Annotated in this window: 73 protein-coding genes (1 of these 73 cut by a window edge); 40 read left to right on the plus strand and 33 right to left on the minus strand. The window is 56.9% G+C overall.

Going from position 1 to position 115,343, the window contains the following annotated elements; all coding sequences use genetic code 11:
- The 3 genes from CA51_RS12955 to CA51_RS12965 all read right to left on the minus strand — a co-directional run.
- A protein-coding gene (locus CA51_RS12955; protein WP_145121209.1) for a dockerin type I domain-containing protein crosses the window boundary here: on the minus strand, nt 1-16,849 show its 5' portion. The gene continues 2,579 nt to the left of window position 1, outside the view; the window shows 16,849 of its 19,428 coding nt (coding positions 1-16,849); the start codon lies at nt 16,847-16,849; its stop codon lies beyond the left edge, outside the window.
- Between the two features lie 385 nt (nt 16,850-17,234).
- Nucleotides 17,235-18,353, minus strand: a complete 1,119-nt coding sequence (locus tag CA51_RS12960) for an Lpg1974 family pore-forming outer membrane protein (RefSeq protein ID WP_145121211.1) — start codon at nt 18,351-18,353, stop codon at nt 17,235-17,237.
- Between the two features lie 942 nt (nt 18,354-19,295).
- Nucleotides 19,296-20,021: a YebC/PmpR family DNA-binding transcriptional regulator gene (locus CA51_RS12965; protein ID WP_145121213.1), complete on the minus strand. Its 726-nt coding sequence runs from the start codon at nt 20,019-20,021 to the stop codon at nt 19,296-19,298.
- Nucleotides 20,022-20,567: 546 nt separating this feature from the next.
- On the opposite strand from CA51_RS12965, the gene CA51_RS12970 reads away from it, so the two are divergent.
- The 6 genes from CA51_RS12970 to CA51_RS12995 all read left to right on the plus strand — a co-directional run bounded on the left by CA51_RS12970 (nt 20,568) and on the right by CA51_RS12995 (nt 31,164).
- Nucleotides 20,568-21,293: a GntR family transcriptional regulator gene (locus CA51_RS12970; RefSeq protein ID WP_197451149.1), complete on the plus strand. Its 726-nt coding sequence runs from the start codon at nt 20,568-20,570 to the stop codon at nt 21,291-21,293.
- On the plus strand, nt 21,286-24,126 hold the full coding sequence (locus tag CA51_RS12975; RefSeq protein ID WP_197451150.1) for a PSD1 and planctomycete cytochrome C domain-containing protein: 2,841 nt from the start codon (nt 21,286-21,288) through the stop codon (nt 24,124-24,126). The genes CA51_RS12970 and CA51_RS12975 overlap by 8 nt, the downstream gene beginning before the upstream one ends.
- A 33-nt stretch (nt 24,127-24,159) precedes the next feature.
- A complete protein-coding gene (locus tag CA51_RS12980; protein ID WP_145121218.1) occupies nt 24,160-25,566 on the plus strand; it encodes a DUF1501 domain-containing protein in 1,407 nt (468 codons plus the stop codon).
- A 68-nt stretch (nt 25,567-25,634) separates the two neighbouring features.
- Nucleotides 25,635-28,820 carry a PSD1 and planctomycete cytochrome C domain-containing protein gene (locus tag CA51_RS12985; protein WP_145121221.1) on the plus strand — a complete coding sequence of 1,062 codons (3,186 nt, stop codon included), beginning with the start codon at nt 25,635-25,637 and terminating at the stop codon, nt 28,818-28,820.
- 22 nt (nt 28,821-28,842) lie between these two features.
- Nucleotides 28,843-30,249 carry a DUF1501 domain-containing protein gene (locus CA51_RS12990; protein ID WP_145121222.1) on the plus strand — a complete coding sequence of 469 codons (1,407 nt, stop codon included), beginning with the start codon at nt 28,843-28,845 and terminating at the stop codon, nt 30,247-30,249.
- 165 nt (nt 30,250-30,414) lie between these two features.
- A complete protein-coding gene (locus CA51_RS12995; RefSeq protein WP_145121225.1) occupies nt 30,415-31,164 on the plus strand; it encodes an AAA family ATPase in 750 nt (249 codons plus the stop codon).
- On the opposite strand, the gene CA51_RS13000 is transcribed toward CA51_RS12995, so the two are convergent.
- The gene (locus CA51_RS13000) at nt 31,161-32,201 is read right to left on the minus strand and encodes a GGDEF domain-containing protein (protein ID WP_145121227.1); all 1,041 of its coding nucleotides are present in this window, start codon (nt 32,199-32,201) and stop codon (nt 31,161-31,163) included. The two genes, CA51_RS12995 and CA51_RS13000, sit on opposite strands and share 4 nt — an antisense overlap.
- 701 nt (nt 32,202-32,902) lie before the next feature.
- Between CA51_RS13000 and CA51_RS13005 the strand changes: the two genes are divergently transcribed.
- From CA51_RS13005 to CA51_RS13110, 22 genes are all read left to right on the plus strand, one after another.
- On the plus strand, nt 32,903-43,540 hold the full coding sequence (locus CA51_RS13005) for a dockerin type I domain-containing protein (protein ID WP_145121229.1): 10,638 nt from the start codon (nt 32,903-32,905) through the stop codon (nt 43,538-43,540).
- Between the two features lie 1,197 nt (nt 43,541-44,737).
- Nucleotides 44,738-45,235 carry a sulfatase-like hydrolase/transferase gene (locus tag CA51_RS13010; protein WP_231745665.1) on the plus strand — a complete coding sequence of 166 codons (498 nt, stop codon included), beginning with the start codon at nt 44,738-44,740 and terminating at the stop codon, nt 45,233-45,235.
- Nucleotides 45,236-45,433: 198 nt separating this feature from the next.
- Nucleotides 45,434-46,975 (plus strand): arylsulfatase, encoded by a 1,542-nt coding sequence (locus CA51_RS13015; RefSeq protein WP_145121231.1) that lies wholly within the window; start codon nt 45,434-45,436, stop codon nt 46,973-46,975.
- 1,536 nt (nt 46,976-48,511) lie between these two features.
- The gene (locus CA51_RS13020; RefSeq protein ID WP_145121233.1) at nt 48,512-48,970 is read left to right on the plus strand and encodes a hypothetical protein; all 459 of its coding nucleotides are present in this window, start codon (nt 48,512-48,514) and stop codon (nt 48,968-48,970) included.
- Between the two features lie 1,050 nt (nt 48,971-50,020).
- Nucleotides 50,021-50,581, plus strand: a complete 561-nt coding sequence (locus tag CA51_RS26505; RefSeq protein ID WP_420821482.1) for a DUF3885 domain-containing protein — start codon at nt 50,021-50,023, stop codon at nt 50,579-50,581.
- Between the two features lie 145 nt (nt 50,582-50,726).
- A complete protein-coding gene (locus CA51_RS13025; protein ID WP_145121235.1) occupies nt 50,727-51,224 on the plus strand; it encodes a PIN domain-containing protein in 498 nt (165 codons plus the stop codon).
- Nucleotides 51,225-51,456: 232 nt separating this feature from the next.
- Nucleotides 51,457-51,837, plus strand: a complete 381-nt coding sequence (locus CA51_RS13030; protein WP_145121237.1) for a hypothetical protein — start codon at nt 51,457-51,459, stop codon at nt 51,835-51,837.
- 128 nt (nt 51,838-51,965) lie between these two features.
- Nucleotides 51,966-52,241: a hypothetical protein gene (locus CA51_RS13035; RefSeq protein WP_145121240.1), complete on the plus strand. Its 276-nt coding sequence runs from the start codon at nt 51,966-51,968 to the stop codon at nt 52,239-52,241.
- A 638-nt stretch (nt 52,242-52,879) separates the two neighbouring features.
- A complete protein-coding gene (locus tag CA51_RS13040) occupies nt 52,880-53,482 on the plus strand; it encodes a hypothetical protein (protein WP_145121242.1) in 603 nt (200 codons plus the stop codon).
- Nucleotides 53,483-54,105: 623 nt separating this feature from the next.
- A complete protein-coding gene (locus tag CA51_RS13045; protein WP_145121244.1) occupies nt 54,106-54,450 on the plus strand; it encodes a hypothetical protein in 345 nt (114 codons plus the stop codon).
- A 231-nt stretch (nt 54,451-54,681) separates the two neighbouring features.
- The gene (locus CA51_RS13050; RefSeq protein ID WP_145121246.1) at nt 54,682-54,891 is read left to right on the plus strand and encodes an addiction module protein; all 210 of its coding nucleotides are present in this window, start codon (nt 54,682-54,684) and stop codon (nt 54,889-54,891) included.
- Entirely contained in the window at nt 54,881-55,192 is a 312-nt protein-coding gene (locus CA51_RS13055; RefSeq protein WP_145121247.1) for a hypothetical protein, read from the plus strand. Before CA51_RS13050 ends, CA51_RS13055 begins: the two co-directional genes overlap by 11 nt.
- Before the next feature lie 174 nt (nt 55,193-55,366).
- A complete protein-coding gene (locus tag CA51_RS13060) occupies nt 55,367-55,585 on the plus strand; it encodes a hypothetical protein (RefSeq protein ID WP_145121249.1) in 219 nt (72 codons plus the stop codon).
- 18 nt (nt 55,586-55,603) lie between these two features.
- On the plus strand, nt 55,604-55,882 hold the full coding sequence (locus tag CA51_RS26510) for a type II toxin-antitoxin system RelE/ParE family toxin (RefSeq protein ID WP_145121252.1): 279 nt from the start codon (nt 55,604-55,606) through the stop codon (nt 55,880-55,882).
- Between the two features lie 429 nt (nt 55,883-56,311).
- Nucleotides 56,312-57,583: a hypothetical protein gene (locus CA51_RS13070; RefSeq protein ID WP_145121254.1), complete on the plus strand. Its 1,272-nt coding sequence runs from the start codon at nt 56,312-56,314 to the stop codon at nt 57,581-57,583.
- Between the two features lie 168 nt (nt 57,584-57,751).
- Nucleotides 57,752-57,973 carry an addiction module protein gene (locus CA51_RS13075; RefSeq protein ID WP_145121256.1) on the plus strand — a complete coding sequence of 74 codons (222 nt, stop codon included), beginning with the start codon at nt 57,752-57,754 and terminating at the stop codon, nt 57,971-57,973.
- On the plus strand, nt 57,973-58,269 hold the full coding sequence (locus CA51_RS26515; RefSeq protein WP_145121258.1) for a type II toxin-antitoxin system RelE/ParE family toxin: 297 nt from the start codon (nt 57,973-57,975) through the stop codon (nt 58,267-58,269). Before CA51_RS13075 ends, CA51_RS26515 begins: the two co-directional genes overlap by 1 nt.
- A gap of 584 nt (nt 58,270-58,853) precedes the next feature.
- Nucleotides 58,854-59,255 (plus strand): hypothetical protein, encoded by a 402-nt coding sequence (locus CA51_RS13085; RefSeq protein ID WP_145121260.1) that lies wholly within the window; start codon nt 58,854-58,856, stop codon nt 59,253-59,255.
- A 201-nt stretch (nt 59,256-59,456) separates the two neighbouring features.
- A complete protein-coding gene (locus CA51_RS13090) occupies nt 59,457-60,566 on the plus strand; it encodes a metallophosphoesterase (RefSeq protein WP_197451151.1) in 1,110 nt (369 codons plus the stop codon).
- A gap of 1,321 nt (nt 60,567-61,887) precedes the next feature.
- Nucleotides 61,888-62,403 (plus strand): ACT domain-containing protein, encoded by a 516-nt coding sequence (locus CA51_RS13100; protein WP_231745666.1) that lies wholly within the window; start codon nt 61,888-61,890, stop codon nt 62,401-62,403.
- A gap of 511 nt (nt 62,404-62,914) precedes the next feature.
- Complete coding sequence (locus CA51_RS13105; RefSeq protein ID WP_145121264.1) at nt 62,915-63,877, plus strand: hypothetical protein; 963 nt, start codon at nt 62,915-62,917, stop codon at nt 63,875-63,877.
- A 25-nt stretch (nt 63,878-63,902) separates the two neighbouring features.
- Complete coding sequence (locus CA51_RS13110; protein ID WP_145121266.1) at nt 63,903-64,544, plus strand: hypothetical protein; 642 nt, start codon at nt 63,903-63,905, stop codon at nt 64,542-64,544.
- A gap of 918 nt (nt 64,545-65,462) precedes the next feature.
- Here the strand turns inward: CA51_RS13110 and CA51_RS13120 are convergent.
- A complete protein-coding gene (locus CA51_RS13120) occupies nt 65,463-66,305 on the minus strand; it encodes a GIY-YIG nuclease family protein (RefSeq protein ID WP_197451153.1) in 843 nt (280 codons plus the stop codon).
- A gap of 278 nt (nt 66,306-66,583) precedes the next feature.
- Complete coding sequence (locus CA51_RS13125; RefSeq protein WP_197451154.1) at nt 66,584-67,666, minus strand: TIGR00266 family protein; 1,083 nt, start codon at nt 67,664-67,666, stop codon at nt 66,584-66,586.
- A 173-nt stretch (nt 67,667-67,839) separates the two neighbouring features.
- Here CA51_RS13125 and CA51_RS13130 point away from each other — a divergent pair, with 173 nt between their 5' ends.
- Nucleotides 67,840-68,814 carry a D-2-hydroxyacid dehydrogenase gene (locus tag CA51_RS13130; RefSeq protein WP_231745667.1) on the plus strand — a complete coding sequence of 325 codons (975 nt, stop codon included), beginning with the start codon at nt 67,840-67,842 and terminating at the stop codon, nt 68,812-68,814.
- Between the two features lie 407 nt (nt 68,815-69,221).
- Nucleotides 69,222-70,151, plus strand: a complete 930-nt coding sequence (locus tag CA51_RS13135) for a CBS domain-containing protein (RefSeq protein WP_145121272.1) — start codon at nt 69,222-69,224, stop codon at nt 70,149-70,151.
- A gap of 21 nt (nt 70,152-70,172) precedes the next feature.
- On the opposite strand, the gene ald is transcribed toward CA51_RS13135, so the two are convergent.
- Nucleotides 70,173-71,279 carry an alanine dehydrogenase gene (ald, locus tag CA51_RS13140; protein ID WP_145121274.1) on the minus strand — a complete coding sequence of 369 codons (1,107 nt, stop codon included), beginning with the start codon at nt 71,277-71,279 and terminating at the stop codon, nt 70,173-70,175.
- 348 nt (nt 71,280-71,627) lie between these two features.
- Between ald and CA51_RS13145 the strand changes: the two genes are divergently transcribed.
- Nucleotides 71,628-72,416, plus strand: coding sequence for a PhzF family phenazine biosynthesis protein (locus CA51_RS13145; protein ID WP_145121276.1), 789 nt, complete (start codon nt 71,628-71,630; stop codon nt 72,414-72,416).
- Nucleotides 72,417-72,570: 154 nt separating this feature from the next.
- The gene (locus tag CA51_RS13150; protein WP_145121278.1) at nt 72,571-73,995 is read left to right on the plus strand and encodes an IS4 family transposase; all 1,425 of its coding nucleotides are present in this window, start codon (nt 72,571-72,573) and stop codon (nt 73,993-73,995) included.
- 610 nt (nt 73,996-74,605) lie between these two features.
- Here the strand turns inward: CA51_RS13150 and pepF are convergent.
- The 5 genes from pepF to CA51_RS13175 all read right to left on the minus strand — a co-directional run bounded on the left by pepF (nt 74,606) and on the right by CA51_RS13175 (nt 82,965).
- Nucleotides 74,606-76,393 carry an oligoendopeptidase F gene (gene pepF, locus CA51_RS13155; RefSeq protein ID WP_231745668.1) on the minus strand — a complete coding sequence of 596 codons (1,788 nt, stop codon included), beginning with the start codon at nt 76,391-76,393 and terminating at the stop codon, nt 74,606-74,608.
- Nucleotides 76,394-76,621: 228 nt separating this feature from the next.
- The gene (locus tag CA51_RS13160; protein ID WP_145121282.1) at nt 76,622-79,123 is read right to left on the minus strand and encodes a DNA gyrase subunit B; all 2,502 of its coding nucleotides are present in this window, start codon (nt 79,121-79,123) and stop codon (nt 76,622-76,624) included.
- Nucleotides 79,124-79,737: 614 nt separating this feature from the next.
- The gene (gene fba, locus CA51_RS13165; RefSeq protein WP_145121284.1) at nt 79,738-80,748 is read right to left on the minus strand and encodes a class II fructose-bisphosphate aldolase; all 1,011 of its coding nucleotides are present in this window, start codon (nt 80,746-80,748) and stop codon (nt 79,738-79,740) included.
- Nucleotides 80,749-80,863: 115 nt separating this feature from the next.
- Nucleotides 80,864-81,832, minus strand: coding sequence for a UDP-glucuronic acid decarboxylase family protein (locus CA51_RS13170; RefSeq protein ID WP_145121286.1), 969 nt, complete (start codon nt 81,830-81,832; stop codon nt 80,864-80,866).
- Nucleotides 81,833-82,005: 173 nt separating this feature from the next.
- Nucleotides 82,006-82,965 carry a hypothetical protein gene (locus tag CA51_RS13175; protein WP_145121288.1) on the minus strand — a complete coding sequence of 320 codons (960 nt, stop codon included), beginning with the start codon at nt 82,963-82,965 and terminating at the stop codon, nt 82,006-82,008.
- 192 nt (nt 82,966-83,157) lie between these two features.
- Here CA51_RS13175 and CA51_RS13180 point away from each other — a divergent pair, with 192 nt between their 5' ends.
- Nucleotides 83,158-84,294, plus strand: a complete 1,137-nt coding sequence (locus CA51_RS13180) for a hypothetical protein (RefSeq protein WP_145121290.1) — start codon at nt 83,158-83,160, stop codon at nt 84,292-84,294.
- 75 nt (nt 84,295-84,369) lie between these two features.
- Here CA51_RS13180 and CA51_RS13185 read toward each other — a convergent pair whose 3' ends face one another.
- From CA51_RS13185 to CA51_RS13210, 6 genes are all read right to left on the minus strand, one after another.
- Complete coding sequence (locus CA51_RS13185) at nt 84,370-84,975, minus strand: lysophospholipid acyltransferase family protein (protein ID WP_145121292.1); 606 nt, start codon at nt 84,973-84,975, stop codon at nt 84,370-84,372.
- Nucleotides 84,976-85,093: 118 nt separating this feature from the next.
- Nucleotides 85,094-86,317, minus strand: a complete 1,224-nt coding sequence (locus CA51_RS13190; protein WP_338052300.1) for a glycosyltransferase family 4 protein — start codon at nt 86,315-86,317, stop codon at nt 85,094-85,096.
- 60 nt (nt 86,318-86,377) lie between these two features.
- Nucleotides 86,378-87,253: a polysaccharide deacetylase family protein gene (locus tag CA51_RS13195; protein ID WP_145121294.1), complete on the minus strand. Its 876-nt coding sequence runs from the start codon at nt 87,251-87,253 to the stop codon at nt 86,378-86,380.
- Between the two features lie 181 nt (nt 87,254-87,434).
- Nucleotides 87,435-88,733 carry an outer membrane protein assembly factor BamB family protein gene (locus tag CA51_RS13200; protein WP_231745669.1) on the minus strand — a complete coding sequence of 433 codons (1,299 nt, stop codon included), beginning with the start codon at nt 88,731-88,733 and terminating at the stop codon, nt 87,435-87,437.
- Nucleotides 88,734-88,983: 250 nt separating this feature from the next.
- Nucleotides 88,984-89,790, minus strand: coding sequence for a DUF4198 domain-containing protein (locus CA51_RS13205; RefSeq protein WP_145121298.1), 807 nt, complete (start codon nt 89,788-89,790; stop codon nt 88,984-88,986).
- Between the two features lie 59 nt (nt 89,791-89,849).
- Complete coding sequence (locus tag CA51_RS13210; RefSeq protein WP_197451837.1) at nt 89,850-90,875, minus strand: DUF1559 family PulG-like putative transporter; 1,026 nt, start codon at nt 90,873-90,875, stop codon at nt 89,850-89,852.
- Between the two features lie 570 nt (nt 90,876-91,445).
- On the opposite strand from CA51_RS13210, the gene CA51_RS25865 reads away from it, so the two are divergent.
- Entirely contained in the window at nt 91,446-91,814 is a 369-nt protein-coding gene (locus tag CA51_RS25865; protein ID WP_197451155.1) for a hypothetical protein, read from the plus strand.
- Nucleotides 91,815-92,056: 242 nt separating this feature from the next.
- On the opposite strand, the gene CA51_RS13225 is transcribed toward CA51_RS25865, so the two are convergent.
- From CA51_RS13225 to CA51_RS13260, 8 genes are all read right to left on the minus strand, one after another.
- Nucleotides 92,057-92,926, minus strand: a complete 870-nt coding sequence (locus CA51_RS13225; protein WP_145121304.1) for a HEAT repeat domain-containing protein — start codon at nt 92,924-92,926, stop codon at nt 92,057-92,059.
- A 59-nt stretch (nt 92,927-92,985) separates the two neighbouring features.
- Nucleotides 92,986-94,032 carry a pyridoxal-phosphate dependent enzyme gene (locus tag CA51_RS13230; RefSeq protein ID WP_145121306.1) on the minus strand — a complete coding sequence of 349 codons (1,047 nt, stop codon included), beginning with the start codon at nt 94,030-94,032 and terminating at the stop codon, nt 92,986-92,988.
- 512 nt (nt 94,033-94,544) lie between these two features.
- On the minus strand, nt 94,545-95,363 hold the full coding sequence (locus CA51_RS13235) for an SDR family NAD(P)-dependent oxidoreductase (protein ID WP_145121308.1): 819 nt from the start codon (nt 95,361-95,363) through the stop codon (nt 94,545-94,547).
- Nucleotides 95,356-96,267: a succinylglutamate desuccinylase/aspartoacylase family protein gene (locus CA51_RS13240; protein ID WP_197451156.1), complete on the minus strand. Its 912-nt coding sequence runs from the start codon at nt 96,265-96,267 to the stop codon at nt 95,356-95,358. The genes CA51_RS13235 and CA51_RS13240 overlap by 8 nt, the downstream gene beginning before the upstream one ends.
- A gap of 13 nt (nt 96,268-96,280) precedes the next feature.
- Nucleotides 96,281-97,195 (minus strand): dihydrodipicolinate synthase family protein, encoded by a 915-nt coding sequence (locus tag CA51_RS13245; RefSeq protein ID WP_145121312.1) that lies wholly within the window; start codon nt 97,193-97,195, stop codon nt 96,281-96,283.
- A gap of 70 nt (nt 97,196-97,265) precedes the next feature.
- On the minus strand, nt 97,266-98,549 hold the full coding sequence (locus tag CA51_RS13250; RefSeq protein WP_145121314.1) for a sialidase family protein: 1,284 nt from the start codon (nt 98,547-98,549) through the stop codon (nt 97,266-97,268).
- An 81-nt stretch (nt 98,550-98,630) separates the two neighbouring features.
- Nucleotides 98,631-99,284 carry a GntR family transcriptional regulator gene (locus CA51_RS13255; protein WP_145121316.1) on the minus strand — a complete coding sequence of 218 codons (654 nt, stop codon included), beginning with the start codon at nt 99,282-99,284 and terminating at the stop codon, nt 98,631-98,633.
- Nucleotides 99,281-100,396: a sialidase family protein gene (locus CA51_RS13260; protein WP_145121318.1), complete on the minus strand. Its 1,116-nt coding sequence runs from the start codon at nt 100,394-100,396 to the stop codon at nt 99,281-99,283. The genes CA51_RS13255 and CA51_RS13260 overlap by 4 nt, the downstream gene beginning before the upstream one ends.
- A gap of 578 nt (nt 100,397-100,974) precedes the next feature.
- On the opposite strand from CA51_RS13260, the gene CA51_RS13265 reads away from it, so the two are divergent.
- On the plus strand, nt 100,975-102,069 hold the full coding sequence (locus tag CA51_RS13265) for a lactonase family protein (RefSeq protein WP_231745670.1): 1,095 nt from the start codon (nt 100,975-100,977) through the stop codon (nt 102,067-102,069).
- A 22-nt stretch (nt 102,070-102,091) separates the two neighbouring features.
- On the opposite strand, the gene CA51_RS13270 is transcribed toward CA51_RS13265, so the two are convergent.
- The 6 genes from CA51_RS13270 to CA51_RS13295 form a co-directional block, all read right to left on the minus strand.
- Complete coding sequence (locus CA51_RS13270; protein ID WP_145121322.1) at nt 102,092-103,084, minus strand: MDR family oxidoreductase; 993 nt, start codon at nt 103,082-103,084, stop codon at nt 102,092-102,094.
- Between the two features lie 52 nt (nt 103,085-103,136).
- The gene (locus tag CA51_RS13275; RefSeq protein WP_145121324.1) at nt 103,137-103,427 is read right to left on the minus strand and encodes a putative quinol monooxygenase; all 291 of its coding nucleotides are present in this window, start codon (nt 103,425-103,427) and stop codon (nt 103,137-103,139) included.
- 91 nt (nt 103,428-103,518) lie between these two features.
- Nucleotides 103,519-104,526 carry a zinc-binding alcohol dehydrogenase family protein gene (locus tag CA51_RS13280; protein WP_145121326.1) on the minus strand — a complete coding sequence of 336 codons (1,008 nt, stop codon included), beginning with the start codon at nt 104,524-104,526 and terminating at the stop codon, nt 103,519-103,521.
- A 156-nt stretch (nt 104,527-104,682) separates the two neighbouring features.
- Nucleotides 104,683-105,759, minus strand: a complete 1,077-nt coding sequence (locus CA51_RS13285; protein ID WP_145121328.1) for an NADH:flavin oxidoreductase/NADH oxidase — start codon at nt 105,757-105,759, stop codon at nt 104,683-104,685.
- A gap of 54 nt (nt 105,760-105,813) precedes the next feature.
- Nucleotides 105,814-106,512 carry an oxygen-insensitive NAD(P)H nitroreductase gene (gene nfsB, locus CA51_RS13290; RefSeq protein WP_145121330.1) on the minus strand — a complete coding sequence of 233 codons (699 nt, stop codon included), beginning with the start codon at nt 106,510-106,512 and terminating at the stop codon, nt 105,814-105,816.
- Nucleotides 106,513-106,788: 276 nt separating this feature from the next.
- Nucleotides 106,789-108,126: a sigma-54-dependent transcriptional regulator gene (locus CA51_RS13295; protein ID WP_145121332.1), complete on the minus strand. Its 1,338-nt coding sequence runs from the start codon at nt 108,124-108,126 to the stop codon at nt 106,789-106,791.
- 112 nt (nt 108,127-108,238) lie between these two features.
- Here CA51_RS13295 and CA51_RS13300 point away from each other — a divergent pair, with 112 nt between their 5' ends.
- From CA51_RS13300 to CA51_RS13320, 5 genes are all read left to right on the plus strand, one after another.
- Entirely contained in the window at nt 108,239-109,846 is a 1,608-nt protein-coding gene (locus tag CA51_RS13300; protein WP_145121334.1) for a GAF domain-containing protein, read from the plus strand.
- 9 nt (nt 109,847-109,855) lie between these two features.
- The gene (locus tag CA51_RS13305) at nt 109,856-110,221 is read left to right on the plus strand and encodes a response regulator (protein WP_145121336.1); all 366 of its coding nucleotides are present in this window, start codon (nt 109,856-109,858) and stop codon (nt 110,219-110,221) included.
- A gap of 380 nt (nt 110,222-110,601) precedes the next feature.
- Nucleotides 110,602-111,006: a hypothetical protein gene (locus tag CA51_RS13310; RefSeq protein ID WP_145121338.1), complete on the plus strand. Its 405-nt coding sequence runs from the start codon at nt 110,602-110,604 to the stop codon at nt 111,004-111,006.
- A 322-nt stretch (nt 111,007-111,328) separates the two neighbouring features.
- Entirely contained in the window at nt 111,329-112,813 is a 1,485-nt protein-coding gene (locus CA51_RS13315; protein WP_145121340.1) for a sulfatase, read from the plus strand.
- 147 nt (nt 112,814-112,960) lie between these two features.
- Nucleotides 112,961-114,391, plus strand: coding sequence for a sulfatase family protein (locus CA51_RS13320; RefSeq protein WP_197451157.1), 1,431 nt, complete (start codon nt 112,961-112,963; stop codon nt 114,389-114,391).
- Nucleotides 114,392-114,429: 38 nt separating this feature from the next.
- Here CA51_RS13320 and CA51_RS13325 read toward each other — a convergent pair whose 3' ends face one another.
- On the minus strand, nt 114,430-115,281 hold the full coding sequence (locus tag CA51_RS13325; protein WP_197451158.1) for a DUF488 domain-containing protein: 852 nt from the start codon (nt 115,279-115,281) through the stop codon (nt 114,430-114,432).
- Nucleotides 115,282-115,343: the final 62 nt, after the last annotated feature.

A 115,343-nucleotide genomic window follows, 5' to 3' on the forward strand; every position in this document is an offset into this window, starting at 1 on the left:
CGCTGGCTGCGGCATCGATCTCCGATAGCCCCGTCTTCAGTGGCGAGAAAACGCTACCGTTGTCGCCAACCAACAGATCATCGCCATCGCCACCATCGATCGTGTCGTTCCCCGGAAGCACCGACTCGTGCCCCACAACATCGGGAACGATTGCCAACATGGGGCTGATCGAGGTGCCGTCGGCCAATGTTAATGGCCCCGCACCGACTTGATTCAGCACGGCGTCGGTTACGTCGGGGAGAGTATTAGCCGAGCTGAAATCGATATCGAAGGCCGAATTCATATCCATGACTTCGGGATACAAAGTCGCTGGAGTCATGAAGGCCCAGCCGCACGAATCGGCTGTCGTCAGCGTATGCTGCGGAGCCGTCAGTCCCGATAAACGGATGCCATTAAAGACATGAGGCAGATCGGTTTGCATCGGCGACAGGTTCGATAGGCCGTCACCAAAGACCGAATCGTTGCCCGCGTCACCGCTGAGGTTGTCGTTGCCGCGTTGGCCGATCAAGACATCATCGCCGTCGTCGCCAAAAATCGTGTCGTGGCCGGCTGGTTCGAACTCCAACAGCAGCAGCGATGTCCGCCAAGCCTCGTTGTCTGGCTGCAGCGCTCGCGATCCGTCGGCTTCGTAATTGCCAGCCAATACGACCATATCCGCCTGCAAAATCTTCGCCGCCAAGTCGGGAGCGAGAGACCGCAGTGGTGTCGTGTCCAGATCGATCGTTCCGACCAACGTCGCGGTCTCTTCCAGATAGACTTCACGATGCGGAGTGCCATCGGGATTCAGTCGTGCGGTGCCATCGCCGTTGAGGGTGCGATGGATGTATCCAACGTCACCCAACACGATATCGGGCCCCGATCCGCCGCGGAGGATGTCATCCCCCAGATCGCCCATGATTTCGTCGTCATCGGCTCCGCCATCAATCTCGTCATTGCCGCGTTGGCCGTGAAGAATGTCACGTCCGGCGTCCCCAAAGATAATATCGTTGCCAGAAATCAGATCGATATCGTCGAAGCGTTGCACTTGGCGAATCGCGTCGGCATGCGGCGCGGGATAACGCTCCCACATTGTTGGCGACACGGTAATCTCGTTTCGCAGGATCAATCCGTTGTCGCCAAGCACCACGTCGGAATCGTTGCCGCCATGGATCGTGTCATTGCCATCCTTGCCGCCAAGGACATTGTGACCGCCGGTGATGTCGTCGTCACCATCATCACCAAACAGGATGTCGTCGCCTTGCTGGCCCAGAATAAAGTCATCGCCGGCGTCGCCATGAATGGTGTCGTTGCCACCGCCATCCAAATCGCCGGTGAAGATCGACAGCACAGGTTGGTTAGCCGCCTGCGGAACGATGTCGATCGCGGTGCAATACGATGCCGGATCGTGATTGATGACAAGCGTGTTGTCCAAACGGCCATGATCCCCGAGCAAGATGTCGTGATCATCGCCACCAAAGATCGTGTCTCCACCGGTGCCGCCCAGCACGATGTCTTCGCCGCCGCCGCTGAAGATATGGTCGTCATCGCCCATGGTCGGGTCGATCGATTCAAACAGCGTTAGCGAACTGGTAGCACCCGCGACCGCAAAAGTCGCCCTACCGTGATCGCCCAAAATCAGGTCGTTACCGGTGTCAGTCCCAAGAAGAGCCAACGTCGTTCGATCGATGTTGATGTAGTCGCTGCCAGCACCACCGAAGACGATGTCGTCGCCATCGCCCGAGTCGATGTTGTCGCCGGCCCCTTCGGACGAATCGCTGGTTGTGATGTCGACAAGGATGCCCGCCGCATCAAAATTGGCGATTCCGTTATCGCCGATGATGATGTCTCGCAAGCTGCCGCCACGGATGTCGTCCGCACCGTTACCGCCAATCAGAATGTTCGACGCATTGCCGGCTCTGATGGTGTCATCGCCACCGATTGCGGGCGTTGCGGTCGAAACACTTGAAACGATGCCGGTGACCGCGTCGAAGATTGCTACTCCTTCGTCGCCGACGACAATGTCTGCTTCGTTGTCGCTACCGGCCAACAATTCGTCGCCACCTGCGCCACCGAAGATGATCTTTTCACCAGCCCCGGCGGTGATGAAGTCTTGGTCACCGTGGTTGGCAGAATTGGTTTCAATCCGGACAAGGATCGATTCTCCGCTGGCGATATCGAATTCGGCCACGCCGTTATCGCCGACGATCAAATCGTTCCCCGATTCGGGAGCGAGCGGATTGGCATCGCGTCTGAAGTTGACGTAGTCGGTCCCCGTGCCGGCAAAAATGATGTCGTTGTTGTCGCCGCCGGAGATCCGATCGCTGCCGCCGATTGCCGGCGATTTCGTGCGAACCCGAGCGATCAGGCTCTGGAATCCTGCCGCACCAACAGCGGGGACCGAAGTGCGGTCGATCGCACCGGTATCGCCCAAGATGACGTCGTCGCCGTCTTGGCCGTCGATATCGTCGTTGCCGGCACCGCCTAGGATCTGATCGCCACCGAGACCGCCGATGATCGTATCGTTGCCTCCTTCGCCGTCGTTAACCGTCAGAATCAAGTTCGCTTCGCGGCGAACGCCATCGGTTTGATCTTCGGGAAAGGTCGAAATGCGGTAAGCGCTGGTCGCGTCGAGCGTCTCGGTGAAGTTCGGCGAAATGGTTAGCGACTTGTCCGTATTGGCTGTGATCAACCGCGGCGATTGCAGGAATCCGGTTCCGTTGTTGATGTCGACAAAAAGACCGACCAGTCCCATGTCGAAGCCATCGGCCTCGGGGAAGTCGGCTTGCGAGTCACGCAAATTTTGCGAGATGTTAAAGTCACCGTCGACCAGGCCAGTGATCGGTGTCGGCGCGGTCCCCAACCTGGTGACGATGGAATGATTCCCGTAGGCGTCCTCTTCGCTGAAGAAGTCGACGCGGCCTTGATCGCCAAACAGAATGTCGTCGCCACTGCCGCCGGTAATCGTATCGTCGCCAAGTCCACCGAACACAACAACGCCTAACGTCGAACCGCTGGCGTCGGCGATATCGTCTCCGTCTTCCGCGTTGATCGCCAACGAGCCATCGCCGAGCTTCTTTATCGTGTAAGTGTCCGACGAATCGGGCAATGTGTCCCAAACTCCATCGATCGTCAGCGTGTCGCCGTTGTTGCCAAGAATCGTCCGGACCTGCTCCGTACCGGTTCCCGGATTGATAAGCAACTTGTAGCCGACCAAGCTGTTCGTCGTCCCAAACGATCCGCTGGTGTCTCGCAGCGTCGCGAAGGATGTTTGTGTTGGGTTCGTGGAAGACGAAACCGTTCCCGATGTGACAGTTTGATCGACTGCATCGACATCGACCGAGATCGTATCTCCCCGAACACCGTTCCAAACGATATCGTTTCCTGTATTCAGAAAAGTCCAGGTTTGGAAAGACGAGTCTTCAGCGTTGGTCACATCCTCGCGGCGAGTATGGGTACCCAGGACTTGGAAATTATTGTTGCCGCTGCCCAGATCGATTTGCAGAACTTCCAGATTGCCATAGGTGATACCCCCGGCGCGCAAGCGGTTTCCGATTGTGACATCCGGCCCCATGTTCAGGCCCCACAATCGATTGGCGGTTAAGAAACCATCGCTGTCCGCAGGGCTGTCTTCGTCGTGGATGAACATAAAGTCGACAAGTTCGGTTTCGTCGACGAAGAAATTAAGACTCTCGGACGTGATCGCGTAACTGAGGATTCGATCGTCATCGCTGACATCAAATGCTTCGTTAATCGTCACTGTCACCGCATTATTCACGCGGGTCGCAGCCGTGATCAACCGGAACTGGCCAACCGCCGGATCGTTAGGATCACCCGTTGTGACGCCGGTAATCTCGATCGTTTTGCCCACCAATTCACCGATGTCGCTGAGATCGGATTCTAACCCTAACTGTGTTTTTTGAGCGGCGTCGAGCGTGAACTGAACAGTGGTTCCAGAGACGGAATCGACATTGCCCGTGCTCTCTTTGACGTTCGTCTCATTGGGCAAAGTCACCGGAGGACTAATACCGACAAGCGAGCCAGCGCCGCCGGCTCCATCGACGACCACAGGTCCAAGGATCTGGCTGAGCGTATTGGGGCCATCGGCAAAGACCTTCGTGTCACCGCCATCGACGACCGCATCGTCCACGGCACGCACGCCGATTCGTACCGGCGTATCCCAATTGGATTGGGTAAACGTGACGTAGATGTTGCCGTTGCCGTCGCTGACCATTCGCGGGCCACCAATCAAATCAATGTCGAACAGTTCGACTTGAATATCATCGGTGCGAATGCCGCCAGTTCGCGTGGTCTTGGTGATCTCTGGCGTTACAAGAATCTGCACGCTGCCACCGCCCACGCCATTGTCTGGCATGGCGGTTAAGACCAATTCGTAAACGTCTTCAAAAGGAGAATCGCCGGTGTAGTAGGAGGCTGGGATTTCGTTCGGCTTGGTGGGGACGTCGACTTTTGTGACTTCGATGACGTCGGTTGAACCGCCCGTTTCGCGAACCAAGACAGTCGGCGCATCGACGTCGTTGATCTTTGTCACAATCGGATTCGTGAACGCTCCGGCAAAACCTGGATCCGTATAGGTGTACGAAATCGACAATCCGCTTCCCACCACCGACGTGAATTCGCCGTTGGCACGGAATACGATCTTGTTGCTTACGACTTCGTAAACAGGAGCTCCCGACGAGCCAGCCTTGGGAGCATTGATCGGGTCGTACACCGATAGGGTTTGGCTGTTGTACGTTACATTCGAAATGGCAATCGGCTGTTGGCTGAGCCCAACAAATTCGACCGGTGAATGGCTGGGAATAGAGAACTCGTCGGTCTTTGACAGCGTTCTGTCGGCGTCACTAGCGCTGCTGATACCGCCGCCCGCAAGATCGCTGATGACGAATTCGATCTGGCTGGTGTGGAATCCTTCGCGCAGTCCATCTGCCTTGGCGACAACGCGTACATCTTGGAACTCGCTCCAATCGGCTCCAAACGTAAGTTCATTGTTAAGAATTGGTGTGCCGTCGAGGTTTTGAAGCTCAAGCTGCGTCCCTTCATAGACGAGCTTGACATTGACGATGCCAACGGGTTCTCGGGTCAGCCGCACTCGCACGACATCTTGTTCGCCCAAGTGGTCGCCATCGCCACCTTCGATCACAGCGGTGACGGTGTCTGAATCGGCGACGTCACCGTTCTGATAGCCACGCGTTTCATCTACGATCAAACCGGCTTTGTCGTTGTCTTTGATCTCGACCGAAACACTGGCAGTGGGAAGCCCGTCGTAGCGAGTAATTCGGTAAAGGGTTTCGCCGGCGACGGGATTCGTTCGCCAAGGACCATTGAGAATCAACGTATTGTCGTCAACGGTGCCAAGGATCAATCGTTCTTGTCCCGCTCCAGGGCCGCCGATGATTTGCAGCACCGCACCACGCAGCCCTTCCGCTCCGTTGCTGGTCAGTCGGAAGTTCGTGTCGATGTCACTAAACGTCGTTCGATTATCGAGCGTCGGTGGGAAGTTCTTATCGGCGGGCAATGCTGTCGGAGATTCATCGATCGCTGTGACACGCCCGAAGATCGCATCGTCGATGCGGATTTGGTAGCTGCTGTCCGCATCGGGCACATCGCTCAGCGACCAACCTCGATCGAGCGTCAGCGTGAGATTTGCATCACCAACGGTCCCCGCAACCCCCGTGACAAACCGACTTTGCCCGATCCCAAGGCCATCGATGATGGTGATCTGGCGTCCAAGCAAATCGTCGGGATGGCTCAATGCCGGATTTCCGGCGATCGGGTTTGTGATGGTGAAGGTTGGATTCGAGGCGTCGATCGCTGGATTGCCACTCAGCAGCGTCCCATCCAAATCGATCGAGAAGCTACTTGTGGTCGTGGGCACGCCGGTGCCAGCGAGCCAAGCGCGGTCGACTGTCAGCTTCATTTGGCCGTCGACAAGCGTGGCGTCGATGATTCGCCGAGTCTGAATCCGACCGTCGTCGAGGGTCACCGTAACATCTTCGCCCAGGAATTCGAAGAACCGCCGGTCGGTATCGATGGTGATCGTCGGGCTCCCCACAAGACTGACCGGGTTGCCCTCCAGGGTGGCCACAGCGGACGTCACCAAGTGATTGATGACTGCAGAACGAACGCCTTCGAATGCAGCATCGTCGTAGGCGAAGCTGCCGTCGTACGGAACTGCCTGCTTGATTTCGGGGCGAGTGAACAATTGGCCTGTATCGGTTTGGACCTCGGAGTCGGCGAGGATCTCAACACGCTGTGGGATGTACCAATTGTCGGCTGTAAATCGCAACGTTACCGCCGATCCGTCCGCCTTTTCGTCGGACCCAGCGGGGCCGCGCAACCGGAACGCCAACGCGCCCAGTTCACGCTGGTCGGGCGTTAGCAAGGGAGCCAATGCTTTTACAAAGACATCAAAACCAGGCAGTGGCGCTCGGGACAAAACGACATCGTAGAAGTCCAGAAAGCTGGAAGTCGAATCTTCGGTGATGATCGTCGACCCGCCACTCTCTCGAATCACAACAAACGGTTCGTCGTTGTCCGCCACGTTTGCCGAAACGCCGTAAATGTTCAGATCTTCGTAGCGCACGTCGTCCGAATAGGTGACGTCGTTGGTGGTGATCCCGCTGTGTCCCTTCAGATCGTTGCTAACAACGGGGGGCGTATCGCCGGACATATTAAATGTGTCTTCACCAAGTCCGCCAAACAGTTCGGTCAGGAAGGTTTCGCCGGTACTTTCAACGAAGAAGCGATCGTTGCCTTCGGCGCCGTCGACGCGAAGCGATTCGATATTTGTAAAGTTGATCGTTAATCCGCCACCGAAGACTCCCCCATCGGTCACAACAAAATCGTCGCCAAATTCCGTGCCGATGACGATCAACGTATCAAAGCCATCGCCGCCGTTGATGTTTACCGGAGCGTTCACGGCATACTGAACCAAGTCGGCTCCCGCCCCGCCGCTGATGTCGGAGCGTTCACGCTGTGGTTCTTGTGATCCAACCAAAGCGAACGCGCGGACTTCAAAGTTGTCATCACCTTCATCGCCGTTCAGAGACAAGACCGCACGATTGTGGAAGACGACAAATCGGTCGCTGCCCAGACCGCCGTTGACAGTCATTGGCTTGCTGATCCCGTTGGACAGGAATCCGCGGGTTGTTTCGATGGTGGCAAAGACGTCGCCGACCGAAACGTTTGCATCCTGTTCACTGCGTTCGGATCGAAACAACTGACCGATTTGGAAAGTATCACTTCCCGCTTCGCCGTTGATCGTGATTTCCGCCGCCGTGTCGTCGACCGCAAAATGGTCATGCCCCAGGCTGCCGTTGATCACGATTCTTTCAACGCCCAAGTAGTTGATCCGTTCGACCGATGGGTCGTAATCCAAATCGGTGATGTCGTGATCGGGATCGTTTAACATCGCGACAAAGGCGTTCGATCCATCGGCACTCGCACGCAGCAGAAAGTGGTCGTCGTACAGCGTACCAAACGCGACGAACACATCGGTATCGGACGCCGGGCCACTTTCCAGGACTTGGATCAGCGAATTCGCTTTGCCCCCTTGGAAGTTGACATGGAAGGTATCGTCGCCGGCTTCCCCGTTGAGGATATCATTCCCTTCGCGGGACTGGAGCAGATCGTCACCGTCGCCCCCAAACATCCGATCACTGGCACCACCACCGTCCAACAGGTCGTTGCCAACTCCGCCAACCAGTCGATCGTTGTGCTGTTGCCCGAAAATTTGATCGGGGCCCGAACCGCCGTCGATCGTGTCGTTGCCAAGGCCGCCGTAGATCCTATCGCCATGCATCTCCACGTCGATTGCCGCCGTGGATCCGTCACCGTAGATGATGTCTGCGTCGCGACCGCCTTCGATGGTGTCGCTGCCGTCGCCACCGTAAATAATGTCTCGGCCAAGACCGCCCAGGATAATGTCATCTCCCCAACCGCCCTTGATCGTGTCATTTCCTGTGCCGCCGTCGATCGCGTCGTTGTCATCTCCGCCATCGATGTCGTCGTCGTCGCGCCAGCCACGGATAATGTCGCGGCCGATTCCGCCAGAGATCGTGTCGTTTCCATCGCCGCCGAAGATGGTGTCGTCGCCATCGCCGCCGCGAATGATATCGTCGACGGGGCCTCCCTTCAGATAGTCGTCCCCCTCGTTGCCATACAGGATCGTTCTGCCACCACCGGCGATCAGGATGTCATTCCCCAAACCACCGCTAAGCGAGGTCGGCAGCAAGACTTCCTGGCTGACAATCACGATGTCATCACCAGCCCCCGCGACGCCCGAGATCGATGCAACGTTGCGGAAGATTTTGTGATAGTTTTGACCGGAGACGACAATATCTTGACGGTCTGTGTCGTGGTTGTATTCGCCATACGCACCGACATACAGCACGTTATCTGTGGGCAAGAAGCCGAGCGTTAACAGAGAAGCACCATCGAGGCTGCCAAGATTCGGCTCGATGAACGTTGGAATGTCGACAGGGAGGGTACGTCCTACGGTGATGATATTGATTCGTAGATCGACGATCGTCACAAACACTTTCAGTTTCGTGAAGAGATCCCAACGCACCTCGAAGCGGAATCCCTCGTCGTAGGCGTCGGCCGCCACGTGTCCCGCATCGGTTCCAAATCCCGTCAGCGTATCGAACTCGCTCGCCCGTACGCGATACAGGCTGTCCGAGTTATCGGGGTCGTGGAGATTCCAGTCCCAGCCGACCAGAAAAGTCAGCTCGGTCCCGAGTTTGAAGTTGAGTCCAAACTTCGAGTATCCAATGTAGACTCCACCGCCGATCCCTCCCAGAACACGTGCCTGTGGCTCATCATTCAGTAGTGAATTGGCATTGCTCGTGCTCGCAGCCCCCAGCCCGGTGCTGTAGCTGAAGTTGCCAAAGTTGGTTCGCTCGTCACCGCTTCGATCATCGTTGACAAGCAAACTCGGGGTCGGTGCAATTCCCTCGCTGTCATCGAAGTAGAACCCCTCCACCAAATCGTGCGGATTGCCAGTCTTGCCGAACAACCCGAGACCTGTTGCATCCCAACCGATTGCAAAATCGGCCCGCGCTTCGAAGTTGATCGAGATGAAAGGCGTCGGCGCGATTTCTGTCAGCGGAATCGCATCGCACGTAAACCCGAGTCCTGGAACCTCGCAGAAGAACTTTTCTTTGCTCAGGGGAAAGTCTTGATACAAGGCGACAAACAGCTCGGGCGTGCCGTAGTTCATCAACATGCTGTCGTGCTCGGCCAACTGCACCTCGACCAGATTGTAACCGTCCAGGAGAAAGTCTAAGTTCCCAAACACATCGGGAATCAGGACTCGTTCTTCGGGAAGGATATCGCCGGTTGCCTTCACCTCGGCCCCATAGAACGTTGTATCTCCTAACAAGACGCCAAAAGCATTCCGTTCATCTTTGAGCATTGGAAAATCGATCGGATCGATCTTTGTCGTAAGCGCCAAACCGGCACCCGAGAGAACGCCATCGATCGCGTTGCGGCCCGGCAGCATTTGCGTCACGATAAACGAATTCGCCGCAGCGCCAGCCAAACTCGCTTGCTGCGGATCGCGAGCCAATGCCATGATTTGGCCGAAGATCGAACCTTTTGTACCATCGGGGTTGGCCGCCGTAATCGACACCCCGTTTCGCGAATCGATCGTCTCGTCAACCACGCCACCGGTCTTGGTGATGGTGAGGTAGGCGGCGGTTACGGCCGTGACGGTTGCGGTTCCATCATTCTCGTCGGTCCCTTTCACTTCAATCGTTTGCCCGACCTCGAAACCGTCGGTTATCCAGGTTGCGAAATTCCCAGAAAATGTCCCGAACTCCACCGTCGGGGCTGTCGTGAGACCGGCTGCATCGCCCCATTCAACCGTCAGGTGTGTCGCCGTGGCCTCGATAATTCGGAATGCCTGTCCGTCGTAAGCACTGGGGGTACCGCCAGGAAGTAACTGAGCATCAAACGTCAGATACATTTGCTCCTGGAACCCGTCAGCCAACCAACTCCCGCTCGCGCGAACAATCTGTCCCTCGCTCCAATTGCTTGGCAAAAAGAGCACTTCCAGCTCCGTCTTCGCACCGTTGCTGGCACGGCCGATGCGGCTGGTACCTGCTTCAAACGTCAAGGTCGAGGCGCCAGTTAAGGCAAGTGGTTTATCGTCGAAGTTGCCGAAAAGTCTTGTGGGCGTATCATCCCAGCCTCGCCGCGCGTAATATTCTTCGAGCGACTCGTTCGCCGGTGCGACGACGTTCGCCGCATCGGTAACGGGCGCTATCGGCCTGGTCTGCGCACTGTCGCGCGCCTTCTCGAAGTCGACTGTGAAACCGCCGACGTCGATCCAAGCACTGCCGATCAATTGGTCGATCGGCAGGACAGCGACATCGTCCCACGGATTGGAATTAAAAATGTCGGAGAAGAACTCGATCAGCGCATCGCGTTCGAAAGGCGTTCCGCCATGAACGAGCTGTTTGATTGCGACCGACGCCCCTAGATAATCACCAACCTCTGCCTCGCCGCCAAACGTTCCCGCTGCGGAAATGTAGTTGGAACGACCAAACAACAGCGATAGGATCGGGAACGCTTCGCTTTCGAGGAAGTTGGTGATCGGTTCAAAGGCTTCGAAAGCAACGTCCAGCCGTTGCAAGCCCGGCCCAACAAAATCCCGCATGAAGCTGACGAATTCGAACTGCACATCGTCAAAATGGATCTCGCCTTCGGTGCGGCTGTTTTCGGTCAAGAGGGAATTGTCAATGTAGAAATTCCAATTCGAGATCGTTAGCTCCGATCGATAGGGAGCGAAGGCAGATCCCGGTGCCAGCGCCGTCTCGATGTTCAACTTGATGTCGCGGAGGTCAAGCGGATCGTTGGGATCGGTCGATATCGTCATCAGGTTCGACAACGGTGCGGCCGCGAATCCACCTGGAGGTGCCTTTTGCCTGGTGTTGATCCCTCGCAAATCGTTGACCGACAATCGCTCCTTTCCGCCGATGACATTCGGATCCAGAAGATCAAACTGGAAAGTCCCCGTCAGTTCCGATTCGCCCGGCGTTGCATCCCAGACACGATAGGGCAGAATACCCATCGTGGCATCGAAGCCGTGAAAATAGCCGATCGGATCGGCTTCGCTGCTCTGATTGCCCGAGCTTGTCGGTGCGCCGGAACTTGCGTAATTCAACGTGCCGATACTGGCGAAGACGTTGGCGACATTGCTCTCCGGCACTACCGTCTGTTCGACCTGGATTGTCTTGCCATCGGCTGCCAGCGCCGCGATCGTGTAGATGGTATTGTTGTTCGCCGTGCCACTGAACTGCACGTGGTCGCCAATTCGAAAACCGTCGTCGAACCAAGTTCCCGTATCTCGTGAGATCGTGCGTGGCGAGGTGAACGTCAGGTTCGATCCTCCCGTCATCGAAACCTTGGAAACGGTGACACGGAAGTTCTCCAGCGAACCTTGCGACCGAATCTCTGCCGCATCCAGTTGATTCGCAAACAGCGTCAGTGTGGTTCCTGCGGTGTCGATCGACTTGATGACATATTCGCCTTCGTTAAACACCTGCGAATCATCATCCGAATCGGCGACCTTGATGATCTGTCCGACTTTGAAGCCATCGAGAGTCCAACTGCCGCGATCACGAAAGAGTGTCGGCTCCGGATTCAAAACCGTCGCGCTGGTAAACGTCAACTGCGGATCCCCAGCCATCGAAACGATAGACGATGGCAACGAGACGTCGAGACTGACATCGAGATCCTTGGCGAGATCGACGTCGATGTAGACGCCGTCCGCGGTGCTAATGCCTACTTTCAGCGGCAGATGGAAACCGATCATCACCTGGGTCAACGCGTCGATATCGAGCCCAAGTCCAGGGAGCAGTAGGTCCAAGGCAACCGGGAAATCGAGCAATTCGGGCGGCATCATCAAGTCGAGGTCATACTCAACGCCAACGACCAGTTCACGACCGCCGCTGGGAGTTGTCTTCTCGAACGTGGTCTGAACATCCTCGATATTGATCGCGCTATCCGCATCGTCGCCGTCTTGCAGCCACCCCAAGCCGCCGGGCCCCAGTGCATCAAAGAGTGATTGGCGAATCGAATCGGGCGTCAGCACATCGGACAGCAGGCTTAAGTTGTCCGTGACTGTATCGCGAATCTGCAAAAGGAAGTCGGATGCTTCGGCCAGTTGCGTGCCGACCATTGGGATTTCCAAGCCAAACAGCGAAGTGTCCAACGATTCGTCAAGCTTGGTGAACAGTTCAAAGAACCCTAACTTGAACCCGTTCATCGAATCGGACAGCGAGAAGTTTTGGGAGAGCGAATCAAAGGTCGGCCAATTCCCAGCACCTCCCACAAGATTCGTCGTCACGCTGCTAGTCGATGAGGCCGAAGGAGCATTCAAATCTCCAATCCGGACATTGATGGCAGGCAAAATTGCGGTTGGTGCGGAAGCTGGAATGACCGAGTTGGGAAACTCCAGGGTGAATTGGGCGTCGGCCTCTCCAGCAATGGAGACCGACGTCCTCGAAGGCAGCGCAGCCGCCTTGGCGTGCGCCGTCGTCCCCAGAATCGCGTCGCTTTGCAGTCCCACGCTATACGCGGCACCCGCTGTTGCGACTCCAAAACCATCTGTATCGAGGACAAAACTGCCGCTGGCGACATCGACCTGCATGCTGCCGAACAACACAGGGAAGCTCAGGTTCTCGTTCTTCGCGGAGATGTTGAACGATGCGCCGGTTCCCGAGTTAGGCGCTGAGTCGCCGTACAGGAAGGGGGCGGGAACCGAAGCGTTGCTAAGGTCGATGCCGACATCCAACTTGATCCTGCCATCGGCCGTCACGTCCAACGGGGTGGCGGATGTGACATCAACGATCGATCCAACGGTTGAAAGCCCCAACGTGGAAAGATCGGTTCCCAGGTCGGAGATATTCAAATTCAACGGATACGGAGCGTTCAGAATCGCATCGAGATCCAATCGCAGCGCCAACTTAAGATCCTGTGCCGTCGCGTCAAAACTCATCGCGGCTGTCAACGGGATCACGTCGTCGAGCAATGTATCCAACTGACTGGCAAGCTCTTGCAGCGTCTGCGGGTCCGCCTCGGCAAGTTTATCGATTTGCAGTTGGAAATTCGTGCCAAAGTCGAACAATTCTCCGATGCTTATCGGCAGACCTGGCAGATTCTCTGCGAGCTCGGATTGCGATTGCAGTTCCAGGAGATAGTCGCGGGCATTTCGGAGTGCCGACATCAGGTCGTCGATCGACAGTTCCTGAACAGCTTCCAGAAGCGTCTTCGTATCGTTCGCCGTGGCATTCTGGAACGTTGGATCTGCGGAAACGACGCTGATTTGATTCGAACCGGCCTGAGTGTCGGTCGTAAGATCGATCGTCGACTGGATTTCCGCAGCACCGGCGCCAACAGAGTTTGTGATCACAACGCTAGGATCTGGAACAACATCGAGATCCAGCTGCGCCTGTCCGGCCACGACCGCGCCGCGACCAGCGATCAAAGAATTCGGATCCGATAGCAGTTGCTTGATCGAACTGAGCGACGCTGGCAATGGCAGCGGAGTCCCGTTTGGACCAGGCTCAGGATCTCGCGGATCGATGGTGATGGCGGCGGTGAAAGGAGTCAGCGTCGTGACGGTGCCTCCTTGGAAGGCTACGCCAAGTGCTCCCCACTGTGCCGTCCCCGTCGCAGCGGCGGCATTCACGCTCAAGCTGGTAGAAACATGCGGCACCGATCCCGCATTCTCAGCAAGGTAGAAGTGCTTGACGGGTGTGTCGCCATGAAGCGGGTCGCCGCTGATGGTTTTGGCAGGCGCCGTCATTACAATCACACGTTCATCGGCGACCGGATCGTCATTGAGATCCGCATCCAACATCTCGGCTGGTCTCGCAAATAGATCGCCCGCCGCCACGCCGCTGACTTGGAAGCTGCTGCGCGTGCCGGCTGCCGCACGATCGATCAGATAAATCGCGCCGGAGTCGGCGAGGATCACTTCGAATTTCGCGGGATCGCCCGACGCGGTAGCCTTCAGCGAAGTCGGAATTGCGGCACGGATCCGGGCGACGATCTCCTGTCCTGTCGATGCACCATCGAGATTCACGTTGAAGCTGCCCGTGCCCCCACCCAACGTGATCGTGAGATCTGGTGATGCATTCCCGGTCAGCGAAACAGGCATACCGCCAGCGACGTTGATGCCGGTCGTGGTACGAAACGGCACTTGAGCTCCCGTACCTGAAAGCCCTAAATCGGTCACCGCCGACGAACCGTTTAGCGCAGCGAGGCTGAAGGTTGTCGGGATTCGAAAGTGCGTGCCAACCGATACGGCATCATCCCAAGGACCGTTCAGCGTCAAAACGGTGTTGCTGTTGCCAATGATCTGTCGACTGTCGACAACATTGCCACCTGGCCCATCGAGCAGTTCAACCGTTCGGCCAACCAAAGCTCCGGCAATAAAGCCCGATCCGGTCAGCGTATTGTTATCGGCTGGATCGGGATCACTTGCCGAATCAACAATGATCTCGGCGGCGACGGTGCCGAGAATCGACGAGCCTGAAGTCGTTCGATCTTTCAAGACAAGACCATCGGTCTCGACCTGAACATCCAAATCCCAATCGCCCGCCACGCCAACGGTTCTGGGAGTGCTGACGCCAGCGGTTTCGGCGGCGTCGAAGATCTTCGCAACCAATGATGCTACGGTCGCGGTGTTCGGATCGAAATCGAGATCCACGGTGAACGAGGTACCGCTGCTCAACTGCACTTGCATGTCCGCCGCGGCGACCGCATAGGCGCTTGTCGCATCGGGGACCACGCCCCAAGGACTGTCGACGGTGATGGTGTCTAACGAGTTAGCGACGATGGTTCGCGATTGTCCGGCACCGGTCCCGGAAGTGATTTCGATGACGCGGCCCACCAATGCGTTGGTGCCACCAAATTCCGCATCGACATCGAACAGAGTGACAGTCGACTCATCGACCGCCGTCTCTGCAGAATCAATAACTGGACCAGACGACGTCCCGGAAATCGTTCCGACCGTGTTAACGCCTTCGCCACCATTAAGGCTGGTCACCAGCGCCGCTGCGTCAAGCGGAGTACCAACGGTCGTCAGGTCCATCTCAAACGGAAAGCTCATCGCAACCGCAGGGCTGGCGATGTTCAGCTTGTCGGGACTTTGAATCCCCGTGAAGGACCCAAAGTTCGAAACCATCAGATCGTATTGGGAATCGGGCAGCGTCTCGCTGATACCCAACAAAAAGTTGAGAGACTGATTACTGTAAGCTACACCGCTGATAACCGGCGCCGTGAGTGTAGCCAACTGTTGGATCGTCGAGAAATTTGCTCCCACCTCGGGAATCAACGGTAATTTGTCAACGATTTGTTGATCGTACAGATCCGCCAAGTCGAAGACGTCCGAGAACAATGCACCGGTGTAGGGGACCGGCACCGCCAATGCTGACGGCCCAAAAACCTGCAGCAGCGAGTGAAAGTCATCGACAAGCAGCGTTCGCAACGTTCCGGCGTCGGTGTTGTAGAACGGGTCGATATCGACGAAGTTCGTTTTCGTGATGCTTGGCTCGATTGTCGAATCGTAAGCGCGCGCATTCACGTACTGCAGCGATCCACTTCCAACCCCGGTGATCCCCGCCAAGGGTGTCACATCCAAAGCGATCGTCAGATCGTCCGACGCGATGCCGGTCGTTTGGCTTAGCGTCGTCACGTCAACCGACGGTAGATTATCCGTATCGACGGTAATCTGCATATCCAGATCCAGCGGGCCCGCAGCGTTAACGCCTAGAAAACCAGCTCGCGCATCGAAGTCCAAGTCTTCCTCGACCGTCGCGGTGACAGTCATGTCGCTCGTATTAAAGTCCCCGACAAAGTTGCCGGCTGCATCGACGCCAATTTGGAACTGCCATTGAACCCGCGTCGTCAAATCCCCAAACAATTTGGTGTCATCGGGCAGCGTTAGCAGCGATTGCAATTCGCCGGCGAAAATATTCAGCTCGACGGGACTAACTCGGCTAACATCCAGAGTGACATCCAAATTCATTCCGCCGCCGGCCAGCAGCGTTCCTGTCACCGCAACATCACCCGTCAGTGGGCCGGTGTTGTCGGTGACATCCAGCGATTTCACCAGCGAATGGAGCTTTGTGTCGCTGGGCTGGCTATTGATCTTATCGACGACATAGACATCCAGAATGTCAGCCAGGTCGAGGAAACCGCCGATCGTCTGGCCTGACGCACTATCGAGAAACGGCACGTCCTGTCCGAGCGGCCCCGTCTCGCTCAATTCATTGACCGCGTCGACCAAGTCATTCAGCCCGGCGTTGAGCCTGGTCTTGCCGATCGGAGGCGTAAACGCGTCTCCACTGCCGCTGTCAACGATCGACACGCTGCTGGATGCGGAATCCAGCTGATATTCGTCATTCCCCGAGGCACCCTTCAGCATTGCCGAACCGTTCCATCCGGAAAGCTCAAAACGGTTGGTCCCGTTGCTGCCGGTGAGTTCTGCGTTCTCGACGCTATTGAACGTGAAAGTAGTTGATCCCGCGATCAACTGGTTTGCGGAAAGTTGGAAGTCGTCGTTCCCCGAGACCTCGGCAACGAGAGTATCGTTGCCAGCACCGGCGCTGAACGTCAACGCACCCCCTGCAGGCAACGCGTCGAGTGACGAATCGAGATGCAGAGTGTCATCTCCGTTGCCTAGATTGACGGAAATCTCCGACGCACTGGAAACCGTCATCGATTGAACCCCGGCGGACGCGCTCAGATCGTTAGTCCAGGCGGCCCCGTCGGTGCTGTATTCAAGCTTCCCCGCATCGATCCGCAGGTAAACCTCGTCTGCCGCGGTTGTGCCAACCAAGTTCACTTGGTTCGGGCTTATCAAATCGGGTGTGACGGCCAGCAACAAACGGTTCTCGAGACACTCAAAGTTTGCCCGTCTCCGATAAAGCTTGTCGACAAATTTTCCCTTGCGACGGGAACGTTTTGGTGATCGACAGGGCTTACTCTTCATATTGCTACAGCCTGGTGGTTCCGCAGTTACGATGGCGTTTCGAACAATTCGCAAGTGGCCGCTCGCAGTGCTCGATACTCAGGCTGATCTTATACCGGCTGTGGCCTCTGTGGTCAATTTCGATAGGGAAAACGGCCCATTTTGAGTAAACAGCTTGCGGCTTCCTGCGATCCGTCAAGCTTTACGTGCTAGGGTGCCCTAGGCACTCGCTGCATGATGCGACCGGCGGCGTCTAGAACTGAAACGCCATCCTGGCAAACAGACCGTCGAGCAACAGGTTCGTCGATTTGGGGGAATAAGCGCCTTCGTGAGCGCTGTCGACGAACATCGATCGGTCGGACAAGTCAAACCAATTTGTTAGTTCATATCCGCACGCGAGTTCGATGTAATCGGAGCGCCAAGAGAGCCCCACGGCAGCTTCGATCGCAGGTAACGCTTGCTCATAACGATCGGTGACATCGACAATCGTGTCGGCACCTTCTCGATTGGTCTCCAGCAGACGATTCTCAAACTTTCCGTAGGCAAGCGTTCCGGCACCGCGAGCAAACAGGCTCAGCCCATGCGACATCTGCCATTGCCCCAACGCCCCCAAACGAACGCCGAAGCCATCCATCTGCCCATTGTTGAACACCTGTCCATCGGAGAAGTCGTCGCCGTCGTAATCAATCCGCAGATTTTGGTCGATCGACGCCCAACGCAAGCCTCCCAAGAATTGAATTGCCGCCACGCGATTGATCAGAAACCAGCGTCGCAGCTCGAGATCGAAGACGTCGTAATCGAGGTTAGCCGATGCGCTCGCCCTGCGTGCCTCTTCGTTCTCGTTGGGATGACTGCGAGTCGCCCACATATTTCCCGCAGTTGGTGATTCAGCAGAACTCGTGGCATCGATGTCCAAGTAGGTGTATCGAAATCCGATTTCCCATCCGGTTGCGGTCGTGTAATGCAGTCCCGCACGAATCCCCGAATCGCTTCCATACTCGACATTGTGGACATCGCCAGCACCTACTGCACGCGTGCTATCGTCGGTTGTTATCGCGTAATCTAGCCCGCGACGGCGAACGGTCCAGTTCAAATAATCAACGCTCGCATTCCAACCGGGCCGCGTCAATGAACTGCTTGGGACACGAGGGCGTTTCGGTTGGTAGCGAACCGAACTTTCAGATTCCTTCGCCGCCAAACGCTGGCTCAGGCTTTCGACCATCTGGTCCAGCTGCTCCATCCGTTGCAGATGCTGCTGCCAAAGTCCGCCGTCTTCGGCACCAAGAATGCCTGTCTCGATCGGCTGCCCTGAATCGGCGTTGCAGAAGCTAACAGAAACCAACCCTAGACAAATGCTTGCCCAAACCTTCATCTCGAACCTCCGTGCCCCGTCAACTATCTAGCGCGTTGCTCTCGTAGCTGCCATCCGCAGGGAACTGAGGCAATCAAGACATCTGTGTTTGATTCACGCGCGAAAAATGAACCGCTCAATCAATCGTTTCCGATCGATAGAGCGTCGTTACCGCGCTAGCTCCCTTTCGAATCGGGCTTTGACTGGCAAGAACCGATCGACATTCTGCTATCGCGATATTCCTCGTATCGCGTGATTGGAACGTTGGCGTGTACCTAAATTGGGTGAATCGCACCGTAACCGTAGTCTCACCGACCAATTGAGTAACCAATCCGTTGCAACCAGACGCATTAGATTCGGTCCAACCCGTATAGATGAGCGTGCTGTTCTACACGCTATCGAGTATCGATGGGCACACCTAGCACACACCAATACCGAGCGAGTTTGTAGGCGGATCTGTGAAGAGAGCACTTGATCCGGTGGTTGGATGATTATCACCGGAACAGGTCGACCGATTACTTTCTGAAGCAAAAGGTCTACAAAGAAGAGTGGAAGTAGACGAGTGAAAGAGTAACGGAATCTCTACTTTTTCAGGCGACCTAACGTCAGCGGCGATACTCCCGACCGTGCTTAAAGCCCGGCGGCTCGCATTAAGAGACGTAGAAGCGAGAGGAAATAGGCTGCGTTAAAAGCTTCAAACCACGTTGGTGAATATGTCACTAAAAGTTCGCGCCAGGCGTACGCAACTTAGGCTAATCCGAAACCGGTGATATAGAAATCCCGTGGGTAACATCGCAGACATTGAACGAGCAATGTACCGTCTGCTGCGCGAACCTGTATTTACAATCTGAGCTATCAGGCGGCACGCTCTAGCTTCCGCTTGCCTTGGACAATGTTCCGCTATGGCGTGCCGGCCATTTGGCTCAAGCACCAATTCATAACAGCTCTGATCAAACACGTGATCTACTCTTTCGGCAAGATCGCGTTGTGGTAGACGTCTTGTACGTCGTCGCAATCGTTCAACATGTTGATGAACTTTTCGAACATCGGCAGGTCGGCGGGGCTGATGTCGGTGTTGGTTTGAGCGACGAAAGTGATCTCGTCGACATCGAACTCCAACTCCGGCTTCGCTTCGAGCATCGCCTGCTTGGCGTTATTGAACTCGGTCGCGGGAGCAAACACCGTGATCTGCCCTTCTTCGCATTCGACGTCGACGACATCGACGTCCGCACCCAACAGGATCTCCAACACCTGGTCGGCGCTATCCCCTGGAAACCGCAGCACGGCCAAATGGTCGAAAGAGTGGGCGACCGAGCCGGGAGCACCCAGCTTGGAGCTGGTTTTGGTAAAGCAATTACGAACGTCGGTGATCGTGCGGTTGTTGTTATCGGTCAAGCAATCGACGATGACCGCGCATCCGCCGGGACCATAACCTTCGTAGCGTGCCAGCGAAAAGTCCTCGCCGCCGCCACCGGACGCTTTTTCGAGCGCCTTCTCGATCACATGGGCCGGCACCTGCTCGCGTTTCGCTTTGTCGATCAGACTGCGCAATGAGGGATTTGCCGTTGGATCGGCGCCGCTGTTTTTCGCAAGAACGTACAACTGCTTGCCGTATTTTGAATACAGCTTGGACTTTTGTCCCGCTGTTTTGGCCATCGACACTTTGCGAACTTCAAAGCTTCTTCCCATGTGCTTGGATCTCTCTTCACCGATTGCTTGATTGAATAGCGATAAGTTGACAGGCTGCGCGAACGGTCACGCTTTGTCACACGCTTGGATTCCCAGAGGGCTCGGTGGCGATTGAGCTCCGGCGATGACAAGCGATCCGTCCGCGGAGACGCGGTATCTGTCAACGACCGACAACGCGAAACCTGCCACATCGGTTTGAATGCCGCTGCGGGGGATGCCCCCGTCCAGCGGCCGCATCCAGTGCGGGCTGAGCTAATTTTCGAAGTTCGGTCGACGATAGAAACCGCGATCGATCTCTGATTCTAACGCAATCCACCGCCGCTGTAATGAGCGCTTCCGGCGTAGAAAGTGCATGTGGAGCAGGCGGAGCCCGAATCTTTGGAACCGAGCGTCCGATAACGCACCGCCGACCAACCCGCCTGCCCTATCGATCGGACTCACCAAATATGGTTGGCTCCGACTCTCACGCGACGTCATCGCCCCCGGTTATCGATTTTCCCATCACAGATGTTTGACGGTCGACCGTCGACCGCATACAGTACGGTGATGGAAACTACTTACCCCAAACGGACGGTGTCTGCGGCTTCGCTGCGGAAGGTTCAAAAGCAATCGGTCAGCGATGATGTGGAAACTCAGTTGCGGGGCGCGATCCTTTCGGGAGCGATCGCGGCGGGAGAGACGCTTGCCGAAGCCCAACTGGCCACTCAGTTGGGCGTCAGTCGCGCGTCGGTTCGTCAAGCGAAGTTCCAACTGGCGCAGGAAGGGCTGCTGGAGTTCGACAGTCGCGGGACGGCGCGGGTGCGTACGCTGACCGAGCAGGATGTTCGCGAGATCGTTGAATTCCGCGAGGTCCTGGATGTCGCGGCGGTTCGATTGGCGACCACGCGGATCACGCCGCAGCAGATTGCGAAACTGAAATCGCTGATCGATCAGATTCAACGCGAACCCGATCTGTTGCAGCTCACGATGCTCGACATCGCCTTTCACGATCAAATCCTGCAAGCAGCCGCGAACTCGCGGTTGTTGGCGGCGTGGCAACTGCTGCGTCCACAATTGCAACTGTGGTTGGCCGGAATGCATCGCTTGCACAACCGCGTCGTTGCCGACACGCAAGACGAAACCGCTCGCTCGCATCAACAGCTATTGGACGCGATCCAATTGGGCGATTGCGATCTCTGCGAGCAACTTGCCCGCAGGCATGCCAACGGGTTGCGGTCGCGCTTGATCGATGTCCAGGCAACGCCCCCAAGCAACGGAGCCTCCGATGAATAGAACATTCCGTGTTCGTATCTCTTGTTGGATCGCTCGGATCGGACGCTCGGCAACGCTTGCGTTTCACATCGGGTTCGGGATCGTCGCCTGTTGCCTGGTCGGCGAGATTGGCGCGGCGGAAGTTCGTTTCAATGAAGATGTCCGACCGATTCTGGCCGAACATTGTTTGCATTGTCACGGCCCCGACGAAGCTGAACGGCAAGGGGATCTGCGATTGGATCTCGAATCGGCGGCCAAGGAAGTTGCGATCGTACCGGGGGCTCCCGACCAGAGTCTTTTGATCGAACGGTTGATCACCGAGGATGCCGATCTGCGGATGCCGCCAGCGGAGACGGGCAAGCCGCTGAGTTCTGCGCAAGTCGAAACGCTACGGCAATGGATCTCCGGGGGGGCCAAGTACCAAGGGCACTGGGCGTTCGAACCGATTCGGAAACCCGAGGTTCCCAGCGTGCAAGGGGATGCGTTGACGGAGATCGACCGCTTTGTGGTCTCCCAATTGGAAGCGCGCGGTCTGCAGCTTGCGCCGGTGGTTTCGCGACCTCAGTTGATTCGCCGAGCCAGTCTCGACCTGATTGGTTTGCCGCCGACGTGGGAAGAGGTGCAGGCATTTGTCAACGATCCCGCCGCCGATGCGTTCGCGCGGGTGATCGATCGGTTATTGGAATCGCCAAGATATGGCGAACGCTGGGGGCGGCATTGGTTGGACATCGCCCGATACGCCGACACCCATGGCGGAGCGGCGATCGGTTTTAAGAGGTTTCCATTTTCCTATACCTACCGCGATTATGTGATCAACGCATTTAACGCCGATCTCCCTTATGATCGCTTTGTCACCGAACAATTGGCCGCCGACCAATTGGGGTTGGGCGAAAACGATCCCGCGTTGGCGGCACTCGGATTCCTGACCGTGGGGATGCAGTTCCGCAACCCGCACGATGTGATCGACGACCAGATCGATGTTGTCACCCGTGGGCTGATGGGGCTGACCGTCGCTTGCGCCCGCTGTCACGATCACAAATACGACCCGATTCCCACCGCCGACTACTATTCGCTGTATGCGACCTTCGCCAGTAGCACCAGGCCCGGCTTGCTGCCAACCGTAGGGATGCCCGATGACACGCCGGCATACCAAGCCTACCAAATCGAACTGCAAAAACGTCAAATCGCGGCGACCAATATGCGTCGCGATCAGACTCAGGTCATGCGCAGCCGGCTGCGGATGCAGGTTGCGATGTATCTTCGCGAGCTAGCCAAAGGAACTCCCGAGCAAGATCTTTCGGCGGCCTTCCTCTCCTACCGCACCGACGATCTGCGTCCCTTGGTCCTGAACCGCTGGCGCGATTATCTGGCGGAGTTGCCGGCGAACGATCCTGTCTTTGGACCGTGGAAACAATTGTCCAGCGTAGCGGCGGACGATTTTGCGGCCCGCTGCCAGGAACTGCTGCAGGTTTGGAAAACAGAGAACGGTGATCCGGCGACCTTCGCGAATCAACACGCGTTGGCATCCGCCACGCCGAAATGGAATCCTCGAGTTTTGGCGGCGATCGAAGCGCAACCACCGACGTCGCCTGTGGAGTTGGCGGATGTCTACGGCAAGATGTTTGCTGAGCTGAATCGTCAGTGGCTGCAAGCTTTGTTGGACGTCTCGTTGGGAGCGGTCGAAGGCGTGGCGGTAATCACCGACGAAGACGGCCGCTACGAACCGATCAACAGCGCGGTGAATGCTCAATTGCGGCGGCATCTTTACGAACCGGGAACGCCGACGGCGATGGATGATGAACTCGCGTCGACTTTGCTGAACCGAACCGTTCGCGACAATCTCAACGGCAAGGAAGGGGCGATCCACGGTCTGCAGCTCTCCGACGCAGGATCGCCACCGCGTGCGATGGTGCTGACCGAAACGGTCCCCGACCAACCGTTTCGGATCTTTGTGCGTGGGAATCCGATCAGCCGTGGCGAGGTGGTGGAGCCGCACTTTTTGACCGCGTTAACATCGGCCACTGCAACGCCGTCGATCTTTCCCGACGGCAAGCGAAGGCGGACATTGGCTGAATCGATTGTCGATCCCAACAATCCGTTGTCGCGCCGCGTATTTGTGAACTGGGTTTGGCAACAACATTTTGGACGTGGTTTAGTCCGCACGCCCGATGACTTTGGAACTCGCAGCCAGCCGCCGACTCATCCCGAACTGCTCGACTACCTGGCGTCGACCTTCCTGGCATCCGGCGGGTCGCTGAAGCAATTGCATCGGCAGATCATGCTCTCCCAGGTCTATCAACAGGGATCGGTTGAAAATCTCGAAGCACGCAACGCGGACGCAGACAACAAATTGTTGTGGCGGATGCCTCGACGACGACTCGACTTGGAAGCGATGCGGGATTCGATGCTGGCTGTCTCCGGGGAATTGGACGTTGCGAAAATCGGTGGGCGTCCGTTTGAACTGCTCTCCCATCCCGCGGTTCCGCGACGCAGCGTGTACGGATTCGTGAACCGCGATATCGTTTCGAGCCTTGCCAGCACGTTCGACGTTGCCGACGCCAACACTTGCACTGCTCAGCGACCGGAAACGACAGTCCCGCAGCAAACCCTGTTCGCTCTCAATTCCCCCTTCATTCAGGATCGCGCAGCCGCCTTTGCGAAACTATCGGTGGATATCGAAGACCGCGCGACACGTGTGGCGGCGATGTACCAACGTGCTTTCGGACGTCCGCCGAGCCACGAAGAACGCCAAGCAGCAACCGAGTTCCTTGGCGATGCGGCATCCGACGCGGGGACATGGGACCAGTTGGCGCATGTGCTTCTGGCCAGCAATGAATTCGTTTTTGTCGACTAGCGAAATGGCAACCTTTGCCGATACGAGGATCTGATGACCGATCGAAACACGCAATCGCAACCGGCTTTACAACGCCGGCAGTTCCTGTCCCGAGCTGGAATGGGCATGGGGACGCTGGCGATGGCCGGACTGATGCGCGACGAGGGGCTCGCTGGCGACGCGTCGACTCATTTCCCGGGGACCGCTCGGCATGTGATCCATGTCTTTCTCAACGGCGGGATGTCGCAAGTCGACACGTTTGATCCGAAGCCGGAACTGCAACGCCGCGGCGGTCAGATGCTGCCGTTCGACAATCTGCAAACCGAACGGCGGACCGGCGTCGCGTTGCCTTCGCCGTTTAAGTTTCAACAGCATGGGGAGAGCGGAATCCCGGTCAGCGATCTGTTCCCGCATTTGTCGAAGTGTGTCGATGAGATGGCGGTGATCCGGTCGATGCATGCCGAATTGCCAAACCATGAGATGTCGTTGATGCTGATGAACAGTGGCGATCAACGATTGGTGCGGCCAAGTTTTGGTTCTTGGTTGACGTGGGGAATGGGGAGCGCCAACGAAAACCTGCCTGGCTTTGTCGCCTTGTGTCCTGGCGGGCTTCCCGTCGGCGGGGCGGGGAACTGGCGGTCCGCTTTTCTGCCGGGCGTCTATCAAGGGACGCACGTCGACACCGCGAAGACCGATCTGACGCAGTTGATCGACGACGTCCGCAATGACCGTTTGGATGATGACCAACAGCGGCGGCAGTTTGCTTTGCTGCGGAAACTGAATGCGCAACATTTGGCTCAACGCCCCGACGAAACCGCGATCGAAGCGAGGATTCAATCGTTTGAGATGGCTTATCGCATGCAGTCCGAAGCGACCGATGCGTTCGACATCAGCCAAGAGCCCGAACATATTTTGAAGCTATACGGCGAGGGCCCCCAGAACCGGCAACTGTTGATGGCTCGCCGACTGGTCGAACGGGGCGTTCGGTTTGTGCAAACCTGGCACGGCGGCGGGCAACCCTGGGACAGTCATTCGAACATCGAAGGGGAGCACCGCAAGGTGGCCAACCAATGCGATCAGGGACTGGCCGCGTTGATCATCGACCTGAAGCAAAGGGGGCTGTTGGATCAAACCTTGATTTTGTGCTCAGGTGAATTTGGTCGGACGCCTTCGGTCGAAATGGGGACCAATGGATCGGGGGCTTCCCAGGGGCGCGACCACAATCATTGGGGCTATTCATTGTGGATGGCCGGGGGCGGGATCAAAGGGGGTACGATCTACGGAGTTACCGACGAATTCGGTTTCAAAGCAGTCGAAAACCCCGTATCGGTTCACGACCTGCACGCCACGATGTTGCATCTTTTGGGATTCGACCATAAACGGTTGACCTACCGATTCGCCGGTCGCGACTTCCGCTTGACCGATGTGCACGGGGAATTTGTCCGAGAGATCATCGCCTGATGTCAGTCCCTACCTACGGCTGCGGACCGACACAAGATGCGGATCCGCGTGAAATGGAGAGTTAGCAATTGCGTGGACTCAGCAAACTTCGACTTTCGATCCGATCGGTCTCGGTTGCGTTCCTTGCCGGTACGTTTGTGTTGTCGGGGTGGCACGTGGCTGCGCTGTACGCTGATGAGATCGCTGCGGCACCATCCGACGGGTTCGAGAATTCGATTCGCCCTTTGTTCATCACACACTGCATCGAGTGCCATGGCCCTCGGAAGGCGGAATCGGGGTTGCGGTTCGACACGCGTGACACGCTGCTGCAAGGTGGTGACAGTGGACCGGCAATCTCGCTGGAGATGCCTCACGAGAGCCTGATGCTACAAGCTTTGCGGCATCAAGACGGATTGGAAATGCCGCCGGAAGAACCGTTGCCCGAAGCAGAGATCGCGGCTGTCGAGGCGTGGATTCGCGCCGGCGCCCCCTGGCCCGAAGGCGTCGTGTTGGGAGGGACCGGACCGTCGCTGCGTGGAGGAGAGATCACCGATCAGGAGCGGGCGTTTTGGTCGTTGCAACCGCTCCGCGATCCGAAACCTCCCACGGTCGTCGATCCGCCGGGGTTATCCGAAATCGATCGGTTTGTGATGCGGAAGTTGAAGGAGATGGATATAAAGCCGAGTCCCCCGGCATCGCGACGCGATTGGATCCGTCGCGCCACGCTGGATCTGACCGGATTGCCGCCGACGCCCGAACAAGTGCAGTCGTTTTTAGACGATCGATCGGAGACGGCCGAAGTGGATCGGATTGAACAGTTGCTGGCTTCGTCCGCTTATGGCGAACGCTGGGGCCGCCATTGGTTGGACGTTGTGCGGTACGCCGACACCGCTGGCGAGACGGCCGACTACCCAACGCCACTCAGCTACAAGTATCGCAATTGGGTGATCGACGCGCTCAACGCAGACCTTCCCTACGACCAATTTGTGATGCAGCAGATTGCTGGCGATGTGATGGCCCACGCGATGCTCGCCGGTTCCGACGCCGATTCGCTTGACGCCGATCAACTGCGTCGGTACCGCGAGCTGTTAACCGCTACTGGGTTTATCGCGATCTCACGCCGCTTCGGCTTCGATGTTGAAAACTATCATCATCTGACGATTCAAGACACCATCGATGTCCTGGGGCAAGCGACGTTGGGACTGACGCTCGGTTGTGCCCGTTGCCACGACCACAAGTTTGATCCCGTCAACATCGAAGACTACTACGCCTGGTATGGCATCTTCGCCAGCACAAAGTATTCGTTTCCAGGATCCGAAGAAAAGCGTCGCCCGTACGATCTTGTGCCCGATGTGCCCCCGGCGGTGTTGGCTCAGCGACAACGAGAGATCGATCTGCAAATGGCGTCGATCGAATCGCAACAGCAACCGATCGCCGAACAACTGACGCAACTTAACGCTCAGATTCAGCAAGCTTCCGGCACGTCGCAGTTTTTCGGTTTTGAAGAGTTTGAACTGGGCAAGCCACCGTCGCAGCCCTATCTGGCACTGGGAACCGTGACGATCACCGCCGCATCGCAAAGTCCCTTCGCCAACGTTTTCCGTTACGGCGATCGCGGGATCGCGTTTCCCAGCGACACGCAAAACAACGCCTTTGGTATGACGTTGGCCGAAGCTTTGAATGCCGAATCCACGCCGCGGATCGAATACAGCGTCGATTTCCGCAACACCTCAATTGCCAACCAAGGACAAGGAGCGTATCGCTTCTACGTCGGTCACGGCCCGGGCACGTCCGCTGCGATGGAATTAGCAGCCAACGCGACGACGTTTTTCGTTAAGGATGGCGCCCAGTACCAACCGGTCGCGGGTCTGAAGATGGGGCAATGGTACAACGTGCACGTTGTCCTGGATCTGCGCAGCCAACGTTTCGAAGGGACACTGACGTCGGGATCGGAGACGTCAACGTTTTCCGTTCAATCATTTACCCGCAATTGGGATGGAATCGTCGACTACACATTTGTCGATCGCTACGGCCCCGGCAGCGGTGAGACTCCCGCACACGAGATCGATGATCTGATCGTCTCGGCGACACCACTTGCGTCCAACAGTCCGCTGGCGGAAGAGAAAGCCTTGCCAGCGGATGCGGCATTCAATCTGCCACGCATGTTCCAACAGCGACGGGAACTGCAAGCAATTGCCGAAGCGTTGCAGCAACAACGCGATCGACTGGCCGTCGGTCGGGTCGCTGCGGAAGATCAAATCTATGGCGCGATGGAGCAATCGACGGCGGTTAACTGCCGCGTTCAATTGCGGGGCGAACCGACACGATTGGGGGTCGAGGTGCCGCGTCGGAATTTGGAGATTTTTGGAGGCGAAGCGGTTCCTTCGGATGCGGGGAGCGGGCGTCTGCAACTGGCGCGGTGGATCGTCAGCGACGAAAATCCGTTGTTCGCGCGGGTGATGGTCAATCGCATCTGGCAACAGCATTTCGGACGCGGTCTGGTCGGAACCGAAAACGATTTTGGAATGCGTGGCGAACTGCCATCGCATCCGGAACTGCTCGATTGGTTGGCGAGTCGCTTTCGCGAGTCGGGGTATTCGATCAAAGCGATGCACCGATTGATCATGACGAGTGATGCCTATCGTCGATCCAGCGGGTTTGATTCCGATGCCGCGAAGGTCGATCCAGAATCGCGGCTGTTGTGGCGATTCAACCGCCGACAATTGACCGCCGAGGAGATTCGCGATGCGATGTTGCAGGCCAGCGGAAGTTTGGATCCAAGCCGAGGGATGGCGCATCCGTTTCCTGCGGTCGAAAGCTGGGGCTTCTCGCAACACAATCCGTTCTACGCTGTCTACGAATCTAATCGGCGAAGCGTCTATCTGATGCAACAGCGGCTGAAACGCCATCCGTTCCTTGGCCTGTTCGATGGTGCCGACACCAACGTTAGTACGGCGCGACGCGGGATGACGACGGTCCCGACTCAGGCGTTGTATTTGATGAACAGCAAATTTGTTCACGAGCAATCCGCGGCGTTTGCAGATCGTGTTCTCGGGGAGTTCGATAATGATGCGGCGCGGATCGACCGCGCGCATTGGATTGCACTCTGCCGCCCCGCGACAGCGTCCGAACAGGACGAAGCGGTTCGCTTTTTAAACGCCTATCGCGTGGCGGTCTCCACTTCATCGATGCCATCGGACGCGGCCGATCGCACCGCTTGGCAGGCCTATTTGCGGACTCTGATTTCGCGGAATGAATTTCTTTATGTGGACTAAAGGATCGATTGGAGAATCCCCCATGAAGCCAGTGTTTGGACGCCGTGAACTGTTGCGCAGAAGTGCCGGCGGGCTGGGCTCGATCGCGCTGGCGGCGATGCTCGCCGAAGAAGGATCGGCGGCCACTCACGCCGCTGTCAATGATCCGTTGGCGGCCAAGGTGCCTCACTTCCCAGCCAAAGCAAAACGCGTGATCCTGCTGTATATGACGGGAGGCGTTTCGCATGTCGATTCCTTCGACCCGAAACCGGAATTGTATGCGGGGCATGGAAAGAAGATCACCGTCGACAATTGGCAGGGCAAGATCGGCGAATTTCCGCGATTCTTGAAACGGCCCGACTGGCAGTTTCGTCCCGGTGGTGAGAGCGGGACGGAGGTCAGCGATCTGTTTCCAAAGACTCGCGAGATCGTGGATGAATTGTGCGTGATTCGGTCGATGTCGACCGATCACACCAACCACTACGAAAGCACGTTGGGAATGCACTGCGGTTCGTGGACCTTCGCGCGACCCAGCTTGGGCGCGTGGATCAGCTACGGTTTAGGGACGGTCAACCGCAACCTGCCGTCATTTGTTGTCGTCGCCCCGCAAGCGCCCTATGCCGGTGCTCAGACATGGGGCAGCGATTTTTTGCCCGGAAGCCACCAGGGGACTCAATTCATCCCTGGGGATACTCCCATTCCGAACATTCAACCGCGAGTCGGATCGGAAAGCCTGCAGCAGATGGAGTTGGCGTTGCTGGCACAGGCGAACCGCCGACATGCGGAAGCGCGTCCCGACGAGGCTGCTCTTGACGCTCGCATCCGTTCGTTTGAAACCGCGTTTGGGATGCAGCAAGAAGCTCCCGAAGCGTTGGATCTTTCGAGCGAATCCTCAGCGACGCTGCAAGCCTATGGATTGCAGCCGGGACAAAAAAGTGGTTTCGGTTGGCAATGTTTGGTCGCGCGTCGTTTGGCTGAACGGGGCGTGCGATTTATCGAATTGATCGATGTCGGGTCGTCTAACAATTGGGACGCGCACGGCGATATGCAAACGCATCTGCCGCTGGCGAAAAATGTTGACGGACCGATCGCGGCGTTGATCACGGATCTGAAACAGCGGGGGATGTTGGACGACACGTTGGTGGTTTGGACGACCGAGTTTGGACGCACGCCGTACCACGAAACGGCCGACCATGCGGGCCGAGAACACCATCACCAAGTCTTCTCTTCGTGGCTCGCTGGCGGTGGCGTTAAGGGAGGCATCGTTCACGGGGCGAGCGATGATTTGGGGATCGCCGTCGACAGCGACCGGGTCCACGTCCACGATTTCCACGCTACGATTTTGCACTTGCTGGGGCTCGACCACGAACAGTTGACGTTTCGTCACGCCGGCCGCGATTACCGCCTGACCGATGTGCATGGGAACGTGGTGCGCGAGATTCTGAGTTGAAACGGGGCGCACGGTGGAAGGGTCTGCCGCAGGAATGAGCGTCGTCGTGCGGGTTGCCTCAATTCGGCAGTTCGCAGTTTGTTTTGCGGCTTCGGCGGTTGGTACGAGCATTCGGATACCGCAACGGTGCTGGCCAGCGGCGACGGCTTCGGCGACAATGCCCGCATGAACAAGATCAAACGCGGCGTGACGCCGGGACCCTTTATCGAATCGGTCATTCTCGACCGATCGCGGATCTACGATCCAGAGCATTATGCGTTTAAGCTGCCCGCGCTGCGCGGGTTTTCATCGCTCGATCTGCATCCGCAAGTGACCTTCTTAGTCGGTGAAAACGGTTCGGGCAAATCGACGATGCTCGAAGCGATGGCGATCGCCAACGGATTGAACGCCGAAGGGGGCAGCCGCAATATGTTGTTCGCGACGCGTGAGAGTCATTCCGAATTGCATAAAGCTCTTCGATTGCGACGATATCACGCGCTGATCCCCGACGCTTGGTTCTTGCGAGCCGAGAGTCTGTTTAACGTGGCGACGGAGATCGAGAACCTGGGCGTCGGCGACAATTACGGAGCGCGGTCGCTACATGAACAATCGCATGGAGAAGCGTTCATGAGTTTGATCGAGAGCCGGTTTGGTCAGGGTTTGTATTTCCTGGATGAACCCGAGGCAGCGCTTTCACCGCAGCGGCAGTTGGAGTTTTTGGTGCTGCTGCATCAATTGGTGGGGCTCGATTCCCAGTTTGTGATCGCGACTCACTCGCCGATCATCATGAGTTATCCGCAGGCGAAGATCTACGCGTTTAACGAAACCGGAATTGAACCGGTCGCGTATGAAGAGACCGAACACTATCGGGTGACGAAGTCGTTTCTAGACGCGCCGCAGCGAATGTTGCGTCATCTTTTAGATAGCGACGACTAGACCGGCATACATTCTTCTTCGATCGCAACCTGATCGCGGCCGGCCCCTTTGGCGCGGTACAGCATCGCATCGGCTCGCGTGTACCAACTCTGCTCGTTATCGTCGACTCGCAACCTGGCCAAGCCCATCGAGATCCGGATCGATCCCATCGGCGTCCGCGACGGCATGATCTTCAACTTTTGCGTGGCGAAAAACTTCCGCAGCTCGTCGGCAAACTCGGCGGCTTCCAGCGATGAATTGGTTTGCAGAATCACAGCAAACTCGTCGCCTCCCAACCGCGATAACGAAACGTTGGGATGACGCCGCGAAGTCTCACTTGCGATGAAGCGGATCACTTGATCGCCGGCGTCGTGGCCGAAGGAGTCGTTGATGTTCTTGAAGTGGTCGACATCCATCAGAATCAGATAAACGGCACCACTGCAATACTCCAAGCTCTGAAGCGTTTGACGGACGTGTGCATCGAAATAGCGGCGGTTGCCAATTCCGGTCAGATGGTCGGTCATCATCCCGCGTCGCGACTGTGCCAGTTCCGTCTGTAGTTTTGCGATTTGGTTTTTGGCAGCTGCAAGTTTGTCCGACGCTTCGGTCAACTGGCCTTTCATCAACGCCGCTCCCGCATTAATGACCGCGATGCAATCGGCGGAGTTCTTGTCGGTGGGAGAGTTGGTGTTTAAGAGTTTGCTGGCCGTGTCGATCGTCCCTTCGAACTCGTCTCCGGCGGCTTGTTGCTGTGAAAGTAGATTCTGAAAGCGGCTCAGCTCGGCGACTAAGGCTTCACCGATGTTAGCGTTTGTATCGTCGACGACATCGGGGCTTTGTGAGTGCAGCGACTCAAGCATTCCGACGCTGACCGATCTCGCGTCGTTAACCGCCGGTTGCAACTGCCGGACCAGCTCTTGATCCTGCCCTTCGACGTATCGGTACCACACGCGGTAGACGTTGGGCGTCGGCGGGGTCTTAAACTGACCGATCAGGCGCAGAGCGTCTTTGGCGATAGCGAAGGCGTCGAGATTTTCATTAGGGCCAGGTTCAGGCATGGGACGTGGTCGCAATTAGTGGTTCATTCTTATAGACGCCGCCAGCTGGTATGAAGAATTGCACACGCGTCGCTTCGCTCGGCAATTCTTCCAGCAAAAACACTCGGCAGGCACCGCCAAAAAGCGGATTAATCCGAATGTGTGGATGACGTCGATGACACCTCGGTTCGACCTGTTACGGCACGAGGGATCCGGGAAAGTATAGGACGCGTCGGCGCCGCGCGCGAAAAAGCTTTCTCTGCGCGGTTGATCAAATAGTTAGCCGCTTCCGAGGTCGGGCGGATCATTTTGCATCACGCCGTTGCACCGCAACGCTGCTAAGGTTTGCCGCGATCACGGCAGCCAACAGTGAAGAGCTGTGCCACATCTTTTCTACCAAGCCTCCGCAGGCACCGGGCTGTAATAACCCGGGAAAACCAAGGGGCAAGCTGAGCTACGCTCGCCGACCACCAGAGCGGACGGTGTTTTTCCCTACAAACTAGTTGCCACGCGTACAGGTGCCAAGTTTAATGGTAGGAGCGATCGTTGGGAGAAACACAATTGTAGCGATTCCTCTTCATCACTCTCCCAAGTCGCCGCCCAAGCCTCCAAATCGGCCAGTCCAAGTTCTTGCACCTAGTTTTATCATCGAGGTACGTGAAGTGAGCATTCGCAATCTATTGAGCTCTGCGGGACGGAAAGAACAACTTCGCAGGAAGCAGATGTTTTCACGGCGTGGAATGATCAAAAGGTTGCTGAGGCACGAAGCGTTAGAATTGCGACAGTTGTTGGCGGCCGACCTGATCCTCGATTTCGATGGCGGGACGGTGGCGTCGGGGCAGGGATACGATTTGCCCTCTGCGAATTACGACGGGTTTGGATTTGGCGCGTTTGCCGGGTTCGACACCAGCGGCGGAGCGGGAGGCAACGTTCACGAACAGGTCCTGCAAACGCTGGCTGGCGTACGCGAAGACTTTGCACCTTTTGATGTGAACGTGTTTTGGGATAACCAAGGCGTCCTTTCGGCTCTGTTCGATGCGGAGGATACCGTGGTGATGACCGTCGCCCAGGACCGCGATGAGATCCCGGGAGAGACGGGGCAACCCTTCGGTGTGGCGTCAAACGTCGACCTCGATCAATTGATTCGAGATACCGCGTACGCATTCTTCCCCCCGCATCGCGATGGTGCGTTTAACGACGATGCGCAATTCCAGTTGCGTGAGCTGATCGATACGATCAGCCACGAAGCGGGGCACACTTTTGGTGTATCGCATTCGACCGAAAGCGATGCTACGCAGCAACAGATCGTGACGACCGCAACGCAGAACCAGCAGCTCGATAGTCGGTTCAGCAGCGAAGTCTTGGTGCATGGCAGTCCCGAAGTTGGAGTGGAGTACAGTGAGACGCAGCGATTGATCGCCAACGTTGGCGCCGCAGCGGTTGTTCCCAACGATCTGCATAGTTCGCAGACGCTTCCGATGGAGACGACGCTCACTGCCAATGTTTCCGCGAACTCCCCGACCTATATCAACGGCGGCTCGATCGACTTCGCCGGCGATCGCGACGCGTTTCGGTTTACCGCGGCTGATAGTGGCGAATACGTAGTACGGCAGTTGCCAACCGCTGGCTCCACCTTGTCCTCTTACGTGACGATCTGGGATGGCGATGGCGACTTTCTCGCCGGTGGTCCGACGATGACCAGCTTCACGGCTACCGCGGGAGCAACCTATTATGCAGTCGCCGGCAGCGTGTTTGATCGCTTGGCGGGAGCGAACACTCCCACGGCGAGCGACACCGGCGCGTACGCTTTGGTTTTAGGATCCAGCGTGACTGTCGACGGCGCGGGCAATCTGATCTACGACGATGCCGATGGCAGCCGCAACGATGATCTTACGATCGTCGTCGAAGGCAGCAACTATCGGATCAGCGACCCGGCAAACCCTTTGCTCGCGGGACCGGGCACGACGCAGGACGGTGCGGACATCTTGGTCCCGATCGCCGACGTGACAGGCGAAATCCGCTTCAACACCCGCGGCGGTAACGACTCGCTCAGCGTCAATTTCAACGGCGGCAACATCGTCCGTCCGATCGTTTTCAACGGCGGCACGCAGACCTCAGCGACTGGCGATGTGTTGTCGATCATCAACAACATGGCCCCTGCGACGAACCAAACGCTTACCTACACAACCGCCGATGCCAACGGAAACAATGGCAATATCGATCTCGATGGGACGGTGATCACTTACACCGGTTTGGAACCAATCGACGCGGGAGACGCAGCCAACACAATCCTGAATCTGCCAGCTGCCAGCATCAACAACGCGACGCTGCAAAACAGTGCCAACGCGGGTGAGATCGAGATCATCGACAACGGGGCGACCTTCGAAGATACGGTGATTCCAAACCCGACGGTTTCGCTGACAGTTAACCTCGGCGATCTGGGCGATCAACTGCAAGTCCAAACGCTCGATGCGGGATTTGCTGCTGCATTAACGATCAATGGCGGGTTAGCCAATAACGATGCGGTGCAGATCACAAACGTCACACTCGACACCGCCAACGCCGGACGCGGCTTGTGGGTTACCGAGACCGAAACGCTGGGAATCACCGGCGGCACCGTCTCGAACAACACCGCGGGCATAGGCGGTGGAATTCTGATCGACAACGCGACAAGCGGGACCCCGACGACGGCAACGATCAGTGGAACCGTGATCGTCGACAATACGGCGACTGGCGGCGCAGGTCCGTTGGACGGCGGCGGCGGGATCTATAACCGTGGTGGCGGATTGCTGAACGTCGTTGCGGGCACGATTGTTACCGGAAACGTGGCGATCACCGGCGCCGGCAGCGGCGGTGGAATCTTTAACGATGGAGCCCTGAACGTTACCGGATCGACCATCTCTGGCAATTCCGCCAATCGCGCCGGGGGCGGAATCGAAGCTGCCGCCGGATCGACGACGGTCCTCACCAACGTCACGCTCGACAACAACAATGCGGGCGTTGCTCCGGCGACCGCAGCTCCTGGAAATGGTGGCGGCTTGCACATCACCGGCAACGGGAACGCCACGATCACAGGCGGCAGCGTCAGTGGAAACTCCGCTGCGGCAGAGGGAGGCGGTTTGTGGAACGGGGCGGGAACCATGACCGTCAATGGCGGCACCGTGATTTCCGGCAATGTCGCCAGCGGCAGCGGATTCGATCAGGGAGGCGGCGGCATCTTCAACGACGGCGGAACGCTGAACGTCAATGGTGGAGTGACGATCGACAACAACACGGCGAACAATGCACCCGGCGGCGGTGGAGGAATCCTGAGCGTTGGCGGAACGGCAAACGTGACCGGCAGTACGATCACCAACAATGACAACTACGGTATTCGGATCGTCAACGGTTCGGGGAACATCACCACAAACACCTTTGGCGGGAACACAACCGCGGATCTGGTCGTCGATGGAACCAATGGAGCCGATGTTTTCGACATCGATGACGCCAGCGTAGCCTTTGGTGCCAATCTGGTTGTCTACGATGGTTCGGTTCCCGATCTGGACGTCCGTGGACTCGACGGCGCCGACACGTTTAACGTCTCTCCAAGCGTCGACACCCATATTTTTGTCGATGGCGGGAATCCGGTGGCACCCGCGTTGCCAGGGGATACGTTGAACCTGAACCTTCCCAACGAAGCGAATGTGTTCAGCGACAAAGCGACGCCGCCCAACATTTCGATCACATCGACTATCGCCGGGAACCCAACCCAACCGGTCACCTTTGCTTCGATCGAAACGATGCTCGCCACGCCGAGCCCAGCCAGTCAGACTGTCAATTTCTTCGGCGATAACAACAACGGAACTCCCCAGACCGATAACCTTGTCATCGTGGGACGCGACGTCGATTCTACGGCAGCCCCGATTCCAGGTGCTCAACCCGAGTTCCAGCCCGATTCCGATGGCGACAACGAATTCCAGTGGACGTTTAACGACAGCGAAGTCTATGGATTCCGCAACGTTGTCTTCCTGAACTACGACAGCGGCGACGAAGTCGACACGCTTGAGATCTCGCCTTACGCCGACGACCGTCCGCAGGGTTGGGATATCGATGTCTTCTACAATGAAGGTCTGCCGGCCGGGACCGATGGCGATCAGGTCGACCTACTGATCTACAACACCTCGCTGTTTGGTGGCGCGGTCAGCGAAAACATCGTCGTGAAACCAAGCGGCCCGGATAACGGCGAGTTGATCGTCACCAACGCCAGCTTTGGGACACCGATCGTCGACATCGACTATGTGGCGAACACCGACATCATCATCAATGATGACGACGGATTCGCGAACGACACCGATACGTTGACGCTGCTGGGAACCGACGGTACGACGCCAGACACCAGTGGCGACGAAACCGTCGTCGTCAACTTCACGCTCGACGGGACAGTCGGCAACAATATCGTCAACGTTTCCGATACGGCAAGCGGCATGCTGTTGTACGGGATCCGCGACATCAACAATATCGACGTCGTCAACTTTGATTTTGGGGACGGCAACGATGAGATCACGATTCTGGGCCGCGAGGGAGGCGGAGTTGGTGCCGATATCAGCATCGATACCGTTAACGTGTTTGGCGGTGCAGGAAACGACACGTTGATCCTCGACAATACCGATGGGCTTAGCAACATGCCCGGCGGGATCAGCTATCACGGCGGTTCGGGGCAAGATCAGTTGATGTTGACCGGCCCCAACGCTGTCGATTTGTCGACTTACCAAGTTGGCCCCACTGTCGACGCGGGAACGGTGACGCATGTTCGCGACGGCGAAACACAAGTGATTCACTTCACCGGTCTCGAACCGGTGATCGACCTAGTCCCCGCCGCGACCTTGACGATCATCGCCGACAACGCAGCGAACGCGATCACCTACAGCCAGAGCGAATTGAATCCGGCGTGGGGCAAGGTCGCCGTTGATGGTTTTGAACCGATCCACTTTGCCAACAAGACAACGTTGATCATCCAGGCGGCTGGTGGAAGCGACGAGATCAGTCTCAACAATCCAGCCACGCCGACCGGTTTGACCGGGATCACCGTGATCGGCGGCGACCCGACCACTGGGAGCGACGTAGCGATTGTCAGTGGCACCGTCGGAAATGACACGATCGATTTTGCTCCGACCTCCGACGACGACGCTATCATCACGGGAGCCGGTTTGGTTCCGATCACGCTGATGATGGTTGAACGGACAGCAATCGACGGGCAGGGAGGCGTTGACACGCTGACGTACACAACCCCAGCTGGGATCGACATTCTCGAATTCACTCCCGGACCTGGCAGCGACGGTTCATCCGGTGCGATCGAAGCGGTTCGCAACGTCGGTGGGCAACTGATGCCTTTGACGTACACCGATGTTTATGCCGGCGGCCCACCCGCACTTACTTTCGCCGATGCGTCCGGCAATCCGACCGATGTGCTTTCGATTCGTGGCACCGATGTCAGCAACAGGTTCGCATTGACATCGACCGGCGACGTCACGGCGACCGATGCGCTCGGCTTTTTGGTCGCACCACGGATGGCAACTGCTGGCGTTCGATCGCTGACGCTACAGGGACTCGACGGCGATGACACGTTCGTGATCCCGGGCGATCATCCGTTTGCAACTCTGGTTGTCGAAGGAGGGAATCCCGACGGAGGCAGCGATACCGTTGAGTTCACCGCATCGGCGACGCTCGCAAATTTGGTCACCGTCGATCTCGGATCCAATACGATCGGCGAAGCGACCTTCGCGGCTGTCAGTTTAGTTGGCATCGAGGTAGTGAATACCGACGCCGCGGGGCACAATTTGGACGTCGATACGGGACTCGGAAACGATCACACGGTGGTCACGCTCACGGGTGCCAATGCGGGAACTCTGGTCAACAACGCCGCGGCACCGGCGGTGAACTTCAGCAACACCGCGACGCTTGCGATCGACCAGCAAACCGGCGACGACGTTCTGCAGGTTCGTTACACCAGCGGTGCTGACACGATCGATGTCGATCTACCCGCCGGGCTGATCTCCGATGGCGTGTTGGAGACAGTCAACTTTGTTAATGCCAACACCGAAGCGGTCGAGGTTTGGGGCGGTGCTGCAGACGACACGTTTAACGTAACTTCCGATCCGAACATTCCGGTCTTCATCGATGGCGGCGATCCGATTGGTAGTTCCGCTGGCGACACGCTGAACCTGTTGGCAGGCGGCGGAGCTGTCGTCTCCGAACTAGGCCCAGAAACCGACGAGGGAAGCCTGTTTGTCGCTGGCAACCAGCGAGTCAGCTTTGACCACATCGAAGCATTGGGCGTGATCGGGGCGATCAAAGCCTATCTCACCGGGACAACCGACGACGATGAAATCACCGTGATCGCGCGGGATGGTTTGACGGGGCCGGTGCAATTTGTCAACGCAACGCCCGGCGTGCAAGACTTTACCACAAGCGTTAACGATGGCCTGCAGATCCTCTGGCAAGACACGCCGCAATTGGTGATCGATGCCAAAGCCGGCGACGACGATATCGTGATCCGGGCCCCCGCGAACAACAACGCCAACTGGAACATGATCGTCGATGTTTTGGGAGGCACACCGGCGGCGGGGCCTTTCCCCAAGGGAGATCGCTTGGAATTCGAAACTCCGTCGACCGGCACCGATGCCATCATCTATACGCCGACCGCCGTCGATGGCGGGACGCTGGTGTTGGACGAAAATGGAACGGGCGGCTACGTTCCTGGCGATGACACGATCATCAATATCGGTATCATTCCAGCACCGATGGTTGGCATACCGATTCCGGAATCCGGCGGCGTCGAAACGCTGGTCTATGACGGCGAAGCGGGGGATGATCAATTGACAGTCGTTGCGCCGGCTGGCGACGACTTCATTACCCACACGCCCGGCCGCGATCCCGATGGCGGGACCGTCGCGGTTAACAGCCTGTTAGCGCTGCAGTATTCCGACATCGGGCTCGGTGGTGGTGTGGCGATTGACGGCCAAACGGGCAACGACACGTTGACGGTTCGCGGAACCGAGTTTGTCGACGCGATCGCCGTCGCCGGGACGACAGGCAGCGTAAGCCACACGCTCTCCAGCGGTCAGTCGCGAATTGTTATCGATCAGCAGAACGTCGAAGGTTTAGTCGTCGACGCGTGGACTGGCGACGATTCGATCACTGTCGCCGGCAACCATCCCTTCACATCGGGCGTCGCGATCAACGGTGGCAGCCCCGACAACGGCAGCGATGTTCTCGATTTCGTCGGCTCGGGCAACGCGATCACCGCGGACCTTGCTGCCCGAACCGTCACCGAGTTTGGCTTCGGACCGGTTGCAATCACCGGTATCGAGACGGTTAACATCGCTGCGAACGGGGCGGCGTTGACGGCTAGTCTGACCAACAACGACGACTCGCTGACCTATCGCCCCAGCGGCGTGGAAGCCGGTACGTTCCGGAATGAAGCCGACAACACAACGTTTAACTTCAGCGAAGTAACCGACGCGTTTACCGTTAGCGCGTTGGGTAGCGTTGCCGACCAGGTGATCGTCGAAGGAACGAACAGCCATGATCGGATCCTTATCGATTCGCCTAACCGGACCGCGACGGTAACCAATGCCGCGGGGATCGGATGGAAGCCCGTTGTCTTGGCGGCCGATGTCGAGCAAATCACCGCGACGGGACGACTTGGCAACGACACCTTCCTCGTTGTCCCCGCCCCAACGGTTGGCGGTATCGCCAACGGAAACCTGCAGATCCATATCGATGGTGGCCAACCGGGGGCAAGCGATGCGTTGGTGATCGCAACAGCTGCCGGTGGCACGTTGCCGGCCAGTGATTTCGCAGTCAACGCAGTTGGGCTGAATCCTGGTGAGGGACGGGTACGTGTCTTCCGCAACGCGATCGCGATGCCCGACATCAGCTACATCGATGTCGAAATCGTCTCGCCCAATGTCGTCGTCACTGGCGGCGTTCCGCAGCTGTTGGTTCTGGGCCCGGATGCTTATGAACCGAATGAGTTCCGCACGACGGCAACGTTCCTGGGCAATGGCGATTCGTTGAACGTCGATAATCTGGCGATCTTCCCGAACTTCGGCGAGCACGTTGGAGTTCCCGCCGACGTCGACTACTTCCAGATCGTCGCTCAGGAGACGGGGACGCTGGATGTCACCGCCTACTTTGAAATCTACAGCCCCGCGTTGCTTCCCGAAGGCGGGCAGCTCGGCTTGAACGTCCTCGATTCGGCTGGCAATGTGATCGGCGGTGCGGGAGCGTTCGGAAACCCTGATGGAACAGCGAACGCGCGAGTCCGAATCCCTGTGGTGGCTGGGCAAACCTACTTCGCCACGGTCTTCGGGGCCGCGGCAAACGGAACCCCGAATGCTGCGGTCGTCAACGGATATGAACTGAGTATCACGAACGAAGCACCGCCGGTTCCGTACGATCTGGAACTCAACGACATCTTGCAAGTTGGAACCGTTGCTGCGCTCCCCGCGCCAACAACGACCAGCTTCACCGCCGTGATAGCGCCGGCCAACGGCGTCCTCCCGCCGACCAATTTCGACTACATCGGCAAGACAGTCGAATTCACTAGCGGCCCCAACATTGGACGAACCGCGGTGATCACTTCGTTTAACAGTGGAACCGGTTTGTTTGGCGTCGCTGCGGGTTTGATCGCCGCGCCGACCACGGCCGATACGTTTGTCATCGAAACAACCGATACCGGACGTTCGCAACTGGACAACGTCACGCGGGACAACACCCCGATCATCACTTTCCGGTTGGATGACGACATCCTGCTCCGCGATTTGCCCGGCGATTCGGTGGCCGGCAATCCAGCTGACGAGATCATCGCGATTCCGTTTAACGGTTCGCAAACTGCAGGCGTGGGAGCGGCCGCGGTCGCAAACGCTGGCTTCCGTGTCGCCGTCTTTATCGAAGGCAGTCCGCAACAACCAGGGACCGCACCGCAAACTCCAATCGGTTACGCGCGGCAATTGCCCGGTACGCCCGGCGTTTACATCTTTGATTTCGGTCGCGACGTGATACCTGGCGGCGCCGCGTTGGCGCTGACCGATGGCAGCCACTTCATCAGCGCAAAAGTCGAGATGATCGATCCGTCGATCGACGCGTTTGCTAACGACACTGCGTTTGGCGTCCGCAGCGCTTCGTTGGAGATCGTCGTCGATACCAACGGTCCGACGCTCTTCTTTGGCGACCCGGCTATCACAGACGATGGGCTGCATCCCGACAGCGATTCGGGAGATCCGGGACTGCCCGCGACATTCAACGATGGGATCACCAACGACCTGACGCCGACTTTCTGGGGACATGCCGAAGCCGATGCGATCGTCAAAGCGTACGTCGACGTCGACTTCAGCGGCACGCTCACTCCGGCGGATGTTCTGATCGGGCAAACCGTTGCCAGTCCGTTGGACGGAACGAATCAGGAACCGTTTGGTCGCTGGCAGCTAACGTCGACCGTCAACATGAACGATCCAACGCGCTTGGGTGCGCTGCCTGTCGACGGTCTGAGAACGATCTTGATCACCGCCGAAGACCCCGCCGGAAATCAGAACCCCGGCGGCGCGGTGGTTCAGACGCTCGATATCTTTATCGATACCGCGGGCCCGCAAGTGACAAACGTCTTCATCACCGGGTCGCCCGATTACAACCTGTTCACGTTGAAGCCGAACAATGTCAATCAGGGGCCGACGCCGGCGGTGAATGGACTGACGATCGACCTGCAAGATTTCCCAGCTAGAACCGCAGCCTTCCTGTACGCGGCGGTATCAAACGTTCCGCCGCTGGCACCGATCGTATTGACAGGCGATCACTCGGGAATCATCCCGATCACCAACGTCTCCTTTACGTCGGATCCTTTGGTTCCAGGCGGCATCGCCACTGGATTCATCAGCCTGACGTTTGCCGAACCGTTGCCCGACGATCGCTTTACATTGACGCTGAAGGACAACATCATCGATCCGGCGGGGAACGCGTTGGATGGTGAAAACAACGCAGCCGAACCCGTTGGCACTCCCTTCTTCCCGACGGGCGATTTGATTCCTGGCGGCGACTTTATCGCTCGCTTTACTGTCGACAGCCGCCCCGAAGTCGCAACCTGGTCGCAGGGCTTGGTCTACGCCGATATCAACGGCAACTTCGTCTGGGATCCCGAGGGGCAGGACAACGACGCCACCAACCGCGACTTTGTCTACAACTTCGGCAACATCACCGACGCCTACTTCGTCGGCAATTTTGCTGGCGTCGGTGCCCCGTCGGCGAGTGGTTTCGATAAAGTTGGTTCCTACGGAGCCTGGAACGGCGTCTATCAATTCTTCTTGGATACCGACGACGACGGCGTGCATGATTTCGTCAGCAACATGCCCGCCGCCTATCAAGTGAACGGAATCCCGGTTGCCGGCGACTTTAGTGCAGCCCATCCCGGCGACGAGATCGGCCTATTCGACGGGCAAAACTGGTACCTCGATGTCAACGGCAACAACCGCATCGACGTGGGTGAAAAATTTGCGAGCACCCTGCGAGGGCTTCCCGTTGTGGGCGACTTCAACGGCGACGGCGCCGACGACCTCGCAACCTACAACAACGACACCGGCGTCTTCCAGTTCGACTTAAATCGCGATCACACGACGATCAACGACACGTTGACCTACGGCTTCAGTGGCTTCAACGAGCGTCCGGTGGCTGGTGACTTTAATCTCGACGGGGCCGATGACATCGCGATGTGGGTGCCAGGTCGCGAGGGTCAGCTGCCAAAAGAAGCGGGCGAGTTCCACTTCCTGATCTCCGACAATCTCCCCGCGGTGCCGTTGGTGACGACGCTACCGAGCACGGTCTTTGATCCGTTCAGCCCTGCCCCGCTGGGGAACGACCGGATCGCGCAGTTTGGCGACGACTTCGCCTTGCCGCTATTTGGCAACTTCGATCCGCCCGTCTCGGTCGACAGCGGCGGCCCAACCGCTCTGGGTTCGTTAACGAACGATCTGAATCCCTATGACACGAACGCCGATGGGGTTGTGACCCCGTTAGACGTGTTGCATGTCCTGAACGCACTCAACCGTGGCAAGACGAACCAAGTCAGCCAACCGCTTCGCGCACTGGCATCGTTTGGTGGCTACTACCTGGACGTTTCGCGCGATGGCAACATCACACCGTTGGATGCGTTGCAAGTTATCAACGCGTTGTCGAAAACTGCTAAGCCGTCCGGTGAAGCACCTTCCAATTCCGCCCCGGTCGATGCTTGGTCGGCAGCTGTCGACAGCGCCTTTGCTGACCCTGGCGACGACGACGAGGAAGACGATCTGTTGGAGCTATTGTCGCTCGAACAGACGATTGGAGAATAACGCGACGTGGTTCTCAGTTAAACCTCAGTAACGCTCTCCGCGGCGCAGGGTATTCCCTCGCCGCAATTCCAAGCGTTGTCAAAGGTTTTTGCTGGCCAAATCAACGTTCACGCGTTGCCGTCCCGTTGCCAGCTGACGCCTCCGTTTCAAACACTGCTTCACCGTGACACCGAAACCCTAGGCCGCGGTTTACTGAGCGTTATCGTTTGGTGGACCGCGCAGTAGACTCCCCCACCAGTCTCAGTACCGCCCTACCCTCTCAGCCGCCTCAGATCAGCATCTTCCGGGCGACATCAATCGCTGTCCTTTTGGTTGGTCCGCCGGTATGCTCGCGTCGCAACACGTGCCGAAAACCTGCCTCTCACCGATTCACCACAGCAATTCTCACTAGTTAGGCTAGCTGATTATCTTTCCAACGAGAGCCCCCATGCCGCGAGTATCTCTGCCTGCCTTAGGCACCGGTGGTTAATCTAGGGGTAATATTGCGCTAGAAAAAAATATCAAATCCTTGCTTACTCGGGGCTAAGCACACATGTAACTCGGCGCAATCCTCGGTTATACAAAGAGGGTAATCGGTTGCAGGGCACGCCCGTGGCGTAGGTCCCCATTTCCACCAGCCTTCAACTGACAAACACTATTCACACCGCGAGCAAGCGACACTTATGGTTGGGGCAGCCACTTTTGTAATCCATCTCTTCGCATGGATATCGCGAGCGATGCCGCAGGCAAATGAATTGCCTCCACCGAAATGCTGCAGCCTACGTGAAGTTTTCGAGAAATCTCACACGCGCGCCGGAACAATCGTAGTGATACTGGCAGCAACTGAAGGAAACGACTCCGTTTTTTGGCAGTGAGACGAGAAATATCGCGTACGTTTCCCTTTAGCGGTTCGCAATGACTTTAAGGCCGCAACCCGACGCATCGTCGCTGCGTTTCATTACAGATTATTCGACACATAATCGCATTCAATTATCCCCGACAAGGACCCCATATATGCGACGGTTTTGTTTCCTGCAGTGCTTGTTAGTATGCGGCTTGTTGTTCAACGATAGCCGATGTTTCGCGCAGCAGCCCGACCGGACTCGTTTGCCGATACCTCTCTCTCCTTTTGAAGGAAAGATTGGCAAGACCCACGAGGAATCAAAATCGGATTGGCAGGAACCTGTGCCCGCGCCCGATGGGGCGCCCAATGTAATTGTGAGCCTTTTGGATGACGTCGGCTTTGGGCAAACCTCGACCTTAGATGGTTTGATCCCTACGCCGAATCTCGACAAACTCGCTTCGGAAGGTCTGCGTTACAACCGCTTCCACACGACCGCGATCTGCGGTCCCTCGCGAGCCGCGCTGCTGACCGGTCGCAACCATCACGACACCGGTAACGGATTCCTGATGGAATGGGCGACGGGATATCCGAACGACTCGACGTTGATCCAACCGACGACGGCAACGATCGGCCGCGTCTTGAAGGGGAACGGTTATACGACGTGGTGGTACGGCAAGAACCATAACACGCCCGACAGGGAAACGACAGTTGCAGGCCCCTTCGATCGCTGGCCGACCGGGATGGGGGTTGATTATTTCTACCGCTTCAACGCTGGTGAGACGCATCAGTATTCCCCGGTGCTGTTTGAAAACACGGTCCCGGTTGCCGTTCCGCCAACCGCGGAAAGTAACCACGCCGGGACAGCAGTTTAGCGGAGACTGCTGGATTTTTGTGTTTTGTATCGCAAATATCGAAAAACGTGTTCGTTTACGATCTGTTTCCGTTTGAGTTTGACCTCCATTGGGGGCCAATAAATTTGTAGCAAAGCTGGTCGCTTGTTGTCCGCCTTTGCTTTTGTTTTCCCGCTACGTGCTTGGCACGGGCACAACGTTATGTGAGAACCCACAACCATGAAAATCAAGCTAACAAGTTTCCTCTTGGCGGCAGGGCTTTGCCTCTCCGCCACCGCTCAGGACAAGCCGAATATCCTTGTCATCTGGGGTGACGATATCGGCACCGAAAATATCAGCGATTACAACCGCGGCATGATGGGCTACAAGACGCCTAACATCGATCGTGTCGCTAAAGAAGGTATTTTCTTCACCGACTACTACGGACAACAATCGTGCACAGCCGGGCGAGCTGCGTTTATCGGTGGCAGCGTGCCCGTCCGAAGTGGAATGACGAAAGTCGGTCTGCCGGGCGCAAAAGAAGGTTGGCAGAAGACCGACGTCACAATGGCGACCGTCTTGAAGAGCCTCGGCTATTCGACGGGCCAATTTGGTAAGAACCACCAAGGCGATCGCGACGAACACCTGCCAACGCAGCATGGATTTGATGAGTTTCTCGGGAATCTCTATCACTTGAATGCGGAGGAAGAACCCGAAAACGAAGACTATCCCGCCGACATGAAAATGGCCGATGGGCGAACGTTTTTGCAAGTCTTTGGCCCACGAGGCGTCATCAAGGCGAGTGCCGATGGAAAGATCGAAGATACTGGACCATTGACCAAGAAGCGAATGGAAACGATCGATGAGGAAACCATCGCTGCGGCTAAGGACTTCATCACGCGGCAGCACAAAGCGGGCAAGCCGTTCTTTTGCTGGTGGAACGGAACCCGGATGCACTTCCGCACGCATGTGAAGAAGGAACACCGACACAAAGGAAACGATGAGTACACCGACGGCATGATCGAACACGACATGCAAGTTGGCGAATTGTTGGATCTCCTGGATGAACTGGGTATCGCCGACAACACGATCGTACAATATTCCACCGACAACGGCCCCCACTACAACACTTGGCCCGATGCCGGTACGACACCGTTCCGTAGCGAAAAGAACTCGAACTGGGAAGGCGCCTATCGCGTTCCTTGTTATGTTCGCTGGCCCGGTAAGTTTCCTGCTGGCATCGCGCTCAACGGCATCGTCGCTCACGAAGATTGGTTGCCAACTTTCGCGGCTGTCGCCGGGGCTCCCGATATCAAGGACAAGCTGCTCAAGGGAGTTGAACTCAACGGGCGTACCTACAAGAACCACATCGACGGTTACAACCAACTCGACTACCTAACAGGTAAGGTCGATGAATCACCGCGTCGTGAATTCATGTATGTGAACGATGACGGTCAAATCGTCGCGATTCGCTACGACGCTTGGAAAGCCGTGTTCCTAGAGAACCGTGGTGTCGCTTTTGAAGTTTGGCGTGAACCGTTCACCGAACTCCGCGTGCCATTGCTATTCAACCTTCGCCGTGATCCGTTTGAAAAGGCACAGCACAATTCGAATACCTACAACGATTGGTTCTTGTCACGCGTCTACGTCCTGGCTCCAATGCAGCAGTTTGCAGGTAAATTCCTGATGACGTTGAAGGATTTCCCGCCGAGCCAAACTCCCGGTTCGTTCAATCTGGAAAAGATCCAGAAGCAGATTGAAAGCAGCATGGGCGGACGATAGCGTCAACTCAATATGAACGTCACGCAGCATAAACTGCGTGATGCCGAGGCAATGCTTCCGCAGTTTACGCTGCGGGAGTTTTGCCCGCTTGGACGGTACCGTCTCAGGTCGCGAGCAGGTTCACGGTACGCCACACGAGAAGTGGGCCAAAATTTCTAGATCCCTGTTTGCCACAAAATTTGTGTTGCGGCAGAGTCTTCGCTAGTACGCAAACGCTGCCTTCTATAACGACACGCTACCACCCTCCATCGGTGGCGGCAGATGGAGTTCCAAGGGATCGCCTAGCCGCCTTGCCACGACAATTGGCTCAGCAGGCTACGTCTCGAGACATTGTGGTTGCAAGTTCCGGCTTGCCGAGCTCCAAGTTGTTGACCGCTGCTTCGAGCGTCGAACGCATTTTAAATGCAAGCGACCAACCGAGCTTTGGCCGACTACCATACATTTGCAATGTTGGCTTCCCGGGTTAAGTAATCATGAAAGCGGATAAGATTCCCGTCAATCGACGCGTGAGGATTCGACCGAACGCGTTCAGAACATTGTCACCCCATCGATGGTTTGGCAATGGGTTGGAGCTTATGTCGAATGGGATCTGTTGATTTCTTTGGGGCGGTGCCTCGGACGAACCGACTTTACGATACGCACATCATTTTGCAGCCGCGAACCAACGCTTGATGCGGGCTCCGCTTGGGCATTCAAGGCCAGCACGCAAGTATCTGTCGAGTACGCACATTTAGGACCGCAAAACATTACCCCGAAGGTTAGTCGAAGATTGCATTGCTTTTTGTTTGCCACCCCCAAAGCAGCCTGCAAAGATAATCAGCATGAGCCCTTCTCTCCGCATCAAATACCCATTCATTTAATAGATGTAGACACCACCCACTGAACCGAAGGTCCCGGCAACGAGGATAGCCTCAACTGACCGTCCCCACGGATCCAGCAGCAACCACGATCAAAACTTAAGAACACCACCACGTACTGCAACTGAACAAGTAGAAATCACATCCTCTCGCCTGACACTTGACAAAAAACACACCCAAGGCGATTTGGCAGGTCACCGAGCCCCCTCTGTCGACGGAATGCACAACAGACACCGTATTCAAACGCACGCCTCGTAAACCGCCCCGCCGGACCATGCTCACCGAATACCGCAACCTGCGTATCATGCAACCAGTGATAACAACTCATTCTGACGTGTTATCACCAGTTAAGGCATTGCTTGCATCGCATCCTCCCACGGGTGGTACTAAGCGTGCGACCAGCATTTTTACTGCATGTTTGCCACAGAGTGTTCCCAGACGCCCCCACATGCCCCACGCCATTGAGAACAACCCCAACCAACCTATTCTCACCCAGCATCCCTGGTGAGAAACATAGTTCGCCGAACAGAACTGGAACCTGCGACGCCTGATGCAAATTCGACAACTTAGCCTCCGTTCCTTATTCATTGCCGTTGCGGTCGTCGCAGTTGTGTTGACATGCGTTACACGCCAACGGCGGACTGCGTCACAAATTCGAGCGTGCGACCCCCACGTCGAATTGAGTTACCGATACCAATTCAAGAACTATGACGATGCTGATCACTATTCGCTCGACAACGATGCAGAGCTTTCCGGAACGCTCAGCTATTTCGGTCCCGACGTCGCATCCACGATCGTGCAAGTGCGGTCAAGAGGAGCCAATGATCCCAGTGAAATTGCAAGGCTTTCATCAAAACTTGCACATCTTCGTACGCTTGTAATTCGAGACACTCCTCTAACGGACGTTGATTTGCTTCCGCTCGTCGCTCTCACACGAATTCGAGGGTTGCACCTTCAGGGCACTGCGATTACGGACGAATCCGTCCTGATTCTATCGCAATTGCAGTCTTTGGTCGTACTCAACGTTGAGAATACATCACTGTCCGAGTCGGCCATCGACGAACTCAGAGCAGCCTTGCCGCACGCCCGCATTTGGTTCGGTCCAGTGTCCGGCAGTATGTCCGGTGGTATGATGTAGGCGAACAACTCATGAGAACGGCGAACCATCGGATGCAGGCGAGCACGCGAGTTGGCTGCTTGGTGATGGCAACGGCGTCTGCGCGTGCCGCCTGATCCGTAACGTTATCCGACTGATGCTGTGACATGACACGTCCTACCTACACTGTTCTGCACATCGACGCATCGACCGGCATCGTGCTAAATCGCCTGCCGCCTCATTTGCGCCGCCGTAAGATCCGGTCATGCTCACACGTTGCATTCGACGACGAAGCATCCGCTTTGGCCTACGCCGAAACGACCTCCAAACGCTATTCCCATGTCGGTTGCTTGGTACTCGACGCCGACAAAACGACGTTACACGAAATTGGCAACGCCAATGCGGATTGGTTTGGACATCCGGTTCCGCTAGACTACTCACGTCGTTTGAATCGCCTTGACTCCCGCAGGAAATGGCGGTTTGCATCTAACATGTGTTCGCTCATTTCTCACTGGTTCGAATCGGGCGTCCTGAAGACGGCGGATAACCAACCGATGCACCGGAGTCGGGGTTGTGGCCGTTTGCAAATGGAACATCAACCCGCCCGACCCGGTGATCGGTAACGTTATCCGACTGAAGACGACTCCACCAAAAGCGTGAAGGCGATCATATGCAAAAGCACGAAGCCGCAGTCAACATACTTTTGCATCTTCCACTCCTGTTGATGCTCGCGCTCGCAATCGTGAAAACTCCCCCCGTCGCAATTGCGGTAGCAACCGTTCTTTTCGCTTGTGGTGTCGCCGACCTCATGTACGCCAAACTTCCTCAAATGCGCCGTGGCATACTGATTTCATTTGGCCCCTCGGAAATTCCGCTAGTACGACGGGATGCATACTTTCGTGCGTACCGAAGCATCATGATTGGTTCCGTGCTCCAAATTGCCGTAATTACACACCAGCTCGCATTCGCCTCTACGTGACATGAACTTGATCGGATAACCACGCAATGCACCAGAGTTGCGGTGGCCAGCGTTTTGAAATGGACAATCGGTTCCGCAACCTGGTGATTGCGAACGTTCCCCGACTGAAATCCATGCTCTCAATCGATGACGCATGGCGTCAACTTACCAACGACGCTCCACCAATTGCGCATCAACTTCGCACCTTCTGCGCAGATCGCTGGATTCGATTTCACTCGCTACCAGAATCCAAGCGGTACGCCAACACCGAATCCGAGTACGTCGAACTGCTTGGCCGACACAACACGTTGCTTTCGTCGTTGTGCTCCGAGGGCGACGACTTCCACCTCGTAACTGCCAGCTATTCCGATTATTCCAAACCGTCACGCTCATATGTCGAACTGACGACGTTAGATCCTACCGCGGTGCCTTGGCGTACCGTGCGCATCGAGCACCATTGGCACTACCATGTTTATACTTCGCGAGTCATGTGGTCGCCTGGGTGCCTCGATTCCATCCTACGCCTAGTAGCGGACGACGTTGTACGCGAGGTCACGCTTGTTGCTGGGGATGCCCGATGGGCGTATCATCCATACGATGGCGGGTCCGATCTGATTTGTGATGCCCCATCATTGCGTGATACTTTCGCTGCGAACTTTAGCGATTGGCTTTCCCAACGCCCTGATGGACTCTGACGGCGGGGAACCATCGGATGCACGTGAGTCGCCGAGTTGTGTTTATTGACGTGGTGAGTCGTTCGCGGCGACCACGTGATCCGTACCGTTCGCCGAATGAAGTGTGGCTCGTGTCAGTGGTGGCTCCACCCGTTAGAATGTTGGCATGGACACCGTATACATTGAGACCTCAATCGTCAGCCACGCTTCGGCACGCCCAAGCCCCAACATCCCAATCGCGGCACTGCAACATCAGGCCCGTGAGTGGTGGGCTGTCGAACGGTCGAAATTCAATCTCGTCACTTCGCAGCTTACGATTGTTGAGGCATCTGACGGCGATCCAGCTGCGGCCGCCGAACGACTTAGAATGCTCGATGGCCTGCCATTAGTTCCGCTCGGTCCAGATGTCGATGCCTTGGCCAAGCTGATATTGTCCAAGCATATGATGCCGCAAAAGGCCGCAGCCGATGCGGTGCACGTTGCCGCAGCAGCGATCGCTGGTGTAAACTATCTTCTGACGCAAAACTGCAAGCACATAGCGAATGCTCACGAACTTCCGCGCGTATATCGCTTACTGGAAGAACAGGGCTACGACCAACTGCTGATTTGCACGCCGACTGAATTCTTAGGCGGAGAAAACGATGACGAAGAACCCAATACTTGACGAACTGCATGCAACGCGGGAAAGACTGCTCGAGGAATCCGGCGGCACGGTAACTGGACTACTAGACCGATTACGGGCAGAGCAAGCAGGCTCGCGTCGCCCAACCTATAAACCGGCGAACCATGCGATTCAACGGAGCGGCGGTGGTGACGTTGCTAACAATGGTGAATCCGCTCCCGCCGCCCGCTGATCGCCACCGTTCTGGCTGAGATATGGTTCGACTCCAAGATCAATGATTGACGCCCAGGCTTATCCAAATCTGATCGCAGCGACACTCATGTTTGGCAACGTGGTCGCTGCCTTCGCGGTGCTCGGGGTTGGCATCACTGTACTGCATCTGCTCCACAGAAACTCGACATCCAAATCAAGCCGGCGAGCGCGATGGGCCCCGATGATCGCATTCATGCTGGGGCCGTTGTTCGCGACTCTCTACTTTGTCGCCGATGTTGTGTGGTACGGGCACGGCAGCTACACGATTCCAAGCGACTACTACGACACATACTTGCGTGTACTCGCGATCGGATTCGTAGCGGGGGCATTTGGGGCATTCGCTATTTGGCTTGAATCGAAATTCAGGCGACACGAGAGCAACAACCGCTTTACTGATACGTGACGTTCACCGATACCAATAACCGCCAGAACCATGACATGCACGGGAGGACGGGAGTTGCGGTTTTCCGTCTGCTTGCATTTCTTTCGCCCGTCCCCCGTGATGTACACCGTTCCCCGACGAAGAATCAGATGGATGCGATAGCGGAACTTGCAGCGCTTGATTGGCCGAACGCTTTCGTTGTTCACTATGCGGATGGTGCGACTGAACGGTTGCTGTGTGGTATTGGCGTGACGCTTACACCGCCAGGCGATGATCCCGAAGGACACGGTGGAATTGGCGCTCAGATTCCCCCAAAACATCCGCAGAACCAAAAACGGCTCGAACGCTACGTTTCTCTAGCTGATCTCGAGGCGATTTGCAGCGAGCATGGGGATGAACTGTGGCGACGGTCGCATTCGCGCTAACGATGCGCGGAGTGCCGCACTGGATTTGGTGTATTTCGAGACTTTCGTGGTTCAAACCGGATTTTTTGTCGCTAGTTGCGCTCGATATGATTGCGTTGACGTCAATCGTGGTGGTTGACGATTCTCCGCTGCAATACGGGGAACCACGCGATGCACCGAAGTCCTCAAAACCGTTTTACAAGTGGAGACTTGTCCGCTCGGACTCGGTGATCGCTGACGTTCCCCGACACAAATGAGGCTCACCACTGGACGCGGTGTTCGCAACTCTAACGCTACTATTTCCGCCGATACTTGCAATCGTCATCCGCAGCAGGGGTCGCGCGATTCTATACGGAACGGTCGCTGTTTGGGCTCTCATGGTTGCGGGCGCTCAATACAATCTTGCGACTGATCCGGAATACAACAGCATGGCGCCGGGCATATCCATTGTGGTCGGTTGGCTCCCCGGATTGGCGTATTCGGGACTGTGCGTCTCGATTGTTGCCATTGCTTCTGCGATCTTGCGTCGAAACACCAACGAGACGCCTGAACGATGACTTCACGCGGATGTACTGGCTGTTGTTTCGCACGTTATAATAGTGCCGTCGTCGATCACTTAGTTGACGTCAACGCCCGCCGGAAAAGCGGGGAACCAAACGATGCAACCGAGCGGCGAAGTCGGGCGTTTTGAAGTGGATGATCAACCGTCGCCGCCGGCTGATCGGTACCGTTCGCCCTCACACGCCCTCACACAAATGGCCCACAAATTCACGCTAAATCCGGAGAGCCTCAAGCGTCAATTCGCGGTATACGTCGTCGTTGCGAAGGGAGACGACGATACGAAACTTTACGTCGGTAAGACCGGCGACAATCGAGAGGGCTGCAATCCGGTTGTCTCTCGGTGCGGCAACCACTTTTCCTACAACAAGATTCACAGCCAAGTTCGGAATAAAATACCCGACCATGAGCATCGTGAGTACACTTACGTATTCGATCACTTTGACGAATACTGCGAGGACATTGACCTGCGGCGCGAAGCGATTGACAGGATCAACGAAATGGAACGGTGGCTCAATGAAGAAATACAACGATTGATTGATGGCGCTGGCGACATCGAGCTACTCAATCCATTTTCCGGCAAAGGTTATGTACGCAAGTCCGAACGCATCAAGCGATCTGCGTTTCGGACGCAAGAATCGCAAAGGACGATCACAGGAATTGTCACAATCGTCAGACGCGAAATAGGGCGAACAAAACGGTGAACGGGAGGGCTCGGCGCAGTCTTACTTGAACGCCACGTTCTCTCCTCGCCCCCCGTTACCTTGAACGTTACCCGACTTTTGAGTTTCCTGACTCTGCTATGCCGTGAACACTCTGAAACAACGCTGGCCGTGCTACCTACGCGTTATCCTGATCGCCGCTAGCGTCGGAATCCCGGGGTTCATAATCTATACTGTTGGACGTTTACTCCTCTATGATGTCCTCGATGGTTCACAGCGTGACGACATCGCTGCAGTAGGTAGCGCGATTGCTGTCCGCTTGTTCGCTCACCTGCGTGTTTGCTTGGATACTTGCAGCGATTCACTGGCTTCGATGCCGGCAATTCACTTGGACACATGCGTTGACTTTCGCAACCGCCACTTCCATCACTCTTGCCGACGCTATACTGAATGCACACCCACTGTAGCCCCTTTTCGCGATACGATGCACTTCCTTCCGACGCAATCTGTTGATCCGTAACAGTGCGTTTGCTTGCCTAAATCGCGGATAACCAAGCAATTCACCAGAGTTGCGGTAGCCACCGTTTTGCAATTCTTAATCTTCGCCGCAACCTGGTGATCGCAAACGTTATCCGACTAAAGTGTTACACAAGGAACACAAAACCATGAAAGCAATGCGAGTCGAAATGTCGTTTTTCGATGGCGACGAACCGTTGGCTCGCACCAAAGTGCTTGTCCATGAGATCGAGGAGGAATGCGAAATAGAATGCTCACGAGGTGACCGCTTCGCTGTTACTCGAAAATTCGAAGAACCGGCCTGCCCGATACTGATCAAGTCATTTAATCCCAACGGCGAATTCGTCGGCCGATCCGCGATGCGAATGGGCGTCCACAACTCGGATGATTTGGAGGCTGTTGATTTGGCCGAGCCCTATGTGCTGTGTTTCCGGTGCGCAATCGTTGACTGTGGCGACCCCGATTGGGCCACCTGCGATCCTATGCCTGATTGAGTTTCCATACTAAACGACGGATAACCAAGCGATGGACGCGGAGCCGCCGACAACGCGTTTTTGAAATAGATGATCGACCACGGCGGCCCGGTGATCGCCAACGTTATCCGACTGGGTGCGTCCGTGTTAGATCGCTGACGTAGAATCTCGCGTTTCCGTTGCGTTTTTCGCCTATTCGCCACGGGAATTTAGCGTGGTACAATGAACACTTCTCCATTACAGGACGCAACCATGACCCTGCAAGAATCACTTCGTTCTCTACCGCCCGACCAGAAGCTCGCGATCGTAACGCAACTCTGGGACGACTTGGCTTCTTCGGCGCCGCTAACGCTACCACCCGACGAGCTTGCCGAAATGCAACGCCGGCGTGACGAAATGCTTGCGGACCCTTCTATCGCGATTGACGCTGACGAAGTATGGCGGCGTGTCGATGGCGACTGAACGCTACCATCCATTCTTCGCTGTCGACTTGGCTACTGCTTGTTCTCACTACGATTCTATCGCTTCCACGCTCGGCAACCGCTTCCGGGCTAACGTGCGGTCTGCGATACGCAATGTCGTCGATCGCCCTGACTCATTTGGTCGGATCGGCGGCGATTTCCGTGGCGCACTGGTTGACCGATTTCCTTACGTTGTTGTCTTTGCTTCTGATGAAGGTGTTCCTTCGATCTATGGTTTGCGTCACGCCACGTCCGATCGGGCAGATTGGTTCAGCCGGACGATGCCATCACCGAACGGATAACCATCGGTTGCAACGGAGCGGCGGTGGTTTTTTTTTCGTCTGCTTGCGAGTCGTTTGCCGCCGTCCGCTGAACCGTACCGTTATCCGAAATCAATGCACGCGTTGAACGTGGCTTCAGACCGGAATCGACACGCGAAACCTTCCGGGGTAGAATGACACACAAGGAGAATCCCGATGTCAAACACTGCTGAACCCGCAAAAACCGCTGCTAAGGCCATCCTTGATGCCCTGCCTGACGATGCGTCGTGGGAAGACGTGCAATACCACCTATACGTCCGGCAGCAAATTGACGCTGGCTTGGAGGACGATGCAACTGGCCGGCTCATTGACACCGATGAGATGCGAAGACGCCTAGCTGAACACAAAGCTCAACGCGGAAAGGTTGCTGGTTGAAAGTTCGCTGGACAGAACGTGCATCTAAGGAATGCACTCGGAATCTACGATAACATTGCTGCCCAATCGGAAACGTACGCGGATTCCGTTTACGCGAGGATTCTTACGCGTCCCGATCAACTACAGCGATTCCCCGACTCTGGCGCGATAGTTCCCGAATACAACCGCACTGACGTTCGCGAACTATTTGTTCATTCCTTTCGTCTCATCTATCGAATTGACGGTGACGAGGTGCGTGTACTCACTGTAATTCATGGCAGTCGGCGGCTGTCACCAGAGATCCCAGAGGGCGGATAACCATCGGTTGCAACGGAGTGGCGGTGCTATCTCTTTCGTCCGCTTGCGCGTCGTTCGCCGCCCGCTGAACCGTACCGTTCGCCGACTGAAATCAGCTGAATCCAAATCCATACTTACCGACAACGGAACTGCCAACACCGACCGAGACGCGGCAATCGGCAATTCGCACTGTGGCAGGAATCGTTGCTGGTTTTGCCTCGGTCATTGTTGCCGTACGTGGCTTTGCCTCGCTGTGGATGTTGCAAGGACCGCAGATGCAGCCTGGAACACGCTACGCAACATACGACCCCGAACTCCATTTCTTTGGCCTGTCGTCGTCGCCTGATGCTGCACGCTGGATATCCTTCTCTGCCGCTCCTATACTTTTCGTTGTTGCCATCGTTTTGATACGGCCGTTCGCTCGCCGATCCGCACTACCGAAACGCCAGAATGGCGGATAACCATGCAGTTCACCGGAGATGCGGTGGTTACGTTTTTGAATTGGACAATCAATTACCGCAACCCGGTGATTGCTACCGTTATCCGACTGAAACGAATCTTATGACGATAGACATTCTCGTTGCTCCGAAGCATCGTTTCGACGAAATTTTACAAGACATCCACAACACAAGCGGCGAGGTTGTCTCGCAAGACGCTGGACTCTCGATTGACGACGTCGTGACAATCACTGCGGTCTATCGCAACGCCATTGATGATCGTGCGGCATGGTGGAAAATACGCCGCGAAGTGAATGCACGCTTTGCGACCCACCCGGATATCCAAACCAGGACACTGGCGGCGATACCCGGAAATGTGATCGGCGAAATCGCTGGCTTTTCGAGCGAGAACATTGGTGCGATTGCAGAAAGGTGGATTGCCGAAGATGGCGCAACCCCTGGGACTTCGCAAAACGCTATGGATTCGCTGGCGAGCTTGGTTGCCGCCTGCAATATCGCCACCACACAATCAACCGAGGTTTTGCTTCGCACCAACCAGCCACCAAATGCGTTTGAACGTGCGTTTAGCACGCTAGGCGGGAAGGAACTTGCAAACTACCAGAAAGCGTTTGGCAAATGGGATGACACGAAGAGACACGAAGCGCATCAAAAATACAACTACTACCAAAAGCAGGGGCTTGCAAACTGTCTGGCACTTGTTCTGCGTGATCTGACTCGTCCAAAAACGAAAAAGGTCAATCTAAAAACCGATCAGCGCACCATTCAACGGCATATCGCTAGACGCGTGAAAGCATACCGCAAGAATCCCTGCCCTATCCTCGGGAGCCCTGGGGATCCAGTGAAGCTCATAACGCTAACATTTGACATCGAATACGAAGGCTATGTCGATTTTGATTTTGACACTCGGCCAGATGCAATCTCGGACATTCGCTGGGAAGAACGAACAGAGGAATGTTTGGAAATCCCTCACTGGAACGAGGGTATGCAGCGATTCTGTTATGAAGCAATTCCTCTAAACGTCACCCTTCACGATGGATCGAAAACGAAGATTACGTCGGAGGCTGGCGAGGATGTCTACGAACGCTACATCGGTGACATGCTACGGGATTCGCTGATTGACGCTCGCGAATCCGGGCTATTTGATAACCTTCCACTTGCCCGTGAGTGCTTCATGCTCGTTGCTGGGACACACGCAAACTATGCTTGGCCGGATGAACGCGGATTCTGTGATGCGCACTCCGCGCACCGTCATGACGGCGGATAACCATCGCGTGCACCGGAGTACACGGGCCGGCGGTTTTGAAGTTGAAAATCTTTCGCGTGTACCCGGTGACGCGTGACGTCATCCGGCGCAAAGCACTCGACTCACTTGCTTTGGCACGCTCTCGACTTGGCGTGACACCCCGGGTAAAATGCGTGAGGAGGACGCAAGATGAACGTAGAGCAAGCAATTTCCGACCTATCCACACTTCCGATCGTTGATCGACTCCGGGTGGTTCACGCTATCTGGGACACGCTCCCCGATGACGTTGACTTATCCACCACGCCAGAGCAGCAAGCTGAACTGGATCGTCGACTGGCTGCCCACAGGGCGGATCCGACTACCGCAATTTCGCACGACGAACTAATGCGACGCGTTGAGAATCGTCGTTGATGTGGCACCTTTCGTATCGGCCCGAAGTCGATGACGACGTCGTCGACGCTGTTGCTTGGTATGACGACAAGCGAACCGGACAGGGTGACGAATTTCTTCTTGAATACTTGGCTGGTATCCGGCGAATTCGGGACAATCCAACTCTGTTTTCCATAGCAGCAAATGGGCTGCGTCCTTGTCGATTAAAGCGATTCTCGTACATCATACATTTTAATGTTGATGGTAACGATATCCTGATTGTTGCGCTGATGTGTGGTGGTCGCGACGACTCCGCATTGGCACATCGCAACGGATAACCATCGGTTGCAACGGAGCGGCGGTGGTTAGCTCCTTCGTCTGCTCGCGGTTCGTATGCTGGCTCCCGTTGAACCGTTCCGTTCTTCTTGCTTACTCGAAATGCTTGCTCTCCACGACAGAATCTATCGTGTCACACAGGTCCGCCAGCAGGGGTATTTGCCGTGCCACATAGTTCTACGGTACACGTCTCGGACTTTAGCTTCGCAACCACGGCCCCCTTGTAACGGGAATCGAATTGATGGCACTTCCTTGCGACATGGGCGCCGGTAGCGCTGACGAAAATGGTAGGCATCTGGAGCCGGCGGTATGACTATCTATTCCGGTTGCGACGATTGCGTTGTCGACGCTTCACGTGCCGATTAAGCCGCTTAAGAAACCTACAAGGCTGAAGATGAGGATCGCGGAATGTGGCGGGTTTGCGCTCTCTATCGACGCCGAGCGCCATATGCACGGACTCCTTTCCATCGTATAGCATGCGGCGGATAGCCATTCGGTGCAAAAGGAGCGGGACCTGCGGTAGAATTCAAAGTAGACTTATCTATCCTCCCCCCCCCCGAAGAGTCTGGCCGATAGCCGCGTCAAAATGCTGAAGCAATACCGCCTTTTGATCTTCCTCGGAATCGCTATTATCGCGATTGCGTTCTCGATCTTGGTCCCGCGCGTCAATCGTTACATCGTCGGTGAACACCACCGCGATGTGATTCGGGAGTTCGACCGCTGGGCTGAAGAGTACGCCGTCGTGACGGATTATTACTCTGCAACTCGTGCTACCAACATGATTGGTTACATTTCGACGTACTACACGCCTTGCGATGGCTATCGCTCGGATGATGAAACAGAGCAACGGCTACAAGTCGCACGGCAACGCTCTATGACACAAATTGCAGATGCACTTTCGGCGTACACTGGGAATGTGATGGCTGATCCGTTGGACTGGCCCGCCGAGATTCGCGACAACACACAGCATTCTGCAGAAGTAGATTAACGAAATGATGTTCGACAAGGGTCGACGAAGCGATCATTCAGCCCAAACCTTGCTGCAACAGCCGGTTGACTGCCTTAGTTATCTATTTGACTTTCGCCACGTGTATTGTGAATCACACGCACGTTTGTTTTTGGCGTGGCCCAACTTATGGCCGTTGCACTGCATTATTTGCGAAGACGCCCGCAAAGAGAAGGGAACATCTTGAAACGCTGGATTTTGCTGGGCTTGGTCCTACTACTGCTATCTTGTTACTCCTATGCTTCGTTATTGGGGCAAGACCGCGCGCTGGACGCTCCTCCTGGTCACGCCAGCAAATCGACGCCCCAAGCGAACGAAACCTCCGAGCGCGATTCTGATTCCTTTACCCTGATTGTGCTTCCCGACACGCAGGGCTACGCCGATGTCAGGCATAAGGAAACAGAGAAGCACTGGCCGGACATTGGCGATCAACGCTCCTGTTTCTTTCAACAGACAGAGTGGATCAAGCAGAACAAACAGAAGTTAAACATCGCGATAGCGGTGCATGTGGGAGACATTACTCAGACCGATCATGATGCAGAGTGGAAGATCGCGGATACCGCCTTCAAGGTGCTTGATGACCATGTTCCCTACGTCGTCTGTTCAGGAAATCACGACATGGGGTATTTGCCGCAAAACCGAGGCACCAGTAATTCGCGTGACAGCCGATTCAACGCCTATTTTGGTCCGGCGCGGTTCACAAACAATCCGTTGTATCGCCCACATTTCGGTGTCGATGCGAAGCAGCATTTCCGGAAAGAAGGCGAAATCGAGAACTATTACCTCTTTCTAAACGCCGGCGGAATGAAGTTTCTGCTTATCACGCTCGAATTCAAACCACGTGATGAGTCTCTTGCATGGGCGAACCGAGTTGTTTCGCAGCATCCCGATTGCCGCACCATCGTTGTCACCCACGCCTACCTGACCAGCAAACCAGGGCAACGTTCGAGTACTGACAAATACAAGGTGCAAGGTAATTCAGGCGAAGAGATCTGGAAAAACTTTGTCAGCCAACACAGGAATATCTTTATGGTGCTGTCGGGGCATGCCATGGAGAATCGACTGACCAGCAAGGGAAAGCATGGAAACCTAGTGCATCAGGTTCAGGCCGATTACTGGTACTGGGACATTCCCAAAATTAAGGCAGGGAGCGGATTCTTGCGGATCATGACTTTCTATCCAGGCAAGAACAAGATTGAAGTCCAGACCTATTCGCCCGTACTGGATGAGTTCCTCACTCGCCCGAAAAGCAGCTTCTCGTTGGATTACGTCATGGGCGAGTCCGCGAATTAGAATCGTTGTAATCCACTGGGCCCGTACCTGTATCATGAACCGCACGGCTCACCAGCCGCCCCGGTGACACCAGCCTGCGACAAGAACCTGCTTGTCTTAGTGATTAACATATCGCTTCTGAGCTCGTTTGTAGCGACCGCTTAAGAGCCTACCTAACATCCTCATTATCAGTTTCGGGACCTTGCAATGTACGCTCCCCCTCCGTGGGTGCTATTCTTGATGCCGTATTCTGTTTTGGGCCCCAAGGCGAGCGTTCTAATGGGAGCTCTACATCTGGCGGCCATCTCCGCTTCGCTCTATGGTATGGTTCGCATGCTTGGACGCCGAAATGCCGGCCCATTCTTGTACGTCCTCTGCTTGCCGGCCAGCTATTTCACGTCAACACTTGTTTGCAATTTGCATCTTCTGCTGTGGGGGCGGCTCTTTCGCTGAGCTGTGTTGATGGGTGCCATTGCTAGGTCACGGATCGCATCATGCGCAGATTCTGATTCTGGCGGGCAGTAAATCGGAAAATGGGCCAAGCACGCACCTGTAACGGATCCTTGATGGACATGCTTTCTGTATACTTGGCCGGCGGACTCACCAGTCGCAAAACGGCTAATCCTCACCGCAGGTTTCAAAAACATGATAATTGTACGCGGTTTCGCGATCACGCTCACTAGCGGTCTGTTCTTTGGGGGCGTTGGAGGCGGATTGGGGTACCTGCTCGGTAGCGTTGCTCCCGATTACTACCGAACTGTCTTTCGGTTGGATCCGGAGGTAGCGTTCAACGCATCGCAACTTGGGTTAGGCCTTGGCGTAACCCAAGGTACAGCTACGGGATTGATAGTCGGGTTGGTGATCGTCGTTTCGGTCGCTTGGTATAGATCTCAAACTGCGAGTTCGCTAGCTTCAGGTGGAGAGGAACGTACCGATTGAAAAAAGCAGCTGTCGGCAAGCCTTGGCCGTGGCTAAGTCGGGCGATTACTGCTCGGATACCACTTGTCGCCATTGGCGTTAATACGTCATAGCAGTCCAACGACAGATTGCAAAAGCGTCCGGAAGACATGACAGCGTGGCGCTCAAACGCGGTTCACTAAGCCCCTATCAAGTCCGCCGCTTTCGGATCCGTTTGCGTCAAGCGTTTCATTGGATCCCCATGATCTGCCCCTGATATACTTCTCTGCACTTCGACGTATCATTCAGGAAAGCATCTCCTCCTGTAGACACGATGTAACCGTTGCTTGCACTCTGCGGACCTTGGCGGCATGTTGTTCTACACTGACCAATGAATGCGGCGCAGCAATGGACATAGACTCGCCGCTTATCCGTCCCTTTTGACATGTATGATCGAGCGCCGGTAGCGGCTGATCGGAAATGCGATCCTACCGGAAACAGTATCATGAGCGGAATCACTGATTTACAAACTCTCCTTGCGGGCCTTAAGCCAATCCTGGTTCCTGGCGACTACGTATTCGTTACGCTCCCCAAGGCAAAATTCGGCGATGGAGCGGAACTCGAACCGATCGCCGCGTTTACAGAGACCGAAGGCATGACGCTGGTCATCCCCAAAGCACTCGCTGGCAAAAGCGGCCAGCAAAGCAGCGGCGAGTTTCGTATGATCACATTGCAGGTCCATTCCGCTCTTAATGCGGTGGGATTAACCGCAGCCGTCGCCGACGCGTTAACAAAACGAGGTATCAGCGCAAACATCATTGCCGCTTATTATCACGACCACGTGTTTGTTCCTTCTTCGAGAGCCGACGATGCACTCGATGCGTTAAACGCGTTGGCGAACGCATCCGCCGACCGGGCGTCACGTAGCGGAATTCAACAGGAAGAGCGTAAGTCCTATTAGCGGAGCGATTTTTTCAGCGATATTTCGATTCCTGCAGTTCCGTACCCGTAGCTGTTACAACCGCAAGAGTCGAATCGGTGACGATCTACGTGAGATTCGTTTCAGTAACACATCTTCCTCGTTGCCGAATCCAAATCCTCAGACGCGGCATAAGTACCGTTGGGCACCCTCGCCTGCTCGCCCCCGCCAAACAAACAAGGTTCAGTGCCGGTCGACTAACGGAGACAACATTGCTTCGCAGAGTGAGTCCGCTTCGTTAGTGGAACGCTCCCGATCAGGGCGATATACTTTAACGCTCGTCGTGCCGAAAAGCGATCGTTAACGACCGCTTGGCAACGAGACGCGTTCGATTGACAGCGGTTAACGCTCTCTGACGACGAAGCGCCGCCAGCGGAGAGCTTGCGTTATGGTAAGCCCAAGCGCGGACGCCCCCCTTAGCAGTAGCGATGTCCGAATACAAACCACAACTCACCCTCGATCTAACTTCGAATCACATTCTAAGGTGCACGACATGCCTTCGTTGCGACTGATTTTAACGGGTTTCGCAATCACATTGGTTGTGGGATGCACCGAAATGGTTACCGAAGGTGATGCGAAGGTCTTTCAGACTTCATCGGTTGGGGCGACCATCCGTACCGTTTTTGGACTTGTGTTGGTCGTATTGGCTGGCGTCGCTGTCGCGGGAAGCCTGCTGCCAGATCGGAAGCCTAAGAATCGCCAAGCAACGGCTAAGGAGAAGCTGACTTCTGGCCAACGCATGGGCTTGGCACTGTTCGGTTTCGCCATAGGAATGGTCGGACTTTTTCTGGCTGCGATATCGTTAATATTCCCCCACAAATTGCACGTGTCTGTTTATCCAGACCGCGTTGAGATGGCTTCTACTTTCTCGCAAACCGGTGGCAACGAAGTCGTGATACCGTTTTCGAATGTCGCTTCAGTCGAAATTCGTGATGAGATAAATACTGTCGGGAAGTCAAAGAAACATCTCGTGTTTTCAATGAAGGGTGGTGGAGAGATAAAGGCAGCGGCTGGGAATAACGAACTACAGTCGCTTCAAACAATTCAGGAGACTTTGGCAACCTACAAATCACAAGCTCCTGCCGTACCACGACGACGGCCAGCCCGGGGGCCCGTCGACGTTAAAGCCCGTCTGCAGCCAGCACCACAAACGCCCAAGACAGAAGAGACGGCCGATACGAAGCCTGCCGCTAGTTCGGCTCCGGCTTCTACCTACACTCTGAAGCGTTACCCGATCAAAATCCCAATACCGAGCGACCAATCGCCGGTTCTTCCAGACACCGTAGTAAACGTAGGAGAGAAGCTCAACGCATGCTATGCAGGAAGATGGCACAAGGTGACGGTCGTTGCGGTAAACAGCGACGGTACGATTACCTGCAACTGGGACTCTTGGCCGACCTACACCTATCACATGTTGCGCGAAGACCTGACGCTCGAAAAATCCAATGCCCAGTAGCCCCAGCGATTCGAACTACGATAACTTGCCACTCGACCAATGGCAGCAATGGCTTGAGGAGTGCCGATCTTTGTTCGGCGATGCTCCTCGCGTGTTCGATCGTAGAACCGAACGGTATTTGCTAGTCGATCCACCTTGGGTAACGAAACTACGCTTCGGCGACCCGCTCGCCAAACTGGTGCAAAACCGGACTCTGCGAACCTTGTTCCGCACCGGAGTCGTGATCTGGGGACACATTGTCCAGGCCAACAACGAGCTTTTTGAGCCCGCCCCGTCGAGTGAATCCTACACTTACGACCGCCCAGGCGAGCTCCTATTTTCACCACGCGTCACATCGGGAACGCCTGGCACACTGGACCGGATCGCGAGCGAACTTTTTGGATTAAAGACAGAGTCTTCTCTCGACGGTGAACTGCAAGCATGGGCTGAGTACCTGAACGCTGAAACAACGCGGGTGGTGGAACGACGCGTTCCCGTGCAGGTCGCCGGTTCGCAGGAGTTCTACGTATCGACGTCACTTTTCCGGCGATCGCACTTGCCTGAAGGAGTCCTGCGACAACCACTACTACCAATCGTCGTTGCCGCCCACACACCACTTTTCGCAATGCCGTTGCCACATCCCTACTGGCCAAAGTCCCTGTTAAACTGGTGGTCGACCGGCGAGTAGCTACACCGCGGACAGAGGCCGTAACAGTACGTTGAACACCGCACCTGCCGACAATCGACGTTGCCATGTATACATCGCAATGAACCATCACGCCTCAGTCATGCTCACCGGGCCGATCCCGTACAGGAGCTGCAGGACCGCTGAGACAGTGAGTTTTGAACGAGGCAGATACGCTCGGCAAGCGGCTGGGGAATATGCCGGAAAGTTCCTCTATTTGCCAGTAGACTCAATGATGCGTTTCGTTACACTCGCCACCCTACTTGCGATCTCCTGGGTCGCGATGACCTTCACTCACGAGGTGGGACACATCATCGGTGGTTGGCTTGGCGGTGCGACACTCATTCGATACGACATAGCACCGTGGAGCCTCCCTTTCTCGCTCCACAACCCTGACCCAATACCGGTACTTACGCTTTGGGCAGGGCCAATACTCGGAGTCGTGTTTCCCGTCGGGCTCGCAGCACTAATCCGCCGACCTGCAGCGTGGTTCGTGGCTGATTTTTGCATCCTCGCTAACGGCACGTACCTTGCCGCGGCCTGGATTTCCGGCGACCAATTTCTCGACACGCCCAGAATGCTCGATGCCGGCGTACCGCGTGTGGCGATCGCGTTATATTGCGTACTAACGATTGGAGGCGGCTACTTACGTTTTCGAGCAGATTGCGCGGCGATCCTGCAATCGCCATCGTCAAACGATCCAAAAACAAACTCGGCAGAGTAACAGTTGTCCCAACACTTCGAGCTACTCGGTTGATGATCGTTAGCCAATCGAAGCACGTCGCGATCAATTCCTGCCGGGGATACGATGGAATTGCCTAACGAGCGAACTCAGACAGCAGAACACCGAGTCGTCGCGTCCCAACAGACTAAATTCACCAATCTATCAGGCAAGATAAACAATCAGTTCCCGTCGCGGCGTCAGGGACGCACGTTCAGCCGCGGGTTGCGGCTGCGAATCAGTTCGCTTTCATACGCTCTTCGCACCGCAACTTGTCGGGCGGGGGAGTCCTTCGGAAATGCGTGCCATTCGATCGACAGTCCCTCACCGGATGTCTGCTCGATGTAGGCGGCTAAGCTGCGGCGGTCGGAATCGTTGAGATGCTGTGTCAACCGAACTCGCAGATTCACCGCTTCGCCGATGTAGATGTATCCGGTTTGGTCTCGGAATAGATAGATGCCCGGCAGTGTCGGTACAAGTTTCAGGTTCGATCGAACTTCGGGCAACGGTTTGACGACGACTTGTTTGTCCCAGTCGGCGACGCGCAGGACAAGCTCCGGTTTCAGCCGCCGTGACTTTCGTAATTGGAAAGCGGCTTTGCGGACGTCGTATAACGAAACGTCGGGATCGACGATTAGGGCTGCGGCATCAAACGCCTTCCGCAGCGTCGGATCAGCGATCATCGTATCGGTCGCGACGTCAAACTTCTCCATGATCGTTCGGGCCGCAATCTCGGCGATTGGCAGCACTCGGTCATCAGCCGGCTTGCCACGACGCGTCGCTTTGACCGTTAATTTGCCCGCTTTGCGTAGCTTCAACAACATCAGATTGCATGTCGCTTCATCGGCATCCGGTTGACGCGTGCGAACGGCAGCTAAAAATCGCTCGCGTCGGATGTCGTCCAAAAGCACTTCGTCGCTGCTCCAACCGTTGCTCGTCTTAGCAAACGCTTCGACGACGATCGTCGGGAGTGCGGTTGCCGTCTGAGCGGTAGCGATGCCGGGCAAACAGAACAGCAATAGCATCGCAGGCAGTTGTCGCACGGCGGCTTCTCCGGTCATGGGACTCGGCGGCAAACCAACCGGTCGGTGGCTCGCTGCCGAGGTACTACATGTTCGTCTTGGGACTACCTATATATCGCGTCTTCGACCACCAACAATCGGGAAGCATTCAAGGAAATCTTGGCGGCGATGCTTTGGGGGAAGGCCATTACAGAAGTAATCCGAAGGAAAGCCGAGGCGACTGGCCACTGTCCTAAATTTTTGCTTCCTAGTGAAATTGCCCTGCTATCAGTCCGCTTACATGCGGCCGCGTTAGCGACTCAGTTGTTGTCGCCCATGAACATGTCCCCTAGGCCGCCCAACAGAGAGCCTTCGCCCTTGTTGGTGCTGCCAACGCCGGGAGCACACGCGATCACGCGGCCCGCCAATCGCGAGAAGGGCAACGACTGCATCCAGACTGGCCCGGGACCGGTTAACGTCGCCAGGAACAGCCCCTCACCACCGAAGATCGTGTTCTTGATGCCGCCAACCATCTGGACGTCGTAGCGAACGCTGGGGCCAAGTCCCATCAGGCAACCGGTATCCATCCGCAATTGTTCGTTGGGCTTCAGGACGCGGTGGAGCATCGTGCCGCCGGCGTGAGCAATCGCGATCCCGTCGCCACGCAAGCGTTGCATGATGAAGCCCTCGCCGCCGAACAGCCCGACGCCAATCTTCTTCTGAAACGCGATGTCGACTTTGATCCCCTTGGCTCCGCACAGGAACGCATCCTTTTGCAAGATGATCTCACCTCCCAATTCATCCAAATGCAGCGGTAGCATCCGGCCGGGATAAGGCGAACCGAACGCGACCTTCGCACGGCCAGCCCCCTGGTGAGTGAAGGTCGTCATGAACAGCGACTCGCCCGTCAACGCCCGCTTCCCGGCGCTCATCGCTTTCGCCCAGAAACCGCCACCCGATTGTGACGGATCGCCAAAGACGGTTTGCATTTCGATCCCCTGATCCATATACATCATCGCGCCGGCTTCCGCGATCACCGTCTCCCCAGGGTCGAGTGTGATCTCGACGTACTGCGATTCGGTGCCAAAGATTTCGTAGTCGATCTCGTCGGCGTAGACCGGGCTGCTGGTTCCCGCATAAGAAGTCGACGTGTGCGCCCCGCCTGGCATCCCCGACGCGCTGCCACCTTGTTGCGATGGCAGCGGCGGAACCGAGAGCGATCCTGTCGCGGGGGGCTGCGTTTCAAACGGGACGTCGATGATCTCGGCGCTGATCAAATCTTCATCTTCGGGAATCGCAAACGACCCGCCGCAGGCTTTGCATCGGATGGTGCGGCCGGCGAGGTTCGCTGGTGCGGTGTATTGTTTGCCACATTGCGGGCAGCTAACGTTCAGGTTGCTCATTGGTGGGCTCCTTGCACTGAGGAAAACGGGGAAAGCGAAAGTCGCAACGCAGGATATCGTCACATTTTCGTCGCGATGGTATGATCTGTCCGCAGTTTACAACGCGCCAAGCGGTCGGACAGCCGGCCTGGCTCAGGTCATCTAAAAGCACTCGGAAAACAGGAACGTCTCTCGTGCGCATCGTATTGTGTTACCCCGTCGAACCGCATCATATCGCACAGATTCAAGCCGCTGCTCCCGATTTCGAAGTCGTCGACGCCGGGCAGGAACGGATCGATGAACTGCTGCCGACCGCCGACATCTTCATCGGACACGCGAAAGTCCCAGTCGATTGGGATCGCGTGCTGAAGGCGAATCGATTGCGTTGGATTCAGTCGTCGGCGGCGGGGCTGGATCATTGCTTGGTGCCGGGAGTGATCGATGCCGAGATCGTGGTCAGTAGCGCAAGCGGTTTGTTCGCGCCGCAAGTTGCCGAACAGACGATGACTCTGCTGTTGGATCTGATCCGCAGCCAAGGTCGTTTCAACCGAGCCAATTCGCGTCACGAGTTCATTCGTCTGCCGACCGACGATCTTCGTCAGAAAAAGGTCGGAATTGTCGGGCTCGGGGGAAATGGGCGGCGGATAGCCAAGGTCTTGAAGCCGTTTGATGTTTCAATCGTCGCGACCGATTACTTCTCGTTCGATCCGCCGCCGGAAGTCGATCGCTTGTTGCCAGCCGATGCGGTCGACGAGATGCTGGCCGAAGTCGACATCGCGATCTTGGCGCTGCCACTAAACGCGCAGACCCGCGGGATGTTCGACGCCGATCGATTCGCCAAGATGCGTCCGGGCAGCTACTTTATCAACGTCGCCCGCGGCCAAGTTGTCGTCGAATCCGCGCTGGTCGATGCCTTGGACAGTGGGCACCTGCGCGGTGCAGGAGTCGACGTGACGGAAGTCGAACCGCTGCCGGACGAGAGCCCACTGTGGGATCGCGAGAATGTGATCATCACACCACACGTCGGCGCTCAGAGCCGTTGGCGCGTCGACGACACTACCGTGATGGTTTGCGAGAACCTACGCCGCTTCCAAGCCGGCGAGTCGCTCTACAACACCGTCGACAAACAGCTCGGTTTCCCCAGCCCCGAAGTCGTCTGGCACGGATAAACAGCACCACGATCGTTTAACCGCGGCGGCAACGCCCCGCGCGTCCATCGCCGTTCCAACGCCGTTCCAACGCCGTTCCAACGCCGTTCCAACGCCGTTCCAACGCGCGGCCCGCTGGGCACGCGGTTAAACGAAGCGGCGTACCGGCGCAATCGTTTAGCCGCGGCGGCAACGCCCCGCGTGCTGGAGTCGAGGCTTCAGCCGACTGCGGCAAAGATTCGTTCGAGTGCCCGGTACAACAAGGATCGATCGGCTGAAGCCTCGACTCCAGCGTTTGGTGCGACCCTCTTGCGATTTATATCACAAGCAAACCTCGTCAAACACGCTCTTTTTTGTTTGACCAGCCCTCTGCGACTTCGCTACGTTCGTGGTTGGGGTTTCTTTTCTTCGCAGAGGAGTTTGACGCTATGTTTCTCGTGCCCAAAACGACTAGTGCCGCAGATGTGATGCAAACTCGGCTGACCACCGTTGGCCCCGCGGTTCACTTTTCCGATGCCGTCGCGATGTTGGTTCGCCGTGCTGTGTCGGGACTTCCCATCGTTGAAGCCGACGGAACCTATTTAGGCATGTTCTCGGAGAAGTGTTGTCTGCGAATCGTTCAAGACTGTCCTGCGCTGCGCGATACAGAGGGAACGCCGCCGTTGCTCGCCAGCGATGCGATGGCGACTCGTTTGCTGTTGCTACACGAAGAGGATGACGTCTTCGATGGCATCGAACAATTGTTATCGCACCGCGTCTCGGGAGCTCCCGTATTGAACCGCAACGAACAGTTTGTCGGAATCTTCTCGGAAAAGACGAGCGTTAGCGTGCTGATTCAGTCGGTCTTCGAAAACTTGCCTTCGACGCAGATCGGTCCGTTTGTCAATCGCGACCGCGGTCGGATCGTTGAGGAAACGACACCGTTGTCAAAGATCGTCGAGACCTTTGTGAAGACCGATTTCCGACGTCTGCCGGTGCTGCGTGGAGGGCATGTCGTCGGTCAAGTGTCGCGCCGCGATGTGATCAAACATCCCAAGATCAATCGTTGGATCGGTCACTTGTCGGACCATCCCCATCCCAATCGGGCACGCGATGTCGATTACAACGTTCTCGCGTTCGCTGACACGACAGCCAATACGATCGGCCCGGACCTGGACTTGTTGTCGATCTTGGGGCTGTTTCTGAGCACGCCCTACCGGCGGTTGCCGGTCTTGGAGAATGGACGCCTGGTCGGCCAGATCAGCCGTCGCGACGTGCTGCAGAAAGTGATTGATGAAACGAAGCAGGTACCCGCCGAACCGCATGGCACTTCGCTTTACCTGAGCGCACTGGGAGGGGAGTTTCCCAGTTTTGGATAGCCGCGAACCTGGCCGTTTCGATCAGCCGTGAAGATTGGTATAGGCCAGATCAAACGTGTCAGCGACCGCAAGGTTCGTGACCGCCCCGCCCAGGATGTTTGCGGCATAGCGGATCGGTTCGATCTCGCGAACCGCCGCCTCGGTCCCCTTGTCAGCCAACGCGAGAACCCATGGCAGCGTTGCGTTGCACAACGCGAAGGTGCTCGTTCGCCCGACGGCTCCCGGCATGTTGGAGACGCAGTAGTGGACGACTTCGTCGACGATAAACGTCGGTTCTTTATGTGTCGTTGGTCGACTGGTTTCCACACAGCCGCCCTGATCGACAGCGACGTCGATGATCACGCTGCCCGGTTTCATAATCCGTAGGTCTTCGGCGTGAACCAAGTGAGGCGCTTTCGCGCCGGGAATCAATACCGCTCCGATCACCAGGTCGGCTCTTTTCAGCTGCTCATGAATCGTATGCCGATCGCTGAACAACACGTTCACATTGGCTGGCATCACGTCGTCGAGATATCGCAAGCGATCCAAGTTGACATCCAAGATCGCCACGTCGGCTTGGAAACCAGCCGCGATCCGGGCCGCATTAGCTCCAACGATTCCGCCGCCCAAAACGGTGATGTGCGCCGGAGCAACTCCGGGAACGCCCCCCAACAAAATGCCTCGCCCCATCTGTGGCTTCTCCAAATACTTCGCGCCTTCCTGAACGCTCATTCGCCCCGCCACCTCGCTCATCGGTGTCAGCAGGGAGAGTCGGCCGTTCTGGTCGCGGAGCGTTTCGTACGCGAGGCAGTTCGCACCGGCGTTGAGCATCGCGTCGGTCAACGCTCGGCTGGCCGCAAAGTGGAAATACGTGAACAGAGTTTGCCCTTCGCGAATCAGAGGCCACTCCGGTTCCAGCGGCTCTTTGACTTTGATGATCAGGTCAGCCCGATCGAAGACATCTTTGGCCGTAGCGACAAGTTCCGCTCCCGCCTTCAGGTAGTCGTGGTCGAACAGCCCCGAGCCCAAGCCGGCGCCAGCCTGCACGACCACGGTGTGTCCGCGGCGAGTGAGTTCTTCGACGCCGACCGGCAGCATCGAGACGCGATATTCATCCGACTTGGTTTCCGCAGGCACTCCAACAATCATTTGTCATTCCTTCGTCAATGGTTCGCTGGACGTTGGCGAGGCCGTGTTATCGTTGCCCGGTCACGACAACCAACGTCCGCTTCGATTTTGCAAGTCGCCGCAGACTTACATCGTTATCATCTTATCTCTTGGGCAATCGATCGACACGTCTGGGCGACAACATCGTCCGTGCAAATTCGACGGTCCGCGAACCTCGCCCCTCGCCGATCGGTCTACACCGGCAACAAGACGGTGGGGGATTGCCATCGCTGGCGAATCGTTCGATCTCGCCAACGATCGCCAGCCTCCGCGTCGATGAGGTTCGCATTCGCTTTACAAACAGGCAACTCAAATTTAGGAACCACTGGCATGTCGATTCGGATAATTCAAATCGATGCGTTTACCGATCGGCCTTTTGCCGGAAACCCTGCTGCCGTCTGCTTGTTGGAACAGCCGCGGGAGGTGGATTGGATGCAGGCCGTTGCGGCGGAGATGAATCTGTCGGAAACTGCGTTTGTCAGACCGATCGACGTCGGTTACGAACTGCGTTGGTTCACTCCCCAGGTCGAAGTCGATTTGTGTGGCCACGCCACGTTAGCCGCCGCACACGCACTCTGGACCGAAGCGGGAATCTCGCCAAACGAAACGCTTCGTTTTCAAACGCGCAGCGGACAGCTGACGGCAAAGCGTCGCGGCGCGTTGATCCAGCTCGATTTCCCAGCGACCCCGGCGAAGCCATGTGATCCGCCCGCCGGTTTAATCGAAGCGTTACCTGTCGATCCGATATTCGTCGGCGAGACGAAATTCGACACCTTGGTTGTGATCGAATCCGAAGCGCAGCTGCGTTCGCTGCAACCCGATTTCGCGCGTTTGGCAAAAATCCCCACGCGAGGTGTCATCGTGACCTGCGGTAGCGAATCGCCGGAGTTCGATTTCCTCTCGCGTTTCTTTGGTCCCGCAGCCGGCATCGACGAAGATCCCGTCACCGGATCGGCCCACTGTTGTCTCGCGCCCTATTGGGGACAGCAGCTTGGGAAGACAGAGATGACCGGCTACCAAGCCTCGTCGCGCGGCGGCATCGTAAAAACGCAGATCGCTGGCGATCGGATCCTGTTGTCCGGCGCAGCGGTAACCGTTTTGCGAGGCGAGTTGGTCTGATGAGTCGTAGCACCGGGATACCGTTCAACGAAGCGTAGTGGACGAGGTTACGAGCTGTTGATTACCCACAAGTCGCCGCAAAAACAGCTCGTTTTGGCACGGTATTTGCGCTTGTAGTATTTCATTTTGCACAATGAAATCTTAAGGTGAAAGCATGCAACCGACCAGTATCGCATACGAATTTCAAGATATTCAACTTGGAGACAAACGTCTCAACGATCGAGCCGAAGCGTTGCTCGCCTCGCTGGCGGCCAACCCTTCGGCCAGTATCAACGAAGCTTGCAGTGGCTGGGACGAAACCAAAGCCGCTTACCGTCTATTCGATAACCCCAACGTCGATCCCGAAGCCATTCTCGGGGCTCACGCTGAAAAGACACTCCAACGAATCAAAGCCCAAGACACCGTTTGCATCGCACAAGATACCACCGAACTGGACTACACCGCGCATCCGCCCGAAGGCGTCCGCAATCTCGATCGCTTAGGCCGCCGTGGACTTTACGATCATTCCCACATCGCCTTCACGCCGGAGAAACTTTGTCTCGGGGTGGTCGGTGTTAAGTTCTACGATCGCGACAAAGAAGCGCTCGGCACCAGCAAGAAGCGAGAAGGCCAACCCCTACACACCGGCGAAGGGCAACGATGGCTCGATGGTTATCGCAAGGCCTGCGAGATCGCCGGAAAATGTCCTGAAACTCAGATCGTTTCGCTGGCCGATCGCGAAGGAGACATCTACGACATTTTCGTCGAAGCCGATCAGCATGAAACACCGGCTCAGTTCGTCATTCGCTCGCAGCGAAAACGCTCGTTGCCGGAGAAAGACCCCGATGGCGGGCCTGCGGCTTATAAGAAAATGCGTGCCGAAATCGCATCCGCCCAGCCGGTCGCTTACCGCGAAGTCCAGCTTCCCCAAACGCCCGAGCGAACCAAAGGATCAGGAAACAAACAACACCCCGGCCGTGAAGCACGCACTGCGAAGTTAGAAATTCGAGCGAAGCGGATGACTCTTCGTGCGCCACACAACAAGCAGTCTTCGATGCCGCCGGTCGAGATCAGTGTCGTTTGGGTGAGCGAGATCGATGGCCCAGGCGACGGAACCGAAGTCGACTGGCTGTTACTGAGTTCTCTGCCGGTCGACACGATTGCCCAGACGCTGCGGATTGTGGATTTGTATGTGGCTCGTTGGCCAATCGAAGTATTCTTTCGAGTTTTCAAAACTGGCTGCCGGGTCGAAGAGATTCAACTCGAAGCGAGAGACCGACTGATCCGCGCGTTGATGTTTTACAAAGTGATCGCATGGCGGATCATGTTTGTGACCTTCTTAGGCCGCGAGTGTCCAGAGCTTCCCTGTGATGTCGTCTTCAGCGAAGCGGAATGGAAGTCGGTCTGGAAAGTGGTGGAAAAGACGGCTCCCCCAAAGCAAGCTCCTGAGCTGTCACAATTCATCCCGGTCCTTGCGACCCTTGGCGGCTACAATCACCGCGAAGGCGACGGTCCGCCGGGAGCCGAAGTGATCTGGCGAGGCACGCGGCGAATGCTCGACTTCGCCCTCTGCTGGCAAGCCTTCGGACCAGACCAATGACTTGTGGGTAATCGACAGGAGGTTACGAGTCCTTTTTGCATCCGACCAAATCGCTGGGACTCGTAATCTCGTCCACTACATCCCGCCGCTAATTCTTTCGACGGTCCGAGGCTCCGTTCGTTGAACGGTATTGCAGAGGACTGACGCGCGGCCCGATGGGCACGCGGTTAAACGAAGGTGGTAGGCAGCAGCGTCGTTTAACCGCGGTGGCAACGCCCCGCGCGTTATTGCGGAGGACCGACGCGCGGCCCGATGGGCACGCGGTTAAACGAAGGGGGAAGGTGGCAGCGTCGTTTAACCACGGCGGCGACGCCCCGCGAGTTATTGCGGAGGACTGACGCGCGGCCCGATGGGCACGCGGTTAAACGAAGGGGGAAGGCGGCAGCGTCGTTTAACCGCGGCGGCGACGCCCCGCGAGTTATTGCGGAGGACTGACTCGCGGCCCGATGGGCACGCGGTTAAACAAAGGGGGAAGGCAGCAGCGTCGTTTAACCGCGTTGGCAACGCCCCGCGAGCTATTGCAGAGGACCGACGCGCGGCCCGATGGGCACGCGGTTAAACGAGAAGCTTGGTCGGCTGAAGCCTTGACTCCAGCGTGGGCGCCGGTTGCTTAGAGCAGTTCGTCGAGTTGGTCGACTAGCGAATTGAACCGCTGCAGCGCGGTGGCGACTGGAGTCGGCTGGGTCATGTCGACGCCGGCGGACTTCAGCAGATCCAGTGGATCTTGGCTGCAGCCTCCCTTGAGGAAGCTCAAGTAGTCATTCAGCTCACTCGATCCGCCCTTCAGCACACGCTGAGACAACGCGATCGCGGCGCTTAATCCGGTCGCGTATTTGTAGACGTAGAATGCACGGTAGAAGTGAGGAATCCGGAAGCACTCGAGTTCCAGTTGTTCATCGATCGCAAAGTCGGGACCAAAATAGTCGTTCAACAGCCCGCGATAGACCTCCTTAAACGTTTGCACCGTCAACGGTTCGCCTGCTTCGGCCATCTCGTGGGTCTTCTTTTCGAACTCGGCAAACATCGTCTGCCGCACGATCGTGGCGCGGATGCTGTCGATCTCTTGGTTGATCAAATATGCACGCTCCTGATCGCTGTCGGCGACCGACAAAAGGTGTTCGGTCAACAATTGTTCGTTGAACGTGCTGGCAACTTCGGCGACGAAAATCGTGTAGTTGTAATATTCGTACGGCTGATACTTCGACGAATACCAGCTGTGCATCGAGTGCCCAGCTTCATGAGTCAGCGTGAAGACGTCGTTCAGGACCTCTTCTTTGTAGTTCATCATGATGTAGGGATCGCCATCGTAGCTGCCGCAGCTGAACGCACCGCTCTGCTTGCCGCGGTTCGGATAACGATCGCTCCATCGCCCTCGCAGTCCCTTGCCCAAGGTCGTGCAATATTCTTCGCCCAACGGCTTCAACGACTCGAGCACCACCTCAACGGCTTGGTCCCAGGTGTGATGCTTCTTGATCGAATCGAGAACCGGAACATAGGTGTCGTATTGGTGGATGTCGTCGAGCCCCATCTTGCGACGGCGGACGTCGAAGTAGCGATGGACGCTTGGGAGCGATTCGCGAACGGCGGTGATCAGATTGTCGTAGACCGTTTGCGGGACGTTGTCGGGGAAGAGCGAACTGGACAGAGCGCTTTCGTAATTCCGAGCCCGAGCGTAATAGACGTCGCGGTGGATGCTGCCGACCAGCGTCGCGGCGAGAGCGTGCTTGTGTCCTTCGAACTGCTCGTAATATTGTTCAAAAGCTTGCTTGCGAACGGCCCGGTCCGGACTGACCATCAATTGCCCGAACGTGGCGTTGGAGAGTTCTAGCTCGCGGCCGGTATGATCCTTGATCGTGCCAAACTTCAGATCGGCGTCGTGCAATTGGCGGAAAGCGTTCCCCGCGGCGCCGGCCATTTCACCTTGCATCGCCAACAATCGCTCTTCGCCATCGGACAACGTGTGCGGCTTGTAACGGAGCGTTTGTTCCAGTTGGCGGCGGAACGGCGCAAGTTCCTCTGACGCGATGAACTCTTGAATTCGATCGTCGGGAATCGCCAGCAACTCAGGCCGCATCCAACTGGAGGCTTGGCTCGCTCGCACTGCCAAGTTCTGGAAGCGAGCCTGCATCGCTTGGTACTGGCCGTTGGTTTGGTCTTCGGTCGTCTTCAGGAAAGCGTAGGTGCCCAGGCGTTCGGCCAGACGATCCATCTCGCTATCGAAGCGAAGCACTTCCGCCAAAACCGCAGCGGACTCTCCTAACCGTCCGCGATGGGATTCGTATTCGGGCATCCGGTCGTCGAACCGTTTGAAATCGGCTTCCCAGCTCGCATCATCGGCGTATAACCGCTGCAAATCCCAGGTGTCTTCGGTTGCAACTTGGTCACGATTGGGAAGCATCTCAACGCTCATCAGTTTGAAAATCCGTTATACGTGGTGAAATCGAGTGAACTTGCGATCGTCATTCTACGAAAACGCTCGGCTCGCGAAACGGCAAGCGGCGTTTGGAGTGAGAAGCGATCCGAGCGGACCGCTAAAAATCGGCAGATGAACCTAAAATTGAAAACGCCTGCGCCGACAGAGATCGACGCAGGCATGGTTGGTTCCCACCGCAGACGCGGCGAAGAGCTAGACGTCCAAATTGCGGACGTCGAGGGCGTGCTTTTCGATGAATTCGCGACGCGGTTCAACCTTGTCGCCCATCAGTAGGCGGAACATTTCGTCAGCCGCTCCCGCATCGGAAAGGTTGACCTTAATCAGAGTTCGGTTTGCCGGATCGAGCGTCGTTTCGCGAAGCTCTTCGGCGTTCATTTCGCCCAGACCTTTAAAGCGAGTCAGCGTCAGGCCCTTCTCACCCGCGGCCCGAACTTCAGCCAACAGCGTGCGGAGGTCTTCCAAGCCACGAACGTTCTCTTCGCGGATCAGTTTAAATCGCGGCTCGGTTGCTCCGGTTCGTTCCTGAGGGATCAGGTCTTCAATACCGAAGTTCAACGGAGCGATCTCTTTGAGCGCGGAGTTGATCGTGCGGACTTCGTGTAATTCGACCAAATGGCCCAACGTCGGCTTCTTGGCAGCATCCGCTTCGGCACCTTCAGCTGGCACCTCATCGGATTCCTCCGGCTGTTCCAAGGTAACGTTCCGCTGCTCCATAAACGCACTCAGTTCAGCTTGATCCTGGAACCAATGTTCCTCTGGACCAACAAACAGGTGCAACGGTGGCAAACGGCCGCTGTTCGGATCGAGTCGCAAGCTGTGAGCTCGCAAGCTGATACCGCGTCGCTCCAACGCCACGATCGCTTCTTCGCATTCGGCCAGCGTTTCGCAAAGCGTCCGCATCTCGGCCCCTTCGACGCGACGCCCATCTTCGGTTTCCAGAACTCCGTCGGCGAGACCGCGTTCCAACAACTGACGCTTCATCTCTTCATCGGTCTGCACGTATTCGCGGTGCTTCCCTTTGACGACGCGGAACAGTGGCGGCTGAGCCAAATAGACGTGTCCGCTGGCAACCAACTGGTACATTTGGCGATAGAAGAAACACAACAACAGGGTGCGGATGTGCGAACCATCCACGTCGGCATCGGTCATGATGACGATCTTGTTGTAGCGACGTTTTGTTAGATCCTGATCGGCGCCGATTCCGGTGCCAAAGGCCTGGATCATGCTCTGAACTTCCTCGTTCGCCAACACCTTGTCTTCGCGACTTTTGTAGGCGTTGATGATCTTACCGCGAAGCGGCAGGATCGCTTGGAAGTCACGCATCCGTCCACCCTCGGCCGATCCACCGGCCGAATCACCTTCCACCAGGTAGATCTCGCACTCTTCCATGTTCTTGCTGATGCAATCGCGGAGCTTGCCTGGCAAGCCACCGCCGCCGAGGGCATCCTTTCGCTTTCGCAGCAGGTCCTTGGCTTTACGAGCTGCTTCGCGAGCTTCGGCGGCCAACAGTCCCTTGCGGACGATCGTCTTGGCGACCTTCGGATTCTCCTCGAGGTACTTGGTGAGATTCTCACCGATACCGTTGGTGATGATCCCTTCGACTTCGCTGTTTCCGAGCTTCGTTTTCGTCTGGCCTTCAAACTGCGGATGCAAGACTCGCGCACTGATCACGGCGGTCAAACCTTCGCGGAAATCGTCGCCTGTGGGCGTGATGTTTTTGAACAGCCCTTCCTTCTTGCCGTAGTTGTTCAGCGTACGAGTCAACGCGCTGCGGAAGCCCGAGACGTGCGTACCGCCTTCGATCGTGTGAATGTTGTTCACATAAGACTGCACGTTTTCGGTGAACTCAGTCGAATACTGCAACGCGATTTCGTATTCGACATCGTCGCGATGACCGGTGAACGAAACGACTTCCGGGTGCAGCACGTCGCTGGCGCGGTTGAGGTGTTCGACGAATTCGACGATACCGCGTTCGTAGCAGAAGTCGGACTCTTCGCCGTTGCGTTCGTCGAAGAACTTGATCCGGACGCCGCTGTTCAAAAACGCCAGCTCTTGCAGACGCTTGTTCAGCGTGTCGAAGTTGAACTTGGTGGTTTGGAAGATGTGCGAATCGGGCTTGAACGTCGTCTTGGTGCCGTTCTTCTTGGTTTCGTGTCCCTTCTGAATCGGACCTTGCGGCACACCTCGTTCGTAGTTCTGGGTCCACGTCATTCCATCGCGATGGACTTCCACTTCGCACCATTGCGACAGAAAGTTCACGACGGTTACGCCGACGCCGTGCAGACCGCCGGAGGTTTGGTACGCCCCTTCTTTAAACTTGCCACCGAACTTAAGGACCGTCATCACTCCTTCGAGCGTACTGACCTCGCGATCGAGTTCTTCGGACAACTGGTCGTGGCGATCGACGGGAATTCCGCGGCCGTCATCTTCGACAGTGACCGAACCGTCGGTGTGAACGGTCACCAAAACCAGCTTGGCAAACCCGGCCATCACCTCATCGATCGAGTTATCGACGACTTCGTAGACCAAGTGGTGTAGGCCGCGCCCCGTGGTGTCGCCAATGTACATACTGGGCCGTTCGCGAACGTGCTCCAGATCCGACAGGTGGGTCAGATCGGCAGCGTTGTAGTCCGCATTGGCTTCGCGTCGAACGGGTTCTGGGGTGGCGTCGGATTCCGGGGCGGCGTCGCTCATTGAATACCTGCGTTGGGACCGAAAAGAGAACGGTAATAAGGCCAAGATTGTATCAGAATCGCTTCCGGATGACGATGCCACTAACCCCCGGCTGAACCATTCCGGGGCCGATACGATCGAATTGGGGCGTCAGATGGCGTTCAGTCGCGAGCTTCGTCCGAAATCTCGCCGAATGAGGCGACATTACGTCGCAAAGCAGTGCCGGGGACTCGCCGTCTGTCCGCCAGCAGACGTTGCTCAAGGAAGATGCCGAGGAGCACAAGCGATCGACGCGGCACAAGCCGTCCAGCCGTTAAAGGCTGTGACCGGAGCAGGCCGATTTCTGCATCGGCGAGGCGAAAAAATGAATTCGCACGTCCCATCGGCGGCGTGGGAGATAGGTTTCCAGTATTCAGCGGGTGACCGTGATTCGGTCGTCCGTATTCGGCTTTCTCACCCCCGTGCGGGCGGGGCTGAGCCTTAGTGCTCAGCCTCGCCCTCTTTTATTCTTTCGGCGGGTGCTCTGAATATCGGTTCCTTCGTTTCGGTGATCTGCCAAGGTGGCTCACCGAAACGGCGGGAACACGATCCTTGCCGGGCGATATCGCCCGAGACCGCTGCGTTGCCGCAGTTGCTTACAAGGTCTTGCCGAGCTTCGATCCGTTGCCAGCTTGTCCAAAGGCAACCATGCGATCGACACAAACCTGCTTCATCGCTTCACGCGATGGCTTCAGATAAGCACGAGGATCAAACGCCGATGGATCTTCTTGCAATACCTTGCGGATCGCACCGGTGATCGCCATGCGGTTGTCGGTATCGACGTTGATCTTGCGAACACCGCTCTTGATACCGCGTTGGATCTCTTCGACTGGGACGCCGTAAGTCTGCTTCATCTTGCCGCCAAAGGCGTTGATGATGTCTTGCAGTTCTTGCGGAACGCTGCTGCTGCCGTGCATCACCAAGTGGGTGTTTGGCAGGCGACGGTGGATCTCTTCGATGCGGCTCATCGCCAACACTTCGCCATCGGGCTTGCGAGAGAACTTGTATGCACCGTGGCTGGTTCCGATCGCAACAGCCAACGCATCGACGTTGGTTTCAGCGACGAAGCGTTCGGCTTCTTCGGGGTCGGTCAACAATTGATCGTGAGTCAATTCGCCGACAGCACCGTGGCCGTCTTCTTGTTCGCCTTCGCCGCTCTCGAGCGATCCCAGGCATCCGAGTTCGCCTTCGACCGAAACGCCCTTGGCGTGAGCCTGTTTGACGACTTCGGCGGTCACCTTAACGTTGTAGTCATAAGAGGCGGGAGTCTTGCCGTCCTCTTCCAACGAACCGTCCATCATCACGCTGGTGAAGCCGTTTTCGATCGCGCTCATGCACGTCTCAACGCTGTTGCCGTGATCTTGGTGCATCACGATTGGCAGGTGTGGATAGAGTTCGGTTGCTGCCAACATCAGGTGACGCAGGTAAGCGTCTTGCGAGTAGGCACGGGCACCGCGGGAAGCTTGAACGATTACCGGCGAATCGGTTTCGTTGGCGGCTTCCATGATCGATTGGATCTGTTCCATGTTGTTCACATTGAACGCTGCCACGCCGTAATTGTTTTCGGCAGCATGATCCAAGACGACGCGAAGAGGTACGAGAGGCATCGGGAAATCCTCGGTTTCAGATTGGTTTAATAAGGAAGACGAGTCAACCTGCTCGTTTCATCCACCGCATTATCCCGCTCGGCCGCTGAGACGCAAGGGTGCCCCGCCCATGCGATTAGACGTAGTTTGGCGTCGGTGGACGATAGTCGTTCAGGTCGATCGATTGGAACCATTCGATCGTCTTCGCCAAGCCGTCGCGAAGCGGCGTCGTAGGGGTCCAGCCGAGGTGTTTTGTCGCCAAGGTAATATCCGGTTTACGGCGAGTCGGATCGTCGGCGGGCAACGGTTGTTGGATCAGCTGCGATTTCGATCCGGTCAATTCGATCACCAGTTCCGCCAATTCGCGGATCGTAAATTCGCCCTGGTTGCCAATATTCACCGGACCGACAAAGCCGTCGGTGTTGTTCATCATCCGGATGATCGCGTCGACAAGATCGTCGCGGAAACAGAACGAACGGGTCTGTTGCCCGTCACCGAAGATGGTGATGTCTTCGTTCAGCAACGCCTGACGGATAAAGTTCGAGACCACGCGCCCATCGTAAGGATGCATACGCGGCCCGTACGTGTTGAAGATCCGCACGATCCGAACGTCGACCTTGTTCATCCGGTGGTAATCCATGAACAACGTCTCGGCGGCGCGTTTGCCTTCGTCGTAACAGGCTCGCGGTCCGATCGGATTGACGTTACCGCGATAAGCTTCGGTCTGCGGATGCTCTTCCGGATCGCCATAAACCTCGCTCGTGCTCGCTTGCAAAATTCTGGCACCACAACGCTTGGCCAAACCCAGCATGTTGATCGCTCCCATGACGGAAGTCTTCATCGTTTTGATCGGGTTGTATTGGTAGTGCCCCGGCGCGGCGGGACAGCCCATGTTGTAGACCTGATCGACTTCCAAAAAAATCGGCAGCGTGATGTCGTGACGGATCAGTTCGAAGTTCGGTTTGCCGAGCAGATGCGCGACGTTGGTCTTTTGGCTGGTGAAAAAATTGTCCAAGCAGATCACGTCGTGCCCCTCGGCAACCAAACGTTCACACATGAACGAACCAAGGAATCCGGCACCGCCGGTGACGAGAATACGTTGCATCTTGCTGCTCTACTGCTGGAGACAATTTGAGTTCGGCCAACCAACGGCCAACGGGCATGGACACTAATCCAACATGCCGTGAATTGCTAAGTGTATTCCGTAATCGGCCCCTGTACAGGCTGATAGAAGCAGAGCGGCGGACTAGCCTCCAGTAGGTGCTCCAACGCCCCCGTCTACAGAGTGCGGTGGTAAGCCGATCCGGCGGCGACGTGGTGGAAACCGAGCCGTGTTAAGAAATCGATTCTCGCCGGTGCCGATGGTTTTCCCGAGTTGATGATCGCTCGCACTGTGTGAAACCGGCGTTGCACCATCGACGGTAGCGACCCAGCAACCGCATAGCGGACCTCGGCGGCGAGGTCGACGTCCAGCGGGTTCCCCGAAAGGTCGTCGAAGTTAGCCAGATACAGCAGCCCGCGATCCATCACCAACGCGTCGCGATCGGAGAGATAAAACGTTGCCGAAGCCAGTTCCTGACCGGTACGATTGGAGACGACAAATTCGGTGATATCGAAGTGAGAATGAGCGCAAGCGGCTCGCCAATCGGTCGGCAGCTGTTGCGGCCGCTCGTCGATCGTTGCCATCCGACGCAGCAGCAACAGTTCGCGATCGACCGGGGCGCGGAACGACGTCAGATCCAACTCCATCGCGATCATCTGCGTTCGCGGCTCGAATCCGGCGGCGGTCAGCAGTTCGACCATCAGGTGGTCGCTGTCCGGAATCCCAATCACTCCCGAATACGGTTCCAGGCCGACGAGTCCCGAAAGATCGCCCAGCACCGTACCGACTTCGAACTCTCGAATTCCCGCTTTAGCCGATAGGTCGATCGAAGCTTGCAGCAGAGCCGCAGCCGAGGCGCGGCGGTCAGCACATTGACCGACGCAAAAGCTGGCGATCCGCGCGCGAATCGGCGGGTCGTCGCTGGGATCGGTTTGGAGGTGCGAGAAACCGACTAATTGCCCCTCTTCCTCGATCACCAACATATGGTCGAACTCGAAAAATGGCTTATCGAGGATCGCTTGTTCCAGCTGAGCCGAGGTGGTCGAAACGATCGGGCCGACCGTATGCCAATGCTCTCGCCAAGCGACCGCAAGACGGTTCGTATCACTATTTTGGAATGGGCGAATCAAAGCCACAATTGTTTTCCTGCATCATGCGGAGCGTTCTTGTGACAGCAAATCATGGCACAGGTCGCCGCAGTTGGCCATGCCTGGCAGTTGCGAAATGGGGTCCGTTCAAAATTATATCCAATTTCGATTGGCCCGTGGCGCTGCGAAACGTTGGTAAAACGGGTAGATTCCCTGTCGCGATTCCCTCTGGAGCATGTGATGCCCGATATTTTGTCAAATGAATTTAGCGAACCAGGATTTCTGAAGCGGCTTCGGAACTGGCGCGATGCGATGCCTTGGTTGGTGCTGGCACAGTGCCTGCAATCCGCGACGTCGGTCGTGGCGTTGATCCTTGCTCTGGCTGCCCTCTTCTTAGGGTCGTGGGGAGCGTTCGCGCTGGAACGAACGATCGAAAACCGAGACTACAAAGCGTTTCCCGATTGCGCGGCGCTGCCGGTCCGCGTGCCACTGACGGGCAGCCCCAACCTGCTGCCAGCAGAACTGTCCCAGGTCCGTGGCCCCTCGGTCATCGGCGTTCAGATGTATCTGACCAGTCCGATCCGCCAGCTGGCCGTCGAGCAACGCGATCCGCTGGTCTTCGGGCTCCGCTTGCTGCAGCAGTTCTGGCTGTTTGCCGTCTGGATTCTGCCCGCCGGTTTTGTCATGCGAGCTGCGGCGCTCAACGTCGCCGGACGCGAACGGATGTCGACTCCCGACGCGCTGAAACTGGTTCTGAAGCGATTCCCAAGCTTCCTCTCCGGCGTAGCTCTGACGCTCGGCTTTATGCTCCTCTGCTTGACCTATTTCCTGCTGTTGGGCTTCGTCGACCGTATCCCCGCAGTCGGTACGATCCTAGCGACCGCCGGCGGCCTGCTGGGGCTGCCGATTCTGTTTATCGCTGGGATCCTGTTGTTCGGATCGCTCCTCGCTTTCCCGCTGATGTGGAGTTCGGTCGTTGTCGAACCGTACGCCGATGGCTTCGATGCGGCCAGCCGAGGCTTTGAGTACATCATTCAACGCCCATTCCGATTCGCAGCCTATGTCGTCATGGTCTGGCTGCTGTCGATCGTGATCGCAAATCTGTTGAGTGGTATTTTTTCCTGCGGCCTCGCGTTGGCAAGCACAGCGTTTGCACTGACCGCTGCGGCCGACAGCCACCTGCCCTTCGCCGTACAAACGATCGCTCAGCACGTTCCGACAGCGATCGCCTTCAATCTGTTCTGGGCCTTCTCCGTTGGGATCTATCTGCTGCTGCGGCGCGACGCCAACCATCAGGATATCGAAGAGGTGTGGGAACCGCCGCAACCGCCAGCGAAACCACTGCCCGATCTCGACCTGCCGGAGAATCCGGCGTAACGCCGATCAGCAAAGTCCGGCGGTGTCCCGGCAATCGCTTCCTATTCGCGATCGCCAACGCTGCGAACGATAAGACTATTTGTCTTTTAACGCGCGGACGGCGTCGCGAGCGCGGGCCAAGAATTCATTTTTGGGTTCGCCCGATTCCAACCACATCGGGGCGCCGATCGTGATGCAACTGAGCAGCGGCACAGGCAGGAATTCGCCGCGCGGCAGAATCCGGTTGACGTTGTCGATATAGACCGGCACTAGCTCCAAATCGGGACGCTTCTTGCTCAGGTAATAGAGCCCGCTTTTGAAGCTCCCCATCTCGCCGGTGATGCTGCGACTTCCCTCTGGAAAGACGATCAACGAATAGACGTCGCCCATCTCGCGGATCATGATCTGCACCGGGCTCTGATGCACCTTGATCTCTTTGCGATCGATCAGCAATGCGTTAAACGATTCAGCGATGTGTCGGCGGAAGCGGCTGCTGTCCCAGTAATCTTTTGCCGCGACCGGACGCGTCAGCGCGCGGATCTCCTTCGGCAGAGCGCTCCATAAAACCGCAGCGTCCAGATGGCTCGTGTGATTCGCAAAATAGACGCGCTGACAAGTTTCTGGCTGGCAATCGACCCAACGGACGGTGAATCCGCTGAACATCTTGGCCAACAGAACGATCGCGTGACTGGTAAGTTGCATCGAGGCGAACAATTGATGGATGAACAACGGTCCTCAGTTGTTCCCCAGGGAGTGGACGATGCGACGCGGCAGCCCTCGAGCGAGGACGTTGAAGGACTGCGGGTTCCAGCCCCGCATTCTATCCTCTTGCGCGTCGCGAGCCCAGGGCGGCCAACGGTTGCCATTGCATCCAACTGGCTTGCGGCGAATGAACTTGCCGGTCGTATTGCTCCTGGATCAAGCTTTCGTATCCGTCGACCATCGCTTCCAATGAACCGGTTCCGACGACAAGCTCGCGGCCGGCTTTGCCCAATCGATCGGCCAGTTGAGGCGTCTGCAACAACTCGACCGCGTGCTGAGCCATCGCGGCGGCATCGCCTGGCGGTACAAGGAATCCGGTCTCGCCTTGGCGCACCGATTCCTTGACCGATCCGACATCGGTGCTCAACACCGGCGTTTGGCAAGCCAACGCTTCGAGGATCGAAACGGGACTCGCTTCATTGTGGCTGCACAGCAAAAAAAGATTGCTCGCCGCCAGAAGACGCGGCGTGTCGTGACGCGTTCCCAACAGATGAACCCGGTCGCTGACTCCCGCTTCGCTGCAAGCCGCTTCGATCGCTGGACGCTCGGGCCCGTCGCCGACGATCAACCAATGCGATCCAGGAATCTGCTGGCTCACGCGGCGGGCGACGTCGACATACATCGCGTGGTTCTTTTCCGGACGCAGCGCGGCGACGATGATGCCCAGCGGCGCGTCGCTGGGAATTTGCAGCTCTTCCCGAACCGCCGACGCTGCGTCGGGATCGGGGGCGAACCGCTGGACGTCGACGCCATTGCGAATCGCAAATACCTTGGCGTCAGGAAAACCTTCCTGCTCGCGCAAGTAGTCGGCATGCGAAGCGGCGACGCCGATAAAAGCCGACGTGATCGGTGTCAGCAGTCGATTCAAACGTCCGACCCCATCGGGCCAACCCGTCGAATGCAAAGCGCTGGCGATCACGGGGACACCGGCAAACCAGGCGGCTAACCTTCCCCAGAACATTTTGTCCCCCGCACCAACCGTCACGACGGCATCGACCTGTTGGCGGCGGAAAAGCGAGATCAGCCTAGGCAGCGTCCGCGGGTCGAACTTTGACGTCAATAGATGACTGTGCACCTCGACACGGTCGCGAATCGCTTCGCCCAAGGGGCCCGGTTCTTTGAGACAGCAGACCTCGGGGACGATTCGGTTGCGGTCAAAGCGATCGATCATGTTGACCAACAGCGTCTCAGCACCGCCGACCGGCATGCTGGTGATTACAAACATAGTTTTCAGCGGGCCGCGGCGATTGCGCGGCTGGGGGCGGCGAGACAGACGGATCATCGTTTGGGTTCCATCAACGGAATGCGGAAGGTTGGAGGTCGGAGCGTTTATCGGAACGGCTTAGCCGACGAGTTCTTGGGTTTGTTCCCAGTTGTTTGCCGGCGGCAACCAGTATCGGATCTCGGGACGCTGATACAGCTTGCGGGCATCGAACGACAGCCAGTTTTTGAATCGCGACATCTCGGCGTCGCCGTGTATCCGGCGGATGTGAAAGGCATCTTGGCCGGGCAGGTTGTACGCACCGTAAGCGCTGCAAAAACCTTGGAATCCAGCGGCATAGGCAGCTTGGATGCCCGCGATCGGAATGTTGTCGGGCAAGCCGTAAGGAAACGCAAAGTAGCGCAGCGGCATGTCCAAAGCAGCCCGCATCTCGGCGGCGCCATCGGTGATTTCGTCGCGGAAGTCGTCGGCGGTAATCAAGTTACCGCAATCGCAATGCGTCCGTGTGTGGTACCCGATCTCGACGCTTGTTCCGGCAAGAGCTTTCAATTCGTCCAGCGAATTGACGGGCAAAGGGCAGCCCGCGGCGACGTCGTGCGGGAATGGATCTCCGGTAACGCAGTTGCCATACGACACAAAGTAGGTGCAGGGCATCTTGTTGCGAATCAGATAGGGCAACGCAAACCGGCAGTTCTCCGCGTATCCGTCGTCGAACGTGATGTGGACCGCGGGACGCCGGCTGTCTTGCTGGCGAATCCGTCGCTGGACCTCTTGCATATCGATCACGTCAAACCGCTCGCGAATCCACTCCATCTGCTCTTGAAACAGATCGCTTGGGATCGTCCAGTCGTTGGGCTGTTCGTCGGCAACGCGGTGATAGAAAAGAACCGAGATCGGTGCCTTGCCCTTGGCGCTCAGGCGACGTAGCTGAAGCTGACGGCGGGGAGTCGAAACGACGCGGCGGAAGTCGATTGCAAGTTGACGAAGATTGGGCATGGAAGCGACAGCGAGTTTAACGAGGGAACAGACATATTCCCAATGGATACGTCTCCCGGCGCCGCAGGCAAATCAAACCGCTTCGCTCCCCTGACCTGCCCGCCGATCCGACAACGATCGCTGCCGGTTGCAACGATCGTTTGTTTTGTGCCGAGAGCGGATCCTTCGCTTCGTGCGGGGATCAGCCGGCATCGGACGGGCGGACGCAGATCAAACAATTGCCAACGCGCAACACGATCGAATCCTCAACGACCGCCGCTCCATAAAGCGTCGGTTTGCTGAACATCGCCACGCCGCGGCGTCGTTCGGGCGATTCCTCTTCAGCCAACAGCGGCTCGGCTGGCAAGGTCTCGTCGGTCCACGATTCGTTTTCCGCCAACACCTCGAACTTGCGCCCAGCTGCTAACACGGAGACGATCCCATGTTGGCCAAACAGATAGATCCGGTCGCCAATCCCGATCGGCGTCGCCCAACACGCCTGCTTTGTCCGCTTGGAATAGACCGATTCACCCGTCTGTGCGTCGAAGCAATGGACCACGCCGGCGCGATTGATCCAGTAGGCCAAACCTTGGTGAACGATCGGCGAAGCCCAGCTGGGGACAGCCCCTTCGGCAATCCATTCACGTTTGACGGTCCAGCCATCGCCTTGGCGAGCGATCTGGAGGAGACAGTTGGAATCGGCGGCGGAGCCGGCGTTTTCACCATTGCGACCGGGGGACGCGCCAATCAGAACGCGTCCGTTCCCGTAATCGATCGGCGAGGTGCCGGTGTTCCCACCGACGTCGGTAAACGACCACAACACATCGCCCGATTCGGGATCATAACCATCGACGCTGCCGGCGGAACTGACAACGATTTGCGTCGCACCGTCGACATGGATCACCGCTGGAGAACTCCAACTGCGCCGCGATTCGCGGTCGACTTTCCATTCCGTTTTGCCGGTCGCTTTGTCGATCGCCAACAGTCCGCTCGGCCCGTCGTGTTCGATCAAGACGAACATCGTTGTCGCGGTTTGGCAGGGAGAAGCCCCAATCCCAAACTCCGCTTCAACGTCACCCAGCTCATCGACCAGCGACCGCTTCCACAGCATGTCGCCAGCGTGGGAATAGGCGACGCAATCGCCGCTCTCAAAAAACGCGATCACTCGATCTTGGTCGACCACCGGCGTCGGAGCTGCGCGGCTGACATAGTAACTGTTGGCGACCGGAGCGGAGTTCTCGATGCCCTGCCGCCACAACTCGTCGCCACTCTTAAGGTCAATGCAAACCGTGTGATAGGTCTCTTTGTTGGGACCTTCGACGCCGGTTACAAAGACTCGTTCTCCCCAGACGACCGGACTCGATTGTCCGTGTCCCGGCAGCGTCGCTCGCCAGGTGATGTTCTCGGTCGCGGTCCACTCCAGCGGCAGCGACTGTGTCGCGCCGGGCCGGGCTCCCGCACCTAGAAATGCGGGCCAGACAGCGGGTTCGCCATTTGCCATGGCCACAAGAATTGTCAGGAACCAAAACATGTATTTTCCTTTTTCTGATCGTAGTCGGACCTAGTGCTTCATCCACATTTGAATACAGGGTAGTGGACGAGGTCACGAGTCCTTTCGCGCGAGAGATTATGGGGACTCGTGACCTCGTCCACTACCATCAATCCCAAATCAAAGTTTGACAAACCACCAGGGGCCAGCGGACGCTCGCGATCCGCGATCTGTCCGCTGCTAGGGATTCTAACCGGCAAACTTATTGAGTTGCCAACGGTCGGCGGACGGGAACGTGCAGCGTGACCGTTGCGGCATAGCTGGTGAACTCGTATTCGTCGCTCTTTTCGTCGTCCGCTGTGTGGTGGGCAACGACCAGATAGCGGTTACCCGCCTTGGGAACAAACGTCGCCAGGCCACCGCTGTCGGTGCGGAACTGGAAATCAGGATCGAATTCACCCTGCAGTTCGGCTCCTTGCGGGATGAAGCTGACGACGACATCTTTCTTCGGTTTGCCTTGGTGCAGAACCTGGACCGTCAACGGCTGGCCGACTGCGGTCTCGGTGAACGGGCAGGTTTGCAGCACGACCTCAAAAGGCATGCCGAGCGGCTTTTTGTGGTCGTGCCCAACAATCTTCGCATCGTCGATCGAATGGCTGGCCAGGAAGTAACTCTTCGCCGTACGGACACCTCGGACGCTCTTGCCGTGCTGCATGACACGATCCAGTTGAACGGCGACGCAGTGGACGCCGGGGGCTTCCACAAGCAGCGGCTGCGTCCAGTAGCCTTCCTTTTCCGCCATCGCGGTCGACGTCATCTTGTCGCGCAAGTCGACGCGGCTGCCGTCGGGCAATTGATGATCGGCCGTGACCCAGTCGAGCGAAACGAGGCCGGCGAGCTTAAAGTCGCGATGGTGGTTTCCGTGATTTCCCAAGCAGAGATCGACGTGCACGATCTCGCCCGGCGCTACAACCGGAATATTGGTTTGCGTCCAGATGTCGTGAGCCGAGGCGGTCAGTTGAGCCAACGCAAAGAGGCTGGTCAGCAAGCAGGTGAGTTTTCGATTCATTTGATTTATCACAATAGGTTAGTTTGGTTTGAGTTTAGATCTGAATTTGCGATAGCCCATTAATATTCGGGAATCACTTCGTTGTCGGCGATCGATCCGATCAACTGCCAGGTGTACCGATCGATCGATTCGGTGACAAATCGGACCGAACCATCGGCCAGCAGCACGGTGACGCCGCCGGGGTGACGGCTGCGGGCACTCTTGCGCGATGCGTAGCGTGAGTAGCAATCATTTTCCAAAGCGTTGGGACCATAGAAGTGATGATACCCGGTGTCGTTGACCGAGCCGTCGGCCCATTTTTCGCCCCGACGAAAGATCACCGGGCTCGAATCGTTCAGGCACCAAGAATCATCGATTGTTGGAGACGATGCATCCCAGACCGAGGCGAGCAAACCCTCGGGGCCGCTGTTGGCAACGCCGCGGGTGCTGTCGGGACTTCCCGAACCAATCAACGTCTCGCTGAATGCCGCGGTATGCGAGGTCCCATCGAGGATATCGCGGAATCGCTTTTGCGAATCGATGTAGAACAGTCCGTCGCAATTGACGTACAGACCGCCATCTTGAGCCGTCCCGTTGTTGGCGTGGTAGTTGGTCGCGCCCCATTCGTCGCTGATCCGTTCATGCACATCGCTGGGACACAAGAATGTCGAGACCTGCGTCGCGACGGCATCGCCCAGATCGGGATGCGTGACGACGCTTGGTGGCGGTCCCACCGAGTAGATCAACAGCGGCTGCTGCAAATCGATAGCTTGATAGATCGCTGATTGCTCCAAATACGGAGTCAGCAGCGCCAACGGGCCCCAGCGATAAAACGATTGTTCCGACGGTGGAACCGGTGCTTTGGCTTGGTCTCGCTGCGACGGAAACCGCTGCAGCGTGTCGTGATGCATGTGCAGCGCCAGACCGATCTGTTTCATGTTGTTGCTGCACGACATCCGCCGAGCAGCTTCGCGAGCGGCTTGAACTGCCGGTAACAGCAGCCCAACGAGGATGCCAATGATCGCGATCACAACCAACAGCTCCACGAGCGTGAAGCCGGCGCGTGATCGTTTGGCGGACGGGGAGAGGTAAGAGAGTCGTTTCATGGGTATGGAAAGTCTTTTGTAACTTGAGATTGGTAAATCGATAGCCACGCCGCGATTAAAGATCAGCGCACGGCAAGCGACAGGGGACAGACGCCGGCTCCATCGTCGTGGCACGCGTGGCTGCTTGGTCATTGCCAAGCAGCGCGCAGCGGTCCCTGAGATGGAATTCCAACGGAATCAAGAAACCGACAAAGCGATCTGAACCGCCGGCTGCAAACATTGCAGCGTCAGCTTGGAGCGAATCCGCGTTTCAAGTGGAGCTATCAGCTGGCACGCGATAGCAACCGGTTCGCCAAGGAACCGCGAGCTTTCACGCAGCAACTGATTTCATCAACTGAAAACAGAAACGTCACCAGCGTTGGACCGCAGCCAGGCGGCCAACCGAGTTCAGATGACTTCTTCGGTGAAGAAGAACGCGCCTAGGGATAGGGCTGCGCGGGAGCAAATCTCAAGGGATGGGCGAATTGGTCGTCGATCGCCGTCCAGAACAATAGCGGCGGCGTGGGAAGCGCCAATGTCGCTGGAACGATCTCGACAACGACGCTCGAAAGGACATTCCAGAAGCTATCGATGCCACGACATCGTGCGGCATCCTCCAGGCGAACGATCCGCAGAGTTGGCGATTCAACCGTCGCTGTCGATGCCGCCGTGGCGCTCGCGGCAGCCGGCAGCTTCGGCTCGCATTGCGAACCGCTCGAAGAACTGCAGCAACACGATTTCGCAGAGGGAGCGACCTTCGACGCGACCGCTTCACCAGCAGCTCTTTTAACGCGGGCGATTAAGAACTCGGGAGGCTGGACGTCGTTTTCCGCCGCCCATTGCAGCTTCTCCACATCGCTGTGGCAGCAGCACTTGTCCCAACAGTATTCCGCAGAAGAGCAGCCGCAGGAGCAAGCTTCGCAAGGAAATCGCCCGGTTTTCTCGGAAACCGGAGCGTAGGTGGGCAAACCGATCATGCCACACGCCAACACAACCAGCAACGTCAGGCTGATGCCACGTCGGGTCGTCGTCGATCGAATTGGATGGATGAAATCCAAGATAGCTTCAATCTTCTTAGGCGTGCCAAGTCGGCTCGCTCCTCACGCCCGCCATCCTAGTCAAACCGCTGAATATCGTAAATCAACCGCGTCAATATTTCACGGCTTCCCAATTGAGGGACGTCACTCCGGCGCAGCACCCGCCTATCGATTGTCGTTGGCATCCAATAGCAGCAGCGATTGTGCGGCCCGAATCCGGACGTCGAGATTTTCGTCCTGCAGCAGGTTGATCAAGGTTTCCCGAGCTGTGGTGAGCCCGGCGTGACCACAGAACTCAGCGGCAAAGACGCGGATCCCCGGATCTTCACTACCCAACGCAGCCTGCAACTTGGCACCCGCCGCCTTGTCGCCCAGCGTCGCCATCGTTGCCAACATGAAGGTTTGATATTGCGGGTTGTCAATTGAGGCCAGTCGGCTCCGCAACGCCGGCAGGTCGCTGGCATCGCCGTCGACAGCTAACGTCCAGGCGGCGATCCGCGCGATGTTGTCGTCTTCGTTGAGAACCTGAGCACGCAGCAATGCCAACGCTTCGGCGTCGCCCGATCGAGCCAACGCGGCCGCGGCCATCAATCGTTTCGTTGCCAGTTCGCCTTCCTGCATGTGCTTCCGAAGCATCACGCCGTCGCCGATCTGGCCGATTTTGAACAGCGATTCACACGCGTGCACATGACCGTGCGGATCTTCATCAGCCAGAATTTCAAGCAACACGGCGACAGCGGATTTGTCGCCGGCGCGAAACAGTTCGCGAGCGACGCCGCAGCGGTGCTGAGCGTCTTCCGTCGAATGCAGTCCGGGCCCGAGAGCCGCACGGACTTCGTCCCCTTTGCCCGCCAGCGACATCGCTTCGGCGGCGTGCATCGATGGCCAGAATTCGTCGCTGGCCAGCCCCTTACGCAACACCTGAATGATCTGGTCCTGCGTGGCTGCAGAGTTGCTGGGATCTGCGGCGTCAGCCACCATCGAGAGGCTGACGACAATTACAAGAGAACTTAGAAGTGAGATCGGCTGACGCATGAGACGAGATCCTGTGAGTGAAGGGTGGGATTTGCGGTGGGGATGTACTTTGTACTCGATCACTGACTGTCTCGCTGGAATTCGTCCAACGAAACCGTCGGGCAAGCGTTGTCGCCCAGCATCGCGTCGACCGAATCGAGATCTTTGAATCCCGTTCCCGTGACCAGACAGACAACCGTCTCATCGGGCTGAATGATCCCTTGGGCGACGGCGTCTTTTAGTCCGGTCAACGGAACCGCTCCCGCCGGTTCGCTGAAGATTCCTTCCAGCCGAGCCAAGTCGCGTTGCGATCGATAGATCTCGGCGTCCTCGACTAACCATCCCGTTCCCCCGCTGTCACGGCAAGCGGCGATCACCGCGTCGCCATCGATCACCGTGGCAACTTGCAGGCCGCTGATCTTCGTCGTGCATTCGACAGACTGGGCGTTTTCGCTTCCATCGCGCAGCGGACCCGCGATCGTGTTATTGCCGGCCGGTTGAACACAGTGGACTCGCGTCGCGGTGCCGCTTTCGCTTTTCTCGCTTGCATCGCGGACGCCGCGTGCGACAGCAAGCGTTAGTCCGCCACCGCCGGCGCAGGAGAAAACGTGATCGGCCTGTTTATCCAGGGTGCTAAGCTGCCCGACGATTTCACGGCCAATCGCTTCGACTGCGCTCATGCCGATCGGACTGTAGTGGTAGGCGCTGATCTGTAGCTCCGCATCGGGATGGTCTCCCATCCGTTGCAAGACCTCAAACGTAGCTCGCGTGATCTCGGCATCGAGGCCAAAGCCACGGACTTTCGTAATATCCGCACCGTAAGCCATCATCTGCCGCAGTTTCCCCGCCGGTGCGCCGTCGACGATCGCGATCTTGCAGCCCAGTCCTGCAGCGGCGGAATACGCTGCCAATGCCGATCCGGTATTGCCGCTTGAAGTTGCGATCACACGCCGCTTCCCCTGTCGCACCATCTCCGAAATCGCAGCCGCTGCAAACCGATCCTTATACGATCCCGACGGATTGACGGTTTCGAGTTTAAAAAACAGGTTCGACAATCCCAGCTCCGGGCCGATGCGGTGGGAACGAACCAGAGGCGTATTGCCTTCGCCCAGTGAAATGTCGTGCATGAGGTGTCGTCTTGGGATCGTGTAAAAAATTCAGGACGCGCGGCCCGTTGGGCACGCGGTTAAACGATGTCGGTGTGTCTGTGTCGCGTATTTGCAGCTTCGTTTAACCGCGTGGGCAACGCCCCGCGCGCCGTCGGCTGAAGCCTCGACTCCAACGTTGAGTTCATGTTCGAAGCGCGGCCCGTTGGGCATGCGGTTAAACGAAGTTGGTGTGGCTTTGTGCAGTGTTTATCAAGCTTCGTTTAACCGCGTGGGCAACGCCCCGCGCGCCGTCGCCTGAAGGCTCGACTCCAGCGCTGAGTTCATGTTCGAAGCGCGGCCCGTTGGGCACGCGGTTAAACGATGTTGGTGTGTCTTTGTGTTGTGTTTCTCAAGCTTCGTTTAACCGCGTGGCAACGCCCCGCGCGCTGTCGGCTGAAGCCTCGACTCCAACGTTGAGTTTGTGTTCGGACGCGCGGCCCGTTGGGCACGCGGTTAAACGACGCGTGGGTAACTAGCAGTGGTTGTGTGGGCTAAGACTCGGGGAACTCTTTTGGGAACTGTTTGTTTTTCAACGGATAGGGGCTCGATTGGTGCGTCCAGCCGCCGTCGATCTCCAGGCAGGCACCGGTCATGTAACTGGCGTCGTCGCTGGCCAACATCGCGATCGAGCGAGCGATCTCTTCGGCCTTGCCAAAGCGTCGCAGCGGGATCATCCCCTCTGCGAACTGGCGCACCGCAGCGCTAACGTTCTCGCCTTCCTCGCTGACGTAGTCGGCACTCATCTCGGTATCGATCGCGCCGAGGTTCAGACTCAGCACGCGAATCCCCGACGGGCCGTACAGCGTCGCCAACTCATAGGTCAGCGAATCGAGGCCGCCTTTGGCTGCGATGTAGGCGGGGCTAATGCCAGCAGCTAGCTTTGATTGAATGCTGGAGATGTTCAGAATCACGCCTCGCTTCGCGGGCTCCATCTCGGCGGCGCACCACTTGGCGAGAAATGCGGGTACCGTCAAGCAGACTCGCAGCGTCTGATCCCATTCGTCGGCTTGCATCGCTCGCATCGTGCCGATCTTCCGCCAAGCAGCGTTGTTGACCAGGACGTCGATGCGGCCAAGTTCCTGCACGCAGCGGGTGACGGCTGATTCCGCGAACGCGAGATCCGACAGATCACCGACGCACTGGATCGCACGACGCCCCAGCTTTTCGATATCCGCAGCGACGGCTTGCATCGCCGTGCCGTTGCGATCGATCAGCACACACTCGTAGCCGCGGTTTGCAAATTCCAGAGCGGTAGCGGCACCAAGGCCTTGCGCTGCTCCGGTGACAATGACAACGGGTCGACTATTCATTGCTGGCTCCTGTTTCGGCGGGATCTTCCAAAATCACAGCCAGACAATCCCCCGCTTCGACCGGCGGCAAGACGCGACGCGTGATCAGGCGTCCCGTCTGTGTCGAACGAATCGATGTCGCTTGGGATGTAAACGGATCGAAGAGTCGGCCCAGTTCATCGCCGGGTCGAACGGCACTATCTAACGCGAGCGTCCGTTCATAGAAGCCGCCGTGTGGTGCGGGGTAGTTGAGCTGCAGATGACCGCTCGTATCACGATCGTCTTCGATAACGCAGCGGTCTACCGGCGCCGCAGCAGCCGGCGCAGAAGTCATATTGCAGTCGGCCATGACTTGCAAACATCCTGCTGTATACGCGGCGACTCCGTCGGCTTGGCAACCTCCACCTCCGCCCCACTCCGCATAGATCGTCGGAACGTTGGCGTCGCGGGCAGCCGACAGCGAGCGTCCTTCCAGTTTTGCGGATGTACCCCAGACGATCGGTAAACCGAAGGCGATCGCCATCTGCCGCTGCTTCTGCAACGTTGCCGGATCGGAGACCAACATGTAGCCAACCAAAGGAGAGATCTCCATCGCGAGCCCTCCGGTGTGCAGGTCGATCATCAAGTCGGATTGCTGGATGAGTTTGGTGATCGCGTGGGCTATCTGTTCGGTCGGTGTACCATTGGGCGAACCGGGGAACGTGCGTGCCAGATCCAGTTTGTCAGCTCCGATTCGGCTGTGACGACGGTACGCCGGCTGGTTGGCGATCGGAACCAACGTCACGCTGCCGTTCAAATCTTCACGATCGATCTGGTCCGCCAAGCGTCGGACCGCCGCGATCGGTTCGTATTCGTCGCCGTGTACGCCGGCCAGAATCAGCAGCCTCGGGCCTGGATGTCGACCAACGATTTCGATCTGTTTCAAATCCATATTGGCGCTACGAAGCGTTGGAGGTGCCGGAGGTGCAGGCAGATTCAGTATCGATCAGACGCCGGATCGTTGGTTCGCTCAAGAACGCCTCTCGTTCTTCCTGCGACAACTGGTAATACGGCTCCGGCGCCATCAGCCCCTCGGTTCCGAGTGCGTTCAGAGTCGCAGTTACTGCTCCGAACAAGCTGATCTCGCGAGCGATCGTCAGGTAACTGGAGAGGTCGGCTTGCAACCGCGCCGCTTCTTCCCATTGCCCGGCATCGGCGGCGTCGGCCAACGCGCGACTCAGTTTCGGGAAGATCGCAAACAGGCCATCCAAGTTATCGGGAACCTGCATCCGAACCAGATCGGCGACGCGTTCAGGCTGAGCTGGCACGACGCGCGTTCGACTGCCGAAACGATTCCACAACTCGGTCGTCCATTCCCAATCGCGAGTGCACTTCAGCCCATGGATATTTGGATGGGCCGTCACCTGTTCGACCAACTCCATCGACAACGCGGTTCCCGTCAAAACAGGCAGGTCGTACAGGAAAAGTGGTTTGGTCGACGCATCGGCCAGTTTCAGATAGTAATGAATCAGTTCCTGCTCGTTGAACTTCATCAGATAGGGCGTCAGCACGACTAGGCCATCGACAGCATGCTGTTCCGCGACCCGAATCCGCTCGAGCGTTCGCTGGTAGCTGAGATCGCCGACGCCGATCCAAATCTCCGAACGCGCCGCGTTAACGCGAACACTCTCTTCGATCAACCGCTTGTAGGTCGCATCGGTTTGCAACTGCATCAGTCCCATCGTTCCGGCGACCAACAATCCGTTGATTCCAGCGTCCAGTTGGGCTTCGATGTGAGCCGCAAGTCCAGGCTCGTGAAGGCTGCCGTCGGATTGCAGCGGAGTACAGATGGCGGAAATTAGTCGCGTGGACATATCGGAATAGCTTTTGGTTAACGATTTAGGATGCGAAATGGATGTAGTCTAAAACGGCAAGTCGCCGTTACTATTGAGCGTCTTCGGGAGATGATAGGGCCAGGCGAAGCAGGGCAAATTCGCGCTGACGATAGGCGTGATATGCTCGCGTGTAGGTCAGGATCATTTCCTTGGTTTCACGGTCCTCCATCAGGTGGACGTGCGATAGATCCAGCCGCCCGCGGTTGGCATCTTCCGGATTCTTCTGGTCGACGACGACCACGCTGGACCGGATCAACTGCAGCGATTGCGGATCGACTTCGCCAATCACCAACGGGAATCGCGGCAAGTTGCCTTTGGGATTTTCGGGGGTGATGTTTCCAACCCAGAAGATCCGCCCGCTGCTGTGACGCATCAGCACCGACATGCTGCTGGGCGAATAGAAGGAGGTGCCGTCGTCGTAAGCCCAACGCTTTGGCTCGCTCCACGTTTCTCCCTCGTCGTTGGAAACTGCAAACCATTTGCTCGATGCGACGGTCGAGTCGTGCGAGTTGCTGCCCCGCATCACCATCAAGATCCGTCCATCGGGTGCCTCGGCGATCGTCGGTTCGATCAAACCGCGAACGGTTTTCTCCGGATCGCCTTTCACTCGCGTCGGCATTCGCCAAGTGATCCGATTTTCGTCAGTCCACGTGCCGACCAACGCGACGGCTTCGGTATAGGTATGGGCCCGCGGTGGTTGATAGAGTTCGCCAGCTTCGTCGAGAACCGTCATCTGCACCGGCAGCAAGACGCGTCCGCTGTCGGTGACGATCGGCGCACAACCGTTATCGCCGACATAGATCGCGTTTTTTCCGATCCACAGATCATCGAACGGATGTTTTGCGTCGTAGTCTCCCACGCCAACGATCGGATCGTCGCACAACCAACTGGCACCGCCGTCGGTCGAAACGCGATAGCGCAAATAGTAAGTCTTCTGCGCGATCGGCGGCTCATTGATTTTGGGGTCCAAGTTCGGCGTGTCCAACGCGTTGACGATCGCCAACACGCAGTTGCGATTTGGGTCGAGCGTCGACGTGGTTGGATTGCGGCGGAAGCCGGGCGTCAAGCCTCTGGCAAGCGCGTGATGCGACCGGATCGGACTCCAGTTCTTGCCGTTGTCATCCGACTGCCAGCTGGAGCTAACCAAGCGATCTTTCGCAACGTCGCCATAGATCGCTCGATAGTACGGCGAGACAGCGTCGGTGAGTTCCCGTTTGACGATGGAGACGCAGGGGGGCTGAGCGTCGGCAGCGGGTACCTTTTCCGTGGACGACAGGACGACGCTAACGGCCGCGAAGATCAGGGCAAAACGTTTGGGGGGCTGAGATCGCATCAGGCAGGGCTTCTTAGGAACGTGGTGAGGAGAGATGGAATCGGCGGAGGTGCGGTTGGGAAAAGTTGCCGGTGGAGGAGTTCAGCTACTGAGTGAAGTGGACATGTGTTTTTCGAGCAGCGCGATCGCCGCGTCGGTCTCCCCAGACATGATCATCCGACACAGTTCGCGATGGTCGCCGAGGGTTTGCAGCCGTTTTCTCCGTACGGTTTGCAGATCTTCGACCGCGGAGAGGCTGAAGATCAGTTGAGCCGAATGGGAATACATCTTCATCAATCGCGAGTTCCCCGAGAGGGCGACCAACGCCTGATGAAACAGATAGTCGGCTTCGCAAAAGCCGAGTTCCATGTCGGCATCATGTAACGTCTGCATCGTTTCGCAGAGGTCCAACAGCGGCTTGAAGGCTTCCTTTTTCAGTCGCCGTTGAGCCGCCATTTTGATCGCGCCCGATTCGAGCACACAGCGGGCGTGCATCAGTTCTTCGAATTCGAAATCGCCGAGCATGGGAGCAAAGAAGCCTCCCTTTTTTCCAAGCGTCAGCAGACCGTCGTGCTCCAACAGCACCATCGCCTCGCGTAGCGCACCGCGATGCACTTCCAGCCGTTCGGACCATTCGACTTCTGGCAGTCGCGACCCCGGCGTGATCTGGCCGCAGATTAGCAGGCGTCGCAACGCGTCGTAACACTTTTGCCTCGCGGTATTTCGCACGTCGTTCGACTTCGTTTCCGTGGTCATTGCGAAACTCCCGCATCATTTTGATAGAACCAGTCGACGGGAACGCTGACGATCTTGGTGCCGATCTTCAACGGACGCTTCAGTTGTTCAGTCAACCAATAGGCCAGCAGGACGCGATCGTCGACAAAGTGGATTGCGGTATAGCAGAACCATCCCTTGGGATCGGTTTCAATCGCGGCGTTGTGTGTCCAGGTTGCGCCGTCGTCCGAAGAGATGGCCGCGTTCAGTGGCGTCCGACGACCAGTTCCCTCGTTCCAAACAAGCAGCAGGTCGCCGGTCGAAGGAATCCGCTTGATCGACGCCGGCGAGACGGGGCTGCTGAAGTTCCAAGCCTTCATCGGCGAAAAGGTCTCTCCGCCATCTTCGGAATAGGCGTAAGCTTGCGTGCCGATGTTCGCTCGGCACCACAGCAAGATCCGGCCATCTTTGAGTTCGACGACGCCCGGTTCCTGCGTCAGGTAACGGGTGCCGGCCTCGTTGATTCCGTGAAACGTCTGTTTGCCGCGTCGCCACGTCTTGCCTGAATCGTCCGACAGGTAGCAAGCGATGTCGGATTCTCGGGTCCACTTGCCGTCGCGAACATGGACGGCGGCGGGAGCGATCAGCCGCCCGGATCGCGTTTGAATGACGCGGTCATTGTTGACGACAAAATAGTTCGTTTCGCCGGGCATGCAGTCGACAGCATCGCTCCACGTTTTCGCTTCGTCGCTGCTGGTCCGCATCCGCAGGCGGCAGTCCATGATCGAGTGCTTTACGAGATAGAACAACGCAATCCGGCCATCGGCTAGCCGCAACAGCGACGCCGACATGTCGTTCTCTTTCCCTTCGCGTGGAAAGATCGGTTCATCGTGGTTCGTCCAAGTCTTCCCACCGTCGTCCGAAGTGCAGGCTGTCAGATAGCCGTGGGCGTTGTCCCCGCCACTCTCGCCCAAAAATCGCGAATAGATATACAGAATTCGCCCGTCCTTCAACGTTACAAAGCCCCCTTCGGTGTTGCGTGGATTGTCCGGTCCCGTCGGCAGCGTCATCACGGTTTGTGGCGATTGCGCTATCAAGTGTGTGCCAAACGAACTGCAAGCAAGCAGCAGAAACAACAGAGTGCGCACATTCATGGGGGAAGCTCCAGGTGGGGGGCGGGGGATCTTCGCAGCAAAATCGAGCAGATCGAAACGGCCGCGTTCTGTCGCCAATATGAGCCTTTGTTTGCCGACAATCAAGCACTTTCTAAAAAATAGGGTACTGGCATCGTGTTTCAGTTGGTCGCCTTTCGCTCCGCGAAAGTGCGCCGCGCCAACGCACTTTCGCGGAGCGAAAGGCGACCAACTGGCTCCCTCCCATCAACGATAACCCCGCATAGCAGCGCTCCCTTAGCTGACGAAAATGCGCTGCGGAGTCTCCATCGAGAAATTGGCGAACCGGCTCCGTCAGCCAGCGCCATCTACTATACTTTTTCCTTGGAAGACGATATCTCCGATCGCTCACCCGTTACCGCGGTGCGTTGAACCGACACGCTTTTATCTCGCGGGACATTGCTCCCGTCGGGCTACGGTTGACCAACCGCCCTGCCGCCGTTCCACTGTCTGCCCTCTGTGTTGGCTCGACGTGGAAACCACAACTTGCCATCCCACGGTGCCCCATGTTCACTGACTTGCGAATCCCCAGAGCCCTCATCCTTGGAAGCCTGTTCCTGATGCTAACCTCGCCTGCCGCCAAAGCTGGCCAGCCGCTTGTCTATATCTCCGCCTTCACCTCGGGCGAACAAGGTGCGATCCACGCCTTTGAACTCGATACGGAAGCTGGCCAACTGAAGCCGCTGCATCGCGACGACACGCTCGAAAATCCGTTTTTCATCGCCGTCACGCCCGACCACCAATACCTCTATTCGATCTTCGCGCCGACGTTTGGGGGCAAGGAGCCCGAACAAGTCGCCGCCTTCAAAATCGATCAGACGACGGGCAAACTGAGTCCATTGGGCCGCCAGTCGTCCAAGGGAACAGCATCCTGTTTCCTGGAAGTCGATCCGATGGGGAAGAGCGTCGTGTTGGCGAATTACTCCAGCGGCAACGTCGCTTCCTACGCGGTGCAGAAGGACGGTTCGCTCTCCGAACCGGTTTCATTTGTGCAGCACGAAGGTTCAAGCGTCAACACGAAACGGCAAGGCGAACCGCACGCGCACGGGTTTGCGATCGCACCAAACAACCGCTTCGCCTACGCCGCCGATCTGGGAATCGACAAAGTGCTCTGTTATGCCTTCGATCCAGAGACGGCGGAACTGACGCCCAACAGCCAACCGTTTGTCCGCACGCCGCCTGGAGCTGGCCCGCGGCACCTGACGTTCCATCCCAACGGGAAGCACTTGTACGTGATCAATGAATTGTTGAACACGATCACGTCGTACGATTTTATTGCCGATTCGGGAATGCTTGTCGAACGCCAGACGATCGCCACGCTCCCCGAAAACTTCAGCGGCGTCAGCAACACCGCCGACGTTAAGATCACGCCCGACGGACGTTATCTTTACGGTACCAATCGCGGACACGACAGCATCGCCGCATATCGGATCGCCGAAGATGGCCAGTTGAGTCTGATCGAGATCGCCCCCAGCCTTGGCAAGGGGCCCCAAAATCTGGCGATCACCGGCGATGGCAGCCTGCTGATCTGTGCAAACATGCCAGGCGATAACGTCGTGGTATTTCGGATCGATCCGGCGACAGGCAAACTGACCGCCGCATCGGATCCGATCGAAATACCCCGTCCCTCCTGCATTCGGATCATCGAACGCTAACGGTTCGCGACCTCGCATGCGATCATGCGTTTACGTCGACGACAACGCGTCCCTTGACCTGGCCTTTGAGAATATCGGAGGCCAGTTGCGGAACATCGGCTAACTTCGCGGGTTGGATCATGGCATCCAGCTTGTCCAGCGGCAGGTCGGTCGCTAGACGTTGCCAGCCGATCAACCGATTTTCATAAGGCTGCATCACGCTGTCGATGCCTAACAGGTTAACGCCGCGCAACAGAAACGGAATCACAGAGGCTGGCATCGCGGCTCCACCGGCAAGCCCTACCGCTGCGACCGACGCACCATATTTCAGCTGTCCCAAAACGCGAGCCAACATCTCGCCACCGACTGCATCGACGCAACCGGCCCACGTTTCGGACTCCAACGGCTTTTTCGAGACCGTGTCGATTTCGCCGCGAGGAATGATCCGTGCCGCCCCAAGAGACTTCAGGTAGTCGGCGGTCTCGGGCCGCCCGGTGACTGCCGCAACTTGATAGCCCAGCTTGCCGAGAACAGCTGTCGCGATCGAACCAACTCCCCCCGCAGCCCCGGTCACGAGGACTTCGCCTTGGTCGGGCGTCAGTCCATGATCCTCTAACGCCAACACCGCCAGGATCGCCGCAAAGCCGGCGGTTCCGATCGCCATCGCTTGTCGTGTCGTCAGTCCGTCGGGCAACGGGACCAACCAGTCGGCGTTGACGCGCGCTTTCTGAGAATATCCACCCCAGTGCGATTCACCGACACGCCAGCCGGTCAGAACCACATTATCGCCAGGTTTGTAGCGAGGATCATCCGACGATTCCACCGTGCCCGCGAAATCGATGCCGGGAACAAGGGGATAGTTGCGGACAAAACCGTTGTTCGGCTGCATGCACAACCCGTCCTTGTAATTGACCGTCGTGTACTGGATGGCCACCGTCACGTTACCCGCGGGCAAACGATCGAGGGTCAAGGACTGCATGGCGACCGAGACGTTTGATTCGTCGGTCTTCTCGACGATCAGGGCGCTAAATGGCATGGGATTTCTCCGAGGTGACGAGGTGAAAAGCGGGGCGTTGCTCGAACGCGGACTAAGCGATCTGCGTCATTTCATGCAGCGTGAAAGATTCAACAGCCCCTTCGGACGCGGCGCGATAGGCCTGCACGTGCTGGCTGTTAATGTGATCCTGCCAGAGTTCGCGGGATTCCCAGTTTTCGAAGAACATGAAATGCGTCGGGTGATCATTGTCTTGGTGCAAGTCGTATTGCACACAGCCTTTTTCCGCACGCGTGGGAGCGACCATCTTTTCAAGTTCCGACTTCACGAAATCAATCTGGTCGGCTTTGGCGTGGATGTGTGCGACGATAGTGAGGTTTGCCATGTTTAAAGGTTCCGAGTGGGCTGAGGTTTTTAAGTGGTTGGATCGACGACACAGTGAAGCGTCGATCTGTTTGTTGAGAAGACGATAGCGACTATTGGAAGCCATCGAGTACGTTTTTGCCGATCGCTCGGCCGCTCTCTTGCTCCGTATGGGCTTGTTTCAGTGTTTCAACGCTGATCTTGCCCAAGTTGTTGTTGACGGTAGAAATCAACGTTCCGTCGTCGATCATCTGCGAGACGCGATTTAGTAGCTGATGTTGGACTTCCATGTCGTCGGTTTGAAACATCGATCGGGCGAACATGAACTCCCAACTGAAGTTCAACGCCTTCGGTTTGCCCGCGTTAATGTCGAGCGTCTGTGGATCGTCGATGAACGCGACATGACCGCGAGGCTGAATCAGTTCGATGATTGCGGGAAAGTGTCCGTCGGTGCCGGTCAGCGAAGCGACATAACGCGGCTGCAGCGAGAGCGTCTTCAATTGGTCGACTAGCGATTCGCGATGGTTGATCACATGATCCGCTCCCATTTTCTCAACCCATTGAATCGTTTCCGGACGCGACGCAGTGGCGATGACCGTTAACCCGGTAAGCTTCTTTGCAAGTTGGATCAGAATCGACCCGACGCCGCCAGCGCCGCCGATCACCAAAAGACTCTCGCCTTCACCTGCACCTTCTTCTACGGCCAACGAATCGAACAGCAGTTCCCAAGCGGTGATCGATGTCAGCGGAAAACCGGCGGCTTCGGCGAAACCAATCGACGATGGTTTGATGCCAACGATTCGTTCGTCGACGGCATGGAACTCGGCGTTAGTCCCCGGACGCGTGATGTCGCCGGCGTAAAAAACTTCGTCACCCACCTTGAACCGCCTGACCTCGCTACCGATCTGCCGGACAACGCCAGCCGCGTCGTAGCCGATGATTTTGGTGCCGCTGTCCGGTGTTTGACTGGCACGCACTTTTACGTCGACTGGATTGACCGAGATACCGCGAACCTCGACCAATAGATCGTGAGGCTGCAATTCCGGCGATCCAGCTTCAAATTCGATCAGTGCGTCTGGGGCGGTAATGGGGCCGGCAGTTTTGTATCCGATCGCTTTCATTGTTCGTTCCTTAGAGGATGCGGGCTCGGAGCCCATGATGTGAGGCAGGTCGGTAGTATGAGTCTGCCGCCGATAAATCCAGCTGATTGGACTTCCATAAGCGGATTAGGTCCGGCGGGATGTGGTCTCCCGATTTTTGCAGCCGTGCGTCGCAAGTCATCTCGCCGCGCGAGCGTATTGAATCGGCAGGATCTGTTCAGCGTCGGCGAGGCCCAGTTGCTTCGCAGCGTGGAAGGGCCAATAGGGATCGCGGAGCATCTCACGAGCCAACGAGACCACATCAACTTGCCCGTCGTCGATGGCCGCTGCGGCTTGTTCCGGTTCGGTGATCAACCAGCTTGCCGTCGTGGGGATGCCGACCTCTTCACGGATCCGACCGGCGATTGGAAGCATCATTCCGGGGCCCCAAGGGATCGTCGAAATGTCGGGAGTGACAAAGCCGTGGCTGACGTCCAATAGATCCAATCCGCTGGCTTTCAACTGCCGCGTCAATTCGATCGATTCCTCAACGGTCACGCCGCCGTCGATCCAATCGGTGACCGAAAGCCTCACCATCAATGGCAGCCGCTCGGGCCAGACTTCGCGAACCGCTTCAAAGGTTTCCAGCATAAAGCGGATCCGATTCTCAAAACTGCCGCCGTACTGGTCGGTCCGCTTGTTCGATAGCGGCGAGTAGAACTCGTGAGCAAGGTAGCCGTGTGCGAAGTGAACCTGTAGGCATTCGAAGCCGGCTTCGAGGGCGCGAACCGCGGCCTGGACAAAGTTCATATTGACGCGCGCGATGTCAACGAGGCTCATCGCTTGGGGAACCTTGGGTAGACTGCCGCCAAAGGCTTTGGCCGAAGGAGCGATCGTATCCCAGCCTCCTTGGTCGGAGCCGATGTGTTCGTCGCCTTCCCACGGTCGGCTGGCACTCGCCTTGCGACCGGCGTGTGCGATCTGAATGCCCGGGACCGCTCCCTGTTGTTTCATGAACCGGTTGATCTTCGCATACGGTTCGACATGATCGTCGCTGTAAATGCCGGCGTCTCCTGGGCTGATACGCCCCTCGGGCGAGACCGCCGCAGCTTCGACGATCACCATTCCCGCACCGCCGACGGCCCGCGATCCCAAATGGACAAGATGCCAATCGTTGGGAGCCCCATCGACCGACGAATATTGACACATCGGCGAGACCACAATGCGATTCCGCATCGTGACATCTTTTAAGGAGTACTTCTCAAACAGTTTCATTTTGATTCGCTTTGGTTTTGCTAAGTTTCGTCACGGGGATCAACTCCCGACGGTTCAGACTTCGGTCAGGATTTCGGCATACGGCAGGCGGGACTTCGTCAGTTTGGCGTTGTAGTCGGCTTCGGGATCGTGATAACCGAGCGTCACGGCAACCAGACTGCTGTAGCCACGTTCCCGCAGTCCAAACTCGTCGTCCAGCACCTTGACTTCGATGCCTTCCATCGGCGTCGCATCGATCCCCATCGCCGAAACGCCAAGCAGGAAGGAACCGATGTTGAGATAGACCTGTTTGTCCATCCAATGTTGAACGTCTTTCATGTCCTGTTTGTGGATGTTGATAAACATGTTGCGGCCGGCGTGCATTCGATCCTTCATCGCCGGATCGGCAGCGAAGCGACCGTCCTTCTCCTCCTGCTGCAACACCCGTTGCAGGTAATCTTCTTCGATGTCCAACTTGCTGCAGAAGACGACGACGTGCGAAGCTTTGCGAATCGAGTTGCTGTTGAACGGATAGATTCTGTCGGTCGATTTGGCGATCTTCTCTTTCGCTTCGTCGGACGACGCGAGGATGAAATGCCACGGCTGAGAATTGACGCTCGACGCACTGTAGCGGAGCAGCTCCTTGATCTTTTCCACATCCTGATCGGAGATCTTGCGACTGGGATCGTAAGCTTTGGCGGAATAGCGATTCTTGGCAAAGTGAACGATGTCGTATTCGGCGGCGTTCCCGTTGGTCGATTCTGTCTGAAGCATCTTTTGCGTCCGGTCTGTTTTCATAGAACAAGGAAAGGGTTGAGACGATCCGCCGTCTGAACCCTGTGTTGAGTGCATCGCAAGATGCGTGCCGTTCATGGTCGTTGTCAGCAGAAAGCAATATTTCAGCGAAATCGCTTGTTGAATGAATCCGCCAAATCGCAAGTCGTCCCACGATGTGCCCACATGTGCGCACATGTGCGCACTCGTTTCGTCTTGCTGTCACTGCGTGGACAGTTTTTGCAGTCGACCTGTCTGCCAAGGACGTTGCTGTGTCTAAACCTCGATTCCGTGTTGCTTCATCATCCGGTAGAGCTTGCGGCGTTCGACACCCAGGATCCGGGCGGCTGCCGATTTGTTGCCGTTTTCTCGAGCGAGCACCTCCGCGATATGCTCCCGCTGCACCGTCATCAACGATCCTTCGTTGGCGGGCGTTTCCGCAGAACCAGCCGAACCGAGCGATTGGAATTCATCGGGAAGGTCTTCGATCGTGATCAGATCGTCGGCGAGGATCTTCGCCCGTTCGATGGTGTTGACCAATTGCCGGATGTTACCGGGCCAGTCGTAAGCCAGCAGCGCCGTCCGCGCCTCGGCTTCCAACTCGGGGCCGTTTCCCAAAAAGTGGTCGATCAAAACGCTGACGTCATCGCCGCGATCGCGCAGCGGCGGAAGGTGGACTGTCAGCAGATTGATTCGGTAATAGAGGTCTTCGCGAAAACGTCCTTCGGCCACCTCATCCTTCAGGCTGCGATTAGTCGCCGCGACGATCCGGACATCGACCCGGCGTTCCTTCTCCGAACCGATCCGCCGCATCGACCCATCTTCCAGCACCCGCAGCAGTTTCGGCTGCAATGCCAACGGCAACTCGCCAACCTCGTCGATAAACAACGTGCTCCCGTCGGCGACTTCGAACAGACCGGGCTTCGCTGAAGTCGCACCGGTGAACGCACCCTGTTCATGACCAAACAACTCGCTCTCTACCAACTGTTCCGGCAACGCGGCACAATTCACAGTGACCATCGGCCGGTTGCCGCGGGGGCTGCCCTGATGGATCGCTTGGGCGACCAGTTCCTTGCCGGTCCCGCTTTCGCCTTCGATCAGCACCGGCTTGTCAGTCGGAGCGATACGGTCGATCAACCTGAAGACTTTTTGTATCGGTTCGGACTGGCCGAGCATCGTCGCGGCTGGACGTTTCGTGCGGTCGATGACTTCGCGCAGCTGCGTATTCTCCTTCCGCAACTTCCGACGTTCCAACGCTCCCAGACAACGACGTTCTAGTTCCGCCATCGGGAACGGTTTGGAGAGAAAGTCGAAGACGCCGCGACGCATCGATTCGACGGCGTTCTCGATCGTCCCTTCGCCTGTCAGGATGATGATCTCCGTTTCGGCGGCGGCATCGCGGATCCGCTGCACCAGTTCCAGACCGCTGAGACCGGGCAAATTCCAATCGAGGACGGCGATGTCGAAATCAAGTTTCTCGCACTGGGCGACGCCATCCTGCCCGCGAGTGGTGTGCGTGACGCAGTGCCCGTTCTTCTGGAACCAGCGAATGCAACCCGCCGCGAAATCGGAATCGTCGTCGACGAACAATATGTCCAACGCAGTTTCTGCCATGGCCGTCATTGTAAGTCACAACGCGATGTCGAACAGGGCAGCCGGTGCTACGAAGATCCGCCGGAGCCCCTAGAATAGACCGGCCGCCGGCATTGCTATTTGGGAATGGACGATGATGAACGAACGAGATCTATTGGAAAGCGATTTACGCGGGCAGACGCGGGTCCTGAAGCGGTTGGCCCAAGGGGCGTCGCTGGACGAAGTGCTGCACACGCTTGTTGAAGTCGCCGAGGAATCGCGTCCCGACATGATCGGTTCGGTCATGTTGATGGAAGCGGAATCGGGGACGTTGCGGTTGGCAGCGTCTCGGCGTTTGCCCGATTTCTATTGCACCGCGGTCGACCGCCGGATCCCAGGTCCCCGCTGTGGATCTTGCGGAACCGCAGCCTTCACCGGCAAACGGGTCGTCGTGGAAGATATCGCCACCGATCCGTTGTGGCATGGATTTCGCGATATCCCGGAACAAGCCTTGTTGCGTGCCTGTTGGTCCGAACCGATCATCGCATCGACCGGCGAAGTCCTGGGGACATTTGCGATGTATTACTCTGTTCCAAGGTCGCCGTGTGCGAGCGAACTGGAGTTTGTCTCCAGCATCGCTAGCCTGGCGGCGTTGGCGATCGAGCGGGTTCGCTATCAGAGCGACGTTGAACGCGAGCGGGCGGTGCTGAAGACGATCGTCAACGGAATCCCCGACGCTCTCTTGATGACCGGGTTGGACCGGAACATCACCCACTTCAGCCGTGGGGCGTGCCGTATGTTCCAGTACGATGCGGATGAAGTGTTGGGCAAATCGACTTCGATACTATACGCCGATCGATCCGACTTCGAACGGATGGCCGAGGAACGTTTTCATATCGCGGCCGATGAAAGATTCGAAGCTACCGAAGTCCGATGGCGACGAAAGTCGGGCGCGACCTTTGTCGGCGAGATGGTCGGGAAAGTGATCCGCGACGAACGGGACCAGCCGTTGGGATTCCTCGCCTTGATTCGCGACATCACCGACCGCAAACGGGCCGAAGCCTGCCTGGCGGAGAGCCGCGATAAACTGGTCCAGGCGGAACGCTTGGCTGCGATGGGGAAGATGGTTTCGGCGATCGCTCATGAGAGTCGCAACGCGTTGCAACGGATTCAAGTTGGTATCGATGTCCTGGAGTACGACATCGAACCCGACTCGGAAGCTCGCGAAGATCTGAACCGGATCCGCCGGGCTAAAAACGATTTGCAACATATGCACGATGAACTTCGCAGCTTTGCCGGACCGATCCAGTTGGATAAATCAACGGCCAGTGTTGCGGAGGTCTGGCGGCAGGCGTGGACGAACCTGCACGTCTTGCATCAAGGACGGGACGTTCAGTTGATCGAAGCGATCGATGATGCGGATCTGGTCTGCGAATTGGACGTCTTCCGAATCGAACAGGTGTTCCGCAATCTGTTCGAAAACTCGTTAGCCGCCTGCGCCGATCCAGTCCGTATCACCATCGCCTGCAGCAATCGCAACGACGGCGAACAACGGATGCTCTGCGTTTCGGTCCGCGACAATGGACCTGGGCTGCCGGAAGAGCTGCGGGCTCGTGTTTTCGAAGCCTTTTACACGACCAAGGCGAAGGGAACGGGTTTAGGCATGGCGATTGCAGAGAGGTTCATCACCGCGCATCGAGGGACGATCGAAATCAGCGATCACCCCGATGGTGCCGAATTCCTGATGACTCTCCCCCAATGAACCGACCACATGAAACGCAGCCTGAGAATTGTGATCGCCGACGACGAAGCCGATATTCGTCAGGGATTTCGCCGTTTGCTGTGCAAGCTGGGCTGTGAAGTGGTCGGCGAAGCGGAGAACGGCGGCGATTTGATCGCGTTGTGTGCGGCGGAACTGCCGGATCTCGTCATCACCGACGTTCGGATGCCTGAGATGTCGGGAATCGAAGCTGCCAAAGTGATCGCCAAAGCAATCGCGATCCCCGTGATTGTCGTCTCTTCTTACGAACGCCCCGACGACGAAGACTGCGCGTTCATCGCCGACTTCTTGCTCAAACCGATCTGCATCACCGAACTGCGAGCCGCGATCAACACAGCCTGCGACGGCGCGTTCTAGAGCCCGATCCCACTGTGCGTATTTGGGCACACCAGCGCGGGAACTGCCCATCAACGGGCAATCGATGCGAGCAACTCACCTCCCCGAACATCGCTTCGCTGGTTCGCCCCTCCCCTGCAAACTTCGTTTGCCGGAGGGTCGATATTGACTTTTGTTCCCGTGAGCCAGTATCGGGCGGGCAAATTGAGTATCCATTGGTGAACCGCGCAAGCCAGACTCCCTGTGCACGCGATGGTGCGCCGCCTATTTCCAAATCAGCATCCGATAAAAAACTATCTTTTTGTCACCGCAATCCGGGCAGAAATACGCCTATGATCATGTCGAGTCAAAACTACGTCTAGAGATTCGATATACGCAACGCCAAATACGGAGGTCGAATAGTGGACATCAAAGAAACCGAAGAATTGGAACGGCTGGCGTCGATTCCAGGCTGGATCAGAAACTCGCAAGATGCGCTGGATGCAATCGTCAATGAATTTGGGGGGGAACGCAATAGATTGAAAACCCATCAACTGGCACTGAAGTTGGTGAAAAGCATCAAATTCGATGACCGCGATGGAACTACGCAGTCCGGTGTTGGTCTCCTCTGTATTGATCCGGACGCCTACGAGTTGAGCGAAACGTCGTACCGGCGTGGATACCTTGGTGGTTTCACCCACGCGCTCGATGAGATTTACGATGGAAAAACGATTGAAGATTGCAATTGCTACGCCAATGAAGAGCTGATCGCATGGCGCTCAGGCGATTGTACCAAACAAGTGCTGCCACCGACAAAAGACTCGTAGTCGGCGGACGAAGCACTTCACCCGCCCGGCGAAGCCAGGGAGGGTCGAAACACGAGCGTCTAGCAAGTGTTTCGGGGAGGGCCCGCCGCTGTATCGATAGCCTGCGATTTACTTCGGACTCCCATCCTCGAACCACGCTTCGCTGGTTCGATCCTCCCTCAAACTTCGTTTGAGGGAGGATCGAAGCCCTGAGTCCACGTTTTTTGCGTCGTACTCTACGGAAGTCCCACTACGCCGATTTCAACCGAGTTGCCGCTATAATGCTGCAGCATTGGGAAAACGCGCGCGTGACGAAACCTAAAGATCTGTGGAAGAGGCTTGGATGGGCAACCAATCGATTGTTTTACGACTGTGCTTCGCTGTTCTGTCGACTGCAGTTTGCGTGTGGCAGGTTCGGGCGACAGAACCGCAGGGTCGCGACCGGCCAAATGTGTTGTTCATCGCAGTCGATGACTTGGCTTGCACGCTGGGTTGCTACGGCGATCTGGTCGCCAAGACGCCCAACATCGATCGGCTGGCAGCGGAAGGGACATGTTTTCAGCGAGCTTACAATCAGTTGCCGCTGTGCAACCCGACGCGAGCTTCGGTGATGACGGGACTGCGGCCCGATCAGATCAAAGTCTACGACCTCGATCGCCATTTTCGCGACCAGTTGCCCGATGTCGTCACGCTACCTCAAGCGTTCCAAGCCGCAGGCTACTTCGCCGCACGTGTCGGTAAGATCTATCACTACAACGTTCCCGCGTCGATCGGGACCGACGGCTTTGACGATCCGGCCTCTTGGAATCGAACGGTCAATCCCAAGGGACGCGATAAGACCGACGAAGCACTCGTCTTTAATGCCGAACCGCATCGGAAGATCAGCGGCGCGCTCAGCTGGCTGGCCGCCGACGGCCGCGACGAAGAGCAGACCGACGGGATGATCGCCAGCGAAGCGATCAAGATCATGCAAGAGAAGAAGGACCAGCCGTTCTTTCTGGGCGTCGGCTTCTTCCGCCCGCACACGCCGTACGTCGCGCCGAAGAAGTACTTTGAAATGTATCCCGTCGATTCGCTGCGGTTGCCCTACGCGCCCCCTGGCGATCGCGACGACATCCCAACCGCCGCATTCGCTCACAATTGTCCCGTTCCCAATTACGGACTCGATCGCAAAACGTTACTGCAAGCAACGCAGGCCTACTACGCTTGCGTGTCGTTTGTCGATGCCCAAGTTGGCCGGTTGTTGGACGCAGTGGAAGAACTTGGTTTATCCGAAGAGACGATCGTCGTCTTCTGGAGCGATCACGGATATCATCTGGGCGAACACGATGGCGTCTGGCAAAAGCGAACCCTATTCGAACAAGGAGCTCGCGCGCCGTTGATCGTCCGCGTCCCGGGACAGAAGTCGCGAGGTGACTGTCGCCAAATCGTCGAGTTTGTCGACATCTACCCGACGCTGACCGATCTGGCAGCGATCCCGTCGCCGCCCGGTCTGGCGGGGCGCAGTCTGCGGCCATTGATCGATAATCGGCAGGCTGACTGGGATGGCTTCGCCGTCACGCAAGTGCTCCGTCCCGCGGACGCTCGGGTGTCCGAACCGGTGATGGGCTGCAGCATTCGCACCCACCGATACCGCTTCACCGAGTGGGGCGAGGGAAAACATGGCGTAGAGCTGTACGATCACCAATCCGATCCGAACGAGTTCCACAATCTCGCGGTCGATCCCGACGCGGCCACAGTGGCGGTGATCGATCGACTGCGCCCGATGCTGCGTTCTAAAGCCTCGGGCAAAACGCCAACCGTCCCCGTCAATCCTGACCGCCTGTGATCGTATCACTCTCCCAAATGAACCAAATCGATTTGGAATCGCAACTCGCACTTCGTCCGAATCCGTCGCGCCGCACAACAACACGTTCTCATCACAATGAAAAGCTGCCATTCGATGAACTCTTCGCCATCAAGCACATGTCAAATTATGTTGGTCGCGTTTTGCGCCGTGGCGTTGTCCGGATTCTGCCACGGCGACGCGCGTGCAGAGCGTCCAAACATACTGTGGATCTATGTCGATGACATGAGCGATTGGATGGGATGTTATGGCGATCCAATCGCGGAGACTCCCAATATCGATCGGCTTGCCGAAGGGGGCGTTCTGTTTCAGCACGCCTACATGCCAGCTCCCGTCTGTTCGACGACGCGGTCGGCTTTGATCACCGGCACGATGCAGACGACGCACGGCTTGCATCAACATCGAACGATGATCAAGAAGCCGTTGCCCGGTGACCTGACGACGATCCCCGAGTTGTTTCGCCAGGCCGGGTATTTGACGTTTAACGAGGCGAAAGACGATTACAATTTCGTGCGAGATCGCCACGCTATGTATTCGCCGGAGTTCCAACGTCCGTCGCGGAAACAGGTGAACTCGCACATGTTGGGACGCGACGCATCGTGGCTCAAACAACTGAAAGGACAACGGTTCTTCGGTCAGATTCAATTAAAAGGGGGCAAGTTCGGGGGCGAGACAGGAGCGAAGTTTCCGACCGAAAGCCGCTTCGATACCGGTAGGGTTTCGGTGCCGCCACAATATCCCGAACATCCCGTCTTCCGCGACGCGATCGCAAGGCATTACGAACAGATCGCCGAAACCGACGCTCAGGTCGGTGCCATTTTGGACGCGTTAAAGGCGTACGACCTGTGGGACAATACTGCGGTCTTCTTCTTTACCGATCATGGCAGTCCGCTTCCCAGAGCGAAGCAGTTTCTATACGAGGATGGGCTGAAGGTGCCCCTGATCGTTCATTGGCCCACAGGCAACGACGTAATCACTCGGCGAGGTAACGTGCGAGCGGATCTTGTCAGCGGCATCGATATCACCGCCAGTACGCTTGGTCTTGCGGGAATCGCGATCCCTGAATTCATGGAGGGAGTCGATCTGTTCGCCGAAGACTACGCTCCTCAGCAATACGTGATCTCGGCGAGAGACCGGATGGGGAACGCTATCGATCTGATTCGAACGGTTCGTTCGCAGCGGTTTCGATATATCCGAAACTACAAACTGGATAGAGCCTTGTTCCAGCCACAATACCGCGACAAGTATGCAACGTTTGCCACGCTGCAGAAACTGTTGCGTTTGGGAAAACTGAGTCCGATCCAGGCTTCGTATCACGACGCAGAACACCGTCCGGCGGAAGAGCTTTACGATCTCGTGAACGATCCTCACCAGATCAATAACCTGGCGGAGAATCCTGAATTAAGAGCGATCCTGAAAAGCCATCGTCAACAGCTTGCCGATTGGGAAGAGGCAACCGATGACAAGGGACGTTACCCCGAGAGTCGCGAATCGCTGAAGCGAGTCTTCGAATCATCGGCCGGCAAATGTGTCTCGCCCGAATACGACTTCCTAAAGTGACTCGACGACGTTTTTGATCTTTGCGGCGCGGTTGACACTCACAAATCCTGAATCGGCAGCGACGTTCGCTCTGCAACCCGTTTGGCGATCCGCGAGCGGTGGCAGCAGACCGGATCGGCTTCTAAGCAGATGAGCACCGATGGAAGTTGCAGCATCAGTTCAGCAACACGATCGATCGCCGCTGTATTCTCTTCGAGCGTGCTCTTTTCGTAGCGGTCGAACAATGCCTTGCGGTCGTCGATCGTGTCGAGATGTTGCCGCTGATCGGCTTTGATTCCGAGTTCGGGGAGATGGAGGTATTCGATCTCCAGTTGCCCGGTCAACCGCTGCAGCGTGCTGCGATGAAAGCCGTAACGCCGGGCATTGGGATTGTTCCGCACATCGATCACGCGACGGATTCCATTTTCCACCAGGTGGTTCAAAAACGCATCGATCGAGAGCCCTTCATAACCCGCCGTGTAGACCGCAGGATCCGCAGTCGGTCGTTGGGCGAGGCGTTTGCGCTTGCTGTTGACCGTATAAGCGGGGAACGCATTGTCGACGTAATCGAGAAGCTTTTCGGTGTCCCGGTCGCCAAAGCGTTCTACCAGGCGTGAGAGATCTTTCTGAACCGCATCGTCCGGTGTCTGGAATTCTGCGCCGGCGGCGACTGTGAAACTTGCCTCCTCGTCTCGAACCAGAAAGCCCTGGTCGGTCAGCTTGCCCAGTTCCTGATCCAACGCAAATGAAGCTGCACCGTTTGTATAAGGAACAAAGTCATAGAACGCGCTGCCGCCGGACGACGGAAATTCGTGGCGCAGCAGGAACGCCAATGCGGTCAATTCCGCAGGCTGAACCGGGCGAGCGACAGTTTGCAAAAGATGCAGAATAGTTTTTTGGCGATTGAGCATTGTTCGAGTTCCCGCAAGCTTCGTTTCATGACCATCAGCCCGGCAAACGCTGTGCGTTGGCG

The organism is Rosistilla oblonga (assembly GCF_007751715.1).
Lineage (GTDB): Bacteria > Planctomycetota > Planctomycetia > Pirellulales > Pirellulaceae > Rosistilla > Rosistilla oblonga.

What these genes read in the sequence shown, in the direction of transcription:
- CA51_RS25865 (WP_197451155.1), top strand. Translation starts at nt 91,446, where the DNA reads ATGCCACGACATCGTGCGGCATCCTCCAGGCGAACGATCCGCAGAGTT.
- CA51_RS13050 (WP_145121246.1), top strand. Translation starts at nt 54,682, where the DNA reads ATGACCCTGCAAGAATCACTTCGTTCTCTACCGCCCGACCAGAAGCTC.
- CA51_RS13255 (WP_145121316.1), bottom strand. Translation starts at nt 99,284, where the DNA reads ATGACCACGGAAACGAAGTCGAACGACGTGCGAAATACCGCGAGGCAA.
- CA51_RS13040 (WP_145121242.1), top strand. Translation starts at nt 52,880, where the DNA reads ATGCAACCGAGCGGCGAAGTCGGGCGTTTTGAAGTGGATGATCAACCG.
- CA51_RS13315 (WP_145121340.1), top strand. Translation starts at nt 111,329, where the DNA reads ATGGGCAACCAATCGATTGTTTTACGACTGTGCTTCGCTGTTCTGTCG.
- CA51_RS13085 (WP_145121260.1), top strand. Translation starts at nt 58,854, where the DNA reads ATGCTGAAGCAATACCGCCTTTTGATCTTCCTCGGAATCGCTATTATC.
- CA51_RS13270 (WP_145121322.1), bottom strand. Translation starts at nt 103,084, where the DNA reads ATGCCATTTAGCGCCCTGATCGTCGAGAAGACCGACGAATCAAACGTC.
- CA51_RS12970 (WP_197451149.1), top strand. Translation starts at nt 20,568, where the DNA reads ATGGAAACTACTTACCCCAAACGGACGGTGTCTGCGGCTTCGCTGCGG.
- CA51_RS12990 (WP_145121222.1), top strand. Translation starts at nt 28,843, where the DNA reads ATGAAGCCAGTGTTTGGACGCCGTGAACTGTTGCGCAGAAGTGCCGGC.
- CA51_RS13170 (WP_145121286.1), bottom strand. Translation starts at nt 81,832, where the DNA reads ATGCAACGTATTCTCGTCACCGGCGGTGCCGGATTCCTTGGTTCGTTC.
- CA51_RS13105 (WP_145121264.1), top strand. Translation starts at nt 62,915, where the DNA reads ATGCCTTCGTTGCGACTGATTTTAACGGGTTTCGCAATCACATTGGTT.
- CA51_RS13305 (WP_145121336.1), top strand. Translation starts at nt 109,856, where the DNA reads ATGAAACGCAGCCTGAGAATTGTGATCGCCGACGACGAAGCCGATATT.
- CA51_RS26505 (WP_420821482.1), top strand. Translation starts at nt 50,021, where the DNA reads ATGCTCTCAATCGATGACGCATGGCGTCAACTTACCAACGACGCTCCA.
- CA51_RS13295 (WP_145121332.1), bottom strand. Translation starts at nt 108,126, where the DNA reads ATGGCAGAAACTGCGTTGGACATATTGTTCGTCGACGACGATTCCGAT.
- CA51_RS13280 (WP_145121326.1), bottom strand. Translation starts at nt 104,526, where the DNA reads ATGAAAGCGATCGGATACAAAACTGCCGGCCCCATTACCGCCCCAGAC.
- CA51_RS13005 (WP_145121229.1), top strand. Translation starts at nt 32,903, where the DNA reads ATGTTTTCACGGCGTGGAATGATCAAAAGGTTGCTGAGGCACGAAGCG.
- CA51_RS13000 (WP_145121227.1), bottom strand. Translation starts at nt 32,201, where the DNA reads ATGCCTGAACCTGGCCCTAATGAAAATCTCGACGCCTTCGCTATCGCC.
- CA51_RS13250 (WP_145121314.1), bottom strand. Translation starts at nt 98,549, where the DNA reads ATGCGATCTCAGCCCCCCAAACGTTTTGCCCTGATCTTCGCGGCCGTT.
- CA51_RS13275 (WP_145121324.1), bottom strand. Translation starts at nt 103,427, where the DNA reads ATGGCAAACCTCACTATCGTCGCACACATCCACGCCAAAGCCGACCAG.
- CA51_RS13185 (WP_145121292.1), bottom strand. Translation starts at nt 84,975, where the DNA reads ATGCAACTTACCAGTCACGCGATCGTTCTGTTGGCCAAGATGTTCAGC.
- pepF (WP_231745668.1), bottom strand. Translation starts at nt 76,393, where the DNA reads ATGCTTCCCAATCGTGACCAAGTTGCAACCGAAGACACCTGGGATTTG.
- CA51_RS13205 (WP_145121298.1), bottom strand. Translation starts at nt 89,790, where the DNA reads ATGAATCGAAAACTCACCTGCTTGCTGACCAGCCTCTTTGCGTTGGCT.
- nfsB (WP_145121330.1), bottom strand. Translation starts at nt 106,512, where the DNA reads ATGCTTCAGACAGAATCGACCAACGGGAACGCCGCCGAATACGACATC.
- CA51_RS13035 (WP_145121240.1), top strand. Translation starts at nt 51,966, where the DNA reads ATGGATGCGATAGCGGAACTTGCAGCGCTTGATTGGCCGAACGCTTTC.
- CA51_RS13070 (WP_145121254.1), top strand. Translation starts at nt 56,312, where the DNA reads ATGGCGGATAACCATGCAGTTCACCGGAGATGCGGTGGTTACGTTTTT.
- CA51_RS13320 (WP_197451157.1), top strand. Translation starts at nt 112,961, where the DNA reads ATGTTGGTCGCGTTTTGCGCCGTGGCGTTGTCCGGATTCTGCCACGGC.
- CA51_RS13325 (WP_197451158.1), bottom strand. Translation starts at nt 115,281, where the DNA reads ATGCTCAATCGCCAAAAAACTATTCTGCATCTTTTGCAAACTGTCGCT.
- CA51_RS13125 (WP_197451154.1), bottom strand. Translation starts at nt 67,666, where the DNA reads ATGAGCAACCTGAACGTTAGCTGCCCGCAATGTGGCAAACAATACACC.
- CA51_RS12975 (WP_197451150.1), top strand. Translation starts at nt 21,286, where the DNA reads ATGAATAGAACATTCCGTGTTCGTATCTCTTGTTGGATCGCTCGGATC.
- CA51_RS12995 (WP_145121225.1), top strand. Translation starts at nt 30,415, where the DNA reads ATGAACAAGATCAAACGCGGCGTGACGCCGGGACCCTTTATCGAATCG.
- CA51_RS13150 (WP_145121278.1), top strand. Translation starts at nt 72,571, where the DNA reads ATGCAACCGACCAGTATCGCATACGAATTTCAAGATATTCAACTTGGA.
- CA51_RS13190 (WP_338052300.1), bottom strand. Translation starts at nt 86,317, where the DNA reads ATGATCCGTCTGTCTCGCCGCCCCCAGCCGCGCAATCGCCGCGGCCCG.
- CA51_RS13045 (WP_145121244.1), top strand. Translation starts at nt 54,106, where the DNA reads ATGAAAGCAATGCGAGTCGAAATGTCGTTTTTCGATGGCGACGAACCG.
- CA51_RS13260 (WP_145121318.1), bottom strand. Translation starts at nt 100,396, where the DNA reads ATGAATGTGCGCACTCTGTTGTTTCTGCTGCTTGCTTGCAGTTCGTTT.
- CA51_RS13060 (WP_145121249.1), top strand. Translation starts at nt 55,367, where the DNA reads ATGTCAAACACTGCTGAACCCGCAAAAACCGCTGCTAAGGCCATCCTT.
- CA51_RS13230 (WP_145121306.1), bottom strand. Translation starts at nt 94,032, where the DNA reads ATGCACGACATTTCACTGGGCGAAGGCAATACGCCTCTGGTTCGTTCC.
- CA51_RS12980 (WP_145121218.1), top strand. Translation starts at nt 24,160, where the DNA reads ATGACCGATCGAAACACGCAATCGCAACCGGCTTTACAACGCCGGCAG.
- fba (WP_145121284.1), bottom strand. Translation starts at nt 80,748, where the DNA reads ATGCCTCTCGTACCTCTTCGCGTCGTCTTGGATCATGCTGCCGAAAAC.
- CA51_RS13030 (WP_145121237.1), top strand. Translation starts at nt 51,457, where the DNA reads ATGATTGACGCCCAGGCTTATCCAAATCTGATCGCAGCGACACTCATG.
- CA51_RS13100 (WP_231745666.1), top strand. Translation starts at nt 61,888, where the DNA reads ATGTATGATCGAGCGCCGGTAGCGGCTGATCGGAAATGCGATCCTACC.
- CA51_RS13160 (WP_145121282.1), bottom strand. Translation starts at nt 79,123, where the DNA reads ATGAGCGACGCCGCCCCGGAATCCGACGCCACCCCAGAACCCGTTCGA.
- CA51_RS13025 (WP_145121235.1), top strand. Translation starts at nt 50,727, where the DNA reads ATGGACACCGTATACATTGAGACCTCAATCGTCAGCCACGCTTCGGCA.
- CA51_RS13075 (WP_145121256.1), top strand. Translation starts at nt 57,752, where the DNA reads ATGAACGTAGAGCAAGCAATTTCCGACCTATCCACACTTCCGATCGTT.
- CA51_RS26515 (WP_145121258.1), top strand. Translation starts at nt 57,973, where the DNA reads ATGTGGCACCTTTCGTATCGGCCCGAAGTCGATGACGACGTCGTCGAC.
- CA51_RS13055 (WP_145121247.1), top strand. Translation starts at nt 54,881, where the DNA reads ATGGCGACTGAACGCTACCATCCATTCTTCGCTGTCGACTTGGCTACT.
- CA51_RS12965 (WP_145121213.1), bottom strand. Translation starts at nt 20,021, where the DNA reads ATGGGAAGAAGCTTTGAAGTTCGCAAAGTGTCGATGGCCAAAACAGCG.
- CA51_RS13235 (WP_145121308.1), bottom strand. Translation starts at nt 95,363, where the DNA reads ATGAATAGTCGACCCGTTGTCATTGTCACCGGAGCAGCGCAAGGCCTT.
- CA51_RS13015 (WP_145121231.1), top strand. Translation starts at nt 45,434, where the DNA reads ATGAAAATCAAGCTAACAAGTTTCCTCTTGGCGGCAGGGCTTTGCCTC.
- CA51_RS13285 (WP_145121328.1), bottom strand. Translation starts at nt 105,759, where the DNA reads ATGAAACTGTTTGAGAAGTACTCCTTAAAAGATGTCACGATGCGGAAT.
- CA51_RS13265 (WP_231745670.1), top strand. Translation starts at nt 100,975, where the DNA reads ATGCTAACCTCGCCTGCCGCCAAAGCTGGCCAGCCGCTTGTCTATATC.
- CA51_RS12960 (WP_145121211.1), bottom strand. Translation starts at nt 18,353, where the DNA reads ATGAAGGTTTGGGCAAGCATTTGTCTAGGGTTGGTTTCTGTTAGCTTC.
- CA51_RS13300 (WP_145121334.1), top strand. Translation starts at nt 108,239, where the DNA reads ATGATGAACGAACGAGATCTATTGGAAAGCGATTTACGCGGGCAGACG.
- CA51_RS13180 (WP_145121290.1), top strand. Translation starts at nt 83,158, where the DNA reads ATGCCCGATATTTTGTCAAATGAATTTAGCGAACCAGGATTTCTGAAG.
- CA51_RS13245 (WP_145121312.1), bottom strand. Translation starts at nt 97,195, where the DNA reads ATGTCCACGCGACTAATTTCCGCCATCTGTACTCCGCTGCAATCCGAC.
- CA51_RS13195 (WP_145121294.1), bottom strand. Translation starts at nt 87,253, where the DNA reads ATGCCCAATCTTCGTCAACTTGCAATCGACTTCCGCCGCGTCGTTTCG.
- CA51_RS13145 (WP_145121276.1), top strand. Translation starts at nt 71,628, where the DNA reads ATGTCGATTCGGATAATTCAAATCGATGCGTTTACCGATCGGCCTTTT.
- CA51_RS13225 (WP_145121304.1), bottom strand. Translation starts at nt 92,926, where the DNA reads ATGCGTCAGCCGATCTCACTTCTAAGTTCTCTTGTAATTGTCGTCAGC.
- CA51_RS13200 (WP_231745669.1), bottom strand. Translation starts at nt 88,733, where the DNA reads ATGGCAAATGGCGAACCCGCTGTCTGGCCCGCATTTCTAGGTGCGGGA.
- CA51_RS13210 (WP_197451837.1), bottom strand. Translation starts at nt 90,875, where the DNA reads ATGAAACGACTCTCTTACCTCTCCCCGTCCGCCAAACGATCACGCGCC.
- CA51_RS13135 (WP_145121272.1), top strand. Translation starts at nt 69,222, where the DNA reads ATGTTTCTCGTGCCCAAAACGACTAGTGCCGCAGATGTGATGCAAACT.
- ald (WP_145121274.1), bottom strand. Translation starts at nt 71,279, where the DNA reads ATGATTGTTGGAGTGCCTGCGGAAACCAAGTCGGATGAATATCGCGTC.